This window comes from Methylobacterium sp. BI1 (assembly GCF_056680125.1).
This window is the reverse complement of the sequence record NZ_CM155267.1, coordinates 2,580,784-2,690,969: the sequence shown is the minus strand read 5'-3', so window position 1 is coordinate 2,690,969 and position 110,186 is coordinate 2,580,784. Positions and strand designations below refer to the sequence as shown.

108 protein-coding genes and 4 pseudogenes (2 of these 112 only partly in view) are annotated in these 110,186 nt (G+C 67.1%); 44 read left to right on the top strand and 68 right to left on the bottom strand.

Annotated features, from left to right (window positions below):
• Nucleotides 1-114, top strand: partial view of a 3-isopropylmalate dehydratase small subunit gene (gene leuD, locus AC1MGR_RS12665; RefSeq protein ID WP_480231810.1) — the final stretch only. The gene continues 495 nt to the left of window position 1, outside the view; only the last 114 of its 609 coding nucleotides appear in the window; its start codon lies off the left edge, out of view; it ends in the stop codon at nt 112-114.
• A gap of 23 nt (nt 115-137) precedes the next feature.
• Here leuD and AC1MGR_RS12660 read toward each other — a convergent pair whose 3' ends face one another.
• Entirely contained in the window at nt 138-1,235 is a 1,098-nt protein-coding gene (locus tag AC1MGR_RS12660; protein ID WP_480231809.1) for a branched-chain amino acid aminotransferase, read from the bottom strand.
• A 254-nt stretch (nt 1,236-1,489) separates the two neighbouring features.
• Here AC1MGR_RS12660 and AC1MGR_RS12655 point away from each other — a divergent pair, with 254 nt between their 5' ends.
• The 3 genes from AC1MGR_RS12655 to AC1MGR_RS12645 all read left to right on the top strand — a co-directional run bounded on the left by AC1MGR_RS12655 (nt 1,490) and on the right by AC1MGR_RS12645 (nt 5,008).
• Nucleotides 1,490-1,936, top strand: coding sequence for a MarR family winged helix-turn-helix transcriptional regulator (locus AC1MGR_RS12655; RefSeq protein WP_480234783.1), 447 nt, complete (start codon nt 1,490-1,492; stop codon nt 1,934-1,936).
• A gap of 103 nt (nt 1,937-2,039) precedes the next feature.
• On the top strand, nt 2,040-3,461 hold the full coding sequence (locus AC1MGR_RS12650; protein ID WP_480231808.1) for an alpha/beta hydrolase: 1,422 nt from the start codon (nt 2,040-2,042) through the stop codon (nt 3,459-3,461).
• The gene (locus tag AC1MGR_RS12645; RefSeq protein WP_480231807.1) at nt 3,458-5,008 is read left to right on the top strand and encodes a GMC family oxidoreductase; all 1,551 of its coding nucleotides are present in this window, start codon (nt 3,458-3,460) and stop codon (nt 5,006-5,008) included. Before AC1MGR_RS12650 ends, AC1MGR_RS12645 begins: the two co-directional genes overlap by 4 nt.
• A 264-nt stretch (nt 5,009-5,272) precedes the next feature.
• Here the strand turns inward: AC1MGR_RS12645 and AC1MGR_RS12640 are convergent, their stop codons facing one another.
• The 3 genes from AC1MGR_RS12640 to AC1MGR_RS12630 all read right to left on the bottom strand — a co-directional run bounded on the left by AC1MGR_RS12640 (nt 5,273) and on the right by AC1MGR_RS12630 (nt 8,312).
• Nucleotides 5,273-6,151, bottom strand: coding sequence for an SDR family oxidoreductase (locus AC1MGR_RS12640; RefSeq protein ID WP_480231806.1), 879 nt, complete (start codon nt 6,149-6,151; stop codon nt 5,273-5,275).
• A 66-nt stretch (nt 6,152-6,217) separates the two neighbouring features.
• The gene (locus tag AC1MGR_RS12635) at nt 6,218-6,421 is read right to left on the bottom strand and encodes a hypothetical protein (RefSeq protein ID WP_108039423.1); all 204 of its coding nucleotides are present in this window, start codon (nt 6,419-6,421) and stop codon (nt 6,218-6,220) included.
• Between the two features lie 85 nt (nt 6,422-6,506).
• Nucleotides 6,507-8,312 carry a glycoside hydrolase family 15 protein gene (locus AC1MGR_RS12630; RefSeq protein WP_480231805.1) on the bottom strand — a complete coding sequence of 602 codons (1,806 nt, stop codon included), beginning with the start codon at nt 8,310-8,312 and terminating at the stop codon, nt 6,507-6,509.
• A 308-nt stretch (nt 8,313-8,620) separates the two neighbouring features.
• Here AC1MGR_RS12630 and AC1MGR_RS12625 point away from each other — a divergent pair, with 308 nt between their 5' ends.
• Genes AC1MGR_RS12625 through AC1MGR_RS12610 form a run of 4 tightly spaced genes read left to right on the top strand, consistent with a single transcriptional unit; the run spans nt 8,621 to nt 13,880 of the window.
• Nucleotides 8,621-8,854, top strand: a complete 234-nt coding sequence (locus tag AC1MGR_RS12625; RefSeq protein ID WP_108039427.1) for a hypothetical protein — start codon at nt 8,621-8,623, stop codon at nt 8,852-8,854.
• 2 nt (nt 8,855-8,856) lie between these two features.
• Nucleotides 8,857-9,504: a TetR/AcrR family transcriptional regulator gene (locus tag AC1MGR_RS12620; protein WP_480231804.1), complete on the top strand. Its 648-nt coding sequence runs from the start codon at nt 8,857-8,859 to the stop codon at nt 9,502-9,504.
• The gene (locus AC1MGR_RS12615) at nt 9,501-10,745 is read left to right on the top strand and encodes an efflux RND transporter periplasmic adaptor subunit (protein WP_480231803.1); all 1,245 of its coding nucleotides are present in this window, start codon (nt 9,501-9,503) and stop codon (nt 10,743-10,745) included. The genes AC1MGR_RS12620 and AC1MGR_RS12615 overlap by 4 nt, the downstream gene beginning before the upstream one ends.
• A gap of 51 nt (nt 10,746-10,796) precedes the next feature.
• Nucleotides 10,797-13,880: an efflux RND transporter permease subunit gene (locus AC1MGR_RS12610; protein WP_480231802.1), complete on the top strand. Its 3,084-nt coding sequence runs from the start codon at nt 10,797-10,799 to the stop codon at nt 13,878-13,880.
• Between the two features lie 40 nt (nt 13,881-13,920).
• Here AC1MGR_RS12610 and AC1MGR_RS12605 read toward each other — a convergent pair whose 3' ends face one another.
• The 5 genes from AC1MGR_RS12605 to AC1MGR_RS12585 all read right to left on the bottom strand — a co-directional run bounded on the left by AC1MGR_RS12605 (nt 13,921) and on the right by AC1MGR_RS12585 (nt 19,544).
• On the bottom strand, nt 13,921-15,243 hold the full coding sequence (locus tag AC1MGR_RS12605; RefSeq protein WP_108039435.1) for an MFS transporter: 1,323 nt from the start codon (nt 15,241-15,243) through the stop codon (nt 13,921-13,923).
• A gap of 91 nt (nt 15,244-15,334) precedes the next feature.
• Entirely contained in the window at nt 15,335-16,291 is a 957-nt protein-coding gene (locus tag AC1MGR_RS12600; protein WP_480231801.1) for a hydroxymethylglutaryl-CoA lyase, read from the bottom strand.
• The gene (locus tag AC1MGR_RS12595; RefSeq protein WP_108039439.1) at nt 16,288-17,481 is read right to left on the bottom strand and encodes a CaiB/BaiF CoA transferase family protein; all 1,194 of its coding nucleotides are present in this window, start codon (nt 17,479-17,481) and stop codon (nt 16,288-16,290) included. The genes AC1MGR_RS12600 and AC1MGR_RS12595 overlap by 4 nt, the downstream gene beginning before the upstream one ends.
• Nucleotides 17,482-17,614: 133 nt before the next feature.
• Complete coding sequence (locus AC1MGR_RS12590; protein WP_480231800.1) at nt 17,615-18,523, bottom strand: LysR substrate-binding domain-containing protein; 909 nt, start codon at nt 18,521-18,523, stop codon at nt 17,615-17,617.
• A gap of 289 nt (nt 18,524-18,812) precedes the next feature.
• Nucleotides 18,813-19,544 (bottom strand): trypsin-like serine protease, encoded by a 732-nt coding sequence (locus tag AC1MGR_RS12585; protein WP_480231799.1) that lies wholly within the window; start codon nt 19,542-19,544, stop codon nt 18,813-18,815.
• A 212-nt stretch (nt 19,545-19,756) separates the two neighbouring features.
• On the opposite strand from AC1MGR_RS12585, the gene AC1MGR_RS12580 reads away from it, so the two are divergent.
• The 3 genes from AC1MGR_RS12580 (at nt 19,757) to AC1MGR_RS12570 (ending at nt 21,995) form a co-directional block, all read left to right on the top strand.
• Nucleotides 19,757-20,305, top strand: coding sequence for an acyl-CoA thioesterase (locus AC1MGR_RS12580; RefSeq protein ID WP_480231798.1), 549 nt, complete (start codon nt 19,757-19,759; stop codon nt 20,303-20,305).
• A gap of 560 nt (nt 20,306-20,865) precedes the next feature.
• A complete protein-coding gene (locus AC1MGR_RS12575; RefSeq protein WP_110522173.1) occupies nt 20,866-21,492 on the top strand; it encodes a Crp/Fnr family transcriptional regulator in 627 nt (208 codons plus the stop codon).
• Nucleotides 21,493-21,755: 263 nt separating this feature from the next.
• Nucleotides 21,756-21,995, top strand: a complete 240-nt coding sequence (locus tag AC1MGR_RS12570; protein WP_108039447.1) for a DUF6894 family protein — start codon at nt 21,756-21,758, stop codon at nt 21,993-21,995.
• A gap of 187 nt (nt 21,996-22,182) precedes the next feature.
• Here the strand turns inward: AC1MGR_RS12570 and AC1MGR_RS12565 are convergent, their stop codons facing one another.
• The 7 genes from AC1MGR_RS12565 to AC1MGR_RS12535 all read right to left on the bottom strand — a co-directional run bounded on the left by AC1MGR_RS12565 (nt 22,183) and on the right by AC1MGR_RS12535 (nt 30,122).
• A complete protein-coding gene (locus AC1MGR_RS12565; protein WP_480231797.1) occupies nt 22,183-23,181 on the bottom strand; it encodes a GDP-mannose 4,6-dehydratase in 999 nt (332 codons plus the stop codon).
• A gap of 128 nt (nt 23,182-23,309) precedes the next feature.
• Entirely contained in the window at nt 23,310-24,266 is a 957-nt protein-coding gene (locus AC1MGR_RS12560; protein ID WP_480231796.1) for a glycoside hydrolase family 191 protein, read from the bottom strand.
• Complete coding sequence (gene pelG / locus AC1MGR_RS12555; RefSeq protein ID WP_108039452.1) at nt 24,259-25,704, bottom strand: exopolysaccharide Pel transporter PelG; 1,446 nt, start codon at nt 25,702-25,704, stop codon at nt 24,259-24,261. The genes AC1MGR_RS12560 and pelG overlap by 8 nt, the downstream gene beginning before the upstream one ends.
• On the bottom strand, nt 25,692-27,293 hold the full coding sequence (pelF, locus tag AC1MGR_RS12550) for a GT4 family glycosyltransferase PelF (protein WP_480231795.1): 1,602 nt from the start codon (nt 27,291-27,293) through the stop codon (nt 25,692-25,694). Before pelF ends, pelG begins: the two co-directional genes overlap by 13 nt.
• Nucleotides 27,290-28,210, bottom strand: coding sequence for a hypothetical protein (locus tag AC1MGR_RS12545; protein WP_480231794.1), 921 nt, complete (start codon nt 28,208-28,210; stop codon nt 27,290-27,292). Before AC1MGR_RS12545 ends, pelF begins: the two co-directional genes overlap by 4 nt.
• Complete coding sequence (locus tag AC1MGR_RS12540; protein ID WP_108039458.1) at nt 28,210-29,118, bottom strand: hypothetical protein; 909 nt, start codon at nt 29,116-29,118, stop codon at nt 28,210-28,212. The genes AC1MGR_RS12545 and AC1MGR_RS12540 overlap by 1 nt, the downstream gene beginning before the upstream one ends.
• 320 nt (nt 29,119-29,438) lie before the next feature.
• Nucleotides 29,439-30,122: a response regulator transcription factor gene (locus AC1MGR_RS12535; protein WP_181259748.1), complete on the bottom strand. Its 684-nt coding sequence runs from the start codon at nt 30,120-30,122 to the stop codon at nt 29,439-29,441.
• Between the two features lie 742 nt (nt 30,123-30,864).
• On the opposite strand from AC1MGR_RS12535, the gene AC1MGR_RS12530 reads away from it, so the two are divergent.
• Together AC1MGR_RS12530 and AC1MGR_RS12525 are read left to right on the top strand one after the other, a co-directional pair.
• On the top strand, nt 30,865-32,325 hold the full coding sequence (locus AC1MGR_RS12530; protein ID WP_480231793.1) for a tetratricopeptide repeat protein: 1,461 nt from the start codon (nt 30,865-30,867) through the stop codon (nt 32,323-32,325).
• Between the two features lie 76 nt (nt 32,326-32,401).
• Complete coding sequence (locus AC1MGR_RS12525; protein WP_108039464.1) at nt 32,402-33,703, top strand: SLBB domain-containing protein; 1,302 nt, start codon at nt 32,402-32,404, stop codon at nt 33,701-33,703.
• Nucleotides 33,704-33,732: 29 nt separating this feature from the next.
• On the opposite strand, the gene AC1MGR_RS12520 is transcribed toward AC1MGR_RS12525, so the two are convergent.
• Nucleotides 33,733-37,116 (bottom strand): PAS domain S-box protein, encoded by a 3,384-nt coding sequence (locus AC1MGR_RS12520; protein WP_181259749.1) that lies wholly within the window; start codon nt 37,114-37,116, stop codon nt 33,733-33,735.
• Between the two features lie 329 nt (nt 37,117-37,445).
• On the opposite strand from AC1MGR_RS12520, the gene AC1MGR_RS12515 reads away from it, so the two are divergent.
• From AC1MGR_RS12515 to AC1MGR_RS12495, 5 genes are all read left to right on the top strand, one after another.
• Nucleotides 37,446-38,285 (top strand): sugar phosphate nucleotidyltransferase, encoded by an 840-nt coding sequence (locus tag AC1MGR_RS12515; RefSeq protein WP_480231792.1) that lies wholly within the window; start codon nt 37,446-37,448, stop codon nt 38,283-38,285.
• 4 nt (nt 38,286-38,289) lie between these two features.
• Entirely contained in the window at nt 38,290-39,219 is a 930-nt protein-coding gene (locus tag AC1MGR_RS12510; RefSeq protein WP_108039468.1) for an SDR family oxidoreductase, read from the top strand.
• 34 nt (nt 39,220-39,253) lie between these two features.
• Entirely contained in the window at nt 39,254-41,080 is a 1,827-nt protein-coding gene (glmS, locus tag AC1MGR_RS12505; protein WP_108039470.1) for a glutamine--fructose-6-phosphate transaminase (isomerizing), read from the top strand.
• A gap of 246 nt (nt 41,081-41,326) precedes the next feature.
• Complete coding sequence (locus AC1MGR_RS12500) at nt 41,327-42,331, top strand: IS481 family transposase (RefSeq protein WP_480231791.1); 1,005 nt, start codon at nt 41,327-41,329, stop codon at nt 42,329-42,331.
• Between the two features lie 252 nt (nt 42,332-42,583).
• The gene (locus tag AC1MGR_RS12495) at nt 42,584-42,826 is read left to right on the top strand and encodes a histone H1 (protein ID WP_480231790.1); all 243 of its coding nucleotides are present in this window, start codon (nt 42,584-42,586) and stop codon (nt 42,824-42,826) included.
• Here AC1MGR_RS12495 and AC1MGR_RS12490 read toward each other — a convergent pair.
• The 4 genes from AC1MGR_RS12490 to AC1MGR_RS12475 form a co-directional block, all read right to left on the bottom strand.
• Nucleotides 42,777-44,033 carry an AAA family ATPase gene (locus AC1MGR_RS12490; protein ID WP_480231789.1) on the bottom strand — a complete coding sequence of 419 codons (1,257 nt, stop codon included), beginning with the start codon at nt 44,031-44,033 and terminating at the stop codon, nt 42,777-42,779. The genes AC1MGR_RS12495 and AC1MGR_RS12490 overlap by 50 nt on opposite strands.
• Nucleotides 44,034-44,283: 250 nt before the next feature.
• Entirely contained in the window at nt 44,284-46,041 is a 1,758-nt protein-coding gene (locus AC1MGR_RS12485) for a TnsD family Tn7-like transposition protein (RefSeq protein WP_480231788.1), read from the bottom strand.
• Between the two features lie 18 nt (nt 46,042-46,059).
• Nucleotides 46,060-47,475, bottom strand: coding sequence for an ATP-binding protein (locus tag AC1MGR_RS12480; RefSeq protein ID WP_480231787.1), 1,416 nt, complete (start codon nt 47,473-47,475; stop codon nt 46,060-46,062).
• The gene (locus AC1MGR_RS12475) at nt 47,412-47,786 is read right to left on the bottom strand and encodes a hypothetical protein (protein ID WP_480231786.1); all 375 of its coding nucleotides are present in this window, start codon (nt 47,784-47,786) and stop codon (nt 47,412-47,414) included. Before AC1MGR_RS12475 ends, AC1MGR_RS12480 begins: the two co-directional genes overlap by 64 nt.
• Before the next feature lie 646 nt (nt 47,787-48,432).
• Between AC1MGR_RS12475 and AC1MGR_RS12470 the strand changes: the two genes are divergently transcribed.
• The gene (locus AC1MGR_RS12470; RefSeq protein WP_480231785.1) at nt 48,433-48,888 is read left to right on the top strand and encodes a hypothetical protein; all 456 of its coding nucleotides are present in this window, start codon (nt 48,433-48,435) and stop codon (nt 48,886-48,888) included.
• A 428-nt stretch (nt 48,889-49,316) separates the two neighbouring features.
• Nucleotides 49,317-50,387, top strand: a complete 1,071-nt coding sequence (locus tag AC1MGR_RS12465; RefSeq protein WP_480231784.1) for an HD-GYP domain-containing protein — start codon at nt 49,317-49,319, stop codon at nt 50,385-50,387.
• 182 nt (nt 50,388-50,569) lie between these two features.
• On the opposite strand, the pseudogene AC1MGR_RS12460 reads toward AC1MGR_RS12465, so the two are convergent.
• The 5 genes and pseudogenes from AC1MGR_RS12460 to AC1MGR_RS12440 all read right to left on the bottom strand — a co-directional run.
• Nucleotides 50,570-51,510: pseudogene (locus tag AC1MGR_RS12460) on the bottom strand (IS630 family transposase); the annotation flags it as partial.
• Nucleotides 51,511-52,611: 1,101 nt separating this feature from the next.
• Nucleotides 52,612-52,854, bottom strand: coding sequence for a DUF6894 family protein (locus AC1MGR_RS12455; RefSeq protein ID WP_480231783.1), 243 nt, complete (start codon nt 52,852-52,854; stop codon nt 52,612-52,614).
• A 161-nt stretch (nt 52,855-53,015) separates the two neighbouring features.
• The gene (locus AC1MGR_RS12450; protein WP_108039777.1) at nt 53,016-53,255 is read right to left on the bottom strand and encodes a DUF6894 family protein; all 240 of its coding nucleotides are present in this window, start codon (nt 53,253-53,255) and stop codon (nt 53,016-53,018) included.
• 147 nt (nt 53,256-53,402) lie between these two features.
• Complete coding sequence (locus AC1MGR_RS12445) at nt 53,403-54,146, bottom strand: Crp/Fnr family transcriptional regulator (RefSeq protein WP_480231782.1); 744 nt, start codon at nt 54,144-54,146, stop codon at nt 53,403-53,405.
• A gap of 148 nt (nt 54,147-54,294) precedes the next feature.
• Nucleotides 54,295-54,540, bottom strand: a complete 246-nt coding sequence (locus tag AC1MGR_RS12440) for a DUF6894 family protein (protein ID WP_480231781.1) — start codon at nt 54,538-54,540, stop codon at nt 54,295-54,297.
• 664 nt (nt 54,541-55,204) lie between these two features.
• Between AC1MGR_RS12440 and AC1MGR_RS12435 the strand changes: the two are divergent.
• Nucleotides 55,205-56,172: pseudogene (locus tag AC1MGR_RS12435) on the top strand (IS630 family transposase).
• A 322-nt stretch (nt 56,173-56,494) separates the two neighbouring features.
• Here AC1MGR_RS12435 and AC1MGR_RS12430 read toward each other — a convergent pair.
• From AC1MGR_RS12430 to AC1MGR_RS12415, 4 genes are all read right to left on the bottom strand, one after another.
• Nucleotides 56,495-57,022 (bottom strand): phasin family protein, encoded by a 528-nt coding sequence (locus AC1MGR_RS12430; RefSeq protein ID WP_480231780.1) that lies wholly within the window; start codon nt 57,020-57,022, stop codon nt 56,495-56,497.
• On the bottom strand, nt 57,019-57,282 hold the full coding sequence (locus AC1MGR_RS12425; RefSeq protein WP_480231779.1) for a hypothetical protein: 264 nt from the start codon (nt 57,280-57,282) through the stop codon (nt 57,019-57,021). The genes AC1MGR_RS12430 and AC1MGR_RS12425 overlap by 4 nt, the downstream gene beginning before the upstream one ends.
• A 390-nt stretch (nt 57,283-57,672) precedes the next feature.
• A complete protein-coding gene (locus tag AC1MGR_RS12420; RefSeq protein WP_480231778.1) occupies nt 57,673-58,023 on the bottom strand; it encodes a hypothetical protein in 351 nt (116 codons plus the stop codon).
• 319 nt (nt 58,024-58,342) lie between these two features.
• The gene (locus tag AC1MGR_RS12415) at nt 58,343-58,594 is read right to left on the bottom strand and encodes a hypothetical protein (protein WP_480231777.1); all 252 of its coding nucleotides are present in this window, start codon (nt 58,592-58,594) and stop codon (nt 58,343-58,345) included.
• Nucleotides 58,595-58,950: 356 nt separating this feature from the next.
• On the opposite strand from AC1MGR_RS12415, the gene AC1MGR_RS12410 reads away from it, so the two are divergent.
• Nucleotides 58,951-59,175, top strand: coding sequence for a hypothetical protein (locus AC1MGR_RS12410; RefSeq protein ID WP_480231776.1), 225 nt, complete (start codon nt 58,951-58,953; stop codon nt 59,173-59,175).
• Between the two features lie 649 nt (nt 59,176-59,824).
• On the opposite strand, the gene AC1MGR_RS12405 is transcribed toward AC1MGR_RS12410, so the two are convergent.
• Nucleotides 59,825-60,472, bottom strand: coding sequence for a hypothetical protein (locus tag AC1MGR_RS12405; protein WP_480231775.1), 648 nt, complete (start codon nt 60,470-60,472; stop codon nt 59,825-59,827).
• A gap of 234 nt (nt 60,473-60,706) precedes the next feature.
• Here AC1MGR_RS12405 and AC1MGR_RS12400 point away from each other — a divergent pair, with 234 nt between their 5' ends.
• Nucleotides 60,707-61,123, top strand: coding sequence for a Ros/MucR family transcriptional regulator (locus AC1MGR_RS12400; RefSeq protein ID WP_480231774.1), 417 nt, complete (start codon nt 60,707-60,709; stop codon nt 61,121-61,123).
• 463 nt (nt 61,124-61,586) lie between these two features.
• Here the strand turns inward: AC1MGR_RS12400 and AC1MGR_RS12395 are convergent, their stop codons facing one another.
• From AC1MGR_RS12395 to AC1MGR_RS12375, 5 genes are all read right to left on the bottom strand, one after another.
• On the bottom strand, nt 61,587-61,832 hold the full coding sequence (locus tag AC1MGR_RS12395; protein WP_480231773.1) for a hypothetical protein: 246 nt from the start codon (nt 61,830-61,832) through the stop codon (nt 61,587-61,589).
• 43 nt (nt 61,833-61,875) lie between these two features.
• Nucleotides 61,876-62,445: a hypothetical protein gene (locus AC1MGR_RS12390; protein ID WP_480231772.1), complete on the bottom strand. Its 570-nt coding sequence runs from the start codon at nt 62,443-62,445 to the stop codon at nt 61,876-61,878.
• A gap of 63 nt (nt 62,446-62,508) precedes the next feature.
• Complete coding sequence (locus AC1MGR_RS12385) at nt 62,509-63,369, bottom strand: PRC-barrel domain-containing protein (RefSeq protein WP_480231771.1); 861 nt, start codon at nt 63,367-63,369, stop codon at nt 62,509-62,511.
• 39 nt (nt 63,370-63,408) lie between these two features.
• Entirely contained in the window at nt 63,409-64,059 is a 651-nt protein-coding gene (locus AC1MGR_RS12380; RefSeq protein ID WP_480231770.1) for a BON domain-containing protein, read from the bottom strand.
• A gap of 295 nt (nt 64,060-64,354) precedes the next feature.
• The gene (locus tag AC1MGR_RS12375) at nt 64,355-65,284 is read right to left on the bottom strand and encodes a LysR family transcriptional regulator (RefSeq protein WP_480231769.1); all 930 of its coding nucleotides are present in this window, start codon (nt 65,282-65,284) and stop codon (nt 64,355-64,357) included.
• A 159-nt stretch (nt 65,285-65,443) separates the two neighbouring features.
• Between AC1MGR_RS12375 and AC1MGR_RS12370 the strand changes: the two genes are divergently transcribed.
• Nucleotides 65,444-66,010 carry an OsmC family protein gene (locus AC1MGR_RS12370; RefSeq protein ID WP_480231768.1) on the top strand — a complete coding sequence of 189 codons (567 nt, stop codon included), beginning with the start codon at nt 65,444-65,446 and terminating at the stop codon, nt 66,008-66,010.
• Between the two features lie 255 nt (nt 66,011-66,265).
• Here the strand turns inward: AC1MGR_RS12370 and AC1MGR_RS12365 are convergent, their stop codons facing one another.
• Nucleotides 66,266-66,565 (bottom strand): hypothetical protein, encoded by a 300-nt coding sequence (locus tag AC1MGR_RS12365; protein WP_480231767.1) that lies wholly within the window; start codon nt 66,563-66,565, stop codon nt 66,266-66,268.
• Nucleotides 66,566-66,892: 327 nt separating this feature from the next.
• On the opposite strand from AC1MGR_RS12365, the gene AC1MGR_RS12360 reads away from it, so the two are divergent.
• Together AC1MGR_RS12360 and AC1MGR_RS12355 are read left to right on the top strand one after the other, a co-directional pair.
• Nucleotides 66,893-67,153 (top strand): PepSY domain-containing protein, encoded by a 261-nt coding sequence (locus AC1MGR_RS12360; RefSeq protein WP_480231766.1) that lies wholly within the window; start codon nt 66,893-66,895, stop codon nt 67,151-67,153.
• Nucleotides 67,134-67,565: a hypothetical protein gene (locus tag AC1MGR_RS12355; protein WP_480231765.1), complete on the top strand. Its 432-nt coding sequence runs from the start codon at nt 67,134-67,136 to the stop codon at nt 67,563-67,565. The genes AC1MGR_RS12360 and AC1MGR_RS12355 overlap by 20 nt, the downstream gene beginning before the upstream one ends.
• Before the next feature lie 388 nt (nt 67,566-67,953).
• On the opposite strand, the gene AC1MGR_RS12350 is transcribed toward AC1MGR_RS12355, so the two are convergent.
• The 5 genes from AC1MGR_RS12350 to AC1MGR_RS12330 all read right to left on the bottom strand — a co-directional run bounded on the left by AC1MGR_RS12350 (nt 67,954) and on the right by AC1MGR_RS12330 (nt 70,949).
• Nucleotides 67,954-68,772 (bottom strand): universal stress protein, encoded by an 819-nt coding sequence (locus AC1MGR_RS12350; RefSeq protein WP_480234782.1) that lies wholly within the window; start codon nt 68,770-68,772, stop codon nt 67,954-67,956.
• A 34-nt stretch (nt 68,773-68,806) separates the two neighbouring features.
• Nucleotides 68,807-69,841: a glucokinase gene (locus AC1MGR_RS12345; protein WP_480231764.1), complete on the bottom strand. Its 1,035-nt coding sequence runs from the start codon at nt 69,839-69,841 to the stop codon at nt 68,807-68,809.
• A gap of 18 nt (nt 69,842-69,859) precedes the next feature.
• Nucleotides 69,860-70,219 carry a c-type cytochrome gene (locus AC1MGR_RS12340; protein ID WP_480231763.1) on the bottom strand — a complete coding sequence of 120 codons (360 nt, stop codon included), beginning with the start codon at nt 70,217-70,219 and terminating at the stop codon, nt 69,860-69,862.
• Nucleotides 70,216-70,593: an SPW repeat protein gene (locus AC1MGR_RS12335; protein WP_480231762.1), complete on the bottom strand. Its 378-nt coding sequence runs from the start codon at nt 70,591-70,593 to the stop codon at nt 70,216-70,218. The genes AC1MGR_RS12340 and AC1MGR_RS12335 overlap by 4 nt, the downstream gene beginning before the upstream one ends.
• A gap of 116 nt (nt 70,594-70,709) precedes the next feature.
• A complete protein-coding gene (locus AC1MGR_RS12330) occupies nt 70,710-70,949 on the bottom strand; it encodes a biotin/lipoyl-containing protein (RefSeq protein WP_108040745.1) in 240 nt (79 codons plus the stop codon).
• A 210-nt stretch (nt 70,950-71,159) separates the two neighbouring features.
• Here AC1MGR_RS12330 and AC1MGR_RS12325 point away from each other — a divergent pair, with 210 nt between their 5' ends.
• The 6 genes from AC1MGR_RS12325 (at nt 71,160) to AC1MGR_RS12300 (ending at nt 76,815) form a co-directional block, all read left to right on the top strand.
• The gene (locus AC1MGR_RS12325; RefSeq protein ID WP_480231761.1) at nt 71,160-71,792 is read left to right on the top strand and encodes a potassium channel family protein; all 633 of its coding nucleotides are present in this window, start codon (nt 71,160-71,162) and stop codon (nt 71,790-71,792) included.
• Nucleotides 71,780-71,989 carry a hypothetical protein gene (locus tag AC1MGR_RS12320; protein ID WP_480231760.1) on the top strand — a complete coding sequence of 70 codons (210 nt, stop codon included), beginning with the start codon at nt 71,780-71,782 and terminating at the stop codon, nt 71,987-71,989. The genes AC1MGR_RS12325 and AC1MGR_RS12320 overlap by 13 nt, the downstream gene beginning before the upstream one ends.
• A 273-nt stretch (nt 71,990-72,262) precedes the next feature.
• A complete protein-coding gene (locus tag AC1MGR_RS12315; protein WP_480231759.1) occupies nt 72,263-73,603 on the top strand; it encodes an NRAMP family divalent metal transporter in 1,341 nt (446 codons plus the stop codon).
• A 566-nt stretch (nt 73,604-74,169) separates the two neighbouring features.
• Nucleotides 74,170-74,817 (top strand): BON domain-containing protein, encoded by a 648-nt coding sequence (locus AC1MGR_RS12310; protein ID WP_480234781.1) that lies wholly within the window; start codon nt 74,170-74,172, stop codon nt 74,815-74,817.
• A gap of 85 nt (nt 74,818-74,902) precedes the next feature.
• Nucleotides 74,903-75,712 carry a universal stress protein gene (locus tag AC1MGR_RS12305; protein WP_108040594.1) on the top strand — a complete coding sequence of 270 codons (810 nt, stop codon included), beginning with the start codon at nt 74,903-74,905 and terminating at the stop codon, nt 75,710-75,712.
• Between the two features lie 44 nt (nt 75,713-75,756).
• On the top strand, nt 75,757-76,815 hold the full coding sequence (locus tag AC1MGR_RS12300; protein ID WP_480231758.1) for a linear amide C-N hydrolase: 1,059 nt from the start codon (nt 75,757-75,759) through the stop codon (nt 76,813-76,815).
• A 41-nt stretch (nt 76,816-76,856) separates the two neighbouring features.
• Here AC1MGR_RS12300 and AC1MGR_RS12295 read toward each other — a convergent pair whose 3' ends face one another.
• From AC1MGR_RS12295 to AC1MGR_RS12275, 5 genes are all read right to left on the bottom strand, one after another.
• On the bottom strand, nt 76,857-77,717 hold the full coding sequence (locus tag AC1MGR_RS12295) for a universal stress protein (protein WP_108040598.1): 861 nt from the start codon (nt 77,715-77,717) through the stop codon (nt 76,857-76,859).
• A gap of 19 nt (nt 77,718-77,736) precedes the next feature.
• A complete protein-coding gene (locus tag AC1MGR_RS12290) occupies nt 77,737-78,033 on the bottom strand; it encodes a c-type cytochrome (RefSeq protein WP_480234780.1) in 297 nt (98 codons plus the stop codon).
• 44 nt (nt 78,034-78,077) lie between these two features.
• Nucleotides 78,078-78,893 (bottom strand): universal stress protein, encoded by an 816-nt coding sequence (locus AC1MGR_RS12285; RefSeq protein WP_108040600.1) that lies wholly within the window; start codon nt 78,891-78,893, stop codon nt 78,078-78,080.
• 455 nt (nt 78,894-79,348) lie between these two features.
• Nucleotides 79,349-79,996: a BON domain-containing protein gene (locus AC1MGR_RS12280; protein WP_108040602.1), complete on the bottom strand. Its 648-nt coding sequence runs from the start codon at nt 79,994-79,996 to the stop codon at nt 79,349-79,351.
• 31 nt (nt 79,997-80,027) lie between these two features.
• Complete coding sequence (locus AC1MGR_RS12275; protein ID WP_108040604.1) at nt 80,028-80,228, bottom strand: hypothetical protein; 201 nt, start codon at nt 80,226-80,228, stop codon at nt 80,028-80,030.
• Between the two features lie 133 nt (nt 80,229-80,361).
• Between AC1MGR_RS12275 and AC1MGR_RS12270 the strand changes: the two genes are divergently transcribed.
• From AC1MGR_RS12270 to AC1MGR_RS12260, 3 genes are all read left to right on the top strand, one after another.
• Nucleotides 80,362-82,923 carry a phosphoketolase family protein gene (locus AC1MGR_RS12270; protein WP_480231757.1) on the top strand — a complete coding sequence of 854 codons (2,562 nt, stop codon included), beginning with the start codon at nt 80,362-80,364 and terminating at the stop codon, nt 82,921-82,923.
• Nucleotides 82,920-84,029, top strand: a complete 1,110-nt coding sequence (locus tag AC1MGR_RS12265; RefSeq protein ID WP_480231756.1) for an acetate/propionate family kinase — start codon at nt 82,920-82,922, stop codon at nt 84,027-84,029. The genes AC1MGR_RS12270 and AC1MGR_RS12265 overlap by 4 nt, the downstream gene beginning before the upstream one ends.
• Nucleotides 84,030-84,145: 116 nt before the next feature.
• Entirely contained in the window at nt 84,146-84,346 is a 201-nt protein-coding gene (locus AC1MGR_RS12260) for a polyhydroxyalkanoate synthesis regulator DNA-binding domain-containing protein (protein ID WP_480231755.1), read from the top strand.
• A 304-nt stretch (nt 84,347-84,650) separates the two neighbouring features.
• On the opposite strand, the gene AC1MGR_RS12255 is transcribed toward AC1MGR_RS12260, so the two are convergent.
• The 6 genes from AC1MGR_RS12255 to AC1MGR_RS12230 all read right to left on the bottom strand — a co-directional run bounded on the left by AC1MGR_RS12255 (nt 84,651) and on the right by AC1MGR_RS12230 (nt 87,836).
• Nucleotides 84,651-85,127, bottom strand: a complete 477-nt coding sequence (locus AC1MGR_RS12255; RefSeq protein ID WP_181259780.1) for a hypothetical protein — start codon at nt 85,125-85,127, stop codon at nt 84,651-84,653.
• Between the two features lie 11 nt (nt 85,128-85,138).
• The gene (locus AC1MGR_RS12250; protein WP_108040612.1) at nt 85,139-85,789 is read right to left on the bottom strand and encodes a BON domain-containing protein; all 651 of its coding nucleotides are present in this window, start codon (nt 85,787-85,789) and stop codon (nt 85,139-85,141) included.
• A 49-nt stretch (nt 85,790-85,838) separates the two neighbouring features.
• Nucleotides 85,839-86,186: an ATPase inhibitor subunit zeta gene (locus tag AC1MGR_RS12245; protein ID WP_480231754.1), complete on the bottom strand. Its 348-nt coding sequence runs from the start codon at nt 86,184-86,186 to the stop codon at nt 85,839-85,841.
• 152 nt (nt 86,187-86,338) lie between these two features.
• Complete coding sequence (locus AC1MGR_RS12240; protein WP_108040614.1) at nt 86,339-87,031, bottom strand: helix-turn-helix domain-containing protein; 693 nt, start codon at nt 87,029-87,031, stop codon at nt 86,339-86,341.
• 116 nt (nt 87,032-87,147) lie between these two features.
• Nucleotides 87,148-87,372 (bottom strand): hypothetical protein, encoded by a 225-nt coding sequence (locus AC1MGR_RS12235; protein ID WP_108040616.1) that lies wholly within the window; start codon nt 87,370-87,372, stop codon nt 87,148-87,150.
• A 95-nt stretch (nt 87,373-87,467) separates the two neighbouring features.
• The gene (locus tag AC1MGR_RS12230; RefSeq protein ID WP_108040618.1) at nt 87,468-87,836 is read right to left on the bottom strand and encodes an SPW repeat protein; all 369 of its coding nucleotides are present in this window, start codon (nt 87,834-87,836) and stop codon (nt 87,468-87,470) included.
• A 254-nt stretch (nt 87,837-88,090) separates the two neighbouring features.
• Here AC1MGR_RS12230 and AC1MGR_RS12225 point away from each other — a divergent pair, with 254 nt between their 5' ends.
• Both AC1MGR_RS12225 and AC1MGR_RS12220 read left to right on the top strand, forming a co-directional pair.
• Nucleotides 88,091-88,402 (top strand): phasin family protein, encoded by a 312-nt coding sequence (locus AC1MGR_RS12225; protein WP_108040620.1) that lies wholly within the window; start codon nt 88,091-88,093, stop codon nt 88,400-88,402.
• A gap of 144 nt (nt 88,403-88,546) precedes the next feature.
• A complete protein-coding gene (locus tag AC1MGR_RS12220) occupies nt 88,547-88,738 on the top strand; it encodes a hypothetical protein (RefSeq protein WP_480231753.1) in 192 nt (63 codons plus the stop codon).
• Between the two features lie 178 nt (nt 88,739-88,916).
• On the opposite strand, the gene AC1MGR_RS12215 is transcribed toward AC1MGR_RS12220, so the two are convergent.
• From AC1MGR_RS12215 to AC1MGR_RS12205, 3 genes are all read right to left on the bottom strand, one after another.
• Entirely contained in the window at nt 88,917-89,315 is a 399-nt protein-coding gene (locus AC1MGR_RS12215; RefSeq protein WP_108040622.1) for a response regulator transcription factor, read from the bottom strand.
• Between the two features lie 88 nt (nt 89,316-89,403).
• Nucleotides 89,404-90,012: a response regulator FixJ gene (gene fixJ, locus AC1MGR_RS12210; RefSeq protein WP_108040624.1), complete on the bottom strand. Its 609-nt coding sequence runs from the start codon at nt 90,010-90,012 to the stop codon at nt 89,404-89,406.
• Nucleotides 90,002-91,552, bottom strand: coding sequence for a PAS domain S-box protein (locus AC1MGR_RS12205; protein ID WP_480231752.1), 1,551 nt, complete (start codon nt 91,550-91,552; stop codon nt 90,002-90,004). Before AC1MGR_RS12205 ends, fixJ begins: the two co-directional genes overlap by 11 nt.
• 334 nt (nt 91,553-91,886) lie before the next feature.
• On the opposite strand from AC1MGR_RS12205, the pseudogene AC1MGR_RS12200 reads away from it, so the two are divergent.
• Nucleotides 91,887-92,747: pseudogene (locus AC1MGR_RS12200) on the top strand (universal stress protein).
• A 260-nt stretch (nt 92,748-93,007) separates the two neighbouring features.
• Here the strand turns inward: AC1MGR_RS12200 and AC1MGR_RS12195 are convergent.
• The 4 genes from AC1MGR_RS12195 to AC1MGR_RS12180 form a co-directional block, all read right to left on the bottom strand.
• The gene (locus AC1MGR_RS12195) at nt 93,008-93,400 is read right to left on the bottom strand and encodes a BLUF domain-containing protein (protein ID WP_480231751.1); all 393 of its coding nucleotides are present in this window, start codon (nt 93,398-93,400) and stop codon (nt 93,008-93,010) included.
• Nucleotides 93,401-93,470: 70 nt separating this feature from the next.
• Nucleotides 93,471-93,794, bottom strand: a complete 324-nt coding sequence (locus tag AC1MGR_RS12190; RefSeq protein ID WP_480231750.1) for a c-type cytochrome — start codon at nt 93,792-93,794, stop codon at nt 93,471-93,473.
• On the bottom strand, nt 93,794-94,609 hold the full coding sequence (locus tag AC1MGR_RS12185) for a universal stress protein (protein WP_480231749.1): 816 nt from the start codon (nt 94,607-94,609) through the stop codon (nt 93,794-93,796). The genes AC1MGR_RS12190 and AC1MGR_RS12185 overlap by 1 nt, the downstream gene beginning before the upstream one ends.
• 75 nt (nt 94,610-94,684) lie before the next feature.
• Complete coding sequence (locus AC1MGR_RS12180; protein WP_480234779.1) at nt 94,685-96,577, bottom strand: heavy metal translocating P-type ATPase; 1,893 nt, start codon at nt 96,575-96,577, stop codon at nt 94,685-94,687.
• Between the two features lie 404 nt (nt 96,578-96,981).
• On the opposite strand from AC1MGR_RS12180, the gene AC1MGR_RS12175 reads away from it, so the two are divergent.
• A protein-coding gene (locus AC1MGR_RS12175; RefSeq protein ID WP_463775996.1) for an IS3 family transposase occupies nt 96,982-98,084 on the top strand; the annotation gives its coding sequence in 2 pieces (ribosomal slippage) (nt 96,982-97,243 and nt 97,243-98,084; 1,104 coding nt in all).
• Nucleotides 98,085-98,176: 92 nt separating this feature from the next.
• On the top strand, nt 98,177-99,373 hold the full coding sequence (locus tag AC1MGR_RS12170; RefSeq protein WP_480231748.1) for a 5-methylcytosine restriction system specificity protein McrC: 1,197 nt from the start codon (nt 98,177-98,179) through the stop codon (nt 99,371-99,373).
• 369 nt (nt 99,374-99,742) lie between these two features.
• Here the strand turns inward: AC1MGR_RS12170 and AC1MGR_RS12165 are convergent.
• Nucleotides 99,743-99,955, bottom strand: a pseudogene (locus AC1MGR_RS12165) (IS630 transposase-related protein); the annotation flags it as partial.
• A gap of 356 nt (nt 99,956-100,311) precedes the next feature.
• On the opposite strand from AC1MGR_RS12165, the gene AC1MGR_RS12160 reads away from it, so the two are divergent.
• A complete protein-coding gene (locus AC1MGR_RS12160; protein WP_480231747.1) occupies nt 100,312-101,634 on the top strand; it encodes a TnsD family Tn7-like transposition protein in 1,323 nt (440 codons plus the stop codon).
• Between the two features lie 379 nt (nt 101,635-102,013).
• On the opposite strand, the gene AC1MGR_RS12155 is transcribed toward AC1MGR_RS12160, so the two are convergent.
• The 5 genes from AC1MGR_RS12155 to AC1MGR_RS12135 form a co-directional block, all read right to left on the bottom strand.
• Complete coding sequence (locus AC1MGR_RS12155; RefSeq protein WP_108040570.1) at nt 102,014-102,271, bottom strand: hypothetical protein; 258 nt, start codon at nt 102,269-102,271, stop codon at nt 102,014-102,016.
• Nucleotides 102,272-102,307: 36 nt separating this feature from the next.
• Complete coding sequence (locus tag AC1MGR_RS12150) at nt 102,308-103,210, bottom strand: amidohydrolase family protein (protein WP_108040592.1); 903 nt, start codon at nt 103,208-103,210, stop codon at nt 102,308-102,310.
• Nucleotides 103,203-104,513, bottom strand: coding sequence for an MFS transporter (locus AC1MGR_RS12145; RefSeq protein ID WP_480231746.1), 1,311 nt, complete (start codon nt 104,511-104,513; stop codon nt 103,203-103,205). The genes AC1MGR_RS12150 and AC1MGR_RS12145 overlap by 8 nt, the downstream gene beginning before the upstream one ends.
• A 116-nt stretch (nt 104,514-104,629) precedes the next feature.
• Nucleotides 104,630-105,298, bottom strand: coding sequence for a DUF4142 domain-containing protein (locus tag AC1MGR_RS12140; protein WP_108040574.1), 669 nt, complete (start codon nt 105,296-105,298; stop codon nt 104,630-104,632).
• A gap of 304 nt (nt 105,299-105,602) precedes the next feature.
• A complete protein-coding gene (locus tag AC1MGR_RS12135) occupies nt 105,603-105,833 on the bottom strand; it encodes a hypothetical protein (RefSeq protein ID WP_108040576.1) in 231 nt (76 codons plus the stop codon).
• Nucleotides 105,834-106,009: 176 nt separating this feature from the next.
• Between AC1MGR_RS12135 and AC1MGR_RS12130 the strand changes: the two genes are divergently transcribed.
• Together AC1MGR_RS12130 and AC1MGR_RS12125 are read left to right on the top strand one after the other, a co-directional pair.
• Complete coding sequence (locus AC1MGR_RS12130) at nt 106,010-106,222, top strand: hypothetical protein (protein ID WP_480231745.1); 213 nt, start codon at nt 106,010-106,012, stop codon at nt 106,220-106,222.
• Between the two features lie 168 nt (nt 106,223-106,390).
• A complete protein-coding gene (locus AC1MGR_RS12125) occupies nt 106,391-107,809 on the top strand; it encodes a phosphatase PAP2 family protein (RefSeq protein ID WP_480234717.1) in 1,419 nt (472 codons plus the stop codon).
• 59 nt (nt 107,810-107,868) lie between these two features.
• Here AC1MGR_RS12125 and gcvA read toward each other — a convergent pair whose 3' ends face one another.
• Nucleotides 107,869-108,753, bottom strand: coding sequence for a transcriptional regulator GcvA (gene gcvA, locus AC1MGR_RS12120; protein WP_480234716.1), 885 nt, complete (start codon nt 108,751-108,753; stop codon nt 107,869-107,871).
• 94 nt (nt 108,754-108,847) lie between these two features.
• Between gcvA and AC1MGR_RS12115 the strand changes: the two genes are divergently transcribed.
• Complete coding sequence (locus AC1MGR_RS12115; RefSeq protein ID WP_480234715.1) at nt 108,848-110,095, top strand: MFS transporter; 1,248 nt, start codon at nt 108,848-108,850, stop codon at nt 110,093-110,095.
• A gap of 42 nt (nt 110,096-110,137) precedes the next feature.
• On the opposite strand, the gene AC1MGR_RS12110 is transcribed toward AC1MGR_RS12115, so the two are convergent.
• Nucleotides 110,138-110,186 carry the end of an ureidoglycolate lyase gene (locus AC1MGR_RS12110; RefSeq protein ID WP_480234714.1) on the bottom strand. Its footprint extends 449 nt past the window's final position, so the window shows 49 of its 498 coding nt (coding positions 450-498); its start codon lies beyond the right edge, outside the window; the stop codon is at nt 110,138-110,140.

Below are 110,186 nucleotides of genomic sequence, written 5' to 3'. Positions count from 1 at the left end.
CGCAAGGATCACCTCGTCCGGGGCCTCGATGCGATCGGCGCCACCCTCGACCACGCGGAGGCGATCCGGGCGTTCCAGGCCCGGCACCTCGCGGCCCAGCCCTGGCTCGCCTGAGCGGGGCTTCGACCGCCGTCCGTTCAGTACACCCGCGTGACCCAGCCGTGCGGATCAGGGGCGTTGCCGCGCTGGATGTCCACGAGGGCCGAGCGCAGGCGCTTCGTCACCGGGCCGGCGACGTTGTCCGAGACCGAGAACTCGCCGTCCGCGCTGCGCACGGTGCCCACCGGCGTGATGACGGCGGCGGTGCCGCAGGCGAAGACCTCGCGCAGGCGCCCGCTGGCGGCATCCGCCTTCCAGTCGTCGATGGAATAGGGCCGCTCGGCGACGGCGATGCCGTCGGCCTTGGCCAGGGTCAGGATCGAGTCGCGGGTGATGCCCGACAGGATGGTGTCGCTGAGCGGCGGGGTGAGCATCGAGCCGTCGTCGAAGACGAAGAAGATGTTCATGCCGCCGAGCTCCTCGACCCAGCGGCGCTCGACCGCGTCGAGGAACACCACCTGGGCGCAGCCATGCTCCACGGCCGCCGCCTGGGCGCGCAGGCTGGCGGCGTAGTTGCCGCCGCACTTGGCCGCGCCGGTGCCGCCGGGGGCCGCGCGGGTCTGGTCCCGCGAGACCCAGACGGTCACGGTCTCGGAGCCGCCCTTGAAGTAGGCGCCCACCGCCGAGGCGATGACGAGGTACAGGTATTCCGAGGACGGCTTGACCCCGAGGAACACCTCGCTGGCGATCATGAAGGGGCGCAGGTACAGGCTGCCGCCCTCGCTCGACGGGATCCAGTCGCGGTCGGCGCTGACGAGCTGCTTGACCGACTCCACGAAGACGGCGTCGGGCAGGGGCGGCATGGCCAGGCGCTCGGCCGAGCGCCGGAAGCGCAGGGCGTTGGCCTCCGGCCTGAACAGGGCGGCGCCGCCATCGGCGGTGCGATAGGCCTTCAGCCCCTCGAAGATCTCCTGGGCGTAGTGCAGCACCGCCGCCGCCGGATCGAGGGCGATCGGCGCGCGCGCCTCGACGCGGGCATCGTGCCAGCCGCGCCCCTCGGCATAGCGGATCGTCACCATGTGGTCGGTGAACACCCGCCCGAAGCCGGGATCCACGAGGAGCTCGGCCCGGCGCTCCGGGGAGACGGGCGAGGCATGCGGCTGCGTGGTGAAGGAGAGGTCGTCGGGGGCGCTCATCGTCAGTCCTTACTTACGTCTCGTCGGATCAATCAAGGGCCGGTGCGGCGCCAGCCACGGCGCGGGCCGCCGGGTTCCTCCGGACGACGAGACGTGTGCCGGTGCCCTGATACGACGATGTCCGCTTGCGATCAAACAGCTTGCATCCTAATAATACGCAAACGAAAAGAGAGTCGGATCGTCCACCGGTCGGTGCCGAAGGAGCCTCGCGCGTGACGCCCCGAAAACCGCCCGCGGATCCGTCGCCGGTCGATGTGCCGTCCGGCCCCAGCCTGGACCAGCTCCGCCTCGCCTACACCCACACCCTGCTGCTCACGGGCCGGCACTGGCGCCGTGCCGCCAATGCCGTGATGGAGGCGCACGGCCTCTCGGACGCCACCGCGGTCCCGCTGATCATGATCGCCCGCCTCGACGGGGCTCCTCGCCAGAACGCCCTCGCGGAGGCCGTCGGCATCGAGGGCCCGTCGCTGGTCCGTCTCCTCGACCAGCTCTGCGAGGCCGGTCTCGCGGTCCGCCGCGAGGACCCCACCGACCGCCGGGCCAAGGTGCTCAGCCTGACGCCCGACGGCACGGCCGTGGTCGCCCGCATGGAGGCCGACCTCGCCCGCCTGCGCGCCACGGTCTTCGCCGAGGTCAGCACCGCCGATCTCGAGGCGAGCCTGCGCGTCTTCGCCGCTCTGCAGGCCACCGCCTCCCGCTGAAGGACGCGCAGCCGTCGCGGGCGTTCGTTCCGTCGCCGGGCTGCTGCCGAACGCCGCGTCCCCGATGACTTGAACGGACGGCGTCGCGCGCTCTTTCCGGCCCATGCCTATCGAATCCATATCTATCGAATCATCCGGCCGGCCGGTCTTATATTGCCTTCATTATCTCGGCGGCAGCGCCGGGACTTTCGACCGGGTCGCACAACACCTCGCGGACGCGGCGACCTGCATCGCCCTCGACCTCCCGGGCTTCGGCGCGGACGGCGCCGATCCGGGCCGGGACGTCGCCGTGATGGCGGAGGGCGTGGCCGCCCGGATCCGCGCGGATGCGCCCGGCTGCTGGATGCTGGCCGGCAACAGCATGGGCGCCAAGGTCGCCCTGGCGGTCGCCCGGCAGGCGGAGGACGGCGCACCCGGTCTCGAAGGCCTGGCGGGCCTCGTGCTCATGGCGGGCTCGCCGCCCTCCCCCGAGCCCATGGGCGAGGACAAGCGCGCCGCCATGATCGCCTGGATCGACGCCGATCCCGCGACCCGGCAGCGGGAGGCCGAGGCCTTCGTGACGGCTAACGTTGCGACACCTCTTGACCCTGACCGGATGGCGCGAACGGTGGCGGATGTCCTGCGGGCCAGCCCCGACGCCTGGAGGCTCTGGCTCGCCGCGGGCAGCCGCGAGGATTGGTGCGCCCGCATCGGCGTGCTGCGCAGCCCGGCGATCCTCCTGGCGGGGGCGGAGGATGCCGATCTCGGCCCCGCGGCCCAGGCTGCCCTGACGGCGCCGCACCTGGCTCACCATCGCCTCGTGACCCTGCAGAAGACCGGACACCTCATCCCCCTGGAGCGCCCTGAAGCGGTGGCCGAGGCGGTGCGCAGCCTCGCGGCCGGAGCGGTCCCGACGGCGGCCGAGGCACCCGCGCTCCCGGACGCCTACGCCGCCCTGATCCGATCCGATCGCGTGAATGCCTGCCTGCGCGCGGCCCTGCTGCAGCGGGCCGAGCCCGATGATCCGGCCTACCAGCCCGGTGCCCTCGATCCGGTCGGCCTCGCCATCCTGCGCGCCGCCTGCGCCCGGGTGCTGCCGCAGGACGCCCCCGGGACCATCGATTTCGCCGCCCGCATCGACGCCCGGCTGGCGAGCGGGGCGGGAGACGGCTGGCGCTTCGCCCAGCTTCCCCCCGATCCGGAGGCCTACCGGCGGGCCCTCAGGACCCTGGACGCTGCAGCCCGCGCCGCACACGACGCGCCCTTCGTCGCCCTCGAGGCCGAGGCGCAGGACGCGCTGCTCGGGAGCCTGGAGTCGGGGGCGGTCTCCGGTGACCTCGACGCGGAGCAGATGGGCTGCTGGTTCGAGGACCTGCGCGCGGACGTGGCCCGCACCTATCTCGCCCACCCCGTCGCCCTGGCCCGCATGAACTTCAGCGGCATCGGCGCGGGTGGCGACACCGAACCCCTGCCCGGCTTCCACGCGGTCGGCATCGACCAGCGCGAGGCCTGGGAACCGAACGCCTCCGTGGAGACCACCCGATGAACCTCGATGCGATGCGTCGCCACGTGATCTCCGAGACCGTCGACGCGGTGGTGATCGGGACCGGTGCCGGCGGTGCGCCCCTGCTGGCGCGCCTCGCCCAGGCCGGCCTCTCCTGCGTCGCCCTGGAGGCGGGGCCGAACTTCGACCCGAAGGGATTCGCCTTCGACGAGACCCTGGCCGACGAGATCTACTGGACCGAGGAGCGCATCAGCGGCGGCTCGACGCCCGAGGCCTTCGGCGGCAACAACAGCGGCACCGGCGTCGGCGGCTCGACCCTGCACTGGGGCGCCTTCACGCCCCGGGCCGATGCCCGCGACCTGCGCCTCCACAGCGAGACCGGCGAGGGCGTCGACTGGCCCCTGGACTATGCCGAGCTGGTGCCGTTCTACGAGCGCGTCGAGGCCTCCATCGGCGTCTCCGGCCCGGCCGCCTATCCGTGGGACGCGTTGCGCACCTATCCCCTCGGTCCCGTCGCTCGCAATGCCCCGGCTCAGGCCATGGCGAGCGCCTGCCAGGCGCTCGGCGTGCGCTACGCCGATGCGCCGGCGGCCGTGGTCTCGCGCGCCTTCGCGCAGGAGCACGGCCCGACCCGGCCCGGCTGCATCAATTGCGGCTACTGCCACCAGGGCTGCCGCACCGGCGCCAAGACCAGCATGGACGTCACCTACCTGCCCCTCGCCGTGCATCACGGTGCCGAGATCCGGGCGGAGGCCCGGGTGCATGGCATCGAGCGCGCCAAAGACGGCCGGGTGACGGCGGTGATCTACCGCCAGGGCGGCGTCGACCATCGCCAGCCCTGCCGCAACGTCTTCCTCTGCGCCGGCTCGGTGGAATCCGCGCGCCTCCTGCTGCATCTCGACCTCGCCAACGGCAGCGGCCAAGTCGGGCGCAACTACATGGGCCACGTCGCCACCCAGGTCTGGGGCACCTTCGAGCCCGAGATGCGGATGAACAAGGGCTATCCCTCCTCGCTCATCACCGAGGACATGATCCGCCCGGCCGATGCGGACTTCGCCGGCGGCTACCTCGTCCAGAGCCTCGGCGTGGTGCCTCTGACCTTCGCCAACTCCCTGGCGCGGGGCCGCAAGCTCTGGGGCCGGGCCCTGGCCGACCAGCTCGCCCGCTACAACCACATGGCCGGGATCGGCATCAACGGCGAGACCCTGCCCTGCGACGCCAACGTGCTCACCTTGTCCGACGAGGTCGACGCGCTGGGCATGCGTAAGGCCGCGATCAGCTTCGGCTACAGCCAGAACGAGACCCGCCTCAACGCCCACGCGACCCGGTTCCTGAACCAGGTCTGGGAGGCAGCGGGGGCCAAGGATCTCTGGACCCTGGAGCGCGTCGCTCACACCATCGGCACCTGCCGCATGGGCCGCGACGGCGATACGGCGGTGGTCGATCCCGTTGGCCGCAGCTTCGAGGTCCCGAACCTCTGGATCTGCGACGGCTCGACCTTCCCGAGTTCGCTCGCCGCCAATCCGGCCCTGACGATCATGGCGCTGAGCCTGCGCAGCGCGGAGGCGTTCCTGAAAGCGGGGCGCTAGAGGCCGACCCGGCGCAAGCGAAGGCTCAAGCGATCGCTTGCGCCACTACGCCCGGGAGGCCACCCGTCACCCGAGCGTCGGCGAGCGCGAGGTCCCGACTCATCGTACGGACTTTTCCCCGGTCATGCCGGATAGCGATCGGGGTCGCGCAAGCGGCTGGCGGATGTGGCCTGGAGCAGGCCGTGGCAGATGCCGTCCGGTTGATGAAACCCACCCGTTACGCGCGTCCCGGCGCCGGTCAGCGTCCTCGGCGCCATCGCCTCGTCAGTACATCGGCGTGCCGCCCGTGACCGGCACCAGCGCACCCGTCATGTAGCTGCCCTCCCGCGACGCGAGGAGCACGTAGGCAGGGGCGAGTTCGGCTGGCTGGCCGGCACGGCCGAGGAGGGTGTCGGCGCCGAGGGATTCAATCTGCTCGGGGCTCTTCACGATGGGTTGGATCGGGGTCCAGACCGGGCCCGGGGCGACGCAGTTCACCCGGATGCCCTTCGGCGCCAACAGGTTGGACAGGCCGATGGTCAGGCTCGCGATGGCGCCCTTGGTGGAGGCGTAGACCAGCATGGTCTTGTCGGCGACCTTGGCCTGCTGGCTGGTGGAGTTCACGATCGCCGCGCCCGGCTTCATGTGCGGCACGGCCGCCTGGGCGAGGTAGAGCATCGCGAAGACGTTGGCCCGGAACGATCCCTCGAGATCCTCCGGTGTCACGTCATCGAGATCCTCGTTGACCACCTGCGCGGCGGCGTTGTTCACGAGGATGTCGAGGCCGCCGAGCTCCGACACGGTGCGGGCGACGAGGTCGCGGCAATAGGCCGGGTCGCGCAGGTCGCCGGGCAGCAGCAGGACGCGCCGGCCCGCCTTGCGCACCCAGTCGGCGGTGTCCTCGGCATCGGACTGCTCGACCGGCAGGTAGGCGATCGCCACGTCGGCGCCCTCGCGGGCATACGCGATGGCCACGGCCCGGCCGATGCCCGAATCGCCGCCGGTCACCAGGGCGACCCGGTCGGTGAGGAGCCCCTTGCCGACGTAGCTCGTCTCGCCGTGGTCAGGAGCCGGACGCATCCGGGAGGTCAGGCCCGGCCGCTCCTGTTGCTGGTCGCCGGGGAAGGGCGGCCGAGGGCCGGCGTCACGGGGATCGATGGTCATCGGCGTCTCGGCCTTCCGGGCTGTCTTTGAGAAAAGGGACCCGCCGCGCGGCGGGCCCCGGGACGGTCAGGCGTCCGCGTCGTCGGCCTCGAGAATGGTCTCGAGATCGCCCGTGAGGGCGTCGAGCTGGTCGGCGGTCGCCCGGATCTTGAACCGGGTGCCGTCCTCGGCCTCGACCGCGATCTCCACGTGATCGTCGACGCGGGCGGCCAGGGCCTGCTTGAGGATGTAGGTCGTCACGTTCGTGGTCTTGTCGTCGGCCTTGGCCATGCTGCCGTCTCCTGTCGTGGTCCCCGGCAACGCGGCAGGGCGGGAGTCGGATCTGCGACCAATGCTCCCGCCGAATGCCGCAGCCTCAGAGGCTGAGGCCCGACAGGGTGGCAGCGGCCTGGATCAAGGCGAGATGCGTCAGGCCCTGCGGCAGGTTGCCGAGATAGGTGCCGCTGGCGGGGTCGGCCATCTCCGAATAGGTGCCGGAATTCCGGTCCAGCGCCTTCACCAGGGCCTCGAACGCGGTTTCCGCCTCTGCCATCTCCCCGAGCAGGGCCTTGGCCTCAACGAGCCAGAACGTGCAGGCCAGGAAGCAGCCCTCCTCCGCCTCCGCACCGGTGTAGCGGTAGTGATAGGGGCCGCGCCCGAGCTCCCGGTCGATGGCCCGGCAGGTGGCCGCCAGGCGCTCGGGGTTGCCGAAGCGGAAGCGCACCGCCAGTGCCAGTGAGGCGTCGAGTTTCTCGGTGCCGGGATGCATGACGTAGGCTTGCTGGGCCTCCGACCAGCAGTGCCGGTCGATCCAGTCCGCGACGCGGTCGCGGGCCCGGGCCCAGCGCTCGCGGCAGGAGCCTGGCAGGTGGCCGCCATCGGCGAGTTCCACCGCCCTGGCCAGCGCCTGCCAGCAGCTGATCTTCGAGCCGGTGTAGTGCTCGGCATCCGGCAGCTCCCAGATGCCCGCATCCTTGAGTTTCCAGGACTCGGCGCATTGGTCGGCGAGCCGGGCGAGCAGCGCCCCGGTGCGCAGGTCCAGCATGTTGCCGTCGGCCACGAAGCGCTCGGCGGTCTCGAAGATGTCGCCGTAGATGCCGTGCTGGTGCTGGCCCGAGGCGGCGTTGCCGGTGCGCACGGGCTGCGAGCCGCGATAGCCCGGCAGGTCGATGTCCCGCTCGCCAGGCACGCACCCGCCGTCGAGGGTGTAGAGCACCTGCGCCCCGTGCTCGCCGATGTGGCGCATCAGCCAGGACAGGGCCGCGTTGGCCTCGGCCTGGGCGCCCAGGCGCAGGAAGGCCTTGATGACGTAGCCGGCGTCCCGGATCCAGGCGTAGCGGTAATCGTAGTTCTTGGAGCCGCCGATGCCCTCGGGCAGGGAGCTCGTGGCTGCCGCCGCGATGGCGCCGGTGGGTGAGTAGAGCAGCAGCTTCAGCGCCAGGGCGCTGCGCTGGACCTGCTCGGCATAACAGCCCCGATAGGCGAGCCGCTCGGTCCAGTCCCGCCATTCCTGGCACGACACGTCGATGCGCCCGTCGATCTCGTCGATCGGGGCCACCACCAGGGGCTGGTCCTCGGCCGCCACGATGGCGACGACCTCGCGCTGGCCCGCCCGCACCTCGACGAAGCCCGAGATGGCGTGGTCGTTCTCCGTCTCGATCCGGATGCCGTCGCTGGTGCGGAACAGGCCCATCATGCCGGCGACGTGGAAGGCGGTGCCGTTGCTGTTGCCCGACAGGTAGGGGGCGGCCGTGTCGCCCCGCGTGCCGAACACCAGGGCGACCCGGAAGCGCACATGTCCCTCCAGGCCCTCGATCCGGCGGGCGAGTTCCGCCCAGGGCAGGCGTCCGGCCGGGCCGCTGTTCAGGCTCTCGGTGAGGCGGGCCCGCCCGGTCTTCGTGGTGAAGACGGTCTCGTGGACATTGCTGCCGTCGCGGTAGCCGATCTCGGCGGTGAAGGATTCCTCCGGTGTGATCGCGAAGTAACCGCCCTCCTCCGGGCTGAGCAGGCGGTCGAACAGCGGCGGTGAGTCGAGGTTGGGACAGCACCACCAGTCGATGGAGCCGTCGGCGCCCGAGAGCGCCACCGAGCGGCCCTCGCCGATGGCGGCGTAGCCCTCGATCGGGAGGTATCCGTCGGTGCGGGCGACGGCACCGCCCTCGCGGGGGAAAGGCTTCAGCACGGTGCGGACGACCTCGGATAGTGAAGGGACGACACCGGCCGGGGCCAGGCGTGGCGCAACGAGCTGTGCATGCGCGTCGCACGTGTCCGAACGGGCCGACCGGGATCCTCCGCGGGGGTTCTGCTCGAACCCGCATCGGGAGCGGCCGTTCCGAATCCGGCTTGCTTCATGTTGACACGGCGGCCCTCCGGGCGAGGCGCACTTGGCCGTCAGACCCTGTCGCCGTGCCCTTGCGCACGGCCAGAATGAACGCTCATTGACCAGTGAATGAACATTCAATACTACGGTTGGGTCGGTTGGAGGATGCGATGCAGCGGACCCACGAGGATTTCCCGTTCCGGGCGATGGTGCGGAAGGTGTTAGCGCTGGTCGCGCCGGAGCACCTGCTGCTCGGGGCCGTGCTGGTGCTCGGCTGGGCCGCCTTGATCGCCTGGACCGGCAACGGCGCCGTGGGCTGGCAGGCCCGTCTCTGCGCCGATGCGGATGCCTCGGTCGCCGCCTGCCGGGTGGTCGCGCCGTCGGTGGACGAACGGGTCTCCTGAGCATGGCCTTGCCGCTCGGCACCCTCATCGACGCCCGCGCCAGCCAGGCCGCGCGCCGGGAGCAGATCCTCGACGCCGCCTGTGCCTGCTTCGTGCGCAACGGGTTCCACCGCACCACGATGCAGGACCTCGCCCGCGAGGCTGGCATGACGGCGGGCAACTTCTACCATTACTTCCGCTCCAAGGAGGCGCTGGTCCTGGGGCTGGTAGAGCGCGAGCGCGTGAGCGGCGCCCAGCTGGTGACGCGCCTTCAGCAGGAAGGCGACCGGCGCGGCGCCCTGTTCGGCGTGCTCGGCCAGTATTTCGGTGCCCTGACGCGGGAGGCGGCGGTGCTGCGCCTCGAAATCTGGTCGGAGGGCACCCGCAACCCGGCCATCGCGGCCCTCACTGCGGAGACCGAGGCCGAGGCCCGGGCTTGGTTCGAGGAGACCTTCGCCGCCCTCGCCACCGCGCCGGACTGCGATCCCGTCGCCCTCTACGCCCTGCTGGCGCCCCAGCTGAAGGGCATCGTCCTGAGCCGGGCGATCCTGCCCGAGTTCGACACGGGTCTCGCCGTGGCGCAGCTCCAGGCTCTGATCGAGACCGGGCTCGCCGGCCGCGCCCCCCTTCCTGCCCCGGAATCCCTCCCCGCCCCGGAACCCCGCCCATGACCGCCGCCCGCCTCGGCTTCGTCCTGCTCGCCCTGGCGCTGCCGGCTTCCGCAGCCCTCGCCGGCTCCGCCCCGCCGCCGGCAGGCTCTTCCCAGCCGGTGAAGGCCAGCCTCGTACCGACGATCAGCGTGGTCGAGGCCAAGCGGCGCGAGATCGTCGAATCGGTGGTCGTCACCGGCACCCTGGTGCCGCGCGACGAGATCCTGGTGACGCCCGAGATTGAGGGCTACCGGGTCACCGAGGTGCTGGTCGAGGAAGGGGCCCGGGTGGCCCGTGGCCAGGTGCTCGCCCGCCTCTCGCGCGACCTCATCGACCGGCAGCTCGCCCAGCAGGCGGCCCTGGTGGAGAAGGCCGAGGCCGCCGTGCCCCAGGCCCAGAGCAGTATCGAGCAGGCGGAAGCCGCCGAGACCGAGGCGCGCCTCGCCTACGAGCGGGCCCAGCAGCTCCTCAGGACCGGCAACGCCACCGCGGCCGTGATGGAGGGCCGCACCGCCAGCCTGCGCCAGGCGGAGGGCAAGCTTGCCTTCGCCCGCAACGGCCTGCGCATCGCCCGGGCCGACCTCGCCCAGGCCCGGGCCGTTCTCGAGGAGCTGAACCTGCGCTTGGCCCGCACCGAGATCCGGGCGCCGGAGGCCGGCATCGTCAGCCGCCGTACCGCCCGCGTGGGCCTCGCCGCCTCCGCCTCGGCCGAACCCCTGTTCCGCCTGATCGCCCGGGGCGAGATCGAGCTCGAGGGGGAGGTCATCGAGACCAAGCTGCCGCAGCTGCGCGAGAACGCCCCGGCCTGGATCGACCTCGGCGACGGCGTCCGCCTGGCCGGCAGCGTGCGGACCGTCTATCCGGAGGTCGATCGCGCGACCCGCCTCGGCAAGGTCCGCATCCGCCTGGAGCCGGACCCGCGCCTGCGCATCGGCACCTTCGCGCGGGGGGCCGTCGAGCTCGCCCGGACCCGCGGCGTGACCGTGCCGCAGGCCTCCGTCCTCTACGGCGGTCCTAAGCGCAGCTCCGTCCTCGTGGTCGCCGACGACGTGGTCGAGGCGCGCGAGGTCCGCACCGGTCTGTCCGACGACGACGACATCGAGATCCGCGCCGGCCTCGCCGACGGCGAGCGCGTGGTGGCCCGGGCCGGCAGCTTCCTGCGCGACGGCGACCGGGTCCGCCCGGTGGCGCTGGCCGTGCCGGAGCCGGCCGTGGCCGCCGCCCCCTCCCCGCGCGAGACCGCCGAGGCCGGGACGCCCTGACCGGGTACGAGACCCGCGTGACCTGATACGAAACTCCCATCGAGCCGCCGCATGCGCCTGAACATCTCCGCCTGGGCGATCCGCCACCCGATCGCACCGCTCGTGCTGTTCCTGGTGCTGATCGTGCTCGGCCTCGTCAGCTTCCGCAGCCTCGCGGTGACGCGGATGCCCAACGTCGACGTGCCGATCGTCTCGGTGACGATCACGCAATCGGGCGCGGCGCCCTCCGAGTTGCAGACCCAGGTGACGAAGTGGGTCGAGGACTCGATCGCCGGCGTGCGCGGGGTCAAGCACATCACCTCGGCGATCACCGAGGGGTCCTCCGTCACCACGGTGGAGTTCCGCCTGGAGGTGAACACCGACCGGGCCGTCAACGACGTCAAGGACGCGGTCTCGAAGATCCGCATCAACCTGCCCCGCACCATCGACGAGCCGGTGATCCAGCGCGTCGAGATCACCGGCCTGCCGATCCTGATCTACGGCGTGAAGTCGCCCGGCATGACGCCGGCCGAATTGTCCTGGTTCGTGGAGGACAAGGTCGCCCGCTCGCTCCAGGGCGTGAAGGGCGTCGGCGGCGTCGAGCGCGTTGGCGGCGTCGCCCGCGAGATGCGCGTCACCCTGCTCCCCGACCGCCTGCTGGCGCTGGGCATCACGGCGGCCGACGTGAACCGTCAGCTGCGCCTGACTTCCGCCGACATGGCGGGCGGACGCGGCGAGGTTGGCGGGCGCGAGCAGTCGATCCGGACGCTCGCCGCCTCGCGCTCGCTGCGGGACCTCAAGGCCACCTCCATCGTGCTCCCCGGGGGCCGCAAGGTCCGCCTCGACGAACTGGCGACGCTGGAGGATTCCATCGAGGAGCCCCGCACCTTCGCCCGCTTCAACGGCGAGCCGGTCGTCGCTTTCGCGGTCTCCCGCGGCTCGGGCGCCAGCGACGCCGAGGTCGCGGCCGGCGTCGAGACGCGCATCGCCGCGTTCAAGACCGCCTATCCCGACATCCAGTTCGAGACCATCGACTCCTCGGTGGCGGCCACAATCGGCTCCTACGATTCGGCGATGCACACCCTGGTCGAGGGCGCGGCGCTGGCCGTGCTCGTGGTGTTCCTGTTCCTGCGCGACTGGCGCGCGACGCTGATCGCCGCCATCGCCCTGCCCCTCTCTGTCTTCCCGAACTTCTGGGCCATGGACGCCATGGGCTTCACCCTCAACGGGATCAGCCTGCTCGCCATCACGCTGGTCACCGGCATCCTCGTCGACGACGCCATCGTGGAGATCGAGAACATCGTCCGCCACATGCGGCTCGGCAAATCCCCCTACCGCGCCGCCATCGAGGGCGCCGACGAGATCGGTCTCGCCGTCATCGCCATCACGGCGACCCTGATCGCGGTGTTCGCGCCCGTCTCCTTCATGGGCGGCATCGCCGGGCGCTACTTCATGCAGTTCGGCCTCACCATCGCGGTCTCGGTGTTCATGTCGCTCCTCGTGGCGCGCCTGATCACCCCGATGCTGGCCGCCTACTTCCTGCGCGACCACGGCCATGCCGAGGCGCACGAGGGGCCGGTGATGCGCGCCTATGGCCGCCTCGTCGGCTGGTCGGTGCGCCACCGCGTCGTCACGCTCATCGTCGGGCTCGCGCTGTTCGCCGGCTCCCTGGCCTCCACCGGCCTGCTGCCCTCGGGGTTCGTTCCGAAGCAGGACAACGCCCGCACGCTGTTCATGGTCGAGCTCGCGCCCGGCGCCCGCCTCCCCGACACCGTGTTGGTCTCCGACCGGGTGGTGGCCCGCATCCGGGCCCTGCCCGAGGTTGTCTCGGTCTTCGTCGACGGCGGCCGCCAGGCCGGCGGCAAGAAGGAGACCCGGCTCGCCACCCTCATCGTCAACCTGACGCCGAAGAACCAGCGTGCCCGCAAGCAGGCCGCCATCGAGACGGAGATCGCCGGCCTGCTCGCGCAGGAACCGGACATCCGCTCCTGGACCCTGCGCGACGGCGGGCAGCGCGACCTCGCCCTCGTGGTCGGCGGCCCCGACGTCGACGTCGTCACGGAGGTCGCCGCCCGGCTCCAGCGCGACATGGCGGCGATCCCCCACCTCGTGTCCGTGATGTCGACGGCCCCCCTCAACCGCACCGAGGTCCGCATCCGGCCGAAGGCGGGGGCGGCGGCCGATCTCGGCGTCTCCACCGACGCCATCGCCGAGACCGTCCGGGTCGGCACCATCGGCGACATCGGCCTGAATCTCGCGAAGTTCAACGCGCCGGACCGCCAGGTGCCGATCCGGGTGCAACTGCCCGAGAGCGCCCGCGGCGCGGTCTCGCGCCTCGAGAACCTCAAGGTGCCGGCCAAGAACGGCGCCGCCGTGCCTCTCGCGGCCGTCGCCGACATCGAGCTCGACCAGGGTCCCGGCGCCATCGAGCGCTACGACCGTGTCGTGCGCGTGGCCGTGGAGGCCAACATGGAGGGCTCCGACGCCCTCGGCTCCCTCATCGCCCAGGCGCTCGAGACCCCGACCGCCAAGAGCCTGCCGCCGGGCGTCACCATCCGGCAGACGGGCGACGCCGAGATCATGGCCGAGGTGTTCTCCGGCTTCCTCATGGCGATGGGGGCCGGGATCATGATGGTCTACGCCGTGCTGGTGCTGCTGTTCGGCTCGTTCCTGCAGCCGCTGACCATCTTGTTCTCGCTGCCGCTCTCCATCGGCGGCGCGATCCTTGGCCTCCTGATCCTGAACATGCCGATCTCGATGCCGGTGGTGATAGGCATCCTGATGCTGATGGGGCTCGTGACGAAGAATGCCATCATGCTGGTGGACTTCGCCGTCGAGGAGATGGCCCGCGGCGTCGACCGGGTCACCGCCATCGTGGATGCGGGCCGCAAGCGGGCGCGCCCCATCGTGATGACCACCATCGCCATGGCGGCCGGCATGGTGCCCTCGGCGATGGCGCTGGGCGTCGGCGGCGAGTTCCGCGCTCCCATGGCGGTGGCGGTGATCTCGGGCCTGATCGTCTCGACCCTGCTCTCGCTGGTCTTCGTGCCCGCGGTGTTCCTGCTGATGGACAGCCTCGGCGCTGTCCTCGGCCGGATCCTGGGCCGCTTCGTCGGCGCGACGGACGAGGCGCCCCTCCCCGTCCCCCACGCCTGAGGCCGGACGGGGCGCCGCCTGCGAAAGGCGTCCCGACGGCTCAGTCGATCCGGTCGCTGCGGCGCAGCTGGGCCGGCAGGGCGAACAGGCTGATGGCGGCGGCGGTCAGGCACAGGCCGGCGATCACCCAGATGGCCGGGGTGGTCGATCCGGTCAGGTCCTTGACCCAGCCCACCATGACCGGGCTGACGATGCCGCCGAACTGCCCTAGGGTGTTGATGAGGGCGATGCCGCCGGCGGCGCCGACCCCGGTGACGAGCTTCGGCGGCAGGGTCCAGAAGGTCGGGATCGAGGCGACGATCCCGGTGCCGACGAGGCAGAGGGCCAGCATCAGCGGCACGATCTGCCGGTCGAACAGGCCGGCGGCGAAGAAGCCCAGGGCCGCCGCGATGGCGAGGCCGGCGACGAATTTCGGCCGGTTGCCGGAAGCGTCGGACAACCGCCCGATCACCACCATGCTGATCGCCCCGCAGATATAGGGCAGGGCCGCCAGCAGCCCGACCAGGCCGGTGCTGGCGCCGCTCGCCGTGCGGATCAGGTCCGGCCCCCAGAAGTTCAGGCCGTAGGAGCCGATCTGGAGCAGGAAGTAGATCAACCCGACCTTGAGGAAGCCGGGGCTGCGGATGGCCCCCAGGAGCGAGTGGTCGCCGATGCCGCGGTTGGCCTCGGCGATCTGGCTCGCCACCAGGGTCTTCTCGGAATCGGTGAGCCAGCGGGCATCGCTGACGCGATCGTCGAAGCGGCCCATCACCAGGGCGCCGAGGAGGAGGCAGGGCAGGCCACCGGCCAGGAACAGCCATTGCCATCCGGCCAGTCCCGCGACGCCGTTGAGGGAACTCAGGATCAGGCCCGAGACCGGGGCGCCGACGATGCCCGAGAAGGCCGAGGCCACGAACAGCAGCGAGGTGATGCGCCCGCGGCGCGAGGCCGGGAACCACAGGGTCAGGTAGTAGAGGATGCCCGGGGCGAAGCCCGCCTCCATCGCGCCGATGAGGAAGCGCAGGGCGTAGAAGTGCCATTCCTGGGTGATGAACACCATGGCGGCGGTGGCGAGCCCCCAGGAGATCATGATCCGGGCGATCCAGCGCCGGGCGCCGACCCGGTACAGGATCAGGTTCGAGGGCACCTCGAAGATGACGTAGCCGACCACGAACAGGCTCGCGCCGAGGCCGTAGGCGGTGTTGCTGAAGCCGAGGTCGCTCTGGAGCTGGAACTTGGCGAAGCTGATGTTGATGCGGTCGAAGAAGGCGAACAGGTAGCAGACCATGATCAGCGGCATGAGCCGCCAGGCGATCTTCCGGTAGGTGGCGGCTTCGCTGGTCTCTGCGGGCACGCCGAGGGCGGCCGGTGCGGCGAGGGTCATGGTGTCTCTCCCTGAGGCGTCTCGATGGCGCGCCGCCCTTAACCGGGCGGTCTTGCGTGTTCAGGCGTGTTTTGAGTCCTGGGGCGGGGCGTCAGGCCGCGATCCCGGGCGGCGGCGGGTGGAGGTCGCCCGGTCGCCCCGCCTGCGCCACCTGCCCGGGCACGGGGTGGCCGACGAGGGCCGGCAGCCCGCGCGAGAGGGCGATCAGCCCGTCGAGGTCGAGGCCGGTGGGGATGCCCATCTCGTGGGTCATGCTCACGAGGTCCTCGGTGCAGATGTTGCCGGTGGCGCCCGGGGCGAAGGGGCAGCCGCCGAGGCCGCCGAGGGCCGCGTCGAAGCGCCGGGCACCGGCCGCCCGCGCCGCCAGCACGTTGGCGAGGCCGAGGCCGCGGGTGTTGTGGAAGTGGAGGGTCAGCGCTGCCGCCGGGACGAGGCGGAGGGCGCGGGCCACCAGGTCGCCGACCTGGCGCGGGTTGGCCATGCCGGTGGTGTCGGCCAGGGTGATGCCCTCGATCCCGAGGGCACGGTAGCGCTCCACGATCCCGAGGACCCGCTCGGCCGGCTGGCCGCCCTCGAAGGGGCAGCCGAAGGCGGTGGCCACCGTCGCGTTGAGCTGCACCCCGGTGCCGCGCGCCGCCGCCACGATGCGGGCGAACGCCTCCAGGGAAGCCTCCCGGGTGAGGCCCATATTGGCGCGGTTGTGGGTCTCGCTCGCCGACATGACGAGGTTGAGCTCGTCGGCGCGGGCCGCGAGCGCCCGCTCGGCGCCTTTCAGGTTCGGCACCAGGGCGACGTAGAGCGTGCCTGGGCGCCGGGTGATCCGGGCCAGCACCTCGGCGGCGTCGCGCAGGGCCGGGACGGCCTTGGGCGAGACGAACGAGGTCGCCTCGATCCGGCTGAAGCCCGTCTCCGAGAGGGCGTCGATCAGCGCGACCTTGTCGGCGGTCTCGACGAAGGCGGGCTCGATCTGGAGGCCGTCGCGGGGCGCGACCTCCTGGACGATCAGGGGAGCCTCGGCGCCCATGCGGGTGGTTTCGCCGCCACTCATGCCACCGCTCCCGTATTCCGCAGGGCCGCGATCGCCGCCGCGTCGTAGCCGAGATCCGCCAGCACGGCGTCGGTATGGGCGCCGAGGGCCGGGCCGGACCAGCGCACCTCCCCGGGGGTCTCGGAGAGCTTGGGCACGATGCCGGGCATCTTCACCGCCGTGCCGCCGGGCAGCTCGGTCGGCAGGATCATGTCGCGGGCCTGATAATGCGGGTCGGCGACGATGTCGGCGACCGAGTAGATCCGCCCGGCGGGAACCTGCGCCGCCTCCAGGGTCGCCAGCGCCTCCGCGATGCTGCGCGAACCCGACCAGTCCGCGATGGCGGCGTCCAGCATCGTGGCCTGGGCCGAGCGGCCGTCATTGCTGCGCAGGGCCGGGTCGTCGGCCAGGTCGGGCCGGCCGATCGCCTGCATCAGGCGCCGGAAGATCGGGTCGCTGTTGCCCGCGATGACGACGTAGCCGCCGTCCTGGGTCGGATAGGTGTTCGAGGGCGTGATCCCCGGCAGGGCGCCCCCCGTCCGGGTACGGACCTCGCCGAGGAGGTCGTACTCGGGGACGAGGCTTTCCATCACGTTGAAGACGCTCTCCACCAGGGAGACGTCGATGACCTGGCCCTTGCCGCCGGCGGTCTTGACGTGGAGGAGCGACATCAGCGCCCCGATCACGCCGTGCAGGGAGGCCAGGGTGTCGCCGATGCTGACGCCGACGCGGGCCGGCGGGCTGTCCGGATGGCCGGTGGTGAAGCGCAGGCCGCCCATGGCCTCGCCGATGGCGCCGAAGCCCGGCCGGTCGCGGTAGGGGCCGGTCTGGCCGTAGCCGGAGATCCGGACCATCACGAGGTTGGGGTTGAGGGCGGAGAGGTCCGCCCAGCCGAGCCCCAGCTTCTCCAGGCCGCCGGGCCGGAAATTCTCGATGATCACGTCGGCGCTGCTGGCCAGGGCACGCACCACGTCGGCGCCCTCCGGCGACTTCAGGTCGACCGCGATGGACTTCTTGTTGCGGGACTGGAGATACCACCAGAGGGAGGTGCCCTCGTGCAGCTTGCGCCACTTGCGCAGGGGATCGCCCTCCCCCGGCGCCTCGACCTTGATCACCTCGGCGCCGAACTCCGCCATCAGGCGGGCGGCGAAGGGGGCGGCGATGAGCTGTCCGAGTTCGAGAACGCGGATTCCGGCGAGCGGTCCGGCCATGAACGATTCCTCCGGTGGTCGGCGATGGTCTTCTTGGATGGTGTTCTTGTCCCATCGATACGCGCGAAGACCGCGCGGAGGCCAACCGTCTTTCGGTCACGACCGTTCGCGATCGGAGAACGCTTGTGGATTTTCAGGCCGTGTCGGCGGTGAGGCTGGCGACGAGGAGGCTCGCCGCCGGGGAGAGTTCGCCGGGGCGGCTGACGATGCGCAACTCCCGCTGCGCCCAGGAATCGGTGAGCGGGATCGCGGCGAGGTCCATGGCGCCGCCCAGGAGGGCGAAGACCCCGAGGGGCACGACGCCGAGCCCCATATCGGCCTGGGCCATGCGCAGGACCGCGTCGAAGCCCGGCACGTGGACGCGCAGGCGCAAGGGGCGGCCGATGCTCTGGGCCTCGCCGCGGACGCTGGCATAGATCGAGCTCTCGGCGTGCAGCCCGACGAAATCGTGGTCGAGCGTGTCCCGGAAGGCGAGTGCGGACCGGTCCGCCAGGGGGTGATCGTGGCGCATGACCACGACGAGGCTGTCCCGGCGGTAGAGCACGCTGTGCAGGTCCCGGGCCGGGATGCTGCCGGAGCAGATGCCGAGCTCGGCCAGGCCCGCCTCGACGCCGGCCACGACGCCGCCGCTGGGGCGCTCCTCCAGGCTGATCTTGATGGCCTCTTGCCGCGCCAGGAAGGCGCGCAGGTCCTCGGGCAGGAACTGCACGATGGCCGACAGGTTGGCGAACATCCGCACGATGCCCCGGACGCCCTTGGCGTGCTCGGCGAGCTCGACCACGATCTGCTCGACATCGTGCAACATGCGCCGGGCGTGGTGAAGCAGGGTCTCCCCGGCCGGGGTCATCACCATGCCCCGGGCCTGGCGCGTCATCAGCTGGACGCCGAGGCTCTGTTCCAGCTCGACCAGGCGCTTGCTGACGGCGGAGGGGGCGATCGCCGCCCGCCGGGCAGCCTGGGTCAGGGTGCCGTCCTCGCACATCGCCACGAACAGGCGCAGCGTCGTCGGATCGAGGCGCCGCAGGAGCGTCGGGGCCAGCATGTCCATCCCTCTCACGGGCCCCGACCGGCGCGCGCTGCGCCCGGGGCTCCGGCGAGACTACAGCGCCGGCGGGCCCGGCGGACCAGCCCGACGAAGGCTTTCGGCATGAAGCACCCTCCCCCCTCGGCGCCGGGACGGGAGGCCGATGGGCTGGCACTGCGGCCCCGCCTGCTCGAGCGTGCGCAGCAGGCCCAGGGCCAGGAGGCCGGCGCGCCGGGTCAGGTCCTTTCGGTCCGCACCGGGGAAGCGACCGCCGGCGCCGATGGTCCGGTGCCGGGGTGGTGGGCGGCTACAGATTCGGGATCGCCGGCGCGACCACGACCACCCGCCCGCAGGGCGGCCGCGCGGTCAGGACGGCGCTGGCGACGCCCCAGACCACCGGGCCGCCGGGACCGTCGGCGACCACGGGGCCGCCGGAATCGCCCATGCAGACCTCCGCCCCGCCGCGGGCGACCGCGATGAGGAGACCCGTCGTGGTGCGCAGCACCGGGTCGAGGCGGGTCGTCCTGAGGAAGCCGACGCCCTGGCGCGAAAGGCCCGCCCCGGTGAGGGTCAGCGCCTGGGGCGCGGTGGCCCGGCCGAGCCGGAGCGGCTCGCGCCCGCGCACCGGGCTGGAGAGCTGCAGGACGGCGGTGTCGAGGGAGAGGGCCAGCAGGCCGGAATACTCGGAGGGCAGGTCGTCCGGGACGGTGTCGTAGCGGGCGAGCGCCGCGACCCGGTAGGTCCGCGTGCTCGGGCGGGTCCCGTCGTACAGGACGACTGCCGAGGCGACCGGGTTGTCCCGAAGGCAATGGCCGGCGGTGAGGACGAGGTTCGGAGCGATGAGCACGCCGGAGCAGCGGTTGAGGCCGATCGCGTCCGCGCCGCCGACCAGGGTGCCGATGCCGACGGCGGCCCGGCTGATCCGATTGCGCCCGGCCGGTGCGCCCCCGTTGATGGCGAGGGCGGCGCCGGCGTCGACCACGAGGGCGAGAGCCGCGAAGGCGCCTGCGAGGATGGGACGAGATCGGCGATGACGCATGGATGCTCCGGAACGCGATGGTGCGGAACGACGGGATCCCCCGGCGGAGCATAGGCATCCACGAAGCGGCCTGGGAGAGCGGCCGCCCCCGTTCCGCTTGCGGCATAGCGGCGCCCGTCGAAGGCTGGCGCGGGCGCCGGGGTTCTGCCAAGCCGGACGGCGCCGAGGCCCCCGATCCACGGCTCCGACCGAGGCTTCGATCCGGGACCCCCATGAATCTCTGGCTGCGCCTCCTCTGGCTCATTGCGACGGCGTGGCGGCGACCGGCGCTCGCCCTGCCCTTCGGGGTCTCGCGCCTCCGCTTTCGGGTCTGGCCCCACGACCTCGACACGTCGATGCACCTGAACAACGGACGCTACTGGACCTTGATGGATCTCGGCCGAACCGACCTCATGCTCGGCTCCGGACTGTGGCGCGCGGTGCTGCGCCAGCGCTGGACTCCGGTGATCAGTGCCGGCCAGATCCGCTTCCGCCGCGAACTCCGGCCGTTCCAGGCCTTCGACCTGGAAACCCGGCTGGCGCATTGGGACGAGACCCGCTTCGTCATCGAGCACCGCCTGGTGATCCGGGAGACCGGTACGGTCGCGGCCATCGCCCTGGTTCAGGCCGGACTCTACGACCGCCGGCGGCGCAGCTACGTGCCGATGCGGACAATGCTCGGCGCGATCGGCATCGCGGTGGAGGCGCCGCCGATGCCCGCCGCGGTCGAGGCTTTCCTCGCCGCGGAGCGCGCCCTGCGCGATACGACGGCCCTGGCCTGACAGGCGCCGCGCGTGGAGACGGAGGCTCCCACGCCTTCGACAGGCCCTGCCCGGCTCCGCCCTCGCCGTGCGCGCCTCCATCGCGCCACGCTGTCACAGATTCCGGTCCCACCCTCCCAGCGTCCGGAAGGGCTCGAAAAGGCCCGGGAAAGGCGAAGACGCCGCCCGGGTGTGCGTCAGCGCGCCATCTCAGCTCCCGCGATGCGTCTGGGCCCCGGTGCGCGTTCGAAGTTCAGGGCTTCTGGCAACACTTCGGGCGCTCTATAAATCCGCAAGCATCCTCGTCTGGACAATGGTGATCTCGAGCATCAGGCCCAGGACAATCTCTCAAAAGCGATTTATTTGATCCGATCTTCGATCGGAAGGGGTCATACCTTTTGACTATATATTTATTTTAATCGATATGATTAAATATCAAATGTTGGTCCTCGGTAGTGACTTCAGAGGGGCATGTGTTCAAGTCTTTTCTCCGCAAGTTCGAGCCCCGTTTCAGTCTTTCGGATGCGGATCGAGGCGCTCTCGAACAGGCCAACGTTCACGGCCGGTTCGTCGGTCCCCGCATGGACCTCCTCTCGGAGGGCGACGTTCCGGATCACCTCCACATCATTCGCAGCGGACTGGCCTGCCGCTGCAAATTTCTCCCGGACGGGAGCCGGGTCATCCTCGCCTTCCTCATTCCGGGGGATGTCTGCGACCTCAACGTGCCGGTCATCGGAGCGCTCGACCATTCCATCGTCACGCTCACCCTGTGCGAGGTGGTGCGCGTCCCGCATGACATTCTGGGCCGCCTCACGGCCGGCTATCCATCGCTGGATCGCATCCTTCGGTGCGCCGCGCTGGTCGATGAGGCGATCCTGCGCGAGTGGCTGCTCGTCGTGGGACATCGCCCGGCCGAAAGGCGGCTCGCGCATGTCTTCTGCGAATTTCTGGTGCGCTTCCAATCCGTCGGGCTGGCGACCGCGAACCGGTACGAGCTTCCCCTCACGCAGGTCGACCTGAGCGATGCACTCGGATTATCGCCCGTTCATGTGAACAGGACGCTCGGGAGCCTGAAGCGCCGGAGGCTGATCATCCTCGAAGGCAAGCAGGTGGCCATCCCCGATGTCGAAGCGCTCAAGACCTTCGCCATGTTCGACCCGGCCTACCTGTACCTCGCGCCCGACCTGAACGCACCGCGCGTGGCGTAGGCCGACCGCCCGCGATGCCGCGGAGGTCGGGAGGCATGACGCCACCGCCGGCACCTGTTTGGAGAGGCCCAGGCACCAGCGGTGGCGGCTGTCGTCCTCGACAGCTTGCCGAGCATGATCCGATGTCTTTCGCCGGCATTGCGATAGATCAATGCCGCTCACCTGCGGACGGCGTGAGACTTTCGCCCGGTGATCGCGCTCTTTCGAGGCCTTCCCGCATTCACGAGCTCTCGCGGCTCCTCGGGGCCTATGCGGAGAGACCCATGCCTCGGTACTTCTTCGATATCTACGACGGACGTACCGAGCGCGACGATGTCGGCACCGAATTCCCGGGTCCGCGCGAAGCCGCCCTTCATGCCAAGCGCATTCTACCCGAGATCGCGATCCACGAAGGTTGGGCGGACGGGCATTGCCAAGCCTTCACCGTACTGGTGACGGACGAGGAGGACCATCCTGTGTACTCGGCCGCCCTGTGCTGCATCGGAACGTGGCTGCTCCGCTGATCGCGGACCGCACGGCCGGTTCCGGCACCCGTTACGGCGCCGCGAAGTCTTCGAAACGAGCCTGCCGAAACGACTCTGCCGAACGCAGCTCGGCCGCATCCGAAGGTGGCTCGGATCTCGGCCCAGCTGCGTCCGGCGCCGGTCAGGGAGGTTTCGAGAAACGGGGTGCCAGGAACGGGCGTCCCGATCAGGTGACGTAGCGGTCGGTGGCGTAGAAGCCGGGATTCGAGCGGACGAAATCGATCATCCGGCAGAGCCCGTCATCGATCGACATCCGGGGGCTCCACCCCATGGCACGTCGTGCCAGGCTGTTGTCGGAGATCAGCTTGAGCACTTCGCTCTGCTCCGGCCGCATCCGCTGCGCCTCGCTGACGATCGGCTTGTCGACCCCCATCAATTCGAGGATGCGGTGGGCGAACCAGCCGACCGAGTAGGTCTCGCCGGTGCCGAGATTGATCGTCATCCCCTCGATGCCCGGCTGCGAGCCAGCCGCGAGGAAGCCCGCCACCGTGTCGGAGACGTAGGTCATGTCGCGCTCCGGCGTCAGGGAGCCGAGGCGGATCTCGTCCCGGGCGAAGGCCTGCGAGATGATGGTCGGAATGAAGGCGCGGGCGCTCTGGCGCGGCCCGTAGGTGTTGAACGGCCGCAGCGTCACCACCGGCAGCTCGAACGAGCGGCCATAGCTCTCGGCGAGCTTGTCGGCAGCGATCTTGGAGGCGGAATAGGGCGACTGCCCCTGGAGCGGGTGGGTCTCGTCGATCGGTGCGCGCAGGGCCGTCCCGTAGACCTCCGAGGTGCTCGTATGGACGATCCGCCCGACGGCGCTGCGACGCCCGGCCTGGAGCACGTTCAGCGTGCCCTCGATGTTGGCGCGGACGTAGCTGCGCGGCGCCTCGTAGGAATAGGGGATCGCGATCAGGGCGCCGAGATGCAGCACGACGTCCATGCCCTCGAGGGTCTGGTAGATGAAGTCGCTGTCCTCGATGTTGCCGAAGGCCACCGTCGTCGCAGCCCGAACTTCAGGGTCGAGGAAGTCGAGGTTGCCGACCCGGGCGCCGGAATTGTAGCGCACGATCGCCGTGACCTCGGCGCCCGACCGGACCAGGGCGTCCACGAGGTGGCTGCCGATGAATCCGCCGGCGCCGGTCACCGCGACCCGCTTTCCCTGCCATGCTGTTTCGTCCATCTCATGCTCCCCAACGGCTTTCCCGAAGCACAGGTACGAGTAATTCAGCGCACGGCCAGGATATTCGCAATCGATACAAAGGTATTAGGAAGATTTCAGTAGGGTTCCTGGCCTGGGCCGGAGAGTCCTCAGCGCTCAGCACTGGCACGCGGCTCACGCAGGACCCGATCGAGCAGGATCTGCGCGACGTAGGGGCGGTGCCCAAGCGCGCGTTCGCGGGCGTAGATTTCGCGGATGGTGGCGCTGTCTTCGGCGTCCCAGTAGTCCAGGCTGAGGATCGGCACCGGCGGCTCCGCCTCCGCGAGGGGACGCAGGGCCTGTCGGTGCGGGTCGAGCTCACTGGGCTCCGTCCAGCGATAGCCGTTCGCCGGGCCGTCGTAGGTCGTCAGCAGGCTCTCGGCGACGACTCCGTCGACCTGACCGATCAGCTCGGGCAGCAGGGCGTAGCCGCGGTTCATCAGAAGCGTCCGGTCGGGATGTCGCCGGCGGATGGTCCGGACGAGGTCGATGGCGGCCAGGCGCATGCCGGCATAGCGCTCGGGGTCGGTCTGCTCCAGGTGGGGCGGGGTATCGAGGGTGTCGAAGAACAGCCCCGAGAACCCGCGCTCCAGCAGGGCCGGAACCGCGACGTCGAGGATCAGGTCGCGCCAGGCGGGCCGGCGCACGTCGCACAGCACGGTGTCGGGCCAGTTCGGGTTCTCCCCGATGACGAGATCCGGGTCGTCGAGCCGCGCGAACAAGGGACTCGTGCGCTTGATCTCGCCGAGGCTGAGATAGCCCAGCACCTCGGTTCCGAGGTCTCGAATCGGCGTCAGGGGGCTCTTGAAGCCCGGATCGAGCACGACGAGGTCGAAGCCCTCGAACGCGGCCGGCTCGAGGTCTTCGCCGTAGAACAGCGTCCAGGCCAGGTGGGGGTGGCGCAACCGGTCGCGCGCGCGGGCCGGCCGGTCGAGGAGCAGGCCCGCGGCTCCGAGGCCGGCGAGCAGCCGCAGGACGCTGCGGCGCAGGGTACGCCGGCCCAGGATACCGGGGCGCGGGGTAGCTCTGCGCGGCGTGCTCGGGCGTCCATCGGCGGGATCACGCATCGCTCGACCTTCTGAACCGGAAGTAGCGGCGAACCGGCCGGACCCGTGTCTCGGCCGACCGCAGGGACGTGTTGTTGGTGACGAAGGCATGGAAATGCAGCCAGGGCAGCTCGTGCGCGAGCAGTGTCACCGCGAGGAGGAACGTGAGGGCCGAGGCGAACAGGTTGCCGTACCCGAAGAACGGGAACCCGAGGGGCAGGAGGGCGGCGGTCAGCGTTCCGTTGAGGACGCAATACGTCGCCGAGACCGCGAGGGCGTGGCGGCGCAGGTCGAAGTAGAGCAGGAAGATGAAGCAGAAGGAGGCGCTGGTCTGGAACACCATCCCGACCAGGGCCGCCCGCAGGATGCCCATCTGGCTCGCCCGCAGCCCGAGGGGTTCGATCGCCACGTAGGAGACCAGGATGGCGATGAGGGCGACGGCCGCGAGGGCGATGAACAGCCCGAACAGCTTGGCCATGACGAAGCGGGACAGGCGGGCCTGCATCCGCGCGAGGTCGCGACGGCTGACCCCGTGGGCGAGGCTGCCGTAGAAGGCGCGGCTCAGGCGGAAGAAGTTGGTCTCCACGTGGACGAAGAACACCGCCAGGATGGGGATCGACGCGAGCTGCGCCCAGAACATCGGCGTGTCGTAGTTCGGCATGGTCCGGAAGGCGCCGCCCACCGTGGTCACGCCGACGGGCGCGGCGACCCACATGATCAGCTTGTCGACCCAGAGGCCGAGGGCGCAGGTGAGCCCGATCAGCGGCAGATCCCAGTGCGTCCGCAGGGTCCGCGCCAGCGCGGCATCGGGCACGAGGGCCATCCCGTAATCCTGCAGCAGGCGCCGCGCCAGGACGAGGTCGATGATGGTCAGCCCGATGTTGAAGGCCGTGAGCAGCCGGAGCGGTTCGCTGCTCGGGGCGATCGCGATGAGCGCGACCATGACGGCCGCGCCGGCACCGAAGGCCACGGCGACGATGACGTGACTCCGGATCGCGCCCATGAAGGGGATCAGGAGCCAGGCTGCGCCCATCAGCAGCAGGTTCTGCAGACCGGCCACCGTATCCGGACCGGGCAGGTCCGCGGCGACCAGGTAGAGCGGGCCGGCGATCACGAGGGCCGCGGCGGCGAAGAGGCCCTGTGCGACCACGAAGGCATAGGTCACGCTCGTGTCGCGCTTGAGCCAGACCTGGTCCGAGACGAAGCGCGTGCAGACGAAGGCGATCGGGCCGGTGAGAATCGCCGAGATCAGGGCGTTGTAGATGATGACCGAGCGGAAGATCGCCAATCCGGGGCAGTCGCCGCTGGGACAGGCTGCGAGATCGATGCCGCCGATCGCCAGGACCGTGAAGATCCACGGACCCGCCACCAGGAGGGCCGCGTAGACGTAGGCGCCGGCGGTGCTGGTCAGGGAGCGCCCCCGCGTCATGCGCTCCAGGGCGAAGCCTAGGCCGGCCATGGAATCCTCCCGATCTCCTCCGCCGGCCCGTCCTCCAGCGGGGATTCGGAGCTGCGGCGGGCTGGCGGGTCGAGGGGGGGCGGATCGACCGGAAGCAGGCCGATCGGTGGCGGGTCGACCGACGCGTAGAGCGCCTCGTAGAGCCCGACGACCCGGTCCTGATCGAACACCGTACGGATGCGCGCACGCAGCGCCCGGCCCATGCGCGTGCGGAGGTCTCGGTCCAGCAGGAGGCGCGCGAGGGCATCGGCCGTCGCCTGCGGGTCGCAGGCGCGCACGACGAATCCGCCTGCGGTGTCGGAGCCAGGGCCGTCCGGTCCTTCGAGGATCTCGCGGCAGGACCCGACATCGGTCGTCACCGCGGGGACGCCGGCGGCGCCCGCCTCCAGGATCGCCAGGGGCTGGGCTTCGCTGATGCTGGTAAGGGCGATGACGTCGGTCTGCCCGAAATAGGTCTTCACGTCCCGGACGCGGCCGAGGAACCGGACGGTGTTCTGCAGGCCGAGCTGGCGCACCAGGGTCCGGCACTCGGCCGCGTAGGCGGGATCCTCGTCCTCGGGCCCGATGATGAGCGCGTCGACGTCGGGCACCTGCCGGCGCAGCAGGCCGGCCGCCGCGATGAAGGTGCGGATGTCCTTGATCGGGACGACGCGGCCGACCAGGAGGACGGTGGGGCGGCGTGGCCGCGGATCGGGCGGGATGTCGGCGTACTGGTCGAGGCGGATCCCGTTCGGGATCATGCGCAGCTTCGCCTCGGGCGCCCCGTCCTCGATCTGGTAGAGCTGGTTGGTTCGGAACTGGGTCGTGATCAGGTCGGCGGCATCGTAGCTGATCCGCGCCATGGCGTTGAAGGCGTTCAGCCAGACCCGGCGCAGCTCGGGATCCGTGCCGGTGACGTCGAACCCGCCCGCACCGGACTCGTAGATCCAGTCGGCGACGGAGAGCTCGATCCGCCGTTCGTTGGTGTAGATGCCGTGCTCGGTCACTACGAAGGGCCGCCCCGTCAGGGCCTTGGCCCGGGCCCCGAACAGGCCCGGATAGCCGGTCGAGATGGCATGGTAGACGCGGGCCGGCGGGATCGGCGCGGTGGCGATCGCGATGAGGCTGCGGGCCAGGAAGCGCCAAGTCCAGAAGAAATCGACGAGGGGCGCCCCGGGGAGCATCGCCTCGTAGATCCGCTCGAGCGCGGTCCAGGCCGGGCGCGAATCGAGCAGGGCGCGCTGCCGGAGGTCACAGCGGTCGAGCGCCCGGACGCACCGGCCCCAGGCCGGCGCGCCCCCGTCGGTGAGGACGGCCTGCAGGTCCCGGATCAGCGGCGCGATCGCCTCCCGCCCGCGCAGGAGCGGCAGGCGTCCCGGCGGGCACGCATCGATGGGCACATCGACGAGGCGCTCGACATTCGCCGGAAGGTCGAACTTCCGGGTCCGTTCCTGGCCGGAGGTCGTGAAGGCCACGAGGCTGAAGCGCTTGCCTGGAAAGCTGCGGATGAAGCTGTCGGTCCAGGAGGAGACGCCGCCGAGGAGGTAGGGGTAACCGCCCTCCACGAGCAGGCACACGTCCGAGGGGCCGTCGGCGGTCTGGACGCTCACGACAGGGCCTCCTGCAGAAGAGACGGGGTCGAAGCGCCGCCCTCGGCCTCGATGGCGGCCAGGAGCGCCCGGGCGGCCGCGTTGTCCGGTTCGGCGGCCAGGGCCTGGCTCGCGGCGACGCGGGCGGCCGCCACCTCCGTGCGGGCCTGCAGGGCCTCGGTCAGGCCCGACGCGGCATAGGCGCGGCGCGCCTCCGCGAGGGCGAGCCAGGGGGCGGCCGTGCCCGGGGCCTGGGCGGCGGCCACCTCCAGGGCGAAGAGATCCTGCGTGAAGCGGGTCTGGAGCTTGGCGAGGACCGTCGAGGCCAGCACGCGCACGGAGGCGTCGGAATCCTGCAGCGCGGCCCGGATGACGTGGGTGAGGCAGGGATCGAAGCGCCGCCCCACGACCGCCAGCGCCTCGAACTTGGCGTCCTTCGCGCCGCCCGCGAGGATGTCCGCCAGGGGGACCACCGTGCTGGCCTTGCCGACCCGGAGGCGCCCGTCGCGCAGGTCGCTGCTGAGTCGGCCGCACTCCGTTCTCAGGTCGAGATGGCCCTCCGTCTCGAGCCAGGTTCCGAAAGCCTCGGCCGGGCGCTGGTGGGCCGCACCGCGATCGAGGAGGGCGAGGCCGATCGCCAGGAGGGTGCCGAAGGGCCCGCCGATGAAGGTCCAGAGGGTGAGGTGGGCCAAGCGCGCCGCCTCCTCCGGCGCCCGTGCGTCCTGCAGGGTGCGCAGGCCGAGGATCAAGCACAGGCCGACATGCCCGGCGATCACGACGACGGGGCCGACCAGGGCATGCAGCAGCGCCGCGGCGAGGGCGATCTCCCCGAGCGCCGTGGCGAGGGCGATCGCGGTCGGTGAGCGGGGCACGCGCAGGGTCCCGTCCCAGGCAGTCCGGGGCCGCACGGCGGCGAGCGGATCGGGGAGGTCGATCATCACCGCTCCGCCCCGGCCACCAGGCTGCCCATGGCCAGCGCCATGTCCAGCGCGCGCGGCGCGGCTTCGGCGAGGGTCTGGTTGGGCAGCAGGCCCTCGACCAGGAGCAGGCCGCGCGGGCCAGGGGCGCCGTGGGTCGGAAGCGCGACGGCCAGGACCGCGCCGGCCGGCAGTCTGCGGGCATCCGCCGCGCGATCCCGGCGCCAGAGCCGGTCCGGCGCCTGTGCCACGGCTTCGGCCAGGGTGCCCTCGATGGCCGGTGCGCTGACCCGGTCGCGCGGACCGCCCTCCCCGACCGTGGCCAGGGGAACGAGGCCCCGGGGCGTGGCCGCGTAGACCGTGAGCCGGGAGGCTCCCACGAGCCTGCGGCCCAGCTCCGCGAGGCTCGTCGCCAGGCGGAGGCCGTCCTCGGCCTCCAGGCAGGCGAAGGCCTTGCTCACGCTGCCGAGGGTGCGGGTCTCGGCGGCGAATCGGAGTTCGAGGCGACCGATCTCTGCCATGGCGGCGGAAAGGCCGCGGCCGAGGCTGTCGGCCTCGTCGAGGGCGTCGTCCCGCTGCTGGCGCAACTCGGCCGCGTGGAAGATGTGGAGGCTGCGCAACCCGCCGAGGACCAGGGCGCAGGCCAGCCAGGCCGTCGGCTCGGCGACGACCTGACGCGAGTAGGCGTAGTAGTCCTGGGTGGCGAGCTGCGAGGGCAGTGCGGAGCTGTACAGGGCCAGGGTCGCCATTAGGGTGGCGAAGACGCCGCCCGCGAGGCCGTACTGCGCCGAGATCAGGATCACCGGGATCCAGAACGGCCGGGGAGTCATCCAGGCGTAGCGGCTGCCGTCGAAGACCAGGTGGTCGATCAGGACGAGGAGCAGGACGAGCCCGATCGCTTCCGGGACGTAGCGCCGCCATCCCAGCAACGGGCTGGACCGGTCCTGATCCGAAGCGCCCTGCTCACCCGCCGCCGCAGCCGTCACAGCATGGCCCCCCACAGGCATTCGCAGCAGGCCAACGAAGTCGATCGTCGGTGCGCCGCAAGGTCCGTAAACATCTTGAAAAGAGCAGGAATTCGGCTGGGAAGAAATATCGCCGGAACTAGCGATCTTGGATTATCGCAAGACCAGTTCAGTCATCCGTCCGTGCTATTCGTCCGGCGGCGATTTTGGTCCAGCCGAGAGCGCGCGCCCGGATGGCCGGGCGCGGCTCGGATCGGACTTCGGATTGGGGGCGAGGCCCCGTGTCAGGCGTTGTGCGAGACCGCCAGCGTCTGCGCGGCCTTCGCCTGATCGGCGGAGGGCCGCGCGTGGAACCAGGCGCCGCCGAGATGGGGGGCCCAGGACACCACGCCCTTGGTGTTCACCAGATAGGCGAGCTCGGTCCGGTTCTTGGCCTGGAGCTTCTTCATGATGTTGCGGACATGCACTTTCACCGTGTTGGTGCACATGTTGAGTTCATAGGCGATCACCTTGTTCGGCTTGCCGATCTGCAGGACGCCGAGCACGGCCGCCTCGCGCTCCGTCAGCCGGACCGATCCGCGTCCGCGGGCCTCCGCGGCCGGTGGAGTGGGGGGCGTGCAGACGATCCCGGACGGGACGAAGCAGCCGCCGGCCAGCACCAGTGCGATGGCGCTCTGGGCCACCTTCACCGAACTCGTCATCGGGATGAAACCACTGAGCCCCCGCCGCATCGCCTCGGTGACCTGGTGGTAATCCTCGAGTTCCGACAGGAGGACGATCGGAACGCCGGGACTGACGCTGGCGAGGGTATCCAGCTCGCTCTCCATCTGCGCGATGCTGCGATGGGTTGCGGCGATCACGATGACCGAGGCCGGGGACCGCTCCTTGGCGGCCTTCTGCCAAAGTCCGACGCTGCAGAAGCCCAGGACCTGGGGCGCGTCGGCACTTTTCTGGATCTGGGAGATCAAGCTCTCTCGAAAGAGGACCCGGGGGTCGATGATGACGACCGTAGATTGATCAGCCCTCGCAACTGAAATGTCCGATTCGATTGCGACGAGTGACATAGTCAGCCCTCCCATACGATCTTCGGCATGCACCGACTCCGGCGCCACTCGTGAGATCCGAGATGTGTGCCGCGACGATTTGATTAGCTACAATGGGTTTGCGCCGATTACAAGCGATTACTTGAAGATTGGCCGGGTATTAATCTTTGATAAGGAGTCAGTAGTTTTTCGACTTCCGAAATAGCAAAATGGCGATCTCCTGCGGAGTCGATCGCGCGAGGCCACCTTCGAATTATCCGGGGATATCTTGTAGAGCTCCGACATCGCGGCACGCAGGCCCTGCCGGGCGAGCCCAAGAGGCAGCCCGGTGGAAGGCACGGGAACGGGCGGTCCCGTGCCCGATCGTCAGCGCCCAAGGTTCCCTGACTCCGTCGACCGGAAATTCTCTCCCGCAGTCGAGTATATCCTAGGCGCAAAAGAGTCCGTTTCCTCATAAAAAGGGATTAGATCTGCGAGTTTCAGGCGCATTCGCGGTATGAGGCAGCGTAAAATTCTTAGTTTTGGATTCTTGTTTTTCGTTTTTTTACTTGTTCTCATGCCGTGCATCGGAGCTTGAGCGCGGACAACGATTCATGTCGGCCAGTTACGGCACATCGTCGATCTGTCTTCCTCGCGGACCCGGTTGGATGGGGGCGGCGGGGCGGCCATGAGGATCGGCTGGCGCTTCCTCGGGATCTGGGCCTTCGCCGCCGCCGCGACCGCCTACGCCCTCTCGCCCGGCTCCGAGGAGCAACTCGCGATGCTGGCGCGGGATGGGCGAACCAGCGAGGCCGCGAGCGAGTTGGCGCGGCTCCTCGCCCTTGGACGGCGGGATCCCGCCTTCCTGGCGGCCGCCGCACGCGCCCTCGAGTCCACCGGCAACCGGGGGCTCGCGGAAGATCTCCTCGAGCGGTACCTGGTGGAACGGCCCGGGGACGTGCAGGTCCTGGAATGGCTCGCCAATCTCTACCGGGCCTCCGACGACCGTCCGGCCGCCACCCGTACCCTGGTGACCTTGGTGGCCCTGGCCCCGACCCGGCCGCGCCTGTGGGCGCTCCTCGACCTGTACCGGGCCCAGGAGCGCCTCGACGAGGAGCGGGAATTCCTGAAGAGCATCGACGACGAGACGCTGCTGCGGCCCGTGGACGTCGAGCGCCTCGGCATCCTCCTGTCCTGGGCCGGGGAGCGCGCGGCGGCGTTGGCCGCCCTGCGCCGGGCCGATGCCCTGATGCCGGGCACGCAGGAGATCGGTCGGATCGTCCTGTTCGACCTCCTTCTTGCCGAAGGCCTGCGAGAGGAGGCCGCTGAGCGCGCCGGCCACTGGGTCGCCGATTGGCGCGACAAGCCCTGGCTCGGCGTGCACGTGGTGCGCCGGATGGCGGCGCGGGGAGACCCGGCTGCCGCCGTCGCCCTCGGCGCGCAGGTGATCGCCCTGAGCCCAGAGACGCGCTTCTACCTGGCGCGGGTGGTCGCCGAGGACGGGAACCGGCGCATCGCCACCTCGCTCCTGGAAGACTGGGCGCAGGACGGTCCACAGCCCTCGTCCGACGCGGTGGCCGGCTACGTGGCAGCCGCCTACGCGGTGGGCGACGTCCCGGCGCTCTGGCGCAAGGCCTCGCGGATCCTCGCCGAACCCAGCTGGTACGAGGCACAGATCGCGATCGTGGAAGCCCTGGCCCTGCGCTACGGCCTGGATGCGATCGCGCCGCTGAGGCCCCGCCTGTCCTGGGCGGCCCTGCAGCGCCAACCCCTGTTCGCCGCGCGGCTGGCGCTGCACGAGGGCAACCCGGTTCTGGCCCGCCGCGTCCTCGAATCCGTCGATCCGGAGACCCTGACCGCTCCGGGACGGACCGAGTGGGTGGCGCTCGTCAGCCTGATCTCCGGCGACACGGCGGCCCTGGCGGCCCTGGGCGATCTCCTGCGCCGGGACCGGCTCCCGACCGACCTGCTCCCGGTCCAGCTGCGTCTGGCCGAGCGTCTCGGCAATGGCGGGGAGCAGCGCCTCGGTCTCGACGCCCTGCGTCGGAGCGCGCTCGCACCGGCGACCATCGCGCGGCAGGCGCAGGCCCAGCAGGCGCAGGTTCAATCCACGGCGAAGGCCGGGCTCGACGCCCGGAGGGTGCAGTGAGCGACACCCCGACGACCCCCCGACCGCCGGGCCGAATCCCGCGGACGCAATCCCACGAACACAAGGAGTCGAGGTCATGTTGAGATGCCGAGCCGTCGCCTTCGCGGTGCTCACCCTTCTGTCCGGCCAAGGGGCCCTGGCCGAGGGCGGGCCGGTTCTCCGCTCCGGGGACCGGCTCAAGATCACCTTCTACGAGACCATGGAGATCCCCAATCCGGCACCCGGCGACAAGGGCCAGTCCGCGGGTGCCGCCGCGGTGATCCAGACGTTCTACCAGCGGGTGGACCTCTCGGGCGAATACTCCATCGAACAGGGCGGCGCCCTCGCGCTGCCGTTCTTCGGCTTCGTGCCGGCGGCCGGGAAGCCCCTGGAGACGCTCAGGACCGACCTGATGGGCGTCTTCGAGACCGCCTTCGGCCGGCACGGCGGCGTCACGGTCGGTCTCGTGCAGCGTGCGCCCGTCTTCGTCGTGGGGTCCGTCCGCGCGCCGGGCGCCTACCCGTATACGGGCGGCATGATCGTGCTGCAGGCGGTGGCCCTCGCGGGTGGGCGGGACCGGGATCCCGCCACCCTCTCGGGGGTGGTGGAGACCCTGCGCGAGCGGGAGCGGGAGGACGTCGCCCGCACGCGGCTGAAGCGCGCGCTGGCGCGCAAGGCCGCCCTGACCGCGGGACGGGCGGGCGCGGAGGTGCAGGAGCGGCTTCGAACCCTGGCGGGACCTGAAGAGGCGGCGGCCCTCCTGGGCGCCGAGACGAAGGTGTTGCGCCTGGAGGCGAGCCTGCAGACGAGCGACGAGGGATCGCGCAAGGCCGCGGCAGACGCCTCCGGCACCGAGGTCGACCTCCTGCGCAAGCGCCTGGAGACTTATGGGGCGCAGATCGCGGCCCGCGGCGACCGGCTGCGCACCATGGAGGCGCTGTTCTCCCGGCAGGTGGTCGAGAGCGAGCGCGTCGCCGACGTCCGCCGCGACTTCATCGACATGGAGGGCCGCCGGCGCGACTACGAGGTCGGGATCCTGCAGGCGGAGCAGCGCCAGAGGATGGCCCGCGAGGCCCTGGACCAGGGCAATGCCCGGCAGCGCCTCACGGCCGAGCGCGAGATCGCCCTGGTCGATGCCGAGATCGCATCCGCCGAACGCGCCCTGTCGACGGCCGCCGTCGTGGGCGCCACGATGAGTGCGGGCTGGGCGCGCGATCCGGTCCTCGCCTATCGCATCGTGCGCAGCGGGACCGGCGGCGCGCAGGTGCTCTCCGCCACGGAGACCGACAGCCTCGAGCCCGGCGACGTGCTCAAGGTCGTGATCGACCCGCGCGGGGACGAGCATCCCCGGAACGTCACTGCCGAGGCGACTCCCTCCCGGGCCGACTCGGCACCCTAGCCGTCGCGTCGGACACCGGACGGTCGGCCCTAGCCGACGGCGGTGCGCGGAGGGGGCGCCGGGCTGATCGCCCGCGGCCGGCCCCAGGCCGCCAGCGCCGCCGCGCATGCGGCGGATCGGCGGGCCAGCATCCGTGCCTCGCCGAGCAGGCGGTGAAAGGTCTCGAGCCCGGCCTGCGCGATCCGCTGCTCGTCGCAGCCTTCGAGGGCGCGGCAGGCATCCGAGAGCGCCGTGAAGCCGAGGGTCCCCGCCGAGGAGACGCAGCTATGCGCCTCGAAGCGCAGGCCGTTGCGGTCCGCCTCGGTCTCGGCCTCGTGCAGGAAGCGGGTGTCGAGTTCCTCCGCGAGGGCCTGGAGCAGGCCGGTGGTGCGCGGCGCGCCGATCAGGGCGACGATCTCGTCGTAGACGCCGCGATCGAGAAGGTCGGATTCCACGGCCGCTCGATCGGCGGGCGGGACCGCCCCTGACCCCGACGACAGCCATTTGTCGACCATCTGGTAGAGGGCGGCCCGGTTGAACGGCTTGCCGATATGGTCGTCCATCCCGGCCTCCCGGAACATCCGGATCTGCTCGGGCAGGACGTTGGCCGTCATGGCGATGATCGGCATCGCGGCGGCGGCCAGGTTCAGGGTCCGGATGCGGCGGGCCGCCGTGAGCCCGTCCATGCCGGACATCTGCACGTCCATCAGCACGAGGTCGAAGGCGGTCTCCGCCACCGCCCGGACGGCGGATGCCCCGTCCGGGACCACGTCGACCGCGTAGCCGCCGATCTCCAGGGCCGCGCGCGCGAGCTCCTGGTTGATCGGGTTGTCCTCGACGACCAGCAGGCGCCCGCTCCGGCGGGGCGGGCATGCGGTTCTCGCCAGCGCGCGGGGCCGTGCGTCCGCACCGGGCGGCAGGGTCAGGGCGAACCAGAAGGTGGCGCCGACGCCCGCCTCGGACAGGACGCCGATCTCACCGCCCATGAGGCCGATCAGCTGCTTGCAGATGGCGAGGCCGAGGCCGGTGCCGCCAAAATCCCGCGCGATCGAGCCGTCGACCTGGGAGAACCGCTTGAACAGCCGGTCCTGCCGGTCCCGTGCGATCCCGATCCCGGTATCCGACACGCCGAAGCGCAGGCGCGCGCCGGTCTCGTCGGTACCCGCGTGCCGGACGCTGAGGGTGACGCCGCCCTGCGCGGTGAACTTGATCGCGTTGTTGAGGAGGTTGAGCAGCACCTGCCGAAGGCGCGCTTCGTCACCGAACAGGCTGTGCGGGATCGCCGGATCGACGACGGACCGGATCTCCAGGCCCTTCTGCTCGGCCGAACCGCGGATGATGGTCAGGCAGCTGTCGATCAGGGCGTAGGGGTCGAAGGATTGCCGGTCCAGCGCGATGGCGCCGGCCTCGACCTTGGAGAAGTCGAGGATGTCGTTGACCACCGTGAGCAGGGCCGCCCCGGAGGTGCGCACGAGTTCGGCCTGGCGCTGCAGATCGGGCTGGAGCCGGCCGGAACTGACCATCAGGTCGGTGAAGCCGATGATGGCGTTGAGCGGCGTCCGGATCTCGTGGCTCATGGAGGCCAGGAAGTCGGTCTTGGCCGCGCTCGCGCGCTCCGCCTCCAGCCGCGCCGTCTCCGCGTCGCGGGTGCGGGCGGCGACGCGATCGCTCAACGTCGCGTTCAGCTCGCGCAGGGCGGCCTCGCTCGCGCGCAGGGAGCGCTCGGCGGCGTCGCGCGCCGTGTCGTCGCGCATGGTCAGGACGGCGCCGACCTGATGTCCGTCGCGACCGACCAGGGGCCGCGCCGAGCCGATCGCCAGGACCTCGACGCCGTCCGGCCGCCGCACCCGCCAGCGGGCATCCTGCACGCTCTCCCCCCGCACCGCCCGCGCCAGGGGCAGGTCCCTCGGGACGTAGGGCGCGCCGTCCTCGGTGTAGAGGTGGTAGGACTTGCTGTAGTCGTCCGGCTCGACGTCCAGGCGCGCCACGCCGTGGATCGCGGCGGCGGCCTCGTTCACCAGGGTGATTCGGCCCGCCGTATCCGTGACGATCACGCCCTCGGCGAGCTGGGCCAGGATGGCGTTGTGCGCCGTCTCGGCCACGTCCCGGTAGCGGGCCTCGCTCTCCGCCGCGGCGCGCTCGGCCCGCTTGCGGGCATCGATGTTCCGAAGGGATGCCACGTAGCCGGTGGCGCGGCCGTCGACGGGATTCCGGGTCAGCGTGAAGGAGATGTCCGTCCAGATCCAGGTGCCGTCCTTGCGCCGGTAGCGTTGCTGGCTGACGGTCCGCTCCACCCGCTCGGACGTCAGGCCGTCGAGCACGGACCGGTAGGCCTCGGCATCGTCCGGATGCACGCAGTCCATCGGGCGCAGCCCGATCATCTCCTCCGGGGTGTAGCCGAGGACGGTCATGGAAGCCGGCGAGACGTAGCGCCGGGTCGTGTCGAGGTCGCTCTGGATGATCACGTCGGAGGAGTTTTCCGCCAGGAGCCGATAGCGGGTCTCGCTCGCCTGCAGGGCGATCTGCGCGGCCCGCCGCTCGGTGGAGTCCCGCAGGATCTTGGTGAAGCCGAGGAGCGTCCCGGTTTCGTCCCGGATCGGGTGGATCACCACGCTCGCCCAGAAGCGCTCGCCGTTCTTGCGCAGGCGCCAGCCCTCGTCCTTGAAGACACCGAGGTGCTGGGCGGTGTCGAGGGCGCCCTTCGGTGCTCCCTGCCGGCGGTCGTCCTCGCCGTAGAAGCGAGCGATGTGCGTCCCGACGATCTCCTCGGCATGGTAACCCTGGATCCGCTGGGCGCCGGCGTTCCAGTTGCGCACCAGCCCGGCCGGATCGAGCATGTAGATGGCGTGGTCGCTGACACCCTCGACGAGGCGGCGGTAATGGGCCTCGCTGGTCTGGAGCGCCCGTTCCGCCCGGGCCCGCTCGTCCGCATGAGCCCGGTTGGCCACCAGCGTCTGCTGCAGCCGCAAGTGGGCGGCGACGATGCGGGCGAGATCCGCGAGCTGGTCGGCCTGCTGCGTCGAGAGGGTACGGGGCTTCGAATCGATCAGGCAGAGGGTGCCGACCCGGATGCCCGGCTGCAGGATGAGCGGGGCGCCGGCGTAGAATCGGATGTGCGGCTCGCCCGTCACCAGGGGGTTGGCGGAAAAGCGGCTGTCTTGGGTCGCGTCCTCGACGACCAGGATCGCGTCGGAGAGGATCGCGTGGCTGCAGAAGGAGACCGCCCGAGGGGTCCGTTCCAGATCGAGCCCGCACCGGGCCTTGAACCACTGCTCCCGCTCCTCGACGATCGAGACCAGGCAGGTCGGCACGTCGAACAGCGCCTGTGCCGTCCGGCAGACCGCATCGAAATGCGGCTCGGGCGGGCTGCCGACCAGGGCCAGGGCCCGCAGGGCCGCCAGGCGTTCGGCCTCGTTGGATGCGATCGGCGACATGCGGGTGAACGGGCCTGGAGCGGAGCTGTGACCGGTGAGGCCACGCATCAAGCTTTTCGAGGCAAGTCCGTAAATGCGACTTAACGCTAAGGCCGTCGGAGCGATGCTTTGAAGCCCGGAGCGACGTCCGGCCTTCACGCTTTGGCGAGCATCCCCCCAACTGCCCTACGTCGTAGCGAAATCGGGTTAGTGCGCGCTTCCCTTGGATGCGGCCGCTAAGCCCACCAAGTCAGTTGCTATGAAGTCTTAAAAATCCGTTAATCCTGTCCGTGGAGATAATATTCGAGAGACGTAAATTCAATTTTGATTGTGAAATTTAGGAGGGCGCAATGCTTGAAGTCGTTCCAGACCGGGCGGATCATCATCTGAGATCTTCGGACGCTGCGCATGCGCTGCATCTCTACGACGCGGCATCCGAGCGCCTGGTGCCGCACGTCGCCGCGACGCCGGCGATCAAGCAGGCGGTGGTGATGGCCGGCGGCAAGGGGACGCGGCTCCATCCCTATTCCGCGCTGTTTCCCAAGCCCCTGATGCCGCTCAACGACATGCCGGTCCTGGAACTGCTGCTGCGACAGATGAAATGCGCCGGCATCACCGACGTGATCCTGGCGGTGAACCACCTCAGTCACCTGCTCGAGGCGTTCTTCCGGGACGGCGAGCGCCTCGGCCTCAACATCCGTTACCGGCTCGAGGACCAGCCCCTCGGCACGGCCGGCGCCCTCGGCGCCATGCTGGACGACCTCGACGAGGCCTTCTTCGTCACCAACGGCGACCTTCTCACGACCCTCAACCTCAAGAACATGATGGCGGCCCATCGCGAGGCCGGGGCCGACATCTCGATCGGGGTGTTCGAGCGGGAGGTGAAGATCGATTTCGGTCTGATCGAGATCGACGAGCGCAGCCGCATGACGGCCTATCGCGAAAAGCCCAAGAGCACGCACTTCGTCAGCATGGGGGTCTACGCCCTGTCGCGCGAGGCGGTGCGCCAGCACCTCGTGCCCAACACCTACCTCGACATGCCCAACCTCATCGCCAAGGTGAAGGCGGCCGGCGGCGACGTGGCCTGCTTCCACGAGGATTGCGTCTGGCTCGACATCGGGCGTCCCGACGACTTCGCCCTCGCGCAGCAGATGTTCGTCTCGGATCGCAGCCTGTTCCTGGCCTCGTGACCCGATGTCGTCGCATCAGCCGGGCGGCGGCATCCTGATCAGCGGCGCGGGTGGCTTCATCGGCCGGGCCCTCGCCGCCCACCTCGACGGGCGCGGGCTGCCCGTCGCGACGGTCGGCACCCGGCGCGACGTCCGGGCCGAGCACTGGACCGTGGCGCCCGGGCACTGGAGCGTCGCGACCTGGGGGAAGGCCCTCGACCACTTCCGGCCTGCCACGGTGTTCCACCTCGCCGGTGCGACGCAGGGCACGCCCGAGGGGTTGCAGGCGGTCAATGTCGGCCTCGCCCAGGCGCTCTTCGCCGCCCTGCGCCGCACCGGGCTGCGGCCGACCGTCATCCTGGCGGGCAGCGCGGCCGAGTACGGCGACGCCGTGGTCGACGGGGTCCCGGTGCGGGAGGATGCGCTCTGCGCACCGTTCACGGCCTACGGCCGGAGCAAGCTCGCCCAGACCCGGGCCGCCCTCACCTTCGCGGCCGAGACCGGGATCCGCGTACTCGTGGCGCGGATCTTCAACCCGATCGGGCGGGGCTTGCCCGGCCATCTCGCGCTGGGCGACTTCGCCCGCCAGATCGACGCGATCGGTCCGGGCGGCGGGACCCTCGTCACCGGCGACATCGAGGTCTGCCGCGACATGCTCCTTGTCGAGGATGTCGCCTGGGCCCTCGCCGAGCTCGCTGCCAATCCGGCGGCCTCCGGGGTGGTCAACCTGTGCACGGGCGTGCCCACCCGCATCGGCGACGTGCTGGAGGGCATGATCCTGGCCTCCGGCAAGCCGATCACGATCGCCCGCGACCCGGCCCGTCTGCGCCGCGGCGAGCGCCGGGTCATCGTCGGCTCGCCCGACGCCCTGGCCGCCCTCGGCGCGAAGCCGCCGCGGCGCGACCTGCCCCAGGCCGCCGGGACGATGCTGACGGCGCCCCTGCGCGCCGCCTGATCCTGCCTTCCTCTCAGCCTTCAGGAGTCCACCCATGTGCGGAATCGTCGGAATCGTCGGCCGCGAGGCGGTTGCGGGGCCCGTGGTCGAGGCGCTGCGGCGCCTCGAGTACCGGGGTTATGATTCCGCCGGGATGGCGACCCTGGAGGCGGGCCGGCTGGAGCGGCGTCGGGCGGAGGGCAAGCTCGTCAACCTGCAGCTCAAGCTCATCCAGTCGCCGCTCACCGGCCCCATCGGCATCGGACATACCCGGTGGGCGACCCATGGGCGGCCCAACGAGACCAACGCCCATCCGCACGCCACCGCCCGGCTGGCGGTGGTCCATAACGGCATCATCGAGAACTTCCGCACGCTCAAGCGGCGGCTGGAGGCCGACGGCGTCGCCTTCGAGACCGAGACCGACACCGAGGTCGTGGCCCAGCTGGTGAGCTGGCACATGGAACGCGGCCTGGACCCGGTGGAGGCGGTGGCCACCACCCTGCCCCAGCTGCGCGGCGCCTTCGCCCTCGCCTTCCTGTTCGCCGGCGAGACCGACCTGCTGATCGGCGCCCGCCACGGCGCTCCCCTGGCGGTGGGGTTCGGCGCGGGCGAGACCTATCTCGGGTCGGACGCCCTGGCGCTGGCTCCGCTGACCGATTCGATCACCTACCTGGAGGACGGCGACTGGGCCGTGCTGACGCGCCAGGGGGCCGAGATCCGGGATGCCGCGGGCGCGCCGGCCACCCGGGCGCGCCAGACCATCGTGACCCAGAACTACCTGGTCGACCGCGGCAACCACCGCCACTTCATGGCCAAGGAGATCCACGAGCAGCCGGAAGTCGTCGGCCGGACCCTGGCCCATTACATCGACCTCGCGGCGAGCCGCGTCCGGCTCCCCGTGACGCTGCCCTTCGACTTCGCCGACCTGACGCGCCTGTCCATCACCGCCTGCGGCACGGCCTACTATGCCGGCCTCGTGGCCAAGTACTGGTTCGAGCGCCTGGCGCGCCTGCCCGTCGAGATCGACGTCGCCTCCGAGTTCCGCTACCGCGAGGCTCCGCTCAGCCGAGGCGAGGCCGCCCTGGTGATCTCGCAATCGGGCGAGACCGCCGACACCCTCGCCTCCCTGCGCTACGCCCGCGCCCAGGGCCAGCACATCCTGGCGGTCCTCAACGTGCCGACCTCGACCATGGCGCGGGAATCCGATGCCGTGCTGCCGACCTTCGCCGGACCCGAGATCGGGGTCGCCTCCACCAAGGCCTTCACCTGCCAGCTGACGACGCTCCTGTGCCTCGCCATCGCGGCGGGCCGGGCCCGGGGGCATCTCGACGCCGCGGAGGAGCGCCGCCTCGTCGACGCGCTGATCGCCATGCCCGGCCTGATGGCGCAGGCGTTGCGCCAGGAATCCGAGATCCAGGGCTTGGCCCAGGAGATCGCGAAGGCCCGCGACGTACTCTATCTCGGCCGCGGCACCGCCTATCCGCTCGCCCTCGAAGGCGCACTGAAGCTGAAGGAAATCTCCTATATCCACGCCGAGGGCTACGCGGCGGGCGAGCTCAAGCACGGCCCGATCGCCCTGATCGACGAGGCGATGCCGGTCATCGTGATCGCGCCGCACGATGCGGTGTTCGAGAAGACGGTGTCGAACATGCAGGAGGTCGCCGCGCGCGGGGGGCGGATCGTCCTCATCGGCGATGCCACCGGCGCGGCCGCGCACGGCCTCGAGACCCTGGCGACGGTGATGATGCCGGAAGTCGAACCGGCGGTGGCGCCGATCCTCTACGCCGTCCCGATCCAGCTCCTGGCCTACCACGCGGCGGTGACCATGGGGAAGGACGTCGACCAGCCCCGCAACCTCGCCAAGTCAGTGACTGTGGAATGACCGTCACGGTGGAATGACCGTCACCTGTCCACGGCGAAAAAAGTCAGATGAAAAAATAAAGTCGGGTAAAAAAATAGTCGGGTAAAAATGTTGACATATTAAAGTCGGGTGAAGATGCGGTGTCAGCACCGCAGTCGGGTAGTGGATTAGTTTGAAATCTGACGGGGTTGAACCCGGCCTTGGATCGGCTAGATGTTCGGTCCCACTGTGTGGTGGTACGACTGATGCCGCTTGGAGGGACGCGCTATGGGACAGGTTCTTCACGGCAGCGCCACGACGACTGAGACGGTCCGTCGGGCAATCCAAGCTCGTCAAGAGAGCGTGAGGGCCGCCGCCAAGCGCTACGGCGTCAGCGCCACGACGGTGCAGAAGTGGCGCTCACGCCAGACCAGCACCGATGCTCGGATGGGACCGAAGGAGCCCCGATCCAGCGTACTTAGCTTGGAGGACGAGGCGGTCATCGTCGCTTTCCGCCGGCACACTCTGCTGCCGCTGGACGACTGCCTCTACGCGCTGCAACCGAGCCTGCCGCATCTGACCCGCTCGTCGCTTCATCGCTGTCTGCAGCGTCACGGCATCAATCGCCTGCCGGACGTCGAGGGCGACAAGCCGAAGCGTTCGAAGTTCAAGGCCTACCCGATCGGCTACTTCCACATCGACATCGCGCAGGTCAGCACCGAACAAGGCAAGCTACACCTGTTCGTGGCCATCGACCGCACCAGCAAGTTCGCCTTCGTCCAACTGCATGAGAAGGCGACGCAACGGATCGCTGCAGCCTTTCTACATGATCTGATCGCGGCGGTGCCTTACACGATCCACACGGTGCTCACTGATAACGGCATCCAGTTTACCGACAACAAGCCAGTGAACGAGGAGGTCGAAGCGAAGGCAGCCGCCTACTGGGCGACCCAGGACGGGCCGCGCCTGTACCGCTGGCATTCGTTCGAATGGGCGTGCGAGCAGACGAAGATCGAGCACCGCCTGACCAAGCCGCGCTGCCCATGGACGAACGGTCAAGTCGAGCGGATGAACCGAACTATCAAGGACGCCACGGTCAAGCGCTACCATTACGAGAGCCACAAAGAACTCCGGCAGCACCTGCAGCTGTTCGTGGATGCCTACAACTACGGACGCCGGCTCAAGACCCTACGCGGCCTTACCCCCTACGAGTTCATCTGCCAGGCCTGGACGAAAGAGCCAGAACGCTTCAGGCTCGATCCGTCACACCACATGCCGGGACCGAACATCTAGGCGACCGTGGCATGATTAAGGGATGATCATCGAAGCCGAAGCCAAGCAGGACGGTGTTTGGACGCCCGTTAGTCCATCCGAGGGAGCGATCCTGAAGGGCTACTCGCTACGGTGCCCAACCTGTCATGGGCCAGTGTACGCTTGGACTGCAGCCAGCGCTGCGCCGCATTTCGGGCACATCACAGCGCACACAGGCTGCAAGCAGTCGCACAGCTTCTCTGGCACCAGCTCGCCGCACCCAGATGCTTTGGCATGACCAGTTCCAAGCGCCCCCGCGATCCCAACCAGCTCGCTAAGTTCATCGTGGACGTGGCAACGGGGGAAAAGGAAGATCCGCCGCCTGCAACTCCCAATGAGGAGTCACGCCGCGGCGGACTGATTGGCAGTGTATTGCGGGCAAAAATCCTTTCATCTGAACAACGAAAAGTAATAGCCGAGAAGACCGCTACGGCTCGCTGGAAAAAAGATCGTCCTGCTCAGGAGATGAAAGAATAGACATTGATTTTTTATCAATCAAACCAGCCTCGATGCCTTTCATCAAGACGTAAGGCTGCATTGCTACATCAGTAAATCGGAAGCGATGGGATCTCTCCTCGCCTTTCATTTGTAGTATTTCACCCCTTTTATCGCTAGCAAATTCCTTCAAATTAGCATTGAAATGATCAATCCTACGGTGAGAGCCAATAATATTTGAGAATGGGCTGACCACATCTTTTGGCGCAAACCAACCACTGGCATCCGGCTTGGTCAGGGCGCACGCGGTGATCAGATGCTTAAGCCTTGCATGAGCTTGATTGCTATTGGTCGCTTGTTCGTACACAGATTTTAGGGTTTGCTTTGAACTCGCAACTGTAGCTGCAATGCCTTTATCGACATCCTCCTCTGTTACTGTCATACTTTTTCTGGAGATTGCAGAATTGACCGCGCTCTTACCTAGTGCATGGGCAATTGCCGGCAGACCCTTCGCAAGGGTGATAATCTTCCATTTAGCATCACCCTCCATCTTCATATTTAACTGAGTTGTTCGCGCCCATAGCAGATCATGCAGCTCATCGTTATGCATACGAGGCATAAGTATTTCTTCGGAGCACCTTGTAATAGATTTATGACCTCGTACGAGATCATCTACATTATCTCCTACTCCAACAACGATTATTGTTGCATGGCAGCTGGCATCAGAAAGAGCCTTTATAGTCTCTGATAGATAGCCTGCTCCGATTGTATCTTTAAATTGTTGGTATTCATCTATCACAATAATTGGTATAATGTTTTCTCTAAAACCTGACATTTCCCTGATTACGTCATTCTGAGTGATCTCGCCGGGGTATAGCTCCGCGACGTTGTTGGAACGTAAAACCCCGCCTTCTTCTGTGGCAAAAGTCATACCCTTAAAAATTTCCTTCCAAATGCTCGAATACGTATCACTACTAACTACGGGATGCCTGTAAAAGTGAACCAGTTGTGGGGACGACGGAATGCGATGCTTTAATATCATTGCTGTTGATGTCTTGCCGACGCCGGGCTCTCCGTACAAAATAGCGTGACGTCCACGTTCTGCGACAACTTCAGCCAACAGATCAATTTGCTGCGAGCGTCCGGCGAACAACTCTGCAACCGTCATCGGACTTGAAGGCGTAAAAAGCTGGCCGGCATGAAATTTCAGCGCGCGCCAGTCCTCATCGGTTTTCTTCATCAGGGCCATCAGTCGGCATCCTACTGCCCTCAGTAAGGGGTCTACTGCCACCAGTAGCAGCCCAATTGCTGGCGTCAACCTCGTTTAAAATGACTCTTATGCTTGACCCCACTTGCAACAATCATATTGAGAGAGGGCAATGAACACGCTCTCCGCTGTTGACCGTGCGCGCATCTTGCACCTCCTCTGTGAGGGCAGTTTGTAAGGCTGCGTCAGAAGGGTACGATAGGGCGGTGGGTGGTGCGCGCGACCGATCAGTCTACTGCCCGTGGCGGCCGCGATAATCCGTCAGAATTTCCGCCAGGATGCGTTCGGCCACGGGCAGCCAATCCCGGCCCAGGCCAGCAATGGCACAGGCCTGCCACGCCGCCGGCGGTCCGTCCGGTAACTTTGACCGAATGACCCATTCGAGCCTCCTGCGCTGAAATGCAGGGATTGTCTCTTGATGCGTGTCCAGAAACGCGTTCGCGGCAGGGAGAATGCGGCGGCGCTTACGCAACCACCCCCGGCGTCCCAAGCGTCGCTCGAACTCCGCGACGCTGGCTCGAATTGGTGTCACTTCCCTGCGGATGACTGCGTCAAGGTGACGTAGCCGCACGACAAGTTCAAGATCCAAGGTTGGCCAGTTCCTCCGAGGGCGGGAGGATTTGCGGCCAGCCGGTCGCGCCTGAAGTCCTCGACGACCGGACTCTGTCGTATCCTCCTGTCTGCCCCCGAGCAGCGCCTTCGGCTTCACGGAGGTGCAGGTCCAAGGCGTAATCAATCCTAGCTTATCGGCCTCTGCCCCAACGGTCTTGGGGTCGAGTTGCAGCCGACTGGCGATGCTCCGCAAGGTCAGCTTCTGCGCGATCCAGTCCCCAAGCGTTTGCTTGAGACTTGGTCCGAACGCACGATATCGGGGCGGCCCCAGAAGCCCCGATCGAGCGATGCCACGCGTATAGGCGAAGCCGCAACGGCATTCGAAGACGCCGACGACGGCGTCTCGATTGCGATACCAGGTCAGGTCTTCCACGACCGGCTGACCGTGGTGCTCCATAAGCGGGTTGCGGCACAGCCACGGGCCGACCCCAAACGCGGCTGGTGGGGCATCCCGAGTCTCTCGAGCGCCCCCCTGGGCCTCCAGAAAGAGATTAAGAAGAATGTGCCGCAGCGGATGAGCGGCCTTGCGCGGCTTACGGGTCAGCGCGGCGAGCCATCCCTCGTCGCCAGCTCCCGGGTCGCCGACCGGCAGAAGCTCGAGTGCCCGGCCGAAATGCGCGCGAAAGGCATCGAGTAAACGCGTTTGATCGACCCTGCGTCGGGAACGCATGAACCCCGCAGCCTCGACGCGCCTTCGGTACTGCTGCCCCATCTCGGTCATAGACATCGGCGCTGGAGGATGGTTGAGCAGTAACTGACTCGCCTTCGCCACCTCGACAAGTCGGAGCAACGTCCTGGGGTCGTGCACGCGCACGACCGGAATTGCCGCAATGGGGCAGGCGTCATCGTCCGCGACGAAATAGGCGTGGCGGTTCGTCGTCTGACACGAAACCCGGCTCAGACGCAGGGGCTCCCCATGATCCGGGCAGACGAGAGTGCCCGGAAGTTGATGCGTACGCCGCCAGTATGGCTCACCGTAAGCTGCACTCATTGCGTCTCGGCAGGTCGGACAGAACCGAAGGAGGGTCGTCCTCTCGGTCGTGAAGGCCGCAATCCCGAGGCGGAGGTGATAGCCGCTAGTGCTGCCAGCCATCGCTCGAACGAGGTTGCTTCGGGTCTCAACCGAGCAAAACGCTGTCTCGTAGGGAAACTGCGTCGTACGCTGGATAATCTCGTCGACCGTCAGCGCCCGAGCGCGGGGAAGACGCTCGACCAGCGCACTCAAGCCGCCGGGCAGATCAAAGCTCGCGATTGCACGGCGATAGCCGAATAGGTCGAAGGCGATAGCACCTGGACTCCCGCCGCCGATGCTGCGCGCGTAGCGGCCGAGGACGCTGTAGAGCATCTCGTCCGGATAGATGTCCGGAAAGGTGCGCATCTTCCAAGCCCCGATCGCTCAGGCAGCCAAATCAGCGAGCGGATGCTTGACGACACCTGCTGCGAGGAACGCATCGTAGCCCGTACGGCCGTCAGCTGTCGCGGCCTCAAGGATATGCCGCAGATCGCCCGGGACGACGACCTTGTGAGCCGGTTTGCGTTTGATCGACTTCATAGGCTTCGCGTTGCGCGCGTGCACGAGTGCAGCGGCGGTCGCGCAGACCGTGGCGACATCGCCTGACGGATGACGCCGGCGCACCTCGGCGAGAATTTCCTGTTCTGCAGTCACCGATAGCTTGAACACCTGCAGGATTGCGAGCACGGCAGCATCGCGGTCCGCGGTCGCCGCCGCCGCTGCGGAGGTAGCCTCTTCCAAAGCCAGGCGCTGCCGGATCTCACTCGCGGGCTGGCCGGTGATCGTCAGGATTGTGTCATCGAGGTGCCGCGCAAGAGGCTTGAGATCTTCGTATCGCTCGATAGCCCGCTTATCCCCAGACCGGAGTGCCTGGATCATCGGAGCGATCATCTTCAGATCCTCCTCGGCGACCTCTCGAATCAGGTCTGCCGTCATCATCTCGGATTGATCAGCCTGCGTGTCGATCTCAGCCCGCACGATGACCCGAAGCTGGGCGAAGATGAACAGCTTGATGACGATGTCGATCACGCCCTGGCTTTCATCGTAGAGCGCTTCCGAGATATCGTCATCGAGAGCGGTCGGCGTACGCGTCCACTGATACGACCACATCTCCTTGATGAATTCGTCCCATTCCCCGTCCTTCTGCATTCGATCCCAATACTGATTTCCGATACCGCTGGCGCGTCGACCGCTGCGGAAGTCTAGCTGGAAGATGTCGAGCGCGGCCATCGTGCCGACGAGGACGACCGGAACCTTAATCGCGTTTGACAGGGCAACGAAGAAGTTCATCAGGGTCTCATGCCCCTGTGTCGCTTGCCTCAAATGCTGGATCTCATCGACGACCAGCACACCGAGGGCGTAAAGGTAGGCGTAGTGCTGCACATAGGGCATGAGCACATCGCCCGTCTTGCGATCGAGTTTCAGCATGCCGATGAAATCGGTCTGCAGACGTTCGCCGAGCGCATGGAAGAAGCTTAGGCAGAACGCTTTGGGCGAGCCCGTCGACGGACACTCGATCTTAAGATAGGGAACCTGCGTGATCGTCTCGCCAAGATTGTGCTCGACTAGCGGTGGATAGGATTGCAGCACGCGCTCGACGGTGACCGTCTTCCCCATGCCCGGGCAGCCCAGGATCGAGAACCCGATCATGCTCTCGGATTGTCTGGTGCTCGGCGCGTAGCCCCTGGGCTTGGCAACCTTCGTGTCGGCACGGGCCAGAGACTCCGCAGACGCGATCAGGCCGCGACGATATTCGAGCGTCGACGGGTTGCGACCGACGTACCCGCTGAGGACCGCCATATCACGCCTGACTCTTGGGTGCTGAGCAGAATGCGAAGGTGGTCCACTTCCTTGTTCAACATGACGAGCGACGTGGCCCGCACCTCGTCATTCTCGCTGCTCATGTAGCGGTAGTGACGGATGCGGTGCGTGGCCACCGAGGTCTCAATTTGGCCGAGCAACGCCGTGGTGGGCAGTTGCTTGCCCGTCAGGCCCACAATCTCCGCGTTGAGAAGAGAAACCGAGCGCAGCGCCCACCCGCCCGCGCCTGCGGAGAGCAAGCAGAGGAGGAGGACCAGCCCAATGAGGGACGTCTTCAGAGAGATTTTCACGCGAGCACAGCCACTGATGTAAGTACCATACGAAATGGTACCATCAGTCCGTTGACCGAAAATTTGAATCTACCAGAAGAAATATGCGTATCTACGCAAAGAATGATTGGTTTTATATCATAAGTACAGTTAGGTTTTCCTGACTGATTTGTAATGAGACCATTCGTTTCATGATCGACCTATTTCTTGCGTCGAGCATCCTGCGAGGAGACGGCATCGAGTTTGCCCTCGTCTTCTACCAGTCCCTCAATGATGTTGAACGGCCTTGCCAGGTCGATGCGGCTCTCCGTCGGCCTGGAACCCGAACATGAAGCGGCGGTTTCGGTGGTCAAATGAAAGTGTGTCGCCTCTGGGCCTGTTACAAACGCGATAGTGCCGGCGTTTACTCGACGTTGGCCCCGGCTGCGCCAGCCGTGGCTGGGAGAGCTAGCAGAATACTTTCGAACTGAGCGTCAGATAGGCCAAGGCGCAATATAGGATTATAATTGTCGAGAGCCGCAATCCCATAGGTCTTAATTTGATCTAATGCTTTTGTGCCTTCACTACAGTTGTTGGCTCCTCGGAGAATGGAGTGTAAAAGACTCAGTGCAACTGCGTTTAAGCGGTAGCAAAAGTTACCATGCAATCAGGTCAAGGCAGAGACGGAATGAAAATCAACATTGCCGTAGCTGCCATTCTTACTGGCATTGTAACCTCACTGACGGGTGCTATTGCACCATCTGCCCGCAACCTTGAGGAAATGCGAGCGGCCGACAAAGCAACTTGGAGCCGTATCAGTGGGTCGATTTGTTCAAGCTGCGGGTCTGAGAAAGCCGCTGCGCGATCAGTTCTGACAAACCCCATAGCCGTTCTCGCAGCCGCACCTCGATCACCTTCTAATGCGGTTGCCTACAACATTCCTAAATTTAAGGTTCGAACTGCGGGGTTCTACATCCGATACGCTTCATTTCATCGCCGGCGCACCCAGCGATATGCGCACAGGATGTTCAAAGTGCGGCATCACTACGCCGGCTCAAATTTAAAGCAAAAGATTCAGATTGATAAGCTCAGTAACATAGAGATTAATATTGCACGTTTCGGAGAAGAGACACGTCAATATTAGAATATGATCGCGATCAACGGCTACTGCGTACACCAATCCGCGGCAGAAATAGCTATTCGATTCAAAAGGCTCCTTCGTTATCGACACAAAGGTACCGGGGCTACATGTCGATAAAATAATGATTTGCCGACACCTACGGCCGCCCGTCACAAAGTCCGAAAAGGTAGAGAGCGGACCATGACCCTCACTTTGAAGGGGATGTTCCCCCTGCGACTCAATAGTGCCGCAGAAGCTGTCCAACGCCATGCCATTGAGTGGCCGTGCCTGACTTCGAAAAATGGAGTGCAGCAGCCCGTAAGTCGAGGATAAGTGCGCTGTGTTCAGGCTTTGGCAACGCTCTGGATCCCATCGTGGGATCGTTGGTCTACCGGTGTCGCCAAAATATCCTGACGGATAAGGGGGCCCTACAAAGCCTGGAACGTTGCTTGATGCTGGCTCTCGTTCTCGACGACGCCGAGATGAACAACCTGCTCGTGGTCGCCGCCCTACAACCCATCGTTGGCTGCCGGCCGCACGACTTCACTGTACCGGCCGACGCGCTCGCCTTCGCCCGAGCGCATGCCTCCGAGATTGGCGTCGTGATCACCGACTACGACATGCCCGGCATGAATGGGGTGGAGTTCATTCGAGCGGTCCGAAGCATTCCAGAACTCGCCAACGTACCGACCGTCATGGTCACCAGTCTCGATCAGCGCAAGCTGCGACGCGAGGCCCTGGAGGCCGGCGCGACCGACTTCCTGACCAAGCCCGTCGACCCGATCGAGGTTTGTGCCCGCGTCTCGAACCTGCTCGCTCTCTCGAAGGCGCATTGGGCCCTTCAAGATCACGCCGCCGAACTAACGCGAGAGGTCGCCGCTGCGGTCGCTCTGGTCGAGGATCGTGAGCGAGAAATCATCTCTACGCTGATGCGAGCCGCCGAGAGCCGGGACACGGACACCGGCGACCATATCGCACGGGTCTCGGCCTCCGCGGGTCGGATAGCCAGGGCCCTCGGCCTTGCGCCCGACGAATGCCGCTTGATGAGCTTGGCGGCGACCATGCACGACGTCGGCAAGATCGCCGTGCCGGACGCCATCCTACTCAAGCCAGGTCTGCTCACACCCAAGGAACGTCGGGAGATGGAGCTGCACGCCGAACGGGGCCAGCGCATCCTTGGCAGCAGCGCCTCTGCCGTCATGCGGCTGGCCGCGGAGATCGCCGTCACCCACCACGAGCGCTGGGACGGCACCGGCTACCCCTATGGCCTGCGGGGCGAGGCGATCCCCCTAGGGGGCCGCATCGTCGCCGTCGCCGACGTATTCGATGCCCTCACCTCCAAGCGTCCCTACAAGCAGGCCTGGTCGCACAGCGACGCCTTTGCCCACCTGCGCGAACAGGCGGGCAGCCATTTCGACCCGCGCTGCGTCGACGCCTTCCTCAGGGCATACGACCAGCCGCCCCTGTTGGCCGACTTAGAGGGTGGGAACCGGGTTCGCGATGAAGTCCGGCTGGCATCCTGACCCGTTGTCCTGCCTCCTGAGCCGAATGCACGGAAACATCGGTGATCTGCTTGAGCCATTAAAGACCCGCGCAAGTCACGATGGGGATATGACAACCGGCACCATGGCTTCCCTCCTCGTGCGGCTGAAGCACGACCAACGTGGCGGCGCCCTAGAGCGGCATCCGATGATGTTGGATCATATGCGTCGTAGCCTGCGGCGGCGAGATACCGGCGGCATTCGGCTGGCGTGAAGCGTCCGAAGGCTTGTCGGATCGTGTCCCAGAGGTCGCTGATCGTTCGAGCGGCCTCGGCTCGAAGAATGGCCTTGAGCTTGGCGAAGGCGAGTTCGATCGGGTTGAAGTCGGGGGAATAGGCCGGCAGGTAGAGCAGCCTCGCCCCGGCCGCCTCGATGCGTTCGCGGATGCCGCTGACCTTGTGGGCGGGCAGATTGTCGAGCACGACCGTGTCACCGGGCCTGAGGGCTGGGACGAGGGTTTCTTCGACATAGCCGCGGAAGCGAGCGCCCGTCATCGGTCCATCGAAGAGTGCGGTGGCTGTCAGGCCGCTGGTGCGCAGCCCGGCGGTGACCGTGATGGTTTTCCAGTGGCCGAACGGCACCGCAACCCGGCAGCGTTCGCCGCGCGGAGCCCGCCCATAGCGGCGGACCATCTTCGTGTTGGTGGCGGTCTCGTCGAGGAACACGAGCTTGTCCGGGTCGAGATCGAGCTGGCGCTCGAACCAGGACAGGCGCGCGGCCTTCACGTCCTCCCGCTCCTGCTCGGCGGCGTGGCCAGTGTTTTTTTGCGCGTGATGCCGTGGCGCTTGAAGAAGCGGGACAGGCTGCTGACCCCGACCCGCAGACCCTGTTCGGCCAAACGGTCGCGCAACTCGTGCAAGAACAGCTCGGGCTGCGCTTGGTAGGTCTGCCGGATCAGGTCGGCCTGCGCCTCGATGGTGTGCGAGCGTTGATCGCCGCCCATCGGCTTGGCGTGTGTCCGACCCTCCTGCACGAAGGTCCCGTGCCAGCGCACGGCGCTGGCCGGGCTGACCTCGAAGCGCCGTGCCGCTTCCCGGCGCGAAGCCCCCGCCTCAATCGCGGCCACAACACGCTCACGAAGATCAACGGACAGGGCAGACGCCATCGGCTCTCCTCCTCGGAAAGCCGCGCGTCGAATCACAACCTCGGCCCAGCGAGAACCCCAGACGATTCAAGCCGGTCGGTGCCTGCTCTAGTTCTCGTCGCTCTGCTGTGTCCGAGCCCGAGCGCCGTAGCGATCGACTACGCCTCCCTGGTCAAGCGGCGGGCCGAGCTCCAGCGCGCCGCCAACAGCGGCAGCATCGCGGGCGTCAACCAGTTCATAGGGTGGCCTCACAAACGGGAGGTGCCACGCGGGCTCTATTGTCAACGCGGGGTAAACGCCGGCGTGATCGCGTTTGCGACACCCCCGGCCCGATCCCCCTTCGTGAGACGTATCAGCCTTGCGAATTCTCAGATGCAGGCCGATCTCCACGCCTGACATTATGAGACCTGTATATTCGGCTTCCCTACGAGAGAGCTGCGCTCCGCTACTTCGCATTCTGCCAGATCGCAGTGACCGCCCGAAGGGCCGTGTCGCCGGCTGCCTCGGAGGCTCCTTCAGATCCAAAGGATCGTACTGACCGCTGCACCACCTCCTTGTCCTTCCAAATCGACCAGTCAAACCGACCGGGCTCCGTTGCAGACGGTGTGACCCGCAGGGAATGGGGATTGGGGGTGAAGATGATCATAGGGATCATATGGGCACGCCCGCACATGTTTCCCAACGACGCAGCAGCGAGCGGGTGCTCGCGAGCTCGAGCTATTTTTCTTGTCTGCCTTCTTGGCAGCGTTCTGGTCAGCCTGCTCGTTCTTGAGCCTCAAGGCTTTGAGGCGCATCGTGTTGTCCTCGGTGGCCTGCTGAGCCGCGTCGTAATCGGCTCGTGCCTCGCCCCATTCGCGGGCCTTCTCCCGTAGCTTCGCGCTTCTCGTCTCCCGGCGATCTTGTGCGCCACTATCATCGCTCGTCATGGTAGCTGACTTCCTACTGATGATGGCATGCAATCCGCGATCACGGGCGCACCCTTGGTACCGCGATTGCCGGGTTGGAGCTCATCTTCCTTCAGGAGGTCGCTAAAGGGCTCGGTTGACTGTGAAGGCTTTTGGTCAACACTTCTGTTGTGGCCATATTTGCTCGTGCTAGAGCGCCTGCGCCGCTTCGATGACATCATCGAGATCGCATATCAGTTCCATTGAATATAAGCGTGGCTGTATAAACAGTCTCGTTATTATCGTCACGAACACGACAAGTTATAGTATGATGGTCACCGCCGTCAGGCAATATTTCACGAGCGAAATCGGGAAGGACTCTTTTTGCCTCCTTACGTACGGCATCGAAGTCTAGACACAAAACACCGACGTCATCCAGGAAGAAATTTCCATCATGAACATCGAAGTAATACCGAGACATAAAACGATCCGGGTGCTTATGGCGGAAGCACGCACGTCTCCCAGGCGCGGAATGCCGAGAACGTCGCCGTGCCTCCTTATAATAAATAACATTTGTTCAAATATCCATCCACGATAATTGCAACCAGGAGCATAGATCAAAATAGATGTCGGGCTGTTATCTCAGCGGATGAGCCATGTCCCAGTATACGTAAGCGCCGCGGAATAGATGGGGTGCCCATCCTCGTCCGTCACGAGAACCGAGAATGCTTGGTGTTCGCCATCTTTGGAAATCTCATGGGCCGCAATTTGGGGCAGAACCGTTTTTGCGTGACGCGCCGCATCCTCGGGTCCGAGGAGATCCATTCCCTCGTCGTCACGAAGCGTCGACCCGTCATGAATATCGAAAAAGTAGCGGGGCATAGGAATCTCCACGCGCGGTAGGCGGGAGCACACGAAGTCTCACAGGCGCGGAGGGCCACGGGCAGGGCCGCGATGGATCACATTCTAGGCGCAGCTTCTAACAAAATATTTAACAAATGGCTGTGCTCATTCATCTCACTGGGTGTGTCAGTTCCTCCGCCCTGCCGGATGGGGCAGAGGCCGAGGGCGAAGATGAAGATAATTTGGATTAAACCCAGCAAAATCCTTGATGGCCTCGACATCGGGTAGCGTGACCCGTCTCTCCCGAAACACGACGAGTTTCTTCTGTCGCAGCCCCTGAACCACCCGGTTGACATGGACATTCGAAAGGCCTGCCGTATCGCCTAAGTCTGCTTGCGTGAGGGGAAACACGTAGCTGTTCTCTGTTGCAAGCCCGACAGCCTGAAGGCGGAGCAGAAGTTCGCAGAACAGATGGGCGATCTGCTGGTCCGCAGAACGACGGCCCATGTTGACCAACCACTCGCGCAGGATCGCTTCGTCGACGAGACCAGCCCAACGCAGAGCGCGTTCGAGTGTCCGATGGTTTCCGAGGAGGTCGTCCATCACCGATCGTGGGATACGTACGACATCGCAGGAAGTGATCGTTCCGATACAATGATCCATCGCGCCGAGGATCGAAACGTTCAGGTCGCAAAAGTCCCCAGGAATGAGAAAGGCGACGATTGAACGGCTTCCGCTTGGAAGGACCTTGTAGCGGCAGGCAAACCCTCTCTGAATCAGATGGACGTGATCCGGTGCATCCCCTTCCGAAATAAGGTTCGTCCGAGGTGAGACGACGCGAACATGTTCACTCGCTCTGGAAAGCGCCGCCTCATCGGCCTCCGATAGAACGAAACTGTGCTTAAGCTTCTGAACGAATGGATTGAGCATACGCCCTACTGGGCCATGCCCATCGGAAGGTATACAAATACGAGTTACGGGGATCTAGTATTGATGATACGAATTCGTAACAGATCGTCGAGGATGACATCGATTTTCATGAAAGAGAGCATAACTTAATTTCATGTATATTTTGATACTATATTGTATTGCGGAACCAGCTGCCCGTGAACGTCATGGTCGCAACATAGACGGTTGAGTTTTCTTCATTGCGTACCGCCGCCGTATAGGCCTGCTTATTTTTATCTGCGGGAATGATAGATTTGGCGATCTCGGGTAGTGCCCGCATCACCTCTGTCTCAACCTCCTTGTGATTAGCAAGCTCCTGACCAATTGAATCTATTGTCCAAGAACCGCAAAAGTAATCAAAGTAGTACCGAGCCATTTCCTAATCCGCTGCTTATGGATTATCCCCTAAATGTTCAATGTGTCATGCTTTTGGCCCGTTAACAAACGATTATAGCTATATTTTGCTAAATGTTAATCTAAAATCTGTATGATGATTTGTTGTCAATTCCAAAATTCTACATTGGAACTATTCTAGGTCGAGCGATTGTTTAGTCACATACGTTCAATCCGACGGCGGCTCTTACGTGCTGGGCGATCGGATAGTTGTCAGCAGGACCACGACATCTGCCAGCCGAAAGACCCGTAATCTGCCAGCGGATGGGCTGTCGTCGGAGTGGATGCCTTGCCCATCAGTGTTCGTGATCTGAGGGGAACTGACTGTTCGAGGGTGGAGAAAAAAGGCGATCAGCCGGACCTTCCCGAGAAAGGTTGGCTAGGCGATGCCGGTTCGATCATCAGAGACCTCTGACAATGCCAGTTGTCGCCTCGACGGACATCCTCGCAGCATCTGTCGCCCTCGGTGACAGCCAGCTCTTACCGTCGGTGCCGGTCAGCACATCAGACGTTGTCGCACGGCTCCGGACCACCTTGGGTATGGGCACTACCGTCCCGCATCGGAGGTACTAGAGCATTTTCGACGATCCCTGAGTCGTTGCGGCCAGGTGAGCGTTGATCCCTGAAGGTTCGTCAGGGAGATCGCCATGGCCCGTGCCTACAGTCACGATCTGCGTGTTCGCGTCTTGGACGCGGTGGAAGTAGGTCTGTCCCGCCGGGCCGCGGCCCTGCGCTTTTGGGTCGGCGTCGCTACGGTGATCCACTGGGCCGCACATGCGACGATGACAGGAGAGACGCGGGCTCAGCGTCAGGGCCGTCCACCCGGCTCCAAGCTCGACGTGCATGAAGCCTTCTCGCTCGCCCTTACCGAAGAGAAGGACGAACCGAAGGACCGCGCAGCGAGATCACGCTTGCCGAGATGCAGGAACGCCTGCGTACCGAGCGCAGCGTCTCGGTCGGATTGGGCACGCTGTGGCGTTTCTTCGCCTGCCGCGCGGCGACGTGGAAACAAAGTCGGCGCACGCAGCCGAGCAGGATCGCCCCGACGTGGCCGCATCCCGTGAGGCGTGGTTTGCCGCGCAGCCCGACCTCGACCCTGAGCGCCTGATCTTCATCGATGAGACAGGTCTCTCCACCCGCATGGCGCGCCTGCGCGGTCGCTGTGCTCGCGGTCAGCGCCTGCGCTCGGGCATCCCGCATGGCCATTGGCTCACGACGACGTTCGTTGCGGGCTTGCGCCTGTCGGGGATGAGCGCGCCCATGGTGCTCGACGAACCGATGACGCGGGAGTGGTTCTTAGGCTGACGTCGAGCAGGTGCTCGCCCCAACCCTCAGGCCCGGCGATACTGTCATCCTCGACAACCTCCCCGCCCACAAGGGCACAGCGATCCAGGCCGCCATCGAGGCCAGCGGCGCACGGCTTCGCTTCCTGCCGCCGTACTCGCCCGACTTTAATCCGATTGAGATGGCCTTCGCCAAACTCAAGGCGCTGCTGCGCAAAGCGGCCGAGCGCACGGTCGATCGGCTCTGGACTGTCGTCGGCGATCTGCTCGACGCCTTCACACCAACCGAGTGCGCAAACTACTTCGCTGCCGCCGGCTTCGATCCGGAGTAAGTGGAAAACGCTCTAGAACCGCACCGGCGCCCCGAACCCATGCATGCGCTGGCAACGCGCATTGTCATGCCGGATCGCACTCACGGTTACGGCCAGGTGAGGACGGCAGGATGACCGTGAAAAACGTTCATGCATACGCACGACAGGCCGATGGCGGTAAGCAGGACCGTGACAAGGACCGATGCCGCGGCTGGATGCAGGACCAAGGCCCTCGCCCGCGACCGGTTACGGTCAAGGAGCGGCCAAAGCCATGGCGGTCGTCCTGCGAGCCCCGCGGCCCGACCGGACCCGGTGCGTACGGGCCGCGGCGACCATCTAGTGTTCATGCCTCTTCGTCGCTGACGAGGCCGGCCATCGCCGAGAGCGCCTTCCCGGCCTCGTCAGCCGCGCGCATCGCACTTTCCGCGATGGAGCGGCTGTCCTGGAGGATATGCTCCAGGTTCTCGCGTACGAGCTCACCCTGGATCGCTCCGAACTCCTCGACCGACCCGGCCTGCATCAGGCGCTCTATGCCGTCGAAGTTCCGCTTCCATTGCGCCTGAACCATCTCCATCCAACTCTCGGAGGATGCCTGGAATGCCTTCGCCAGTACCGTGCGGCACTGGGTCAGCGCTTCCATGTTCCGGGCAGATTGCCGTGCGAGCCGCTCGCCTTCCTCCCCTGCGTGGCCGAGCGAACGACAGAGCCGTGCCGTGGCCTCGCGCGCCTGGCGCGCGGCTTCATCCATCGCGTTGGGCATCGGCCAGATGCTCTCGTCGCGCACGACGACCGATCCCGCCTTCACGGGCGGGCGCCTCTCGCCTCCGTGGACGTATGGGGCGGACTGCGACGCATGGCCTTCGATGCTCATGTGGATCCTGTTCCTGGGCTGCCCATGATCGCCCCCCGGCGCGGCGGACCGTCGGTCGACTGAGCGTGCTGGCGGTAGTCGTCGAGGATCTCGGTTTCGAGCGCCTTGCGCTGTGGCTCGTCGAGCTCGGGGAGCGTGTCGTGGTCCCAGGCATCGCGGACCGCGATCAACCTGACACCGCTGGCCATCACCTCAAAATCGACGAGGACCTCTGCCTGGGCGTACGGATCGTACGGATCGATGCAGGCATGGCTGGGCATCGTCGTCCTCCGGCATGTCCGCGTGGGCGGGCGAGCGGTGCCCTGGCAACGGGCGTCGCCTTCGCCAGCCAAAAGCCCGATGCGCAGGAGTGAAGGGGGCAAGGTCCCTGCGTATCGCCCGACGACCGTTGGATCGTAGGGATACTCAGGCTAGCAGCCATCCAGAGCGGATACGCGAACCGTTTCCGGAAACCGGCCGTGCATAAATGCGGGCGTCGGGACCTTGGATCGCATCGGTTCGCCCTGGAACCGACCGAGCGGAGCGGATCCGCGATGCCCATGGGCCATCGTCCCACGGGCACTCATGGGCGGATCGAGCATCCGTCCATGTCGGGGATACATCAGTCGCGACGACTTAGCCGAGGCCGAACCAATTCCGTCCCGCCGGGACTACGGCAATGCACCGATCATGCCCTTGGCCTCGCTCATCGTGTTCTCGCAGGCGCGCTTGTCCCCGCGCCGGTCCTCGTCGGCCGCTCGAATGATCAGTGTCCGGGCGACCGCCATGTGGTCCGCCGTCGAGACCATGCCGAGGTCGCTCGGCGCGTCGAGCCGAGCGTTCCTGACGGCGCGCGGAGAGCCGGTCGTGAGCGTATGGCCGGTCCGAAGGCCGGAAACCTCGACCGCACCGGCGCTGTCGAGGCGGCGCTCGATGGTGCCGATCTGTTCGGCGCAGGAAGACGCGGAGACAGGAAGCGGAGCGATTGCGACGAGTGTCGCGACCATGACGGCGATGCGCATCGGATTACCTTTCGGGTCAATCGCAGCATCCCGGCTCCGCTCGGCGAGCGAATGACCCGGTGCCGTCCCTCGGCCTTCGATGCAGGGGGTAGCGCTTCGGGAAGCATACGCCTCGTTTCATGTTGCGTCGCAACATGAAACACAGGGCAGATGCGCGTCCACCTGGGCAAGGCAGATCCCCCCGTGAGCGAAGTCGCCCGAAGCGGTCCTTCGACGTCCCCATCTGCCTGACGGTTCCGATCCCCTTGCAGGCCGTCCCCTTCCACGACGCGAGATGCGCCACCCCGGGGAGCCAAGTCCCCCTTGCCGACGCCCTTGGCTAGCTGTCGTCCTGGTCCGTTTCCAGCTTGGACATGATCAGATAGTTCCGCAAAAGCATCCTGAGCCGGATGTTGGAGTTCTCGCTGTCGGCAGGATGCGAGAGATAGGCCGCGCCGCTCATGATCGCCTCGTCGGCGTGCTGGTCCACCATCTCCCGGTCCTCAACCGTCAAACCCTCAAGGCCGTCGAACCCAAGCTCGATTGCGATCAATTCCACGATTTCCAGGCGCTTTGCATCGAGGCGGGTCATGGACCTACTCCAGTCGATAGCATTGACCGGCGGACAATACGTTGGAGAGTGTCCCATAGCGAGTACGAACAAAGACAAGGCAGGAATCCATCGGAAATAAAAGGCGCCCTCCAGCCGGGACGAAGGGAACCGCCCGATGACCCACGTGCGGCGTCTATCCGGAGGTCGGCTCCGACTTGCGCCGACCCCGTCTTCCGGAACCAGGAGCGACAGCGAGGCTTAACGGCGCGGCAGCGCCGGCCTGAGGCAAGCCTGGCCTCCCGGCGGGCGGGGTTGAGCCGCATGCGACCGGCGGCGGCCCGACGCGGGTCGCCAACCCGACTTTGTCCGGATCGAGCGACGTGGCATGACGTGTCATGCGCATCCCCTCGTCGCCGGACCATAGCGTGACCTTCTCGGCCTGCCGAAGCGACAAGGGCCGCTTCCGATGGTCGGTGACGACGGCCGGCTACCACCCGTACCGCTCCCCGGACTGCTATCCTTCCACATCCATCGCCCTCGCGGCCGGCATGGCCTACGCCCACGTCCTGGCGGAGCGGCAGCCGATCAGGGGACGGATCAACGACGGGAGCTGGATGTAGCGAGTCCCTCCCGGGCGTCCACACGCCCCATCTTCGATGCAGGGCGTTCGTCCCGGCACCGGGCTCGTCACGATTGACTTAGGTGATGAGCCGTTCGTGGCCCATACTCGCCCGCTTACGGGGGGACCCATGTCGATCTTCGAACTTCGACGCATGCCGCGGTCAACGGCTGCGCGAGCGGCCGTGATCGGAGCGACCCGAGCCTTGGAGCTGATGTATCCCATCCGGGTGGACGAGGCCGTAATCGACCGCCTTGGTAGGGCGGTCGCAGAGCTCTTAGAGGCGGAAGCCCTGGCGACGCCCACGGGCATGGCCAAGGAGGCTTCGCGGCAGGCATGAGGGGTTGGGACCCATCGGGAATTGCCCTCGGGCGGCGGGACAGGGCCGTTCGGGCGGTCGCTGGTTGGGCTTTCTCCCTATGAGGGTGACGAACCTCAGCGAAAGCGCCAGCGACCCCCCGAGCGGGCTTGCGACGTCATGGTACGCACGGGCCATTCGTTCGGGTAGCGCAGACAGTGAAGTCGAGGGACGGGTCCAATTCCGTCAGATCGCCTGGCAGGAACCGACGGCACCCACGGGGTACCCGCGATGGAATTCGCCGCCCGCTAGCCGCAGGAGCGACCCGAGCGCGTTCCGTGCCGCAGGGCCATCATCCCGCGATGCCGGGCTCGGACTGCCTCGGGTCCGTCCCCGGAACCTCGTGGGGATGGCGCTCGGTCCCGTTGACGAGCGGAGGGCATAGGCGAAGAGCAATCGGGTTAGTGGGAATGGATCTTCCGGCGACCCGCGCCATCGGAGGCTCCTTTCGTCCGCGGCGCCTCACCGATGCCGGGTGCGCGGCCTGCCAGTCGAGCACCGTCACCTCGCCTTCCTCAAGCTGGTCCGTGGCCGCCTGCAGTTCCGTTTCGGCCTTCGAGAACTGCATCCGCTGGTCCATCAGCATGGCCGCCGTCATGGCTAGGCTCGCCCGACGGATCGCCATGTGGACGTACGCGCGCTCCCAGGATGCGTCGTCGTGGGGGCGGGACATCGCCTCCCCGGTCGGGGTGCCCGACGGAAGCCCGGGGTCGAGCCCCGCGTGGATTTCCTCGGCCGAGGGAGGGGAGCCGACCAAACCCCGGTAGGCGACAATGGCGCCGAGGCAGGATGCCAGCTCGTCGGCGAGGCGATGGGGATGCCCCGCCCCTCGCGTGATCCGCAGCAGGTTGGCCGTGAGCCGCCGAAGGGAGGGCGTCAGTCGATCAAGGGCGCGGCGTCGGTCGACCCGTGCCTTCGATTGGTCGCTCACCAGCCGCATGAGGATACCTGTTCGATGTGAGGGCGAACGGGTTCCGTCCCTCCCCCTGGCGATGGTCGTCCTAATATTTCAAGGGCCTCGAAAGCCAATTTCTTCTAGCGATAAGCGATGGAGCTTAGAAATTCAAGAAATACATGGTTTATGTTGATAATGAAAATCCGATCCACACCTGATGATTAGCAGTGTCCGTAACGGCGATTTGCATCGTGCCGGAATAATTCAGGGAACCATGCCATGGCCCTCTATGGTCTCATGGGGCGCATCGTCTGCGCCTATGTCTCGAACACGTCTGTCCGGACGACCGACCTGCCGAGCCTGATCCAAGGCGTTCATGCCGCCCTGGCCCGTCTCGCCGCTGGGCCGGTGCAAGGCACCCCGGAGGGGAGCCACGGGAGGCCCACGGCATCCCAGGTCCGCAAGTCGGTCACGCCCCAGGGGATCGTCAGCTTCCTCGACGGCAAGAGCTACAAGACCATGAAGCGCCATCTTGCCCGGCATGGCCTCGACGCCCAGGGCTACCGCGCGCGCTTCGGCCTGCCGCTCGACTACCCGATGGTCGCTCCGGAATACGCCGCCCTTCGGTCGGCCATGGCGAGGTCCATCGGCCTCGGTCGCGGCCGCCGAGGAATCGTGACGCCGGGCGACGCATAGGCCGCTAGCCAATACCGATGCGGTGGAGCCTCCGCGCGCTTGAGATGGCCTATCCTGGGGGCGGTCTCCGGTCCGAAGGGCTTTCCCTCACGGCCTGAGCGATGCCCGAGGCGAGCGGGTAGCGAAGCCCTGACGGCATGGCATGGGAAAGCGACCGTCCGCATCACGCATCTGCGCCGGTCCGCGACGGGCCGGCAGGTCCGCGTGCGGAGTCCGACGTCCCACATCGCGGTATCGAGGGCTTTCTTACTGGACGCGTTACGGTCGCGTCGACAATCCGCTTTCAGTCCAGACGACGGCACCATGGGACCTGGGGGCCTTTATTGAGGGTCCAGCTCGGCAGCCCCCCTTCTATCGTGATCGGGTTGCTGCGGGCGCGCCGGCGAAGGGTCCGGAAATCTCGGGGCGGGCTGCTGTGGGGTTCCTCGTCTCCGGACGCCGCGGGGGCTGGCTCGCGAGGGCCTCAACCCACGTAGTGCCAAGCCGCCTCGGATTGGGTTCGTATTTCCGACGCTTTGTCATCAGGGCGCAGGGCGAGTTCGTCGATCCGGGCCTTGTCGGAGTGGTCGAGGGCGATGTCCCGTTCCTTGACAGCTGCAGCGTGCTCACCCTTGGCAAGATGCCTGGCGGAATGCCGATAATGTGCCGCGGCGCGTTCGTGCTGGTGCGCAGCTTCCTCGCAAGCTCTCGCCATCTTGCTCGTCGTCATCGAAGTCTTCCTTGGCTGACAGGGGAGAAAGCCGCGGTTGGGGTCAGCCGCGTAGCTGGGTCTGCGTCATGTCGCGCTCCCAAGTGGTCCGTGCGGCCTCGCGAGCGGCCTTAGCAGCATTCGAGGCGGCCGTAGCGGCCCTGACAATGGCGGCCCGCGCACCCGACGCCGCCCGCCGAACGGACGCGACGTTCGAGCTGACCGACGCATCGGCGGCATCCATGGACCTTTGCATCGCCAACCTGGTCGCCTCTACGGATTTTCGCGCCGAGTCGGTTGCCTTCAGCATTGAAGCATTCGCCTTGATGCCCATCGCCCGGTTGGCCTCGGCGATCTTGGTCTCGGCCCGTGTCGCCGCTTCCGCGGCGTCGGTGGCGAGCTTCCCGATCATGTCGGCGGACTGCTTCGGGCCGTCCTTCACCGCCGCCTTCGACGCCTGCAGCGCAAGCCGAGCCGCCTCACGGGCAGCATCGGCTGCCTCGTTCGCCTCGCGACCCGCCTCTCGCATCGTCGTCGCGGCATCCCCGAGAGGTGCCGTTGGCGACTGGGCTTTGGCCGGGTTCATCATCGACAAGGCGAGGAAGGTTGCCGGCAGCGCCATCATTCGTTTCATGGTCGTATCCAATCGTGGGTTCGAAGGTGGACGGCAGGGCGACCCTGCCGAGCGAAGGCAGGTTCAGTCGGTGTGCTGGGTCCTGAGGGTCGCATGCCAGTAGGCGTCCGCCTTGGCGGTCTGCTGCTCGAACGGGGCCGGATGCGCAGAGTGATTTCCGGTGATCTGGGGTGCCTTGTCCATGTCGCCCTTGCTGGTATCGAGGACGAGGATATTCAGGTTCGGGGTGACTTTGAACTGGTCCCAAGGGACCGCGACGTGGCGCTCGCCGATGCCGAAAATGCCGCCTCGGGCAACTACGAGGTAGGCGATCTTGCCGCTGTCGGCGCCCATGACGATGTCGTCGACGCTGCCGAGTGCGACGTTCCCTGGCGTGCGCACCTCGCTACCGAGCAGGTCGTCGGATCGGATCGCCATCGTTCGCGTCGAGACCGGCTGGGCGAGCGAGAGTTCCTGCTGACGGAAGCCCAGGGCGTTCGCTACCCGGAGGTCACGCCCTTTCATGTCGGTCTTGTACTGGTCGTAGCTCTGCCGGGCCTGGACGAGCACGTCCTCGCAGGGCTGCTGGCGTCCATGGCGGGCCAGGATGCCGGCGCCGGCGAGAAGCACCCGGACCTCATACCCCGGTCGTGCATACGCGTAAGGCATCGAGGCGGCTGACATGCCCATCGGGACGCCGCTGCTCAAACCGAACCAGTAGCCGCCAAGCGGGTACCCATAGCCGTAGCCCGAGCCGCCGAGCCAGTAGCCGTCGCTCTCCATCTGGGTATCGAAGGCCTTGAGATGGTCGAGGCAGACCTGAGCCGGCTTCGAATCCGACCAAGTGTCGGGCCTGCCCTGCGGCTCCTCGGCGGCACGAGGCGGGGTCGCGAGGGCCAGGGCGGTGCAGGCCCCGAGCGTCAGGGGGCGGAGGAAGCGGTACATGGGATTTCCTTGAGAAGGCGGAGGGGACGGAGGCGCTCGTCAGGCGATGGCGAGTTCGTTCTCGACGATGCCGACGCCCGGGGAACTCCAGGCCGTCACGGCAGCGAGCCGGCGTTCGTGCTCGGTATGGACGCTGCCCGTCAGCCGGACGCGGTCGCCCTCGACGTCGACCCCGACGCGCTTGGGATCGAAAAACCAGGACCGCCCCAGCGCATCCTCGATGTCCTTGGCGATGTCGTGGGCGTTGGCGCGCGGCTTGATGGTGATCTGGTTCGAGAGACCGACGACACCCAGCAGCGACCGGACGTCGAGCCCCGCGGCATCCTTCTGGAAGTTCCAGTCGACGGCTCCATTCAGGCTGACCCAGCCATCCTGGACCTGGACGGTGATGGTGTCGGGAGGGATCGCGGCATCCCAGTCCAGGCGATTGATGACGGCGGCCGCGATGTCCTCGTCGGTACGGCGATGCTCGAATGGGAGGTCGACCGAGATCTGCTCGGCGAGGGCCTTCACCCCCTTCACGCGGCGGGCAGCTGCCTCGGCAGCGTGCTTTTGCGCGAAGCTCGTCACGTGCCCCTTCAGGGTGACGATGCCGTCCTTGGCGCTCACCCCAAGGTCCGTGGCCGCCACGCTCGGATCCCAGGACAGCTCCGCGAGCACGTCCTGCGTCAGTCTCTCGTCGGTCGTCATGGTGGTTCGCCTTCGTCGCTGGGATCGTGTCGGCGGTGGGCCGGCGTACCCGCTCGATGGCAAGCTAGCGTCTTGGGAAAGTACAGTCGCCAAGCAATTTCGACATTTAGCTATGCAGGAACGGATGCGTCACTAAACCATCTCGCGATGATTTATCGCCGACGGTCTTTCATGCATCCATAGACACCTATTCGATTTGATCTGGATCAAATGCCGACTCTGTCGGTTCGAAGCAAAGCCGCGTCGTCGTCCGACATCGATATGAGCCCGGCCGAGCAAGGCTGCGTCGATTGCCTCATCTGCCCACGGCGCGAACGTCCTCCTCATTCGCCCCTGGAGGCTGGAGCATTTGGCCGAGTGCCTGGATGCTCTCCGTGATGTGGGTCAGCACCACGCGGATCCTCGGCGTGTCGCGGTTGTCCTTGTGGACCAGCAGAAGGATGTCGGCACTCGGCGGTTCGGTCGGAACCTCCATGCGGATCAGCCGAGGCTCCTGGTCGCCGCGGAACCGAGCCAGGCAGGCCAGTCCACCACCGTTGGCGGCTGCCAGCACTGCGGCCTCATGGCTGCTCGTCTGGAGGACGACCTGAGACATGGGGGCCAAATCCGTCAGCCAGGCCGACTGCGTCATCTCCTGGCTGTCCTCCATCTGTGTGATGAGGTGGTGGTCCGGGCAGCCGTCCTCGAAGTTGAGCTCGCCGTGCTCTCGGACGTAGTCCGACGTCGCGTAGAGGCCGAAGGCGATGCCGCCGATGCGCCGCACCACGAGGTCGTGCTGCTCGGGTTGCCGCATGCGAACGGAGATGTCGGCCTCGCGCATCGCCAGGCTGAGTTCCCGCGGGTTGGGGATGAGCTCAATCATGATGTCGGGATGCGTCGCGTGCAGGCGTGCGAAGCTTGGAGCCAGCAGGTGCGCGGCGATGGTCTCGGCGCAGGTCACCCGCACCAGCCCGCGCAGGCGGGTGTCGCGACCGGTGACGTCCCGCTCCAGGGCGATGGCTTCCGCCTCAAGCCGCTCGGCCTTCTCGCGAACCTCCTCGCCGGCCAGCGTCGGCACGTAGCCTTCGGGAGTGCGGTTCAACAAGCGTACCGCAAGGGTCGCCTCCAGCGAGTTCAGGCGCCGGCCGACGGTCGACTGCGAGACATGAAGCACCCGGGCGGCACTTGAGAGGCTGCCCTGCCTAACCAGGGCCAGGAAAAATCGCAGATCATCCCAGTCTAGCATCCGCCGAACCTGATCATTTTTGGGGCTCTCGTCGTCAAAAATACTTTCCGACTTCGGCGGTGCGAAGCCTAAACTAGATCTTTCAGAATGCCTATTCGGGATAAATTCCCGCCAGCATATCCGGTGGCATGGGCACGAAACCACGGAACGAGGAATTCAATGGTCAAGCCACCGCCGAAGCCCGTCATCCCGCTGCCGCCCCGGGCGGCCAAACGCGAGCTCGACGCTGTCGTTGCCAAGGCCAAGGCCGATCCGGCCGCCATGCGCACCCTGCGATGCCGAACCGTGGCGCAGGGACGGCTCAGCCAATTGAACTACATCCGGAACCTGCCGCCGCAGCCCGTGATGGAGGACGAACCCGAGGGCATGCTCGGCGACAGCCTTGCGCCCAACGCCTCCGAGGCCCTGCTCGCCGCCCTGGGCTCCTGCCTGTCCATCGGCATCCACGCCAACGCCCTGGCGCAGGGTATCCCGATCCGTTCCTTGGAGCTGAGCGTCGAGGCCGACATCAACATGACCTCGGTCTGGGGTAGTGGCGACCTCACGCCGAAGACCATCGGCTTCGAGAGCATCCGGGTCTCGGTGGCGATTGACGCGGATGCGTCCCGGAAGGTCCTGGCGGCAATTATCAAGCACACGGTGCTGTGGTCGCCGGTGGCGAACACCCTGCATAACCCGGTTCATCTCGACGTCGCCCTGGCGCCCGTCATCGCAGCCGTCGCCTGAAGCGAAGCCGGACATGACCGCGACATCGTTCCTTTTCGCGATGGGACACCGTTTCGTCCGGCGCATGGGGGAACGAACGGGACCGATCCCGCTACTCGGACTTTAACCCGTCCCGGATGCGCACGATGGGCGGGACCTCGACCGTCTCGTTACGGAGGCGAAGGCCCAGACGGTCGCCTTGGCGCTGCCCGAGGAACGCCTGCGCTTTACACAAGAAGCCGGACGCATCGGTTCCTGGACCCTGGATTGTTGATTTCAGACCTGGGCGACGATCCGGGACATGTCGACGTCGCCCCGCTTGTATCCAGGCCGCGGTGCCTCGGATGCCTCATCATGGAGAATCGCCAAGGCCCGTGCCTCGTCCAGGCGAAGCATCTTCCAGCCCGTTCGCCGTCCGCTCGTGCTGCCGCCCCGCACCTGCCAAACCCGCATCACCGCGTTGCCGTCGCGCGTGTACCCGCAGGCATGCACCTCGACCACCCGGGCATAGCCATCGTACCGCACTTCCAGGCAACGCCCCATTGTCAGGGCCTCCTGCGCCATCTCCATCCTCATGCAAACCTTCTCGTCACCACCTTCCCGCTGGCGTAACGCGTTCCGCCAAACGTTATCCGATACGCGATCCCCTCGGAGTCGCATCCTAACCGGCCCGTACGGCGGCCCGCTCGGCGGTCGCCTGCCACGGAACCTGATCGCTCCGTGACAGACAATTAGCCTGGCCCGACACCGGGAGTGGCCATTACGTTTGAAACACTGAATACATCCCGAGGGCGCCGTGACCGGTAGCCGCACCAAATTTTGCGTAGAGCATCGACAATGCTCTATTGTACAACAGATACCGCAGTCTTGATCTGCGGCGAACATCTATCTCAGGAGTAGAATATGACCAAATTTTCGATGTTGACCTGCACGGTGGCGCTTGGCGTATGCCTTCACGGTGTCGCCCTGGCTGACCAGCCGGGGCCGGATTGGATGCCCCTGGATCAGGTCAAGCAGAAGCTCATGTCGTCCGGTTACACCTCGATCACCAAGATCGAGGCTGACGATGGTCACTGGGATGGTGAAGGCATGAAAAACGGTAAAGCAATGCAGTTCGACCTGGACCCTAAGACCGGCGATATACTTGGAGAAGTGGAAAAATGAGATCATAGGTCTCACCGGTTTCCGAGCGATCATCGTATCCATGCTGCGAAAGGCCGGCGATGCGGTCGCGTATTTTGATCAGGGTCAAGGCGTAAGTACCTCCTCGAACCATACTGAAAAAAGCTGTCCCCCTGGCGGCAGGGGCATCTCAACGGGCGATCTTACAATGCCCAATGACCATGATCAGTCGCTGGACACGGCTTCGAACGGGCACGGAACCCGTTACACTTGCTTTTTCCTGCTGTGCAACGGACACTGGTCCGACGCTCGGGACATCTTCGCGATGGACGACGTTGAAGCGCTCGGCATCGCAATCTTGATGGCCGACGACAAACACTTCGAATTGTGGGATGGGATCCGCCTCGTTCACTGGCCAACGGATGGGCTTCACCGAGGCGGAATTAACGTCTGACGTTGTTTCGCGTCGAGCCAAGAACGGCATCAAATCAGGACTTGGGTGCATCTCAGGCCCGGCGACGGGCCTGTGCCTCCAAGCGGCGCATCCGCGCCCTCGTCTGCCGGGAGTTGGGTACCACGCCACGATGGGCATCAGGTGCACCATCTACCTCCGGCTTGCTGCGGCGCCCGCAAGCATCAAGGGACGATCTCAGGCGGCATCCCGCCAGGAATGCCCAGGGGCTCGTTCGCCGGCGGAATGCCCTCGGGCTCCCAGGTCGGCACGCCCAAGGGCTCCGGCAGGGGATCCTGGCCCGGCTCGGGCGGGAACGCAGGAGACGGTGGCGGGAAACTCGGCTCGGGGTGTTCGGGGTTGCCCGGGTTGGACATGAGCGGACTCGCGATCAATGGGACATCAGGCAGGAAACGGGGCCCTTCGACAGGAGGTCGCGCGTGACTCCGCCGAAGAACCATTCGCGCAGGCGGCTGTAGCCGTAGGCCCCCGTCACGATCAGGTCCGCGTCGAATTCGCTGGCTGCCGACCTAAGATCGTCGGCGACGGTCCATCTCGGGGGCTTCACGACGTGCGCGGTCGCGTTGACATCGTGCAGGGTCAGGAATGCGACGACGTCCTCGATCTCGGACCGATCCTCGCCATCGGCGATCTGCAACACCTGGACGTCTTCGGCCCGCCGCAGGAACGGCAGGGCGTCCGAGACGGCCCGGCACGTCTGAAGTGTGTTCTTCCATCCCAGGATGACACGCCGCGCCTCCAGATGCTCGACGCCTGGCGGGACCACCAGGACGGGCCGGCCGCAGCCCATCAGCACGTCGCCGATGCCGACCACCATTCCCGGGGATACGGCTTCATCATCCGCATATCGGCCGGCGACGATCAGGTCCGATGCCCGTGACTGCTGCTCCAGGAAGGGAACAGGGGCGGTCAGGTCGGAGCGCCAGGTGATCCGGTCGTTCAGGCAGGAGGCCTGCCGGAAGACCTGCTCAACGCCCGCCAAACGGTCGAGGGCGGCCTGCCGGATCTCCTCGATGGCCATGCCGGCTGGAACGATGGTCTCGCCGAAGCCCTGCGGATACTCCGGCAAGCAGCCGGCCGCCCCCACTAGACGCGCGCCGAAGCGGTGGGCGAGTTCCGCGGCGAGACGGACCCGCCCTGATGCATGGCGGCCGTCATCGACCGCGACCATGAGGCTTGCATAGGACACGGGGTTCGCTCCTGGGCTCGACCGCGAGAGGCCCTCATTTTGCGGCGGGCGTCGGTGCAGGACCTTGATCTGCCTCAACCCTGCGCCAGTCCTGGCCGGGGAACAGGAAGCGGTCATCCGCCCGGAGGAGCTCCGCCAGTCCATCGATGGCGGGCTCCGGACGGGTCATGACGAAGCGCGGGACGGCGCACATCGCCTCATGGAAGGGCGGCTTGTGCTCGAAGGCGGCATGGAAGGCGTCGCCCTGCAGGTCCGCGATGATCCGCGGCGCGATCCCGCCGGCCAGGAAGACGCCTCCGGTCGCCCCGAACATCAGCGACAGGTCGCCAGCGAAGCGGCCCAGAAGGCGTGTAAACTGTTCGACCGCCTCGCTCGCGACCGCGTTCGTCGCCCTGCCGTCAAGGACCTCCGCCGGCAGGCGCCAGCAGACCTCCGCATCGCGTGCCGCCGCAAGTGCCCGTGCGATCCTTACAAGCCCAGGACCGGACAACAGGGTCTCGGCCGTCAGCCTGCCCCCCGACGGCATCAGTCGATGCCATGGCAGGCCGTCATCTGGCTCGCAGGGTCCGAACCCAGTATGCCCGGCCTCCGTCGTCTGGATCAGGTAACGCTCGCCTACCGGGATCAGGGACGCCGCGCCGAGGCCAGTCCCCGCTCCGATTACGAGGCGGGTGCCCGTGCCGGCGACCGGTGGGCCGATCCGCACCAGTTCGGCGGGGTCGGCCGAGTCCAGAATCGTGAGGGCCGCCGCGAGGGGCACGTAGTCGTTGACCACCCGCACCGCATCCAGGCCGAGCGCGATGCCGATCTCAGCGAGGTCGAACCGCCAGGGCGCGTTGGTCAGGCGCGTTACGCCGCTCCCGACCCGGCCCGCGACGGCGAGGAAGGCGGCGCAGGGCCTAACCGTGCCGGGCCGATCAAGATAGGACCGGACCGCCTCCAAAGGCCCTGGGAAACCTGCCGTCGCCGCCTTCCAAATCGGCGTCGGGTCTGCGCCTGGCCGTGGCAGGATGGCGAAACGGGCGTAGGTGCCGCCGATGTCGGCCAGGAGCACGGGAAAGGGAAGCATCGCTCTCGATCTCCGGCCTCACGGCCTTGCGGGCTCCGCCGTCTTGAGGCTGAGGACGTAGTCGATGACCGCATCCAGCTCGTCCCGGTCCAGTCGCACGCTCGGCATCCATTGATGGTGGCTTTGCAGGAAGACGTTGAGCGCCACGCCCGTGGTCGACGGCATGGCGGCGATGGTCCGGAAGTCCGGCCCGACGTGTACGCCTTCCTGTAGCTCCTTGCCGATGACGTGGCACCGGCTGCAAAGCTGCGCGGCAACGGTCCAGCCCTGGATGCGGTGATCCTCATCCGGGCCGGCAGCAGCCGGGAACGTCATGGCGAGCATCGCCAATCCCGCCAGGGCGAGGATGCCGGCTAGGGGTGATGACGCTCCGGTCATGGCTTCCTCGCCAGCTTGAGCCAGGCCAGCGCGGACGCGAGGGTCACGCCACCGAGCATCACGTGGGCCCAGGTCGCGACATCGTTGGCGGCGAACCCGAGCATCCAGGGGGCCAGCAGCGTCCATGCCCCGATGAGCGCGATGGCACGCTCCAACACGGCGCGGAAGCGAAGCTGGTTGGCAGTGGACAGCCCGAAGACCAACAGGCCCGGCAGGAGCGCGGAGGCGCCGGGGCGGCCATGGTCGATAAGGAGGAGGACCCACGCGGCCAGCACCAGCGCGGCGCCGGTCGCGTGCTGCAGGGCGCCGAGCAGGATCTCGTCCGTCCGCCATCCCGACGGCGAGGGACGCGCGTGCAGGTTGGATCGAGCCATGGGACGCCTCCGACCGGTACCCGCGACAACATTCGCCGCGGCTCGCTCCCGTCATCCTCTCGCCTCCCGGGCCGGCCGACCTTGATCTCCCTCAAAGGTCCGGTCGCCGCGCGGCGTCAGGAATGAACCTCGGCAATGATGCATCCCGGGTCGACGACCTCGCTGGCTGGCGCAACCACTTCCAGGCGTCCCCCGACCGGTGAGACGATGTCGTGGAGCGCTTCGCCGATCCGGACGGCGGCCACGGCTTCCCCGGCCCTCACCCTGGCCCCGTCCTCGACGAGCCAGCGCTCCAGAATACCCTCGGGCAGCATTCCGGTGGACCACAGATCCTCGGATACGCGAACGTCCGGCATGGCCGGCCTCCCTTGCTGACGCACGCCCGGGATTGGGGCGCATCCACCAGGAGGCGGCAAGGGATCGGGTCACGCGTTGATCTGGATCAGGGCCCGCTGACCTCCGGACTAGAAAGCTGGTGCGGGCGTCCGAGGCTGCTTTGAGGCAGGTCAAGGCGACCGTCGCAGTGCGGGGCATGCTCCTCCCGGGTTCCTTCCCGGGCTAACCACATGCTTCTCGCCATGGCCGCCAGCGTCGTCCTCGTCACCACCACCATCCTAGTGCTGTACGAGGTACTGCGCCTGACCTCCGAGCACCTGGCGGAACTTCCGATCCCGCCGCGCGCCCGCATCCTCGTGGTGGTGCTGGCGGCCTTCGTCGGACACACGGCGGCGGTGTGGATCTACGCCTGTGCCTACTGGCTGCTCGTCCTCCAACTCGGCAACGGCGCCTTCGCGGGCGTGCCGGTCACCACCTTCGAGGACTGCCTGTACTTCTCGGTGGTCACTTACACCACCCTTGGCTTCGGCGACCACTTCCCCGTCGGGCACGCTCGCCTGATCTCCGGCGTCGAGGCGCTGAACGGCCTCTTGCTGATCGGCTGGTCGGCCTCATTCACCTATCTCGCGATGGAGCGGTACTGGCCGCTGCACGGCAAGGCCCATGCCCATCGGGCGGCCTCCTCCGGCCCCCACGGGTCGCCTAGTTTGCCAAAGCGCACCCGCTTCTACCCACACGCGGGGGCCGGGTTTGCGGCAGATCAAGGCGACCATCCGATTTCAGCCTCAACTCCGCTCGCGAAGGACGAGACGATGTCTCGTCATGGGAGGACGGAGGCGATCCGACGAGGATGTTCCTGGTGACGTTCCACAAGCACGTCGGCGACGATAGCGGCCATGAGCGGCGCGCGCTCCAGCATCAGGTCCTCGTTCCGGCCCTTTCGAGGGTCTCTGCCATTGCAGCGGGGCAAACGCTGTTCTGCGAGGCCAATGGCCTCGTCGACTGGCGGCTACAAGCCGATGCCTGCGACGCCGCGGAAGTCGAGGGTGAACTCACCTGACCGATTTCCGAGGGGTCGAAGGGTGTTCACACAAAACCAAGCCGAGCTTGCCAATTCGCATGGTTAGGCATGGGCCTTCACCGATTCCCACACCTACGCCCTCCTGCCGGATGCTCGATGTCCCCGCGTCAGAAGTCCATTCGGAGCAGGGCCCGGGACTCGATGAACGGCAGGAAGGGATACGACGCGAGGACACGCATGCCGCCCGGCCGCAGGCGCGCTCGCTGCCGTCGCGTCCGTCGCAACGCCCGTATCGACCGAAAGGCCAAGTGAATGAGTGTCCAGGTTCGCGTCCTGCCGACAGATGCCGAACCCGACGATCCGGAGGGCCTGAGCGCTGCCGTCGGCCCATCGAAGCCACGCCTCCTGGGTGTCCTTGGACCAGGGCTCATCACCGGCGCCTCGGACGACGATCCCAGCGGCATCGCCACATACGGACAGGCCGGGGCGCAGCTCGGCTACGGCCTGTGCTGGACCATGCTGTACAGCCTGCCCCTGATGGCCGCCGTGCAGATGGTCTCGGCGCGGATCGGGCGTACCACCGGCCACGGCATCGCCGGCGTGCTGCGCCAGCACTATCCGAATGGTCTCTTGCAGGCCGTGGTCATGCTACTGCTCTTCGCCAACGTCCTGAACCTCGGCGCGGATCTCGGGGCGATGGCCGACGCCCTGAACCTGCTGCTGCCGGGACCACGCTGGCTCTACGTCGCGCTGTTCGCAGGGACCTGCGTCTACATGCAACTTGTTCTTCAATACACCCGCTACGTCTCGGTCCTCAAATGGCTGACTTTGAGCCTGTTTGCCTATCTCGGCGTGGTCATCTTCGCCCATGTCTCCTGGTCCGAACTCGGATGGGCCATGGCCGTGCCGCGCCTCGACGGCAGCGGGGCGAGCCTGACGACCCTGGTGGCGATCTTCGGCACCACGATTAGCCCCTACCTGTTCTTCTGGCAGGCGGCGGAGGAGGCCGAGGACTTGCACGCCTTTCCGCGGCGGCGCGACCTCGCGCATGCCCCCGAGCAAGGAGAGGCGGCCCTTCACCGGATCCGGGTCGATACCCTCGTCGGCATGACGTTCTCGAACGTCGTCGCCCTGGCGATCATGGTGACCACCGCCGCGGTGCTGCACCCGCGCGGCATCACCGACATCCAGACCTCGGCCCAGGCCGCGGAGGCGCTCCGCCCCATCGCCGGTCCCCTCTCGGCCGGCGTCTTCGCCCTCGGGATCATCGGGACCGGGCTCCTGGCGGTGCCGGTCCTGGCCGGCTCGGCCGCCTACGCGGTCGGCGAGGCACAGCGCTGGCCTGTGGGCTTCGGCCGGCACCTGCTGGAGGCCCGCGCCTTCTACGGCACGGTGGCGCTCGCTACTATCGTCGGCATGATCATCAGCCTGGGTGCCGTCGACCCGATCCGGGCACTCTACTGGAGCGCGGTGGTCAACGGCGTCATCGCGGTGCCGATCATGGCCGTGATGATGCTGGCCGCAGCCCGCACCGATATCATGGGGACTTTCGCCATTCGCGGGCCGCTTCGGTGGCTTGGCTGGGTCGCCACCGCCTGCATGCTGCTCGCGGTCGCCGCGATGCTGCTAAGCGCGGTCCTTCCGTTGCGGTAGATCAAGGCCGGACCGGCCCGCAGGCCCAATCTTAGGCGCTTCCAATATTGGAAGGGCGCGCCATGCCGGGAAACGATCCAGCCTGCAAACCCGTCGTGCTCGTCGCCGAGCCGCAGGCGCTGGCGGCCATGTGGCTGGAAGACATCCTGACCGATGAAGGCTACGCCGTCGCAGGTCCCTACGCCTCCTGCGACGCGGCCCTGGAAGGGCTGGTAAGCAGCGAGCCGGCCTTCGCGGTGGTGAGCGTCGACCTGCAGGAAGGACCCTGCTTCACCCTCGCCTGTGCGCTGCGCCGGCGCGGCATCCCCTTCGCGATGTTCTCGGGCTCCATCCCGGTTCCGCAGGCTTTCGGCGACGTCCCGATGCTTGACCGGCCCTGCCTGACCGATGCTGTCGCACGGGCTGTCAGGATGGGCCGCTTGGCGGAGGGGGACCAGGCGGAGTGCTGGGAATGCCCAATGGAGGACAGGATCCGAGCCGGGGTGCCCTTTGCGCTGGATCAATGTCCGCCGGCTTGCGGGGGCCAGGATACGTCGCCGAACCCTCCTCATCCAAGGAATTTCCCCATGAGCGACAAGATCCTGCGACAGAGCATCATCGATGAGATCGACTTCGAGCCGAGCATCGAGGCGGCCAATATCGGCGTGGCCGTCGACAACGGCATCGTCACGCTCACCGGGCATGTCGGCAGCTACGCCGAGCGGATGGCGGCCGAAAAAGCAGCCCGGAAGGTGCGCGGCGTCCGCGGCGTGGTCGAGGAGATAAAGGTCCGCTTCGCCGGCGAGGCGCTGCCCCGTGACGAGGACCTGGCTAAGCGCGCCGTGCAGATGCTCGACTGGTCCGTCACCGTTCCGCCGAACGCCATCCAGGTAGGGGTGCAGGACGGCTGGATCACGCTCACGGGCGAGGTTGCGTGGCAGTACCAGAAGGAGGAGGCCCAGGCCGCCCTCAAGCGCCTCGGCGGCGTCTCCGGCATCATCAACATGATCGAGGTCAAGCCGCGGGCGAGCGCCACGGACGTACGCTCGAAGATCGAGGCGGCGCTCAAGCGCAACGCCGAGGTCGAGGCCGACCACATCACGGTGTCGGTCAAGGGCGACACGGTCACGCTCGATGGGTCCGTACACGCCTGGTACGAGCGCCGGCTCGCCGAGAACGCCGCCTGGTCCGCCTCCGGCGTGCGCTCCGTCGTGGACCACCTGACGCTCGCCTGAACCACCGACCGGGACCGGCCCAAGCCCCGGTTCCGGTCGCTCGTCGGATCGCACCTCGACATCCCCATTCCGTGTGAGGTCTTCCATGTCCTACGCAAGCATCATGGTCGCGGTCGACCTCGGCGAGCATGCGCACGACCGCATCCGCCTCGCAGGGCATCTCGCCGACGATTTCCACGCCGGCCTCATCGGAGTCGCGGCCGAGATGCCGGCCTACGAGGCCGTGCCGGTCGGTCCGACCTTGGGAGGGGGCTACTGCATGGCCTCGGTGCAGGAGGCGGTCCTGGCCGACCTCAAGAGCGCGCATGCGGCCTTCGACGAGGCCGCCCATGGCCGGAGCCGCATCGAGTGGCGCTCGAACCTCGACTTTCCAAACGCCTTCCTCGCGCGCCAGGCCGTCGCTGCCGACCTCATCGTCCTCGGCAGGGACGATGAGGGAAACCCGCTCATGACGGTCGATCCGGGTAGCGCCGTCATGCAACTCGGCCGGCCCGTGCTCGTGGTGCCTCCCATGGTTGACCATCTCGACGCCCAGCGCGTCGCCATCGGGTGGAAGAACACCCGCGAGGCGCGCCGCGCTGTTCGGGACGCCCTACCGTTCCTGAAACGGGCCTCGCACGTCGTCGTGTTGTCCATCGACGACGGAACGGGTGCGGCCGAGTCCCAGGCCGCCGTCCGCTTCCTCCAGGCCCACGACGTTCATGCCACAGCGGTACAGAGGGATGCCTACGGCGCCACGACCGCGGAGGCGCTGGTCGACGCGGCCTCGGAGCAGGCGGCCGACCTGATCGTCGTGGGTGGCTACGGCCATGGCCGCCTGCGCGAGTGGGCTTTCGGCGGCGTCACCCGCGACCTGCTCGCCGGCTGTCCCGTCTGCTGCCTGATGAGCCACTGAACATTCCTCGCATCGCCCGTGTCCTCGGCGACAGGAGTATCCCGATGCCGATAACGCGAACGCATTCACACCTCGCCGCTCTCATGGCGGTGATGGGAGCGACGGTCCTCTCCCTGAGCGGGGCGGCAGCCTGTTCGCGCTTACTCTGGAACGACAATGGACTGGCCATCCTCGTCGGCCGGACGATGGACTGGCCGGAATCGACCGAGCCGACGCTGATGGTCCTGCCCCAGGGCATGAACCGTGATGGCGCACGTCTGGGAGCGGTCGAGGTTGTCCCGGAGAATGGATTGCGGTGGACATCGCTGTACGGAAGCCTGGTGACCACGATCTACGGCCTCGGGACGGCCGACGGCCTTAACGAGCGCGGACTTTCCGCGCACATGCTGTTTCTCCAGGGAACCGATTTTGGGCCGCGCGATCCTGCCAGGCCGGGGCTGCAGGCGGGCCTGTGGGCACAATACGTCCTCGACAACGCCGCTACGGTGACGGAAGCCCTCGCCCTGCTCGAAACGGTGCAGTTGGTGATGGTGGAGACGCACGGAACCAAGACGACCGTGCATCTCGCCCTTGAGGATGCCGGCGGGGATTCGGCCATCGTCGAGTACGTCGGCGGCAAGCCCCTGATCCATCATGGCCGGCAGTACCGGATCATGACGAACGACCCGCCCTACGACGAGCAGCTTACGCTCCTGCAGGCACGGGATTTCTCAAGGCCGAGCAGCGACACGTCCGTTCCTGGCAACGTGAACCCACGGGACCGTTTTCAGCGAGCGGCCTACTTCAGCGCGATGCTGCCGGCGCCGAGGACGGACCGGGAAGCGGCCGCAGCCATGTTCGCCATCATCCGTAACCTGTCGGTCCCGTTCGGTGCGCCCTACAAGGGGTTCGGCATCTACAATACCGAGTATCGGACGGTCGCCGATCTCTCCAACAGGCGCTACTTCTTCGAGCTGACCACGAGCCCGAATGTCATTTGGGCCGATCTTGCGACATTCGCCCTGACGCCCGGCAGCCCGGTACTGGCGCTCAATCCCGATAGCATCGACTTGTCCGGCAACGTGTCCGCCCGGTTCGCGAAACGCGCCTACGCACCGTTCTGAGCGCGTCGGGCCGAAACCCTGGCCTGGGGTTAGTGCATCCATCAATGCGCCATGAGGATCGGCAGGCGGGCATTCTCGATGACGTGGCGGGTGACGCCTCCGAGCAGGAACTCGCGCACGCGGCTATGGGTGTAGGCCCCCATCGCGAGCATGGAAGCATCCCGAGCCTCGGCCTCCGCAAGGATGGCGGCACCGACCGAGACGCCCTCCTTCACCGGCAAGGTGACCGCATCCGCCACGATCCCGTGCCAGCGAAGGTATCCGCACAAGTCCGCCGCGCCTGCCTCCTCGAAGCTCCCCGTTCTCGCGTGAAGCACGGTGACCCGCTCGGCCTCGCGCAGAAGGGTGATGGATTGCCCGATCAGGCGCGTCGCCTCCAGGCTGCCGTTCCAGGCTATCACCACGTGGTACAAGGGATCGTACGTCACCGGTTCGCCGATCATCAGGGTCGGCCGCCCGACGGAAAAGAGGGCGGTGTCGAGCGCGCGCCCCGTAAAAGGTTGCGCGGGATCGGGCCGTTCGACGACGACCAAGTCGTTGACGCGCCCGACGCGCGTCAGGAGCGGTTCGACCTCTCCCGAGAGCTCGCTCCAGGTCACGAAGGTGGCGTCGAGCCGCTCGCCCGAAGGCATGAACGCTACCTTCCGCTGCGCGCACCAGGCCTGCATCGCCGCCTTTCCGGCGTCCGCGGCCTCGCGCACGCCCTGCTCGATGGCCGTGATGGTCGCGCAGTCGACGGGCACCAGGCTAGCCATGCTGGCCAGCACATGCTCCGGCCCGGGCGCCATGAAGCTCACGCCAATGTGGGCGTGCAGGCGCTGGCTCAGACGCAGCGCCGTGTCCATGCGGCGGGTCGGGTCGATCCCTGGGGCGGTCGGGACGAGGAGGCAGCGCAGGAACATCGGGGATCTCCGGGCAGGCTCAGCGCTCAAGCGACTTGAGGTAGGCGATCAGGGCGTCCGCCTCGTCCGGTCCGAGCCGGAACTCGGGCATGGTCGGGTGTCCGGTCGTGATGCCCTCGGCCAGGGCCTCGTCGAGGTCCTCGACAGGGTAGCGGGTATGCAACGTGCGGAAGGGGGGCGCCTCTTGAAGTGGGCTCGCACCAAGTCGTCCGACGGCGTGGCAACGCGCGCAGTTCGTCAGGGCGATGGTCTCGCCCTGCTTGACCCGCCGGTCCCAGGCGGAGGCGGACGTACCCGGAAAGACCGCGGTGAGCATGATCGTGACTGCACCGAGGCTGCGAAGGCGGCCGAGGTGGAGCATCAGTGGCTCATCAGGCAACAGAGGGAAGTGATCTGAAGGACGTCGCGGGTGGCCCCGCCGAAGATCCATTCGCGCAGCCTGGTATGGCCGTAGGCGCCCATGACGACGAGGTCGGCGTCCTCACGATGCGCGAACCGCAGGATCTCCTCGGACGCGCCGACGGTGGGGCTCGGCAGCAGGTGGGTGGTGACGGTGACGCAATGGCTCGACAGGTAGGCGGCCAGGTCCTCGGCGCCCTCCCGATGCGCGCCCGCTCCCACCACCACGACATGGACGGCATCGGCCCTGGTCAGGAACGGCAAGGCATCGTGGACCGCACGACGTGCCTCACGCGTGTCCTTCCAGGCCACGACGACCCGTTTCGCCGTAAGACGTTCGATTCCGGGTGGCACGACGAGAACGGGGCGGCCGACCTCCATCAGGAGCGCGCCGGCCGAGACGCCCATCAGCCCGGGATCACCGTCGGCCGGTCCGTGGCGCCCCACCACCACCAGATCGGCGGCACGCGCCTGCTCGATCAGGTAGGCCGTCGGTTCGGCCAATGCGGCACGCCAAGCCGTCCGGACGCCGCGGTCGGCCTCTCGCTCGAACAAGGCCTTCGCCTCGGCGAGATGTTCGTTCGCGCGACGGTCCTCGATCTCGTAGATGCGCTCCGCCTCGCGGACGTCGTTGACGGCGATGAGGGCGGGCACCTGTCGCGCGGCGACGCCGATCACCCTGGCCTCGAAGCGCCCGGCGATGCCCGTGGCGAGCTGGACCCGGTCGGCAGCCGCGGCCCCAAGATCGAGGGACACCATCACGTTCGAGATCTTCATGCCTGCCTCCCCTGGACGAGATGTCTCGACCTGATGCGGGCATCCTGTCCGGTGCTTGCCTGCCGGGCCTTGATCCATCTCAAGGAAAGCCTCGTTGCCATCGGCGCCCGCTTGCCCGGGGGCCCGTCGATGACGATGACTAATCGCGAAGGCGGGACTGCAGGGTGGCCGGAGCGGAGCCGAGCCCACCCGCGACGACCGATTGGACGACTCGGAGCAGAGCCTCGATGTCTATCGGACTGTCCGCCTGCGTGCCTCGCTGCCGACCTGCCTTGGCCGCCTTCCTCCGTCTTCCCAGCTTGGCGCCGATCCAACGTGGCAGCAGGCGCCCAGGCTTGCGCCTCGGAACCCAGCATCCATGATCCTTGGCAACCATTCCACCTCTCCCCCGTGACCGTCAGGAACCTCGACGGCGCAGGGCGTCGCCCGCATCGGTCGATCTTCGGGGTGGTCGCCTACCAGGCCAGCGTCAGGCGGTCCTCGACGGCATGGACGCCCGGGATCGACCAAGCCGCACGCTCGGCGAGCTCGCGCTCCCGCCAGAGGTCCACGCATCCGTCGAGGACAACCGTGTCGCCCTCCACGCGCACCGTGATGCCGTCGGGGTCCCGCGCCGTCCGCTTCAAGGCCGCGAGCACCTTCGCCTTCACGTCGGCCGACCGCACCGGCGGCTTGACCGCGAGAAGGTTCAGCACTTCGCGAACGCCCGCGAGCTTCGCCACCGCGGCTTGCGCCGCCGCCCGCTGGTAGTACCAGGGCACGCAGCCATCGAGAGTGACGCAGCCATCCTCGACCTTGACCTCGATCGTCTCGTCCGGGACCTGGACGTTCCAGGCCAAAACCTTCACGACGCGGGCGGCGAGTTCCTCGTCGCCGGTCCTCTCGTCGGCGGGGTAGCGGACCTCAATCTCCTCGACGACGGCCCGGACCCCACGGACGCGCTGTGCGATCCTTTCGGCGGCGACCTTTTCGGCATAGGTGGCGACGTGGCCGGACAACGTCACGATGCGGTCGCGAACGGCCACGCCGATATGGGCGGCGTCCACCTTCGGATCGAAGTCCAATTCCTCCAGCACGTGCTGGCGCAGGGTCCTGTCATCCATCGTCGTCCTCCGTTCGATCCCACGCAGGGCCTCAAAGCACCAGCCACAGCAGCGCCGGCGTGACCAGAGAGGCCAAGATCGCGAGGCCGAGGGCCTGCAGGCTGCCGATGCTTCGGTAGCGATAGCCGTCCGTGACCACCGAGGGCGCATCCGTATTGTGCGCCTGGAGTGTGACCGGCACCCGGACATGCCGGACCGACCGGACGTAGGTGGATCTCATGACCAAGGTCATTGCCGGCTCCCGTTCTCGGTTACGGGAACCATGATGACCGTCGGACCAGAGATGGCCTTGAGATGGATCAAGGCCGTCCGGCTTTGGGCCGCACACACTAGAAGGGAGATCTGAGGCTCGCCTGGAGACCGGCATGGAACTGACACCCAGACGGGACGAACACCGCGTCCACCCCCGGCATGATCACCTGGAGGGCTTGGCGTTCGTACCGGGTCCCCTCGGACCGGACGGGCTGCAGGACATCGACGCCTACTGGCGCGCCGCGAACTACCTGTCCGTCGGACAGATCTACCTGATGGACAACCCGCTCTTGCAGGAATCCCTGAAGGTCGAGCACCTCAAGCCGCGGCTTCTCGGCCACTGGGGCACGACGCCGGGGCTGAACTTCATCTACGCCCACCTGAACCGGGTCATCCGGATGCGTGACCTCGACATGATCGCGGTCTGGGGGCCAGGACACGGCGCGCCGGGCCTTGTGGCCAACGCCTACCTGGAGGGCACCTACAGCGAGGTCTACCCGGACGTCGCACAAGACACCGAGGGCCTGCGCCGGCTCATGCGCCAGTTCTCGTTTCCCGGCGGCATCCCGAGCCATGCCTCGCCGGAGCTGCCGGGCTCGATCCACGAGGGCGGCGAACTCGGCTATTCCCTGGCACATGCGTTCGGGGCCGCACTCGACAATCCTGGCCTGATCGTCACTTGCGTGGTGGGCGATGGCGAGGCCGAGACGGGCCCGCTCGCCGCTTCCTGGCACGCGAACAAGTTCCTGGATCCCGCGACGGATGGCGCGGTTCTGCCGATCCTACACCTCAACGGCTACAAGATCGCCAACCCGACGATCCTCGCCCGGATGCAGGAAGCCGAGTTGCGCAGCCTCCTGGTGGGCTACGGCTACGAGCCGGCCTTCGTCGAAGGTGACGACCCGGCCCGCATGCACCAGGCCATGGCAGCGGCGTTGGATGCCGCCCTGGACGACATCGCGGAGATCCAAGGCTCCGCACGGGGCGGGGAGGTCCAGCGTCCGCGCTGGCCGATGATCGTGCTGCGCAGCCCGAAAGGGTGGACGGGGCCGAAGGTCGTCGACGGCAAGGCCGTCGAGGGGACCTGGCGCTCGCATCAGGTGCCCGTCGCCGCGGTCCGGGAGAACTCGGAGCATCGGGCCATCCTGGAGCGGTGGCTGCGCTCCTACCGACCCGAGGACCTCTTCGATGAGCGGGGGCGCCTGATCGGCCGCTTGGCGGCCCTGGCTCCGACCGGCGAGCGACGCCTCTCTGCCAACCCGCAGGCCAATGGTGGCCGGTATGCCCAAGCGCTCCGACTGCCGGACCTGCGCCGGTACGAGGTCACGGTGCCGAGCCCCGGCACGGCCACGGCCGAAGCGACGCGGGTGCTCGGAACGTTCCTACGCGACGTTCTCACTCTGAACGACGAGGCCCGCAACTTCCGCATCATGGGCCCGGACGAGACCGCCTCGAACCGCCTCGACGCCGCCTTCGAGGTCACGAACCGGGTCTGGCAGGAAGCGCTCCTGCCCGGCGACGACCATCTCGCGCGTCATGGACGGGTGATGGAGATCCTGAGCGAGCATCTCTGCGAGGGCTGGCTCGAAGGCTACGTCCTCACCGGGCGCCATGGCGTGTTCGCCTGCTACGAGGCCTTCATTCACATCGTCGATTCGATGGTGAACCAGCACGCCAAGTGGCTGAAGGGCGTGCGCGCGCTCCCCTGGCGCCGCCCGGTGCCCTCGCTCAACATCCTGCTCTCGTCCCACGTCTGGCGGCAGGACCACAACGGCTTCAGCCACCAGGATCCGGGCTTCATCGACTTCGTGGCCAACAAGCGCGGGGACACGGCCCGCATCTACCTGCCGCCGGATGCGAACACCCTCCTGTGCATCATGGATCACTGCCTGCGCACCTACGACCGCATCAACGTGGTGGTGGCCGGCAAGCAGCCCGCCCAGCAATGGCTCAGCCTGGATGACGCGGCCAAGCATTGCGCGGCCGGCGCCTCCATCTGGGACTGGGCCACGAACGAGGGCGAGGCCGAGCCCGACGTGGTCATGGCCTGTGCCGGGGACGTGCCGACCCTGGAGACGCTGGCGGCCGTGGACTGGCTGCGCCGGCATGTCCCCGAGTTGCTTGTCCGGGTCATCAACGTCGTCGACCTGATGACCCTGGCCTCGCGCGGGATGCACCCGCACGGTCTCGACGACGCGACCTTCGACGGCCTGTTCACCCACGACCGGCCGGTTGTGTTCGCCTACCACGGCTATCCCTGGCTCATCCATCGCCTGACCTACAAGCGGACGAACCACGCGAACTTCCACGTCCATGGCTTCATCGAGGAAGGCACGACGACCACGCCCTTCGACATGTGCGTCCTGAACAGGCTCGACCGCTTCCATCTCGCGCAGGCCGCCCTGCGGGCCGCACCGCGGCTGGGGGCCCGGGGGGAGCACGCCCAAAAGGCCCTCCGAGAGGCGTTAGCGACCCATCGCGAACACGTCTGCCGGACCGGGGACGATCTGCCGGCCGTCCGGGACTGGGTCTGGCCCGAGAGTCATGCGGACGCGCACCTCGACCGCCGCATCGAGGTGGATATTATGCAGTGCGGCTCGACAGGTGCACGCGAGATTGACCAGGACGAGTTCGAGACCGGTGTTCGGCTTCCCGAGGCGGACCATCAGCGATGATCCTGGTCCTCAATGCAGGGTCCTCCAGCTTGCGTTGCGCCCTGTTCCAGCCAGGTGCGGACGGGCCGGACTGGCGAGCGCACGTCGCCGACATCGGAAACGAGCCGAGGCTCGCGGTCGATGGCATCGCCCAAGACGACACGCCGCCCCCGGCAGGGGACCATGCAAAGGTCGCCCGATGGCTGCTCGGACGGCTGCCCGCCGCGCCGACCGCGGCAGGCCACCGCATTGTCCATGGCGGCATGCGCTACGCCGCGCCGCTGGGCCTCGATGCCGAGGTCGTTGCCGAACTGGAGACCCTGATCCCCCTTGCGCCGGCCCATCAGCCCCAGGCCTTGGCATGCATACGAACGGTGACGGAAACCTGGCCCGACCTGCCTCAGGTCGCCTGTTTCGACACCGCCTTCCACCGCACCCAGGACCGGCTCGCCCAGCTCTACCCCCTTCCGCGGCCCCTCATCGACGAGGGCTTCGTCCGCTTCGGCTTCCACGGCCTCTCCTATGCACACGTTGCCCGGATCTGTCCTCGGGGCCGGGTGCTCGCCGCCCATCTCGGGCACGGGGCGAGTCTGTGCGCAATCCGGGATGGGTCGAGCGTCGCCACGACGATGGGCTTCACCACCCTCGACGGCCTGATGATGGGGACCCGCAGCGGGTCCGTCGATCCAGGTCTCATCCTGCATCTAATCCGCGAGCGCGGCCTGTCGCCCGATGCGGTGGCAACGATCCTCAACGAGCGGTCGGGCCTCCTCGGCGTCTCGGGGATCAGCGACGACGTGCGGGTGCTGGAGGCCAGCGGTAATCTGCAGGCGCGGGAGGCGCTCGACCTGTTCGCCTACCGGATCGTGCGCGAGGCGGGCTCGCTGATCGCGGCGCTCGGTGGCCTCGACACCCTCGTGTTCACAGGGGGGATCGGCGAGCACGCCGCCCGGGTCCGCGCTGCCGTCTGCCATGGACTGGCGTTCGCTGGCATCACCGTCGACGCAGACGCGAACACCCGCGATGAGGCAGTCATCGGCGACCGATCCTCCACCGTGCAGGTCCGCATCGTCCCCTCAGACGAGGAGCGTGAGATTGCCTGCCTAACCGAAGGCTTGATCCACTAGCGCCGCGACCGCGAGGCGACCAGGGACACGGCTATTGCGCGTTCAAGGCCTACAATTTAATTATTACAGATAAGATCTAACGTATCGTCGGAGACGGCAGGCGCCGCGCATTCGAGATGATGCCCAACAAGAAGTCCTCGCCCATTCGGCACCTCAGACGGTATGGCGGATGCAGGCTTTACGACCCCGAGACCCGAGCCTACCTGGCGCCAGACGACTTGCAGCGGCTGATCCGACGGGGCGTCAGAGTCAGCGTGCGCGAAGTCGACACGGGTCAGGACGTGACCGACGAGGTCGTTCCGCCTGATCTTCAGTGAGAGCCGAGCGGAACGCAGACCGGACTGGCGGCGCGTTGCCGCTCACGTTGGTTCCGATGGGTTGCATCCGAGGCTTAGGGCGACAGCCTTCGACACCGTGTGCTGTCCCCTTTCGCGTCAAGACCGGCAGTGTCCGTCTCAGTGACCGCCGGCTCGATCCATCGGAACAGAAACCGGTCCACCTCACTGGCCCAGGCGAGCGGCAGGTCCAGCCACAGGGTACGCCATACGACCAGTCACGCAGCCTCTGTCAGGTCGAGATCGGACCGCGGACCCATCGGGGAGAAAGGCAAGGCCATCGGAGTCATGTCCGACATCCCGCACTTGCGGGGACGACACGGGTGACCATGAACGTGCGGTAGATCCCGTCGTCGGCGTCGCGGATCGAGACGTACTCTCCCGGGACGAAGGCGTGCGTACCGAGGTGATAGCCCGGCTCGTCGTCCTCGTTCGTCCAATCCTCGTAGTCGATCAGCCAGGTGGCACCGCCAGCCCCGCCGGCTCGGTGGACGAGGCGACCGTCACGGTCGCGCTTCCCGGCCCAGAAGTGGCGCACGCGGCACGTGTCGCGGGTCTCGCGCCAGAGGCCGGCATCGAGGTGGCCATCAGGCCCGAGCGGCGCGACCATCTCGTAGCCTCGTGCCACGCTGCCGTCCGGGTACTCCGGGCAGCGGGCCAGCGTCAGGGTCACCCGATGCAGCATGGCTGGCAGGGCATGCTTTCCAGGAGGCTTGCCGTGCCGCTGCCGTGAGGGGGCGGGTTCCTGTGTCCCATGGGTCATGTCATGTCTCCTCAGCGCAGGGCGACGATGTGGTCCACGACGGTCCGGACGCCCGGTACGGACCAGGCCGCCCGCTCGGCGGCGTCCCGTTCGATGCCGACCGTCACGGCTCCTTCAAGCGTGACCTGGTCGCCTTCGACGCTGACCTTGATCGCGTCCGCCTCAAACAGGGCGTTCCGCCGGAACGCTTCCAGGATCTTCTCCTTGACGGCCGTCGGTCGCACCTCCGGCCTGACCTCAACGAGGTTCGAGACGCCGGCCACTCCGGACAGCTTGCGGACCGCCGCCTCGGCGCCCATCGCCTGGTACTGCCAGGGCACCGCACCGGTGAGCGTGACCCAGCCCCTTGCGACCTTCACCTGGATTGCATCCTTGGGGAGATGGACGGACCAGTCGATGATGGCCAGGGCCCGCGCCGCGATCTGGTCGTCCTCAACGGCTTTCGCGTCGGGAAGGCGCACCTGGATCTCCTGGGCGATGGCGCGCACGCCCTTGACCCGCTTGACCGCGCGCTCGGCCTCGACCTTCTCGGCATAGCTGCCGACATGCCCCGTCAGGGTCACGACGCCATTCGAGACCGCGATGCCGATATCGGCCGCATCCAGGCTGGGGTCGAAGTCAAGTTCGTCGAGCACGTCGCGGCGAAGGTCCTTGTCGGTCATGGCGTCTCTCCCGTTTGCTTTTCTAAAGGCCGGACGAGGATGGGGTGCCTCAAGCGGAGGAGCCTTGATCCAGCCCAAGACCGACGCGCCCTTCGGCGCGAACGAGAGCGATGCAGCGCTCCAATTCCCTGCGCAGGCTTGGGAGAGGCTCGTCGATACCGCAGGCCCGGAAGTCCGCCTCAAGGCGGGCGAGCAGGGCTTCGTCGTTGGCGACGACGGCTTCTTCGGTGAAAGACGTGACGTAGCCGGAGGCAGCATCCCCGGTCAGCCGCATCCGCTCAGAGGCCCAGGCCGCGAGCAGGCGATTGCGACGAGCACGCGCCCTGAAGCGCTGGTCCTCCTGGTGGGCGAAACGGCTCTCGAAGGCCCGTTCGCGCTCGTCGAACGTCGTGTTCATCGGATGCCTCACGCATAGGGCCATGTCGGGTTCAGGGCGAAAGCCAACCATCAGTCTCAACCCGCCGTGGGCAGGCGCCTTAATGCAGATCAATGTCTGGGTGTGCGGCTCCCGGTCTGTCTGCCGAGGCTTCCCGAATTCGATCCAGGCTATCAGTCCTCGACCATGCGGCGCATCCGGCCACGGCGGAGGGTGACCTGCCGGCCTCCCGTGCGCAGCAGGGCACCCTCGCTTTCCAACTGCGAGATCGTGCGCGAGACGGTCTCGATGGTAAGGCCGAGATAGTCGGCGATGTCGCGGCGGGTCATCGGCAGGTCGAAGGTGCCGGTGCCGCCCAGGCGCTCGTCCACGTCGATGAGAAAGGCGGCGACGCGCTCCTGGGCTGAGCGGCGCCCGAGAAGCAGCATGTGGTCCTGGGCGTGGCGCAGGGTGTCCGTCGCCATGCCCCAGAGGTGGCACGCTACCTCGACCCGGCCCGTGGCGGCGCGCTCGACCTGCCGGCGCCGGTACATGAGGACCTTGGTGGCCGAGAGCGCCTCTGCCGTGTGCCGGTGGCTCTCGCCCTGCTCGAAGCCGAACAGGTCGCCGGGCAGGTGGAAGCCGGTGATCTGCCGACGACCGTCACCCAGAACCTTGTAGGTGCGGGCCGCACCCGCGACGACCTTGTACACGAACTCGGCCTCCTCGCCCTCGCCGTAAATCTCCTCCTCGCGGTCGTAGGCGAAGGGTGTTCCGATGAGCTCGGGGCAGTCGGCGAAAAGGCCACCCTGGTGAAGGCCTGCGACGGGAGCGCGGAGGCACGCAGCGGCAGGGGAGATGTTCGGCTGTGCGGTCTCGGGCGCCATTGGTCTGCTCCTCGTCCGGATCGGATAAGAGGACAATGGCCGGCATGGGGATGCCGCGATATTCCGGCCGCTCTCTTAAGGGGACCTACGTAGGGGCCATCACGTATGCGCGGCATTCAGAAGATGGGGGCCGCCCCGAACGCCCAACCGGCCACGGGGTCGGGAACCGAGATCAGGCCGCTGCGGGCAGCGAGGAGGGAGGCGAGCGCCGTGGCGAGGGCGTAGGCCGACAGGCCCAGCACGAGCGTGATGCAATCGGCGTGGAAGCGGAGGGCGTGAATCGAGGCGCAGCCCGCGGTGAAGGATGCCGCGATGGCGAATGCGAGAGGATCGAAGGGCATGGCCCCGCTCCGAATGGGCCTTATGAGGGCCCACGTCTGGGTCGCGCCGAAGGGGTCGCGTCGCCACGACCGTTCCCCGGTGACCGGGGGATCGATCAGACGGAGTACGCTTCCGGTGACCGGTACAGCCGGCGAAGCTCGACCCCGGCCAGGGCGGCCACGGCAAGCCCGACGACGACATGGGCGGCCGTGGCGAGTGGGGCGTCCGCGAAGCCGAGGAGCCATGGGGCGAGTGCCGCCCAGATGCCGATGGTGAGGTTGAGGTACTCCTCCCAATCGTAGGACTTACTCAAGGCGAGCATCCCGACGACGGCGATGGCGCCGCCACAGGCGTAGGCGTTGAGCGCCGCAGCGGATTCGTTGGCCAGTTCCAGGTACCAGGGCGCCAGGAACAGGATCAGGCCGAGGAAGACGTTCAATCCGTTCAGGACCGCGTCCTCGGCTCGGTTGTCGATGGTTCGCATGTGCCTCTCCTGTAGGAGCAAGCGGCAGAACCTTCGCTGCCGTTTATCGGCAGAGCATCTCAGACGGCGAAGTCAAGGCATTGATCTGGCTCAAGCCAGAACCATCGTGAAATGAGCGCTATGAGCGTGGCTTTTACTGGGGCTTGGTGGAGGGCATCTCTGTTCGGGTGCACGGATTGTCCGGTTTGATCTGGATCAAGGTTTCCCATCGGGGATGCGCCACCCTGTCGGAACTAGCATCACAGAGAGGTCCCATGCATTCCGGACACACGATCCACCCCCACGCTCCTGCCGAGACCGCCGAGACCATCGGAGCTGGCCTGAATGCGTGGCGCACCCTCGCCATCGACCTGCCCTTGCGCCTTGCCGCGGAGACGATGCGCTTCACCGGTCGCCGCCTGCAGGCTCAGGCGGACCACCTCGCGGCCCTGGCCCGATGCGGCTCGTTGAAGGATGCGGTCGAGCTTCAGACGACGTTCGCGACCAAGGGACTGTCGGACTACCGAATGGAGGCGACGACCTTGTCGCAGGACGTGACCCGGGCAGCCTTTCCGAAGGCAGCTTGACTTGCTCCGCCGGGGCCGTTCGCGACCCTGGCGACCCTCGTGATCCGACAGACCCAAGCGGGGTGCGCGATGCCGGCGACAAGCCCTTTGCCGACCCGCTATCAAGTGTTCCAGCATCGGCGACAGCCGGGGCTGTGTTGCGCCGTGCGCGAGACCATGCTGATCCCGAGCTTCGTCCGCCCGGGGATTTGGGATTTCGGCGTGAACGTATGCGACGACGACAACCTGCCGTTCGGCTTCCAGCCCGCGCCGGCCCGAGAGGCCACCTCGGCGTTCGGGTTCTACCTCTTCCACCATGTCTGCGAGAGCCTGTCCCCTAGGCATATGCGTCCCTGAACGTCACCGTTTCCCGGGACACGGCGGGTTGCCCTGCATGGCTGCGACGGACCATCCGGACAGGTCTGACTGAAGGAAGCCAGCGGCGGTTGAAGCCATCCCACCGCACCTTCACCACGGGACGGCCCGCGCGAACTCCTGCATCCACGATCCCCCGGAGCGAGCCCCCGGTTCAACGTCAGCGTCGGATCGCGGGAAGCCGAGCGGCGGCGTCGCCACCCATGGCAAGCATGGCCAGGAGCGGCTCGAAGGCAAGCGGCTTCTCGATCAGCGCCAGTCCGATGGCCCTGGCCTTCTGGCGCACGACGGGCGCAGGATCCCCGGTCATCAGGACCGCAGGTGCACGAACATCGGCCGCGCGCAGTTGCCGAAACACCTCGATCCCATCGATGTCCGGCATGACGTAGTCGAGAACGAGGTAGCGAGGCTCGGGCCCCGGGAAGGCGGCCAGTACGCTCCGGCCGTTCGGGAAGGCTTCCACCCGGTGTCCCTCGCCTTCGAGGAGGAAGCAGAGCGAGTGCAGGACCGCCGGGTCGTCGTCCACGACGTAGATGGGGGATGCAAGGTTCGTCGACATGATGATTGATGCGCCAACCGCGGGTCCGAATACCTCAGACCAAAACCTTGGCGTGACGTGCCTGTGCCTGCCTTGACCTGCCTCAACCCTACGCGAGGCCGGCCAGGACCGCCCAGCGAACCAATTCCTGCAGGCTGGCTGCCTGCGTCTTGGCCATGAGCTTGGCACGATAGATCTCGACGGTCCGCGGGCTGATGTCGAGCGTACGGCCGATGTCCTTGCTGGAGCCGCCCGCGACGAGTTGGTCCATCACCTGACGCTCGCGCTCACTCAGGGTCTCGACGCGACGGATGAACTCCTGGAGGTTGGGATCGACGGCCTGGGCTGGATCGCCCCGGTCGAGGGCGGAGCGCAGCGCCTGCAACAACGCCTCGTCGTGGAAGGGCTTCTCGATGAAATCGCAGGCGCCGAGCTTCATCGCCTCCACCGCGAGGGGCACGTCCCCGTGGCCCGTCATCATCACCACGGGAAGCGTGTGGCCGGTAGCCCGCAGGCGGCGTAGCAGTTCCAAGCCGTCGACGTCGGGCATGCGGATGTCGGCCAGGACGCACCCGCGCGCCGGCTTGATCAGCGTATCGAGGAGGTTGGTCCCTGCCTCGTAGAGCGCGACCTCGAAGCCGGCCGTGTCGAGCAGGAATCCGACCGAATCCCGCATGGCCGGGTCGTCGTCCACGACATGCACGAGGCTATGGGGCATAGATTGCGTCTCCCTCGGAGGCTGTCACCAGCGTCAGGCGGAAGGTGGCTCCGCCAGCCGCGTTACGCTCGACCGTGAGCCGGCCGCCATGCGCCTCGATGATGGTGCGGCAGATCGAGAGCCCGACACCCATCCCGCTCGCCTTGGTGGTCACGAACGGCTGGAACAGCCTGTCCGCGACCTCGTCGGCGATGCCGGGGCCCGTATCCGACACCGAAATCTCGACGAACCCTGAGGAGAGTGCATGGGCGTCGACGGCCATCTCGCGCCGTTCTCTGTGCTGCATGGCCTCGCGCGCGTTGCGCATGAGGTTGACCAGGACCTGCTGGACCTGCACCCGGTCGGCCAACACGGCTCTGAGGCCTGGGGCCACGCGGACCTTGGCGACGATGCCCTGCTCGCGAGCGCCGACCAGCGCCAGGGCGCTCGCCTCCTCGATCAGCCGTGAGACCGGCTCAAGCCGGCGTTCCGTTTCGCCACGAGTAACAAACTCCCTGAGGCGGCGGATGATCTGGCCAGCCCGCAGGGCCTGCTCGGCGGTCTTGTCGAGGACCTCGATGGTCTTTGCGATGGCCTCGGGGTCGGGCTTCGCGAGCAGGCGACGGCAGCCCTTGGTGTAGTTCGCGATGGCGCCGAGGGGCTGGTTCATCTCGTGAGCCAGGGTGGACGCCATCTCGCCCATCGCACTCAGGCGCGAGACGTGGGCGAGATCGGATTGCAATTCCTGAAGCCTTGCCTGGGTCCTCTGGTGCTCGGTGAGGTCGTTGATGAAGCCGGTGAAGAACACCTGCTCGCCCGAGCGCATCTCGCCGATGGCGAGCTCCATCGGGAATGTCGTGCCGTCTGACCGCTGGCCCGTCACGACCCGATGGATGCCGATGATGCGGCGCTCCCGGGTTCTCCGGTAGTGGTCGAGGTAGCCGTCGTGCTCGCCGCGCATCGGCTCGGGCATCAACATCCTGACGTTTTGTCCGGTCGCTTCGGCCGCTGTGTAGCCAAAGAGGCGCTCGGCCGCCGAACTAAACAAGAGGATGATGCCTGCTTCGTCGATGACGACCATGGCCTCGGGCACGGTGTCGAGGATTGAACGCAGGTGCGCCTCGCGGGCGCGCAGGTCCGCCTCGGCCTGCTTCTGCAGGTGGATGCTGAGAACGACGCCACGGTGACGCGCCGGTCGGCCATCCCCATCGAGGCTCACGCGTCCGCGCGAGCGCAGCCAGCAGACATGACCGTCCGGTCGCATGATCCGATAGTCGACCTCGTAGCTCCCGCCCTCCCGCAACGCTCCCTGGATGGCATCCGCCCGCGCTTGGCGGTCATCGGGGTGCACCAGGGCCTGGGAGGCCGCGAAGGTGGTCAGTCGCTCCGGCGGAACGCCGAAGAGCCGGGCACAGGTCGGCGTGACCGTGACGCGGCCGGTTGGGATGTCCAGAGACCAGATGCAGATGCCTACATCGTCCAGCGTCTGCCGGAGCTCATCGACGGTCAGCGCTCCGTCCTCGCCTTCGCCAATGCCGGGCGCGTCGCGGGTGTCGATCATCGTTCACACCCGAAGAGGTCGCCGGAGCGGCGGTGCTGGTCTTCACCGGAGACTCCCATATGGAGCCCTCCCTACAAATGCGCTCCACCGGTGAGGAGATGGATTTCCCAGGCACGGCTCGCATCACGACCTCGTGATGACAGGCTACCGTGTTTCGGCCCCTGACGACAGCCGTGAGTCCCGGCGCTCTTTCATTATGATCTCCTTCTGCGGCGCACGTATTTCCGCGGGCGGGTGATACCGCTCAGGGACGGACGATCATGACTTGAGATGGATCAACGCCGCCTCGCACGGACGGGAGGAATATGGGGCTACCTTACCGAGGGAAATGACCATGCTCCGGAAGCCCCCGTCCCCGCTCGCGGTCATTCGCGACATCTTGGTCGGAACCACCGTGGAGGGCGGAGGCGATGACGCCTCCTCGGCCATCGGATATGGCCTGACGCTGGCCAGGGCCGCTGGTGCACACCTCACGGTCCAGTCCGCCTCATGACGCCTCTCGGGCGACGATGCCTGGCTCGGCGATTTCGATTACGAAGGCGTCGCTATCATCGACCGCCGCCTCGACGAATTAGCCCGATCCATCGCGGTCCGCTCGGCCGGAGACGCGGCGCAGGCAGGGGTGGTCTGTACGACGGAAACGCCGAGCCTGCCTTACCCTGCCCTCGTGGGCCGACTGGCGGTCCGGGCGCGCCTGCACGATCTGACGGTGCTGGATGCATGGCCAAAGATCCATGCCATCGACATCGAGACCATAGAGAAGACGTTGTTTGGGAGCGGTCGTCCGGTCATCGCCGTGCCGCCCGGCTCCGACGCCTTTTCTGCACGACGCATCATCGTCGCCTGGGACGGCAGCGCCCAGGCGGCACGGGCCGCCAACGACGCGATGCCGTTCCTGCGCGCGGCCGAGGTGGTCGAGATCGTCTCAGTCACCGAACCGGAGGAACTCCACATGTCAGTTCCCGGAGCGGAATTCGCACCGCATCTCGCGCGACACGGCGTGAACGTGACCGTCGTCGATGTGCCGGTGACGGACAGTGTGGCCGAGACTCTGCGCAACCAGGCGAAGATGCTCAGGGCCGACATGATCGTGATGGGGGCCTACGGGCACTCCCGCATCCGGGAACTCCTCTTCGGCGGCGTCACGCGCTCGCTCCTCAAGAGCAGCCCGGCGCCGCTGTTCCTGACGCATTGAGGAAGGGGATACGGTCATGAACCCGAGGAGACGTTCCGGCTGCAGCGCGGCGGCAAGGGTCGCGCGGATCAACAACCAGCCGCGGCCGGGCTCGCGCCCCGATAGGGAACGGGTGTCAGCCCCATCGGGGACACCCGACCGTGCTTGCTTCGAGGAAGACTGGATGAAGCCACTCGACGAGGACGACCTGCGGGCGCTGGAAGCCGCTTGGGGCTTTGTAGAATAGACCGGGCAGGCGCATCGACGCGGCGCAGGCTCTATCAAGGAGAGGTGCGGGCGAATTCTCGCATGAAGTCCTGCAGGCGCCTGAGGTGACGGCCTTCGGGCTCTTCGGACCCTCTCGTCGCAAGAGCGCCGATCAGGCTTTCGGCGAAAACCGAGCGGCCTGAATAGGCCATCGACCAAGTCGGAAATCCCCGCTGGTCGGCCTGCCGGTCTTGAACAACGTCGATCTGCTCATGGCGCCGGTCACGAAGGATGCTGTCCATCAGCTCATTGATGGCAGCGCGGGAACCCTCCAGGACTTGGGCGAAGTGCGTGTCGGTGGCGATCAGCGCGCCGGTGACCTGAAGCCGTGCGTTCCTGACCCGTGCGGTCTCCACGATGTCCCGGATGTCCGCCTCCGTCGCCTGCCTGCGGCTGACGTAGAGCAAGGATCGCTCCATTGGTTTCGTCCACCTTCGTCTTCGTCCAGCCGCCAGATAGCGGTCCCGCGTAGGCCTGTCACGGCTTCAAGGTCTTCAGATACGCGGTCAGGTCGTCGGCATCCACCGGGTCCAGGCGGAAGTCGGGCATGGCTGGATGACGCCGGTCGACACCTTCGACCAGGATGTCGGCAAGGTCATCGATGGGGAACCGGCCGGCGAGCGTTCGAAACGTCGGTGCCTCGGGCATCGGGCTTGCGCCCCGAGAACCGACGCCATGGCATCGCGCGCAGGTCGTGCAAGCAAACGCTTCGCCCCGGGATGCCGAACCCTCACGGGCGAAGGCGGTCGAAACGACGAGCGGGAACACCGCAAGCGCCGCGATGATGTGGGGGCGGCGCATCAGTGGCTCATCAGGCAGCAGACGGGTGCCGTCTGCAGGATGTCCTGGGTCATGCCGCCGAAGGCCCATTCCCGCAGCCGTGAATGACCGTAGGCTCCCATGACGATCAGGTCGGCGTACTCGCGACGCGCGAACCGGATGACATCGTCGGCCTCGCCGCGAAGCGACGGTTCCAAAACATGGATGGTGACGTTGGCGCCATGTCGCCTGAGGTGGTCGGCCACCGCCTCGGTCCCTTGGGACGCCGCCTCGGGTCCGACCGAGACGAAATAGACATGGTCTGCCTGACGGAGGAAAGGCATCGCCGCCGAGACGGCCCGTCGCGCCTCAAGGGTGTCCTTCCAGGCGACCACGATGCGGTCGGCGCCCAGGTGCTCGGCATCCGGAGGAACGACCAGGACCGGACGCCCCACCTCCATCAGCAACGGGCCGGGCAGCACCGCCATCGCGCCCGGGACACCATCGGCTTCGCTATGGCGTCCGACCACTACAAGGTCCGCCGCGCGTGCCTCCCGGGCGAGATTGGCCGTGGGATGCCCCTCGGTGCAATGCCAGTCGGTGCGGAGGGCATCGCCGGCATTGCGCGTGAAAACGTCCCAGACCCGGGCAGCCTCGTCGCGGTATCGGCGTTCCTCGGCTGCACGCAGGATTCCGTCCTCCTGCAGGTTCGTGAATGCGGAAGGTCCGGGGATCGGCCGAGCCGCCACGCCTGTCATGTCCGCCTCGAAGCGCTTCGCGAGCCCGGCGGCAAGTCGGACACGGTCGGCGCAACCGCGATCCAAGTCCACGGATACCAGCATGTTCGCGTAACCCACGGCAGTCTCCCGAGCCCGCCGAACCCAGCGGAAGGGAACCCTGGGTCCTTCCGGTTTCCCCTGCCTTGATCCATCTCAAGGGACTGCCCGAGGTAAGTGGTCCGGCTGCGCAGATTCCTGGGCATCCGGTGCTTTGGTCGTCATCGGACCTCCAAGTGCCCGCATGGCGTTGAGGATGACGGCGACGTCGATGGCCTCTTGAAACAGGGCTCCCTGCAGCGGCGACAGGAAGCCGAGCGCCGCCGCGACCATGCCGGCGAGCGACAGGCCCAGGCCGACCATCACGCTTTGGAGTGCGATGACCCGGGACCGCTTTGCGATGCCGATGGCATGCGGAAGGGGCGCGAGGCTGTCGACCAGCAGGACGACGTCGGCCGCCTCGGCCGCAGCGGCTGCCCCCCTGGCGCCGAGAGCCACCCCGAGGTCGGCGGCGGCCAGGGCCGGCGCGTCGTTGACGCCGTCACCCACCATCATCACCGGTCCATGCACCCGTTCTTTCGCCACGATCCGCGTCTTGCCCGCAGGATCGAGGCCCGCCTCCAGAGCATCGATGGGCAGGCCCTCGATCAGCGCCTGCGCGACGTTGCGTCGGTCACCGGTCGCGAGCACCACGCGCTGGATGCCGCATCGGCGCAGGTCCGCGAGCGTCCGCCCGCCGTCCGTTCGCAGCGGGTCGGCGAAGCTCAAAATCGCGACGGCCTTGCCGTCCACGGCCACCAGAACCGTCGCGGTGATGGCGTCCGCGTTCCGGGCGCCGTCCGTTTCCGGGAAGAGTATGCCGTGCGCCCGCATCAGGCGGGGCCCGCCGACCTGGACAGGCTGCCCCTCCACGAGGCCCGTGACGCCCTCGCCAGGGACTTCGGCCACCTGTGTCGGTTGCGTCAGGGTGAGGCCGCGTGCGAGCGCCGCATCGACCAGCGCACGGGCCGTCGGGTGGCCGGAGGCCTGATCGAGGGAGGCTGCCAGCCTCAGGACATCCTGCTCCCGAATAGTGTCGAGGATGTGCACGGAGGTCAGTCGTGCCGTCCCGTGGGTGAGCGTGCCGGTCTTGTCGACCACGAGCACGCGCACGCGTGCCAACGTCTCCAGGGCACCACCACCCTTGATGATCACGCCGATGCCGGCCGCCCGCGAGAGGCCGGAAATCAAGGCGACGGGCACGGCGAGGATGAGCGGACAGGGTGTGGCCACGACGAGCACCGCGAGGGCCCGCAGGGGATCGCCCGTGGCCGCCCAGGCGCCCCCGGCCAGCATCAGAGTCAGCCCGAGGAAGGCCAAGCCGTAGCGGTCGGCGAGGCGCGCCATCGGGGCCTTCTGGGATCGGGCGGCCTCGACGAGCCGGACGATGCCCGCATAAGTGCTCTCGGCGGCCAGGCGTTCGGCCAACAGCATGAACGGCGCACCGACATTGACCGTGCCGCTCAGCACGGTCGCATTCGCTTCGAACGTGACCGGCAACGCCTCGCCGGTGAGCGTCGCCTGATCCAGGATGGCCCGGCCTGCGGCGACACGGCCATCCACCGGCAGGACGTCGCCGACGCGCACGAGGATGCGGTCGCCCGGTGCCAGCACCGCGATGGGAACTTCTCTCACGCCGCCCGCCTCCTCACGAAGGGCAGAGCGCGGCTGGCGGGCGAGCAGGGCCGTCATGGCACGGCCGGCGCGTCCGGAGGCGTAGGCTTCCAGGGATTGGCCACCGGCGTACATCAGGGCGATGACGACGCCGGCCAGCGGCTGGGACAGGGCGAGCGCGCCGCCCATCGAGAGCAGGGCCACAAGGTCGAGACCGACGTCGCCTCGCGCCAGGCTGGTCACGACCTGGGCCATGAGGACGGCGAGGACGGTCAGCGTTGGAAGTGTCCACGCCCAGGCCGCGATGTCCGGCCGGGCGAGCGCCTCGGCCGATAGTCCGGTGCAGAGGCCGACCAGGGGCAGAACCGCCAGCCATCCGCGCAAGCGCGGCAACATGTCGACGACAGACAACCCTCTCGCCGCACTTGGGTCGATGGCCGTCGTCGTCATTCTCGGGTTCGCTTCCGGCTGTTCTGGGCCTTTGGGTTGCGCCCATACCGAGCCGGGAGCCTTGCGCTGGATCAACCCGCGCCCTTAAAGCCGGAGGAAAGGGTCGAAGCCTCACGACGGCGACCGCCGCGTTGCCAACCCACCGAGCCTTAGCTGTCGAGAAGCGTCGACCGATGGACGCGCGTGCGTATCGGCACGGTCCACACTCTGGTTTGATCTCTCTCGAAGAGGAGACCTTCGGGATGATCGGACGGTAAGGTTCGTAGAAGGTGTGACCCTGACCCAGCAAACTGGTCCGCGCTGAGCGCAAGTTTTTCGGGCATCCTGAACCCTGAAGGAGGGTGGATGCCATGCCTCGCAAACGCTTCACGAATGAACAGATCGCCTTCGCCCTGCGGCAGGCGGAGAACGGCGCCTCGGTGGACGAAGTTTGCCGGAAGATGGGCGTGTCCGAGCCGACCTTTTATCGCTGGAAGAAGCAGTTCGTCGGCATGGGCGTGCCGGAGATCCGACGGCTCAAGCAGCTGGAGGACGAGAATGGTAAGCTCAAGCGGCTGGTCGCTGACCTGACGCTGGACCGCTCGATGCTGCAGGACGTGCTCAAACGAAAGTGGTGAGGCCCGCCGTTCGCCGTGAGGTCGCCGGTCATTTGCAGGTGGCTTACGACATCAGTGAGCGTCGGGCCTGCCAGGCCACCGGCTTCGGCCGTTCGTCCCAGCGCTATACCAAACGCTCTGATCCGCAGGTCGCGCTGCGGATGCGGTTGAAGGAGTTGGCTGCCGCACGGGTCCGCTACGGCTACCGGCGGCTGCACATCCTGTTGCGACGGGAGGGCTGGAATGTGAACCACAAGCGCACTTACCGGATCTACCGCGACGAGGGCCTGTCGATCCGGTCCAAGCTGCCCAAGCGCAAGCGGGCGTGGCGCTACCGTCAGGGGCGACCGGCGATCGGCGGACCTAACGAGGTCTGGGCGATGGACTTCGTATCCGACCGCATCTTCGACGGGCGTCCGTTCCGGATCCTGACGGTCGTCGATTGCCACACGCGAGAGGCGCTCTCGCTCACGCCGAGAGCCAACTTCCGCGCCTACCAAGTGACCGAGGCGCTCGACGCCTTGGTCAATCTGAGGGGACGGCCCAAGAGCCTGCGGGTGGATAATGGACCGGAGTTCGCTGGGCGCATGCTCGACCAGTGGGCTTACCTGAACGGGGTCGAGATCGACTTCTCCCGACCGGGCAAGCCGACCGACAACGCTTACATCGAGTCGTTCAACGGCCGTCTACGAGCGGAATGCCTGAACGCCTCGTGGTTCCTGTCGCTGGCCGATGCCCGTGAGCGCATCGAGGACTGGAGGTGCCACTACAACGAAGATCGACCCCATATGGCTCTGGGCGGCTTGACGCCTCGAGCCTTCGCCAACCAAGCTGCCATAGCCCGAGAACTTGCATAAGCCGTGGACCACAAACGGGGTCAAGTCCAGACCGACGATGCACTAACTTCGAACCTGGGCCACAGGATAGGGGCAGGCCAATCAACGGCGCGTTGCCGCTCTACCGGCACGTCGAGGAGAAGGGACTTGTATTTCTCAGCTTGCGGAAGGGTCGGATTACCCTATCCGCCGGCGCCTACGTCGGCCTGATACCGCTTAATGCCCGGCTTTCGGTCGACATACTTCCCAGGCTGCCGGTCGGGAACCTGGCTCGGGTTCTTGAGATCGCTCGCGCGCCCCTGGGTAGGCTGAGGAGGACGCTCCGAACCTACCAAGTCGCCGAAGCGCCGGAAGCCAGTGTCCTAGCTTTCATCGCGGCCAACCTCGTCGACGCCGTGCGGGACATCGAGGTCACAGGGTTCATCAAGCACTTCACTCCGGAGAAGTCCGTCACGTCGCACCCGCGAGGGCGCATTTTGATCGGCGAAAGTCGCAGCCGCTGTTTGATCCGGGGAAGGCCCTCCTCGGTCGTGGCCGAGCGATACAGGCAAACCACCGACGTCCTTGAGAACCGGATTATCAGGGCGGCGATGCGGATCGTCCTTTCTGCCTTCTCTCGAATGCAGGTGGTCGACGCCGCCCTGCTCTCAGACGTAGCAGGCTGCTACCGTAACCTGCCAAAGGAGATCGGAAGGCTGACTCAAGCGGAGCGGGACGACCTAGCAGCTCACAAGAGTCAAAGCCGGACCGACGCCAGGCGTCCCGATTACGAGCGAGCGCTCGAGATCGCCACGATGGTGCTAAACACCGAGGGAATACTCCTCGACCGCCAGGGCCCGGATCGATCCTTGAATAGCTTCATCCTCAATCTGGAGGAACTCGTTGAAAACTACTTTCGTATCAGCCTGCGACGGCAGGCAGCGTCCGACATCGTTGTCGAGGACGGAAATCGGGAGGGCAGACGCCCTCTCTTTAGCGATCACCCCAACGGACCGCTTGCCCAGCCTGATATCATCATCAGACGGGCGCCGTCCGCCCCGGTTGTCTGTGAGGTAAAATATAAGACAAAAATTGATCGACCCGACATCAATCAGGCCGTCACGTATGCTGTAACTTTCGGTGTGAGACTCACTGTTCTAATACACATAGCGGCGCCAAACGCAAAAAAGAGGCTTTATAAGTTGGGTCGGACTGGAAACGTGACCGTTTACGGCTTTGCCTTCGATCTCAGTGCTGTAGACCTCGAACAGGAAGAAAACGCTTTAGCCGCTTCGCTCTCAGCCCTTCTTGATCCACATCAGGCCATCTGAGGCCGCACGAGACAGGTCACGCTTGCATCATTGTGAGGCTTACCGAGCCTGCTGTCGCTCTGACGGCGGGCTGAACTGCCACCCTGACCTCGTCGTAGATCGCAATGCCTGACCCAACGCGGTAGGCGCTCGGTGAGGGCTGCCTTGCGTGGGTAGAAACTGGGTCTGGATACAGGTGATGGCGCGGGATGGCGCTGTATCGGCCTTATGTCTAGAGCTATGACGAACACGCCTCACATCGTCGTCGCGGGCACGCGCCGGACCTGGTCATCCGGCCCGGCGCCTGGCCGACCTGCTGCCGTGGCATTGGACCCCGCTCACGGGCCTCGCTCAAGCCGCCTAACCCGCAAGGCCCATCACCGAGCGCTTACGCAGGAAGGCTTCGTGCACGTCGAGCTTGGAGCCGGGTGGACGGCCCTGACGCTGAGCTTGCGTCTCCCCTGTCGTCGTCGCGTGCGCGGCCCAGCGGATCACCGTAGCGATACCGACCCGATAGCGCAGGGCCGCGGCCCGGCGGGACAGACCTGCTCCCACTGCGTCCAGGACGCGAATACGAAGATCGTGACTGTAGGCACGGGCCATGGCGATCTCCCTGACGAACCTTCAGGAATCAACGCTCACCTCGCCGCAACGACTCAGGAATCGTGGAAAACGCTCTAGGGACACCTTCAGGCCGGGACATCATTAAAGCGTTGTAAAAAAACACATTTCCGCGAGGCAGCTTGGCCACGCCAAATTTTTTCCATTCATTTTTGCTATTCATCGGACCGGCGTCCGACTTTGCGTTTCAACTTTGCTGAGCCCGTATTTAAAGGACGCGATAACTTTGCTATATCGCGTCACGCGACCGGCAATTCCTGCTTTTGGATATCCTCAGCCGGTCGCCCTCTCCTCGCACACTATTGCATTGTGCTACATTCATCCGGCGGGACAGGATCATGCCTCGGCAACTGACACTTACGCAATTTCCCCAGCCCTACCCCGACGAATTACTCTACAGTGTAGTTGCTCGCTACGTTCACAGATCAGGTCTAAAAAACATTAACACCATCAATTCGAAATTATTTAACCTCAGTCATAACGGGAATGTTATCGATCTACCAAGCGGGATTATGAAGATCGCGTCTGTCATACCTGTGGGGCAGAAAATTTCAGCCGACGAAATCATCGCTGATCACACACTCTTTAATTACTACACCGCGTATGCAGACAGTGCGTATCGCCAGAAAGTCTTTAGGGACATGCTGGCGTCAGCGGCCCCCGACAAACGGATCGCACTTCGTCGAAAGTCGCTCATAGACGCTCCAAAATACCTTCGATTCTGCCCAGCTTGTCAAAACAGCATGATTGAAACATTCGGCGAGGCCTACTGGCGTCGTGACCAACAGTTGGCGCATGTTGTCATCTGCCCCACGCACCGCATCTCTCTAAGCTATAGTCATGTCAAGTTACAGGCTCGATCATCGCTCTATTGCCGCGCCGACGACACATCTTGTCGTGCAGACACACCGGCCGTCGTCGAGGATCTGTTGGAAACAGAAATTGATATTCTGAGCCGCATCGCGGAACGAAGCAGACAATTATTGCAGAGTCGACAAAATTATCAGCCTAGCGTTGATATTCGTGCCGTCTATCTTGATTTGCTTTGGTGCAAAGGGTTTTTTCGCGCTCAGAAGCAGGTCAACAAGGAATTTCTGGGAATTTCCCTCCAAAACTACCTTGCCGATTTGGTGCGATTTTGGCCCCATATTGGCGATGGAGCTAACGATACGCCGACCTGGGCTCTATCACTGCTCAAAAAGCAAGGCTTCAACACTCCGACTTTCTATCACATCTTGTTTCAGGATTTTCTCGAGCAACAACCGGATGTAAAGGCCTCGCAGGGACGCATCGATCGCAAACCCAAGCCTAAAGAAGCAGATATCCGGGGAAAACCTTGGAAGTGCTACAATCCGCTGATCTCCGATCCAGCACACGCCAAAGTTCAAGTAGCCCACATTCAATATGTCGGACCAGATTTACGCATTCGCTTTCGCTGCGCTTGCGAGTACGAATATATCAGGCGAAAAAAGTCAGATGGCACGTTCACGAAGGCTAAATTGTCCAACTTTGGAAAAAGCTTAATCCCGCACATCGCACGAGCCATACAAGAGGGATGGGCACTTAAGAAAACAGCGCAACTGGCAGGATTAAATACCAAGACACTCCTAAGACAAGCCGAGAAACTCGGTATCACCGAGGTGCCGACGGTAAGAAGATGATGAGGTGCGCGCGAGGTGTCGCGATAGCATGGGAAACGCGCTTGCCTAAAAGTCGGGTGAAAATTGAAGAACGTTTTCACCCGACTTTGTTTTCCGTGCCCCCTCGACAGGAGCGGCACACGTGTCTGTTTCACCCAACTATAGGCCAGATCGCGGGCATAAAATGGAGGTATTTTGAGGGTATTTTCACCCGACTTTTTTTGCCGGGGACATCACCGTGGATCGACCGTCTCGGGGATGCGCCGTTCTGGCATACCAGACCCGCGCCCGGCGAAGTGGTGCCGGCCGGAGGACCCGGTAGGAACGAGGAACGCTTTCCTCCCAAGGCGAACACCTCCACCCGCCCGGCTCCGGCCGCGGCGGGTTTCTTGTGTCGGCGTCAGGTCTTCGGCAGCGGCTTGTCCGCCTTGAGGTGGCGGGGCCTGGCCCTGGCGTAGCGGGTCGCGGCCGGCCGCTGGGCCGGGCGCTGCAGGCGCATGTCGCCGTAATAGTCGTTGCCGCTCGGGCCGAAGGATCCACCGGCCACCACGCCGGGCGTGTCGGGTGTGCCCATCAGGCGATCGAGGGGACCGGCCGCCACGGCCGAAGCGTGGAGCGAGGCGACGAGGAGCAGGCCGGCGGCCGGGACGGAGCGCATGACCCGGACCCTACCCCGCATCTCCTGCACGGAGGCTTAACGAGGCTCCGGCGAAAAGCCGTAGAGGCGCTGCGGGTTGTCGACGAAGAGCTTCCGCCGCCGCTCAGGGTCCGGAACCCAGTCCGCCATCAGGTCGAGCAGGTCGCCGATGGCCGGCATCGGCCCCCAGGTCGCGACGTGGGGCCAGTCCGAGCCCCAGAGGCAGCGATCCGGCGCGGCCGCGTTCAGGGCTCGCGCGAACGGGACCGTGTCGGCGTAGGGCGGCCCCGCCGTGGAGGTGCGGAAGGCGCCCTGGAGCTTCACCCAGGCGCCGTCGCGCACGAGGTCGACGAGTGTGCGGAAGCCCGGATCGTCGAGACCGGCGGAGGTGGGGAGATGGCCCATGTGGTCGATGACCACCGGCACCGGCAGCCGCGCCAGGCGGGTGGCCACCGGCGGCAGATCGCGCGCGTCGAGGAGGAACTGGAGGTGCCAGCCCATCTCGCGGGCGAGCTGCCCGTAGGCCTCGACCTCGGCGAGGCCTACGCCGCCGCCGAAGAGCACATTGAGGCGGAGCGCGACGACGCCGGACTCCTTGAGGGCGGCCAGTTCACGGTCGGGCAGTCCGAGCGGAATCACCGCGACGCCGCGCAGGCGCCGGCGGTGTGCCCGCAGGGTCTCGAGGAGGAGGCGGTTGTCGGTGCCGTGCACGCTCACCTGAACGAGGATTCCATACGCCATGCCGGTGGCGTCGAGCATCGCGAGGTAGTCCTGCGCCGTCGCGGCCGGCGGCGTGTAGCTGCGGGGCCGGACGAAGGGATAGTCCGGCGGGAGACCGATGACGTGGGCGTGGGTGTCGACGGCCCCCGGCGGAACGGCGTAGCGGGTCGGCCCGCGCGGGTGGGACTGCGGCCCCGGGCAGGCGGGCGCCGCGTCGACGGAGGGAACGGCCTCACGCATCGGCATGGAGAACGCGGCCCCGGGTTTCCGGCAGCGCGTAGGCGGCCGCGAAGAACAGGAGGTAGGCACCGACCGCGAACAGGCAGATCGCGTTGGCGAGGGTCGTGGTCTGCGACAGGGCCCCGACCAGGAAGGGAAACAGGGCGCCGACGCCGCGGCCGAAATTGTAGCAGAAGCCCTGTCCCGAGCCGCGCAGCCGCGTCGGGTAGAGCTCGGTGAGGAAGGCGCCCATGCCGGAGAAGTAGCCGGAGGCGAAGAAGCCGAGGGGGAAACCGAGAACCCACAGGATCGCGTTCGAGAGCGGCACCTGGGTGTAGACGAGGATGACCGCGATCGCGCCCAGCGAGAACACCAGGAACAGGGTGCGGCGCCCATAGCGGTCGGCGAACCAGGCGCCGGCGAGGTAGCCCGCGAAGGAGCCGGCGATCAGCGCGGCGAGGTAGCCGGTCGAGGATACGATCGAGAGCTGGCGCTCCGTGGTCAGGAAACGCGGCACCCAGAAGGTGATGGCGTAGTAGCCGCCCTGGCATCCGGTCGCGACCAGGGATGCCAGCACCGTCGTCCTCAGGATCGGGCCGGTGAAGATCTCCCATAGGGCCGGTCGGTCCCCGGTCGCCAGCGCCCGCGCCCGCGTCTCGGCGGCCACCGCCGGCTCCTCGACATAGGCCCGCAGATAGAACACCAGCAGCGCCGGCAGGGCGCCGAGGGCGAACATCCAGCGCCAAGCCTGCTCGGCCGGCAGGAGGGAGAACAGCGCGGCCTGCGCCAGCACGGCCAGCCCCCAGCCCACCGCCCAGCCCGACTGGACCGAGCCGACGGCCCGGCCGCGGTACTGGGCGCGGATCGTCTCGCCCATGAGCACGGCGCCCGCCGCCCACTCGCCGCCGAAGCCGAGCCCGAGCAGGGCGCGGCAGATCAGGAGCTGTTGGAAGTCCTGGACGAACGCGCAGAGCAGGGAGAAGAACGAGAACCACAGGATGGTGAATTGCAGCGTGCGGACGCGGCCGATCCGGTCGGCGAGGTAACCCGCGCCCCAGCCGCCGAGCGCCGAGGCGAGGAGCGTCACGGTGCCGGCGAGGCCCGCCGTCCCCGCATCGACGTTCCAGAGCTTGATGATCGTCCCGATGACCAGGGGGTAGATCATGAAGTCCATACCATCGAGGGCCCACCCGGCCGCGCAGGCCCAGAACGTGCGCCGCTCGGGCGTCGTCATGTCGGCGTAGAACCCGGTGAGGCTGGTATCCGCGATGGGCACGGCCGCGGGGGTGGAGAGGCCGGCTTGCGCCTTGGTCGTCCCGCTCATGCCGCCTCCCCCTCGCCCGGCCTCCGTGCCGGGTCGACGCGATGCAGGAGGCTAGCGCACGGCACCGGCCCTGGGTAGCCGCCGCGCCCGGCAGGTGCCTGGAAAGCGAGCCCGGCTCAGCCGGCTTGGCCGCCCATCATGCCCTGCATCTTCGTGAGCTGGGAGATGTGGAGCTGGATCAGCGGGATGGCGCCGCGGGCGATGCGGCGAAGCTGGGGATCCTCCCCGGTCTCCGCGTAGGCGCCGTGGATCGCGTAGGCCTCCTGGTGGCCCTGCAGCGAGGCGTTGACGAAGGCCGCGTCGTATTGCGGCCCCGGCTGCATCCCGGACAGCTGCGACAGGAGCTGCGCCTTCTGCTCGTCCGAGGTCATGCCGCCGGGCGGAGGTGCGCCGAGGGCGCCGCCCACCGCACCCACCGTCGCCCCGGCCACACCCCCGGCGACCGCGAGGGGCGCCGTGACGAGACCGCCGATCAGGCCGCCCGGTCCGGGCGGGCCGCCGGCCGCCGCGGCCGCCATACCGCCCGTGTAGGGCGCGAGCTTCTTCGAGAGGTTCACCTGCTCGACCACCTCGGCCCGCGCGAACTTCTTCACGCGCGGATTGCGGGTCTTGTCGAAGGCGTCCCGCGCGGTGTTCTCGAGGAACAGGCCGCCCTTGGTCGCCAGGGTCAGGTAGACGGGAGTCGGGATGGCGCCGGCGGGCGTCGGCTGCGCGACCGCCGTGCGGGTCACGGCCAGGGCCGCCGTGGCCGTGAGCATGCCGAGGAGAAATTCGCGACGATGCATGGAGGGGCTCCCAGGGGAAGGGGGTGCGCCCGGGCAGCAACGCGCAGCTCAGGGCACGTCACCGGGAACCGGATTTTCGAAGGCCCTGTTCCCTCGACTTCGATCGCCGGGCGATACCGTGGCGGACGTCTTGCGCGCCCAAGTGTTTGCGGACGTCTTGCGCGCCCAAGTGTTTCTTGTGTTTCTCGCCCGCCTGATCGATATGCGGAGACATTCCACGAAAAGCGCGGACCGAAAGAGCCCGGACGGGATCTTCGGGTCCGCCCGCGGTCGGGGCAGCCGCCGCGGGCTGGGATTCAGGGCTTCAGTTCTGCTGCGGCGGCTGCTGGCCGCCGCTCGGCGCCTGGTCCTTCTTGTTCGCCCTGCTGTGCCCGACGGCGCAGCCGGCGGCGGCGCCCATCTTTCCGTGGCCGGCCATGTGCCCGGCGACGCCGCCGACGACCGCGCCCTTGATGCAGCCCTTGGCGTCCGCCTGGCCCGCGAGGGCGACGAGACTGAAGACGAGGCCGGCCGTACAGACGAGACTGGTTTTCATGGGAGGACTCCTTTTCACGCGTGGCGCGTCCGATTGCCGTGAGCGTCCAACCGGGGGCGGGATCGGCGTGTTCCGGCGCGGAACGGACGAGGGACGGATGAGCGACGGAGCGAAAGGCTGTGGTCGGCGACGGCCGCGCCCATTGCCGGCAACCGTTCGTCCGCCACATGAGGCTCATGGCCAGCGATCTTGAGCACGAACGGCATCGCCGTCCCGATGAGATACCCCTGCCGACCCTGAACGAGGCCACCCGGCTCCGTCTCGGCCGCCAGCTGCAAGCCCTGTACGAACCGGTCATCGACGAGCCCCTCGACCCGCGCCTCGCCGAGCTGATGCTCCAGCTCGACGCGGACCGCGACGCCTCCCTCGGCCCCGGCCGATCCACCTGAACCGGCGACCGCGTCGGGCGCGGTCCTGACGTCCGACTGTCACGTACAACTTCTATGACCCGATCCGAGCTTCCCGATCCCGTGATGTCTGGCCCCGAAGCTCTGTTTTCGGAGCCCCTGGTTCCGAAGCTCTGGACCTGACGTGACGGCGAGCACCGGAGACGATCCATGGCGAAGACCCTGAGATCCTGGACGACGGCCCTGTGCCTCCTGGCGCCCCTCCCGGCCGCCGCGCAGTCGGCGCAGAACCTCACGGCCCTGAAGGGGCTCGCGCCCGTCAGCGCCCTGGGGGCGAGCGAGACGGGACGGGCCGCCCTCGACGCCAACCTGACGGTCACGGGCGCGATCCAGGCCGGGACCGGCGCGGTGCCCTTCCTGTTGCCGCTCAGCGATCAGCGTCAGCTCGCCCTGCGCGATTCCTTCATCACCGACGGCAACGCGACCGAACTCGCCGACGGGCTCGGCAGCAAGCTCGGCGACCTCTACCAGGCCAAGGCCCGCTACGCCGCGGACGAGACCTTCACCAACGTGGCGCCGTCCGTCGCCGATCTCCTCGGCTACACCAACCACGTCGCCAAGTCCGACTCGAACGCGGGCAAGTATTTCTTCGCGAACGCCACCACCAACGGCAAGGCGCCGGTCTCGGAGGCCGCCGCCGCCATCCTGACGGAGCGCGGCGGCACGACGGACGTGTTCGGCGAGGCCTATGGCCGACCCGCCGGGACACCGGGGAGCGATGTCCACGGCGATGCCCGCCCGTTCCAGACCCTGCCGAGCCTGTTCGCCTATCGCGGCAGGGACTACTTCGATCGGCCGTCCCACAGCCTGGACTGGCTGCGCGGCCCGCGCATGAACCTGCTCGACAGTCCCTCGTATCCGAGCGGGCACACCACCTACGGCTACACCGAATCCGTCGTGCTCGCGATCCTGGTGCCGGAGCGCTACCAGCAGATGATCGCGCGCGCCGCCGAGTACGGCACCAACCGCATCGTCGTCGGGGCGCATTACGCGATGGACGTGCTGGGCGGACGGGCCGTCGCCCTGCACGCGGTCGCCCACCTCCTCGCCAACGATCCTGCCTATGTGGGCCAAGTGCGCCGCAACCCGGCGGTGGTCAACGAGATGGGCCGCGAGACGAACGCGACCGTGACGATCACGGATTATCGCGCGGCCGTCGACGCCGCCCGCACGGACCTGACCGCCTTCCTGAAGGAGGCCTGCGGCGGTCCCGTCGCAGCCTGCGCCGGCGCCGATACCGGCCGCTTCCGCGACGCCGCCGCCAACGCCGCCCTCTACGACGCGACCCAGACCTACGGCCTGCCCGTCGTGCATCCGCAGCGGGTGGGCATGACGGAGGATGTCGGCCAGATCGCGCCGGAGGCCGGGCACCTGCTCACGGCCGCCTTCCCGGTGCTCAGCCTCGCGGAAGCCAATGCGATCCTGACGGAGACCCAGGGACCGGGCGGCGGGTTCCTCGACGACGGGCCGGCCTTCGGCGTGTATGCCCGCCTCAATCTCTACGCGGCAGCCGGCAAGGCCGCTGCCCTGGCCGCCCGCAAGCAGGCCTCGGCTCCGACCGTCCGCTGAGGCGGACCGACGGGGCCCGCCGGGCGGCCGGCAGCCCCAAGCCGCAATGCCCCAATGTCTCACGGGCCGGCCGCGGCGGCCAGCCAGGCGCAGAACGCGCGGACCGAGGGATCGTCCGCGCGGGTCTCCGGCACGTAGGTGAAGTAGCTGCGGGCCGGCAGGGAGGGCCCGGCGAAGGGGCAGGTCAGCCGACCTGCCGCCACGTCGTCGGCGATCAGCCGCTCGGGACCCATTGCCACGCCGAGGCCGTCGAGGGCCGCCTGGAGCGTGAGGTAGAAATGCTCCAGCGTCACCGAGGCCCGCGGCTCCAGGCCGGGCACCCCGGCGGCCTCCAGCCATTGCGGCCAGACCTGCGGCAGTGTGGCGGCATGCAGCAGGGTGTGATCCCGGAGCTGTCCCGCCTCCGTGAGCGGCAGGCGACGCAGCAGGGTGGGACTGCAGACGGGGATGCGGCGCTCGGTGAGGAAGGGGCGCCCGATATGGCCCGGCCGCAGGTCGGGACCGCCGCGGATAGCGACGTCGAAGGGCTCGGCCAGGTTGGCCAGGGGCACGTTCGAGGTGGTCAGCCGCACCTCCACGGCGGGGTTGGCGCGCTGGAAACCGGAGAGCCGCGGGATCAGCCAGCGCAGGGTGAACGTCGCCAGCGCGTTCACCCGGAGCAGGCGTGGGCGTCCGCGCTCCACCTGCCGCGTCGTCGCGAGGGCGATGCGGTCCAGGGCCGCGCCGATCTCGGCGAGGTAGCTCGCACCCGCCTCCGTCAGGACCACGCGGCGATTGTGCCGCTCGAACAGCGGCTGGCCGAGCCAGGCTTCGAGCGCCTGGACGTGCCGGCTCACCGCCCCGTGGGTGACGCGCAACTCCTCGGCGGCCCGGGTGAAGCTGGCATGGCGACCGGCGGCCTCGAAGGCCTTCAGCGCGTTCAAGGGCGGCAGGCGGCGCAGCACGGGTCAGGTTTCCTCACGCGAGCGTCAGCATAAGGCGTTTGTCAGCCGCGGACGAGCGGGCGATCCTGTGTCGGCAAACCAGGATCATGGCCGCATGTCTTTCGCACAGGACCTGAGCGCTTCGGGTCGAACCCCCGCCGTCGACGCGATGCCCCGCCCGGGGGCGCAGCGGACCCTGGCGGCCGTCGGCCTCAACCACGCCCTGCACGACGGCTACACCGACCTGATCTACGTGCTCCTGCCGGTCTGGCAGGCGGAATTCGCCCTCGGCTACGCCGCCCTCGCCCTGCTCCGCACCCTGTACAACGGTGCCCTCGCCGCCCTGCAGATGCCGTCGGCGCGGCTCGCGGCCCGGTTCGGCGCGCGGCGGGTGCTCGTGCTCGGGACCCTGCTGAGCGCCGGCGGCTATGCGCTGGCCGGCCTTTCGGGGAGCCTGGCCGGCCTCTGCCTCGCCCTCACCCTCGGGGGCATCGGCAGCAGCACCCAGCATCCCCTGGCCTCCGCGGTGATCGCCCGCGCCTACGGCCGCTCGGCCCGCGGGCCGCTGGGCACCTACAACTTCACGGGCGACCTCGGGAAGGCCAGCGTGCCGCCCCTGCTCGGCCTGCTGCTGTCGCTGATGGACTGGCGCTCGGCGCTCTGGCTGATCGCCGCCCTGGGCGTCGCCGTGGCGCTCGGCCTCCTGCGCCTGCTCCCGCGTGACTCCGCGTCACGGGACGCGGCGCCGGCCAGAGCGCGGTCGTCCGCTGCGCGGGACGCGACCGGAGGCGCCGGCTTCCGGCTGCTCGTGGCCATCGGCACCCTCGACAACGCCGCCCGCCCGGCCTTCCTGCTCTACCTGCCCTTCCTGCTCCAGGAGAAGGGCGCCGGCCTGACCACGGTGGGCTTCGCCCTCTCGGCGGTGTTCATCGGGGGCGCCCTCGGCAAGGCCGTCTGCGGGCGGTTCGGCGAGCGCTTCGGCGTGATCCGGACCGTCATCCTGACCGAGACCGGCACGGCGCTGGCGATCCTGGCCGTGACCGTGCTCCCGCTTCGGCCGGTCCTGGCACTCCTGCCGGTCCTCGGCATCATGCTGAACGGGACCTCCTCCGTGCTCTACGGCACGGTGCCGGAGCTGGCGCCGGGGGGGCAGGTCGAGAAGGCCTTCGCAGTCTTCTACACCTGGACCCTGGGCGGCAGCGCCCTGGCGGCTCCCCTGCTCTACGGACCGCTGGGCGATGCGGCGGGGCCGCGCCTCGCGATGCTGGCCGCCGCCGCGACGGCGCTGGCCGTCGTCCCCCTCATGATCGTCCTGTCGCCCAGGCTCGGCGCCGGCACCGCCCCCGTCCCGGCGCCGCGCTGACGGGCGCGGTCATGCCAGGCCGCATTTCCCGTGCGAAACCGCTCAGGGCGCCTGGATCGTCCAGGGCTGGTCGAACACGTGTTCCTCCAGG

What these genes read in the sequence shown, in the direction of transcription:
- AC1MGR_RS12605 (WP_108039435.1), bottom strand. Translation starts at nt 15,243, where the DNA reads ATGACCCTCGCCGCACCGGCCGCCCTCGGCGTGCCCGCAGAGACCAGC.
- AC1MGR_RS12405 (WP_480231775.1), bottom strand. Translation starts at nt 60,472, where the DNA reads ATGCGGCTGGTGAGCGACCAATCGAAGGCACGGGTCGACCGACGCCGC.
- AC1MGR_RS12565 (WP_480231797.1), bottom strand. Translation starts at nt 23,181, where the DNA reads ATGGACGAAACAGCATGGCAGGGAAAGCGGGTCGCGGTGACCGGCGCC.
- AC1MGR_RS12390 (WP_480231772.1), bottom strand. Translation starts at nt 62,445, where the DNA reads ATGAAACGAATGATGGCGCTGCCGGCAACCTTCCTCGCCTTGTCGATG.
- AC1MGR_RS12525 (WP_108039464.1), top strand. Translation starts at nt 32,402, where the DNA reads ATGTTGAGATGCCGAGCCGTCGCCTTCGCGGTGCTCACCCTTCTGTCC.
- AC1MGR_RS12230 (WP_108040618.1), bottom strand. Translation starts at nt 87,836, where the DNA reads ATGCGAACCATCGACAACCGAGCCGAGGACGCGGTCCTGAACGGATTG.
- AC1MGR_RS12330 (WP_108040745.1), bottom strand. Translation starts at nt 70,949, where the DNA reads ATGCCGGACGTTCGCGTATCCGAGGATCTGTGGTCCACCGGAATGCTG.
- AC1MGR_RS12385 (WP_480231771.1), bottom strand. Translation starts at nt 63,369, where the DNA reads ATGTACCGCTTCCTCCGCCCCCTGACGCTCGGGGCCTGCACCGCCCTG.
- AC1MGR_RS12215 (WP_108040622.1), bottom strand. Translation starts at nt 89,315, where the DNA reads ATGTCGACGAACCTTGCATCCCCCATCTACGTCGTGGACGACGACCCG.
- AC1MGR_RS12295 (WP_108040598.1), bottom strand. Translation starts at nt 77,717, where the DNA reads ATGTTCCTGCGCTGCCTCCTCGTCCCGACCGCCCCAGGGATCGACCCG.
- AC1MGR_RS12150 (WP_108040592.1), bottom strand. Translation starts at nt 103,210, where the DNA reads ATGCGTGAGGCCGTTCCCTCCGTCGACGCGGCGCCCGCCTGCCCGGGG.
- AC1MGR_RS12380 (WP_480231770.1), bottom strand. Translation starts at nt 64,059, where the DNA reads ATGACGACCGACGAGAGACTGACGCAGGACGTGCTCGCGGAGCTGTCC.
- AC1MGR_RS12285 (WP_108040600.1), bottom strand. Translation starts at nt 78,893, where the DNA reads ATGAAGATCTCGAACGTGATGGTGTCCCTCGATCTTGGGGCCGCGGCT.
- AC1MGR_RS12370 (WP_480231768.1), top strand. Translation starts at nt 65,444, where the DNA reads ATGGTCAAGCCACCGCCGAAGCCCGTCATCCCGCTGCCGCCCCGGGCG.
- AC1MGR_RS12410 (WP_480231776.1), top strand. Translation starts at nt 58,951, where the DNA reads ATGCGCATCCCCTCGTCGCCGGACCATAGCGTGACCTTCTCGGCCTGC.
- AC1MGR_RS12580 (WP_480231798.1), top strand. Translation starts at nt 19,757, where the DNA reads ATGAATCTCTGGCTGCGCCTCCTCTGGCTCATTGCGACGGCGTGGCGG.
- AC1MGR_RS12140 (WP_108040574.1), bottom strand. Translation starts at nt 105,298, where the DNA reads ATGCATCGTCGCGAATTTCTCCTCGGCATGCTCACGGCCACGGCGGCC.
- AC1MGR_RS12115 (WP_480234715.1), top strand. Translation starts at nt 108,848, where the DNA reads ATGTCTTTCGCACAGGACCTGAGCGCTTCGGGTCGAACCCCCGCCGTC.
- AC1MGR_RS12135 (WP_108040576.1), bottom strand. Translation starts at nt 105,833, where the DNA reads ATGAAAACCAGTCTCGTCTGTACGGCCGGCCTCGTCTTCAGTCTCGTC.
- AC1MGR_RS12430 (WP_480231780.1), bottom strand. Translation starts at nt 57,022, where the DNA reads ATGAGCATCGAAGGCCATGCGTCGCAGTCCGCCCCATACGTCCACGGA.
- AC1MGR_RS12495 (WP_480231790.1), top strand. Translation starts at nt 42,584, where the DNA reads ATGACCAGTTCCAAGCGCCCCCGCGATCCCAACCAGCTCGCTAAGTTC.
- AC1MGR_RS12365 (WP_480231767.1), bottom strand. Translation starts at nt 66,565, where the DNA reads ATGAGGATGGAGATGGCGCAGGAGGCCCTGACAATGGGGCGTTGCCTG.
- AC1MGR_RS12395 (WP_480231773.1), bottom strand. Translation starts at nt 61,832, where the DNA reads ATGACGACGAGCAAGATGGCGAGAGCTTGCGAGGAAGCTGCGCACCAG.
- AC1MGR_RS12520 (WP_181259749.1), bottom strand. Translation starts at nt 37,116, where the DNA reads ATGTCGCCGATCGCATCCAACGAGGCCGAACGCCTGGCGGCCCTGCGG.
- AC1MGR_RS12275 (WP_108040604.1), bottom strand. Translation starts at nt 80,228, where the DNA reads ATGACCTTGGTCATGAGATCCACCTACGTCCGGTCGGTCCGGCATGTC.
- AC1MGR_RS12345 (WP_480231764.1), bottom strand. Translation starts at nt 69,841, where the DNA reads ATGCTTCCCTTTCCCGTGCTCCTGGCCGACATCGGCGGCACCTACGCC.
- AC1MGR_RS12130 (WP_480231745.1), top strand. Translation starts at nt 106,010, where the DNA reads ATGGCCAGCGATCTTGAGCACGAACGGCATCGCCGTCCCGATGAGATA.
- AC1MGR_RS12240 (WP_108040614.1), bottom strand. Translation starts at nt 87,031, where the DNA reads ATGGCGCCCGAGACCGCACAGCCGAACATCTCCCCTGCCGCTGCGTGC.
- AC1MGR_RS12260 (WP_480231755.1), top strand. Translation starts at nt 84,146, where the DNA reads ATGATGCCCAACAAGAAGTCCTCGCCCATTCGGCACCTCAGACGGTAT.
- AC1MGR_RS12500 (WP_480231791.1), top strand. Translation starts at nt 41,327, where the DNA reads ATGGGACAGGTTCTTCACGGCAGCGCCACGACGACTGAGACGGTCCGT.
- AC1MGR_RS12660 (WP_480231809.1), bottom strand. Translation starts at nt 1,235, where the DNA reads ATGAGCGCCCCCGACGACCTCTCCTTCACCACGCAGCCGCATGCCTCG.
- AC1MGR_RS12205 (WP_480231752.1), bottom strand. Translation starts at nt 91,552, where the DNA reads ATGATCGACACCCGCGACGCGCCCGGCATTGGCGAAGGCGAGGACGGA.
- AC1MGR_RS12610 (WP_480231802.1), top strand. Translation starts at nt 10,797, where the DNA reads ATGCGCCTGAACATCTCCGCCTGGGCGATCCGCCACCCGATCGCACCG.
- AC1MGR_RS12265 (WP_480231756.1), top strand. Translation starts at nt 82,920, where the DNA reads ATGATCCTGGTCCTCAATGCAGGGTCCTCCAGCTTGCGTTGCGCCCTG.
- AC1MGR_RS12650 (WP_480231808.1), top strand. Translation starts at nt 2,040, where the DNA reads ATGCCTATCGAATCCATATCTATCGAATCATCCGGCCGGCCGGTCTTA.
- AC1MGR_RS12340 (WP_480231763.1), bottom strand. Translation starts at nt 70,219, where the DNA reads ATGACCGGAGCGTCATCACCCCTAGCCGGCATCCTCGCCCTGGCGGGA.
- AC1MGR_RS12290 (WP_480234780.1), bottom strand. Translation starts at nt 78,033, where the DNA reads ATGCTCACCGCGGTCTTTCCGGGTACGTCCGCCTCCGCCTGGGACCGG.
- AC1MGR_RS12600 (WP_480231801.1), bottom strand. Translation starts at nt 16,291, where the DNA reads ATGAGTGGCGGCGAAACCACCCGCATGGGCGCCGAGGCTCCCCTGATC.
- AC1MGR_RS12480 (WP_480231787.1), bottom strand. Translation starts at nt 47,475, where the DNA reads ATGGCGGTCCTCAGCGGGTACGTCGGTCGCAACCCGTCGACGCTCGAA.
- AC1MGR_RS12310 (WP_480234781.1), top strand. Translation starts at nt 74,170, where the DNA reads ATGAGCGACAAGATCCTGCGACAGAGCATCATCGATGAGATCGACTTC.
- fixJ (WP_108040624.1), bottom strand. Translation starts at nt 90,012, where the DNA reads ATGCCCCATAGCCTCGTGCATGTCGTGGACGACGACCCGGCCATGCGG.
- AC1MGR_RS12145 (WP_480231746.1), bottom strand. Translation starts at nt 104,513, where the DNA reads ATGAGCGGGACGACCAAGGCGCAAGCCGGCCTCTCCACCCCCGCGGCC.
- AC1MGR_RS12635 (WP_108039423.1), bottom strand. Translation starts at nt 6,421, where the DNA reads ATGGCCAAGGCCGACGACAAGACCACGAACGTGACGACCTACATCCTC.
- AC1MGR_RS12510 (WP_108039468.1), top strand. Translation starts at nt 38,290, where the DNA reads ATGTCGTCGCATCAGCCGGGCGGCGGCATCCTGATCAGCGGCGCGGGT.
- AC1MGR_RS12325 (WP_480231761.1), top strand. Translation starts at nt 71,160, where the DNA reads ATGCTTCTCGCCATGGCCGCCAGCGTCGTCCTCGTCACCACCACCATC.
- AC1MGR_RS12160 (WP_480231747.1), top strand. Translation starts at nt 100,312, where the DNA reads ATGCCTCGGCAACTGACACTTACGCAATTTCCCCAGCCCTACCCCGAC.
- AC1MGR_RS12575 (WP_110522173.1), top strand. Translation starts at nt 20,866, where the DNA reads ATGGACCTCCTCTCGGAGGGCGACGTTCCGGATCACCTCCACATCATT.
- AC1MGR_RS12280 (WP_108040602.1), bottom strand. Translation starts at nt 79,996, where the DNA reads ATGGATGACAGGACCCTGCGCCAGCACGTGCTGGAGGAATTGGACTTC.
- AC1MGR_RS12415 (WP_480231777.1), bottom strand. Translation starts at nt 58,594, where the DNA reads ATGACCCGCCTCGATGCAAAGCGCCTGGAAATCGTGGAATTGATCGCA.
- AC1MGR_RS12375 (WP_480231769.1), bottom strand. Translation starts at nt 65,284, where the DNA reads ATGCTAGACTGGGATGATCTGCGATTTTTCCTGGCCCTGGTTAGGCAG.
- AC1MGR_RS12490 (WP_480231789.1), bottom strand. Translation starts at nt 44,033, where the DNA reads ATGGCCCTGATGAAGAAAACCGATGAGGACTGGCGCGCGCTGAAATTT.
- AC1MGR_RS12450 (WP_108039777.1), bottom strand. Translation starts at nt 53,255, where the DNA reads ATGCCCCGCTACTTTTTCGATATTCATGACGGGTCGACGCTTCGTGAC.
- AC1MGR_RS12530 (WP_480231793.1), top strand. Translation starts at nt 30,865, where the DNA reads ATGAGGATCGGCTGGCGCTTCCTCGGGATCTGGGCCTTCGCCGCCGCC.
- AC1MGR_RS12645 (WP_480231807.1), top strand. Translation starts at nt 3,458, where the DNA reads ATGAACCTCGATGCGATGCGTCGCCACGTGATCTCCGAGACCGTCGAC.
- AC1MGR_RS12465 (WP_480231784.1), top strand. Translation starts at nt 49,317, where the DNA reads ATGCTGGCTCTCGTTCTCGACGACGCCGAGATGAACAACCTGCTCGTG.
- AC1MGR_RS12180 (WP_480234779.1), bottom strand. Translation starts at nt 96,577, where the DNA reads ATGTTGCCGCGCTTGCGCGGATGGCTGGCGGTTCTGCCCCTGGTCGGC.
- AC1MGR_RS12590 (WP_480231800.1), bottom strand. Translation starts at nt 18,523, where the DNA reads ATGCTGGCCCCGACGCTCCTGCGGCGCCTCGATCCGACGACGCTGCGC.
- AC1MGR_RS12250 (WP_108040612.1), bottom strand. Translation starts at nt 85,789, where the DNA reads ATGACCGACAAGGACCTTCGCCGCGACGTGCTCGACGAACTTGACTTC.
- AC1MGR_RS12445 (WP_480231782.1), bottom strand. Translation starts at nt 54,146, where the DNA reads ATGCTCAATCCATTCGTTCAGAAGCTTAAGCACAGTTTCGTTCTATCG.
- AC1MGR_RS12455 (WP_480231783.1), bottom strand. Translation starts at nt 52,854, where the DNA reads ATGTCTCGGTATTACTTCGATGTTCATGATGGAAATTTCTTCCTGGAT.
- glmS (WP_108039470.1), top strand. Translation starts at nt 39,254, where the DNA reads ATGTGCGGAATCGTCGGAATCGTCGGCCGCGAGGCGGTTGCGGGGCCC.
- AC1MGR_RS12545 (WP_480231794.1), bottom strand. Translation starts at nt 28,210, where the DNA reads ATGATCGACCTCCCCGATCCGCTCGCCGCCGTGCGGCCCCGGACTGCC.
- AC1MGR_RS12400 (WP_480231774.1), top strand. Translation starts at nt 60,707, where the DNA reads ATGGCCCTCTATGGTCTCATGGGGCGCATCGTCTGCGCCTATGTCTCG.
- AC1MGR_RS12470 (WP_480231785.1), top strand. Translation starts at nt 48,433, where the DNA reads ATGAAAATCAACATTGCCGTAGCTGCCATTCTTACTGGCATTGTAACC.
- pelG (WP_108039452.1), bottom strand. Translation starts at nt 25,704, where the DNA reads ATGGCCGGCCTAGGCTTCGCCCTGGAGCGCATGACGCGGGGGCGCTCC.
- AC1MGR_RS12620 (WP_480231804.1), top strand. Translation starts at nt 8,857, where the DNA reads ATGGCCTTGCCGCTCGGCACCCTCATCGACGCCCGCGCCAGCCAGGCC.
- AC1MGR_RS12155 (WP_108040570.1), bottom strand. Translation starts at nt 102,271, where the DNA reads ATGCGCTCCGTCCCGGCCGCCGGCCTGCTCCTCGTCGCCTCGCTCCAC.
- AC1MGR_RS12320 (WP_480231760.1), top strand. Translation starts at nt 71,780, where the DNA reads ATGTTCCTGGTGACGTTCCACAAGCACGTCGGCGACGATAGCGGCCAT.
- AC1MGR_RS12425 (WP_480231779.1), bottom strand. Translation starts at nt 57,282, where the DNA reads ATGCCCAGCCATGCCTGCATCGATCCGTACGATCCGTACGCCCAGGCA.
- AC1MGR_RS12440 (WP_480231781.1), bottom strand. Translation starts at nt 54,540, where the DNA reads ATGGCTCGGTACTACTTTGATTACTTTTGCGGTTCTTGGACAATAGAT.
- AC1MGR_RS12235 (WP_108040616.1), bottom strand. Translation starts at nt 87,372, where the DNA reads ATGCCCTTCGATCCTCTCGCATTCGCCATCGCGGCATCCTTCACCGCG.
- AC1MGR_RS12360 (WP_480231766.1), top strand. Translation starts at nt 66,893, where the DNA reads ATGACCAAATTTTCGATGTTGACCTGCACGGTGGCGCTTGGCGTATGC.
- AC1MGR_RS12305 (WP_108040594.1), top strand. Translation starts at nt 74,903, where the DNA reads ATGTCCTACGCAAGCATCATGGTCGCGGTCGACCTCGGCGAGCATGCG.
- AC1MGR_RS12335 (WP_480231762.1), bottom strand. Translation starts at nt 70,593, where the DNA reads ATGGCTCGATCCAACCTGCACGCGCGTCCCTCGCCGTCGGGATGGCGG.
- AC1MGR_RS12585 (WP_480231799.1), bottom strand. Translation starts at nt 19,544, where the DNA reads ATGCGTCATCGCCGATCTCGTCCCATCCTCGCAGGCGCCTTCGCGGCT.
- AC1MGR_RS12190 (WP_480231750.1), bottom strand. Translation starts at nt 93,794, where the DNA reads ATGCGCCGCCCCCACATCATCGCGGCGCTTGCGGTGTTCCCGCTCGTC.
- AC1MGR_RS12225 (WP_108040620.1), top strand. Translation starts at nt 88,091, where the DNA reads ATGCATTCCGGACACACGATCCACCCCCACGCTCCTGCCGAGACCGCC.
- AC1MGR_RS12255 (WP_181259780.1), bottom strand. Translation starts at nt 85,127, where the DNA reads ATGACCCATGGGACACAGGAACCCGCCCCCTCACGGCAGCGGCACGGC.
- AC1MGR_RS12485 (WP_480231788.1), bottom strand. Translation starts at nt 46,041, where the DNA reads ATGCGCACCTTTCCGGACATCTATCCGGACGAGATGCTCTACAGCGTC.
- AC1MGR_RS12300 (WP_480231758.1), top strand. Translation starts at nt 75,757, where the DNA reads ATGCCGATAACGCGAACGCATTCACACCTCGCCGCTCTCATGGCGGTG.
- AC1MGR_RS12420 (WP_480231778.1), bottom strand. Translation starts at nt 58,023, where the DNA reads ATGCGCATCGCCGTCATGGTCGCGACACTCGTCGCAATCGCTCCGCTT.
- AC1MGR_RS12270 (WP_480231757.1), top strand. Translation starts at nt 80,362, where the DNA reads ATGGAACTGACACCCAGACGGGACGAACACCGCGTCCACCCCCGGCAT.
- AC1MGR_RS12245 (WP_480231754.1), bottom strand. Translation starts at nt 86,186, where the DNA reads ATGAACACGACGTTCGACGAGCGCGAACGGGCCTTCGAGAGCCGTTTC.
- AC1MGR_RS12640 (WP_480231806.1), bottom strand. Translation starts at nt 6,151, where the DNA reads ATGACCATCGATCCCCGTGACGCCGGCCCTCGGCCGCCCTTCCCCGGC.
- AC1MGR_RS12595 (WP_108039439.1), bottom strand. Translation starts at nt 17,481, where the DNA reads ATGGCCGGACCGCTCGCCGGAATCCGCGTTCTCGAACTCGGACAGCTC.
- AC1MGR_RS12570 (WP_108039447.1), top strand. Translation starts at nt 21,756, where the DNA reads ATGCCTCGGTACTTCTTCGATATCTACGACGGACGTACCGAGCGCGAC.
- AC1MGR_RS12125 (WP_480234717.1), top strand. Translation starts at nt 106,391, where the DNA reads ATGGCGAAGACCCTGAGATCCTGGACGACGGCCCTGTGCCTCCTGGCG.
- AC1MGR_RS12615 (WP_480231803.1), top strand. Translation starts at nt 9,501, where the DNA reads ATGACCGCCGCCCGCCTCGGCTTCGTCCTGCTCGCCCTGGCGCTGCCG.
- AC1MGR_RS12515 (WP_480231792.1), top strand. Translation starts at nt 37,446, where the DNA reads ATGCTTGAAGTCGTTCCAGACCGGGCGGATCATCATCTGAGATCTTCG.
- AC1MGR_RS12315 (WP_480231759.1), top strand. Translation starts at nt 72,263, where the DNA reads ATGAGTGTCCAGGTTCGCGTCCTGCCGACAGATGCCGAACCCGACGAT.
- AC1MGR_RS12560 (WP_480231796.1), bottom strand. Translation starts at nt 24,266, where the DNA reads ATGCGTGATCCCGCCGATGGACGCCCGAGCACGCCGCGCAGAGCTACC.
- AC1MGR_RS12625 (WP_108039427.1), top strand. Translation starts at nt 8,621, where the DNA reads ATGCAGCGGACCCACGAGGATTTCCCGTTCCGGGCGATGGTGCGGAAG.